Source organism: Bacillus sp. SRB_8 (genome assembly GCF_003264205.1).
GTDB lineage: Bacteria > Bacillota > Bacilli > Bacillales > Bacillaceae_G > Bacillus_A > Bacillus_A mycoides.
This window is the reverse complement of record NZ_NADT01000018.1, coordinates 455,357-570,699: the sequence shown is the minus strand read 5'-3', so window position 1 is coordinate 570,699 and position 115,343 is coordinate 455,357. Positions and strand designations below refer to the sequence as shown.

Annotated in this window: 121 protein-coding genes, 1 tRNA gene, 1 pseudogene, 2 riboswitches and 2 other annotated features (2 of these 127 running past the window's edge); of the genes and pseudogenes, 96 read left to right on the top strand and 27 right to left on the bottom strand. The window is 36.2% G+C overall.

Annotation, left to right across the window (positions count from 1 at the left end; translation table 11 throughout):
* From adhE to B5P40_RS13070, 9 genes are all read left to right on the top strand, one after another.
* Nucleotides 1-1,374, top strand: the 3' portion of a protein-coding gene (adhE, locus tag B5P40_RS13110) for a bifunctional acetaldehyde-CoA/alcohol dehydrogenase (protein ID WP_113709308.1). The gene continues 1,230 nt to the left of window position 1, outside the view; only the last 1,374 of its 2,604 coding nucleotides appear in the window; its start codon lies beyond the left edge, outside the window; it ends in the stop codon at nucleotides 1,372-1,374.
* 126 nt (nucleotides 1,375-1,500) lie between these two features.
* The gene (locus B5P40_RS13105; protein ID WP_002034123.1) at nucleotides 1,501-1,737 is read left to right on the top strand and encodes a YrhC family protein; all 237 of its coding nucleotides are present in this window, start codon (nucleotides 1,501-1,503) and stop codon (nucleotides 1,735-1,737) included.
* 147 nt (nucleotides 1,738-1,884) lie between these two features.
* Complete coding sequence (locus tag B5P40_RS13100) at nucleotides 1,885-2,832, top strand: ABC transporter substrate-binding protein (RefSeq protein ID WP_113709307.1); 948 nt, start codon at nucleotides 1,885-1,887, stop codon at nucleotides 2,830-2,832.
* A 5-nt stretch (nucleotides 2,833-2,837) separates the two neighbouring features.
* Entirely contained in the window at nucleotides 2,838-3,866 is a 1,029-nt protein-coding gene (locus B5P40_RS13095; protein WP_002015259.1) for a FecCD family ABC transporter permease, read from the top strand.
* A complete protein-coding gene (locus tag B5P40_RS13090; RefSeq protein ID WP_002129193.1) occupies nucleotides 3,853-4,671 on the top strand; it encodes an ABC transporter ATP-binding protein in 819 nt (272 codons plus the stop codon). The genes B5P40_RS13095 and B5P40_RS13090 overlap by 14 nt, the downstream gene beginning before the upstream one ends.
* Entirely contained in the window at nucleotides 4,638-5,033 is a 396-nt protein-coding gene (locus B5P40_RS13085) for an ankyrin repeat domain-containing protein (protein ID WP_002129192.1), read from the top strand. The genes B5P40_RS13090 and B5P40_RS13085 overlap by 34 nt, the downstream gene beginning before the upstream one ends.
* Nucleotides 5,034-5,327: 294 nt before the next feature.
* Nucleotides 5,328-5,855 carry a GNAT family N-acetyltransferase gene (locus tag B5P40_RS13080; RefSeq protein ID WP_002129191.1) on the top strand — a complete coding sequence of 176 codons (528 nt, stop codon included), beginning with the start codon at nucleotides 5,328-5,330 and terminating at the stop codon, nucleotides 5,853-5,855.
* 58 nt (nucleotides 5,856-5,913) lie between these two features.
* Nucleotides 5,914-6,372 (top strand): GNAT family N-acetyltransferase, encoded by a 459-nt coding sequence (locus B5P40_RS13075; RefSeq protein ID WP_002129190.1) that lies wholly within the window; start codon nucleotides 5,914-5,916, stop codon nucleotides 6,370-6,372.
* A gap of 110 nt (nucleotides 6,373-6,482) precedes the next feature.
* Nucleotides 6,483-6,860 (top strand): hotdog family protein, encoded by a 378-nt coding sequence (locus B5P40_RS13070; RefSeq protein WP_113709306.1) that lies wholly within the window; start codon nucleotides 6,483-6,485, stop codon nucleotides 6,858-6,860.
* Between the two features lie 38 nt (nucleotides 6,861-6,898).
* On the opposite strand, the gene B5P40_RS13065 is transcribed toward B5P40_RS13070, so the two are convergent.
* Nucleotides 6,899-7,444 carry a helix-turn-helix domain-containing protein gene (locus B5P40_RS13065; protein WP_002015249.1) on the bottom strand — a complete coding sequence of 182 codons (546 nt, stop codon included), beginning with the start codon at nucleotides 7,442-7,444 and terminating at the stop codon, nucleotides 6,899-6,901.
* A 156-nt stretch (nucleotides 7,445-7,600) separates the two neighbouring features.
* Here B5P40_RS13065 and B5P40_RS13060 point away from each other — a divergent pair, with 156 nt between their 5' ends.
* Both B5P40_RS13060 and B5P40_RS13055 read left to right on the top strand, forming a co-directional pair.
* On the top strand, nucleotides 7,601-8,005 hold the full coding sequence (locus B5P40_RS13060) for a DoxX family protein (protein WP_002015248.1): 405 nt from the start codon (nucleotides 7,601-7,603) through the stop codon (nucleotides 8,003-8,005).
* A gap of 21 nt (nucleotides 8,006-8,026) precedes the next feature.
* The gene (locus tag B5P40_RS13055; RefSeq protein WP_002129187.1) at nucleotides 8,027-8,884 is read left to right on the top strand and encodes a VOC family protein; all 858 of its coding nucleotides are present in this window, start codon (nucleotides 8,027-8,029) and stop codon (nucleotides 8,882-8,884) included.
* A gap of 16 nt (nucleotides 8,885-8,900) precedes the next feature.
* Here the strand turns inward: B5P40_RS13055 and B5P40_RS13050 are convergent, their stop codons facing one another.
* The 3 genes from B5P40_RS13050 to B5P40_RS13040 all read right to left on the bottom strand — a co-directional run bounded on the left by B5P40_RS13050 (nucleotide 8,901) and on the right by B5P40_RS13040 (nucleotide 14,438).
* Nucleotides 8,901-9,215, bottom strand: a complete 315-nt coding sequence (locus B5P40_RS13050) for a 4a-hydroxytetrahydrobiopterin dehydratase (protein ID WP_002167644.1) — start codon at nucleotides 9,213-9,215, stop codon at nucleotides 8,901-8,903.
* Complete coding sequence (locus tag B5P40_RS13045) at nucleotides 9,196-10,950, bottom strand: aromatic amino acid hydroxylase (RefSeq protein WP_113709305.1); 1,755 nt, start codon at nucleotides 10,948-10,950, stop codon at nucleotides 9,196-9,198. Before B5P40_RS13045 ends, B5P40_RS13050 begins: the two co-directional genes overlap by 20 nt.
* Before the next feature lie 162 nt (nucleotides 10,951-11,112).
* Nucleotides 11,113-11,340 (bottom strand) — a binding site (T-box leader).
* A gap of 51 nt (nucleotides 11,341-11,391) precedes the next feature.
* Nucleotides 11,392-11,620, bottom strand: a binding site (T-box leader).
* 70 nt (nucleotides 11,621-11,690) lie between these two features.
* A complete protein-coding gene (locus B5P40_RS13040; RefSeq protein WP_113709304.1) occupies nucleotides 11,691-14,438 on the bottom strand; it encodes a S8 family peptidase in 2,748 nt (915 codons plus the stop codon).
* A gap of 229 nt (nucleotides 14,439-14,667) precedes the next feature.
* Here B5P40_RS13040 and B5P40_RS13035 point away from each other — a divergent pair, with 229 nt between their 5' ends.
* On the top strand, nucleotides 14,668-15,906 hold the full coding sequence (locus tag B5P40_RS13035) for a TolB family protein (protein WP_113709303.1): 1,239 nt from the start codon (nucleotides 14,668-14,670) through the stop codon (nucleotides 15,904-15,906).
* Between the two features lie 43 nt (nucleotides 15,907-15,949).
* Here B5P40_RS13035 and B5P40_RS13030 read toward each other — a convergent pair whose 3' ends face one another.
* Together B5P40_RS13030 and B5P40_RS13025 are read right to left on the bottom strand one after the other, a co-directional pair.
* Nucleotides 15,950-16,072, bottom strand: a complete 123-nt coding sequence (locus tag B5P40_RS13030) for a DUF4023 domain-containing protein (protein WP_000071861.1) — start codon at nucleotides 16,070-16,072, stop codon at nucleotides 15,950-15,952.
* Nucleotides 16,073-16,144: 72 nt separating this feature from the next.
* Nucleotides 16,145-16,483 carry a hypothetical protein gene (locus tag B5P40_RS13025; protein ID WP_002167648.1) on the bottom strand — a complete coding sequence of 113 codons (339 nt, stop codon included), beginning with the start codon at nucleotides 16,481-16,483 and terminating at the stop codon, nucleotides 16,145-16,147.
* Between the two features lie 175 nt (nucleotides 16,484-16,658).
* Here B5P40_RS13025 and B5P40_RS13020 point away from each other — a divergent pair, with 175 nt between their 5' ends.
* From B5P40_RS13020 to B5P40_RS13010, 3 genes and pseudogenes are all read left to right on the top strand, one after another.
* Nucleotides 16,659-17,234 carry a histidine phosphatase family protein gene (locus B5P40_RS13020; RefSeq protein WP_113709302.1) on the top strand — a complete coding sequence of 192 codons (576 nt, stop codon included), beginning with the start codon at nucleotides 16,659-16,661 and terminating at the stop codon, nucleotides 17,232-17,234.
* Nucleotides 17,235-17,627: pseudogene (locus B5P40_RS13015) on the top strand (hypothetical protein); the annotation flags it as partial.
* A gap of 216 nt (nucleotides 17,628-17,843) precedes the next feature.
* The gene (locus B5P40_RS13010; RefSeq protein WP_002015237.1) at nucleotides 17,844-18,344 is read left to right on the top strand and encodes a DoxX family protein; all 501 of its coding nucleotides are present in this window, start codon (nucleotides 17,844-17,846) and stop codon (nucleotides 18,342-18,344) included.
* A 36-nt stretch (nucleotides 18,345-18,380) separates the two neighbouring features.
* On the opposite strand, the gene B5P40_RS13005 is transcribed toward B5P40_RS13010, so the two are convergent.
* On the bottom strand, nucleotides 18,381-19,265 hold the full coding sequence (locus B5P40_RS13005) for an alpha/beta fold hydrolase (protein WP_002129173.1): 885 nt from the start codon (nucleotides 19,263-19,265) through the stop codon (nucleotides 18,381-18,383).
* A 15-nt stretch (nucleotides 19,266-19,280) separates the two neighbouring features.
* Nucleotides 19,281-20,120: a GNAT family N-acetyltransferase gene (locus B5P40_RS13000; protein ID WP_113709301.1), complete on the bottom strand. Its 840-nt coding sequence runs from the start codon at nucleotides 20,118-20,120 to the stop codon at nucleotides 19,281-19,283.
* A gap of 269 nt (nucleotides 20,121-20,389) precedes the next feature.
* On the opposite strand from B5P40_RS13000, the gene B5P40_RS12995 reads away from it, so the two are divergent.
* Together B5P40_RS12995 and B5P40_RS12990 are read left to right on the top strand one after the other, a co-directional pair.
* Complete coding sequence (locus B5P40_RS12995; protein WP_002129171.1) at nucleotides 20,390-21,775, top strand: alkaline phosphatase; 1,386 nt, start codon at nucleotides 20,390-20,392, stop codon at nucleotides 21,773-21,775.
* 54 nt (nucleotides 21,776-21,829) lie between these two features.
* Entirely contained in the window at nucleotides 21,830-22,294 is a 465-nt protein-coding gene (locus B5P40_RS12990; RefSeq protein ID WP_002129170.1) for a hypothetical protein, read from the top strand.
* Nucleotides 22,295-22,369: 75 nt separating this feature from the next.
* Here the strand turns inward: B5P40_RS12990 and B5P40_RS12985 are convergent, their stop codons facing one another.
* The gene (locus B5P40_RS12985) at nucleotides 22,370-23,020 is read right to left on the bottom strand and encodes a GTP pyrophosphokinase (protein WP_002015229.1); all 651 of its coding nucleotides are present in this window, start codon (nucleotides 23,018-23,020) and stop codon (nucleotides 22,370-22,372) included.
* Between the two features lie 304 nt (nucleotides 23,021-23,324).
* Here B5P40_RS12985 and B5P40_RS12980 point away from each other — a divergent pair, with 304 nt between their 5' ends.
* The 3 genes from B5P40_RS12980 (at nucleotide 23,325) to B5P40_RS12970 (ending at nucleotide 26,798) form a co-directional block, all read left to right on the top strand.
* Complete coding sequence (locus B5P40_RS12980) at nucleotides 23,325-24,821, top strand: YcdB/YcdC domain-containing protein (protein ID WP_113709300.1); 1,497 nt, start codon at nucleotides 23,325-23,327, stop codon at nucleotides 24,819-24,821.
* 183 nt (nucleotides 24,822-25,004) lie between these two features.
* A complete protein-coding gene (gene sigK / locus B5P40_RS12975) occupies nucleotides 25,005-25,718 on the top strand; it encodes an RNA polymerase sporulation sigma factor SigK (protein ID WP_000051382.1) in 714 nt (237 codons plus the stop codon).
* 291 nt (nucleotides 25,719-26,009) lie between these two features.
* On the top strand, nucleotides 26,010-26,798 hold the full coding sequence (locus B5P40_RS12970; protein WP_002129166.1) for a phosphatidylserine decarboxylase: 789 nt from the start codon (nucleotides 26,010-26,012) through the stop codon (nucleotides 26,796-26,798).
* A gap of 152 nt (nucleotides 26,799-26,950) precedes the next feature.
* Here the strand turns inward: B5P40_RS12970 and sda are convergent, their stop codons facing one another.
* On the bottom strand, nucleotides 26,951-27,106 hold the full coding sequence (gene sda / locus B5P40_RS12965; RefSeq protein WP_002015226.1) for a sporulation histidine kinase inhibitor Sda: 156 nt from the start codon (nucleotides 27,104-27,106) through the stop codon (nucleotides 26,951-26,953).
* A gap of 246 nt (nucleotides 27,107-27,352) precedes the next feature.
* Here sda and B5P40_RS12960 point away from each other — a divergent pair, with 246 nt between their 5' ends.
* The 8 genes from B5P40_RS12960 to B5P40_RS12925 all read left to right on the top strand — a co-directional run bounded on the left by B5P40_RS12960 (nucleotide 27,353) and on the right by B5P40_RS12925 (nucleotide 32,485).
* A complete protein-coding gene (locus B5P40_RS12960) occupies nucleotides 27,353-27,865 on the top strand; it encodes a YqeG family HAD IIIA-type phosphatase (RefSeq protein ID WP_002015225.1) in 513 nt (170 codons plus the stop codon).
* Between the two features lie 3 nt (nucleotides 27,866-27,868).
* A complete protein-coding gene (yqeH, locus tag B5P40_RS12955; RefSeq protein WP_113709299.1) occupies nucleotides 27,869-28,975 on the top strand; it encodes a ribosome biogenesis GTPase YqeH in 1,107 nt (368 codons plus the stop codon).
* A 15-nt stretch (nucleotides 28,976-28,990) separates the two neighbouring features.
* The gene (gene aroE / locus B5P40_RS12950) at nucleotides 28,991-29,824 is read left to right on the top strand and encodes a shikimate dehydrogenase (protein ID WP_002015222.1); all 834 of its coding nucleotides are present in this window, start codon (nucleotides 28,991-28,993) and stop codon (nucleotides 29,822-29,824) included.
* A 4-nt stretch (nucleotides 29,825-29,828) separates the two neighbouring features.
* The gene (gene yhbY / locus B5P40_RS12945) at nucleotides 29,829-30,122 is read left to right on the top strand and encodes a ribosome assembly RNA-binding protein YhbY (protein WP_002015220.1); all 294 of its coding nucleotides are present in this window, start codon (nucleotides 29,829-29,831) and stop codon (nucleotides 30,120-30,122) included.
* 135 nt (nucleotides 30,123-30,257) lie between these two features.
* Nucleotides 30,258-30,827 (top strand): nicotinate-nucleotide adenylyltransferase, encoded by a 570-nt coding sequence (locus B5P40_RS12940; RefSeq protein WP_002015218.1) that lies wholly within the window; start codon nucleotides 30,258-30,260, stop codon nucleotides 30,825-30,827.
* Nucleotides 30,817-31,386 (top strand): bis(5'-nucleosyl)-tetraphosphatase (symmetrical) YqeK, encoded by a 570-nt coding sequence (gene yqeK / locus B5P40_RS12935; RefSeq protein ID WP_002129163.1) that lies wholly within the window; start codon nucleotides 30,817-30,819, stop codon nucleotides 31,384-31,386. The genes B5P40_RS12940 and yqeK overlap by 11 nt, the downstream gene beginning before the upstream one ends.
* Nucleotides 31,383-31,739: a ribosome silencing factor gene (gene rsfS / locus B5P40_RS12930; RefSeq protein ID WP_000653209.1), complete on the top strand. Its 357-nt coding sequence runs from the start codon at nucleotides 31,383-31,385 to the stop codon at nucleotides 31,737-31,739. The genes yqeK and rsfS overlap by 4 nt, the downstream gene beginning before the upstream one ends.
* Nucleotides 31,736-32,485 (top strand): class I SAM-dependent DNA methyltransferase, encoded by a 750-nt coding sequence (locus B5P40_RS12925; protein WP_002088700.1) that lies wholly within the window; start codon nucleotides 31,736-31,738, stop codon nucleotides 32,483-32,485. Before rsfS ends, B5P40_RS12925 begins: the two co-directional genes overlap by 4 nt.
* 172 nt (nucleotides 32,486-32,657) lie before the next feature.
* Here the strand turns inward: B5P40_RS12925 and comER are convergent, their stop codons facing one another.
* A complete protein-coding gene (gene comER / locus B5P40_RS12920) occupies nucleotides 32,658-33,485 on the bottom strand; it encodes a late competence protein ComER (RefSeq protein ID WP_002129160.1) in 828 nt (275 codons plus the stop codon).
* Between the two features lie 77 nt (nucleotides 33,486-33,562).
* Between comER and B5P40_RS12915 the strand changes: the two genes are divergently transcribed.
* The 3 genes from B5P40_RS12915 to B5P40_RS12905 all read left to right on the top strand — a co-directional run bounded on the left by B5P40_RS12915 (nucleotide 33,563) and on the right by B5P40_RS12905 (nucleotide 37,119).
* Nucleotides 33,563-34,162, top strand: a complete 600-nt coding sequence (locus B5P40_RS12915; protein ID WP_002015211.1) for a helix-hairpin-helix domain-containing protein — start codon at nucleotides 33,563-33,565, stop codon at nucleotides 34,160-34,162.
* A gap of 63 nt (nucleotides 34,163-34,225) precedes the next feature.
* The gene (locus B5P40_RS12910; RefSeq protein WP_002088698.1) at nucleotides 34,226-34,783 is read left to right on the top strand and encodes a ComE operon protein 2; all 558 of its coding nucleotides are present in this window, start codon (nucleotides 34,226-34,228) and stop codon (nucleotides 34,781-34,783) included.
* 14 nt (nucleotides 34,784-34,797) lie between these two features.
* A complete protein-coding gene (locus B5P40_RS12905; RefSeq protein ID WP_113709298.1) occupies nucleotides 34,798-37,119 on the top strand; it encodes a DNA internalization-related competence protein ComEC/Rec2 in 2,322 nt (773 codons plus the stop codon).
* Nucleotides 37,120-37,150: 31 nt separating this feature from the next.
* Here the strand turns inward: B5P40_RS12905 and B5P40_RS12900 are convergent, their stop codons facing one another.
* Nucleotides 37,151-37,285, bottom strand: coding sequence for a YqzM family protein (locus B5P40_RS12900; protein WP_000997609.1), 135 nt, complete (start codon nucleotides 37,283-37,285; stop codon nucleotides 37,151-37,153).
* A 348-nt stretch (nucleotides 37,286-37,633) separates the two neighbouring features.
* On the opposite strand from B5P40_RS12900, the gene holA reads away from it, so the two are divergent.
* A complete protein-coding gene (gene holA, locus B5P40_RS12895) occupies nucleotides 37,634-38,644 on the top strand; it encodes a DNA polymerase III subunit delta (RefSeq protein WP_002034073.1) in 1,011 nt (336 codons plus the stop codon).
* 84 nt (nucleotides 38,645-38,728) lie between these two features.
* Here holA and rpsT read toward each other — a convergent pair whose 3' ends face one another.
* The gene (gene rpsT, locus B5P40_RS12890; RefSeq protein ID WP_002088694.1) at nucleotides 38,729-38,986 is read right to left on the bottom strand and encodes a 30S ribosomal protein S20; all 258 of its coding nucleotides are present in this window, start codon (nucleotides 38,984-38,986) and stop codon (nucleotides 38,729-38,731) included.
* Between the two features lie 180 nt (nucleotides 38,987-39,166).
* Here rpsT and gpr point away from each other — a divergent pair, with 180 nt between their 5' ends.
* From gpr to B5P40_RS12730, 32 genes are all read left to right on the top strand, one after another.
* The gene (gene gpr / locus B5P40_RS12885) at nucleotides 39,167-40,270 is read left to right on the top strand and encodes a GPR endopeptidase (protein ID WP_002088693.1); all 1,104 of its coding nucleotides are present in this window, start codon (nucleotides 39,167-39,169) and stop codon (nucleotides 40,268-40,270) included.
* Nucleotides 40,270-40,632, top strand: coding sequence for a DUF3679 domain-containing protein (locus B5P40_RS12880; protein ID WP_063607626.1), 363 nt, complete (start codon nucleotides 40,270-40,272; stop codon nucleotides 40,630-40,632). Before gpr ends, B5P40_RS12880 begins: the two co-directional genes overlap by 1 nt.
* 208 nt (nucleotides 40,633-40,840) lie before the next feature.
* Entirely contained in the window at nucleotides 40,841-42,664 is a 1,824-nt protein-coding gene (gene lepA, locus B5P40_RS12875) for an elongation factor 4 (RefSeq protein WP_002015204.1), read from the top strand.
* A gap of 189 nt (nucleotides 42,665-42,853) precedes the next feature.
* Entirely contained in the window at nucleotides 42,854-43,228 is a 375-nt protein-coding gene (locus B5P40_RS12870; protein WP_002015203.1) for a winged helix-turn-helix transcriptional regulator, read from the top strand.
* A 51-nt stretch (nucleotides 43,229-43,279) separates the two neighbouring features.
* Nucleotides 43,280-44,419, top strand: coding sequence for a radical SAM family heme chaperone HemW (gene hemW / locus B5P40_RS12865; RefSeq protein ID WP_002015202.1), 1,140 nt, complete (start codon nucleotides 43,280-43,282; stop codon nucleotides 44,417-44,419).
* A 133-nt stretch (nucleotides 44,420-44,552) separates the two neighbouring features.
* On the top strand, nucleotides 44,553-45,569 hold the full coding sequence (gene hrcA, locus B5P40_RS12860) for a heat-inducible transcriptional repressor HrcA (RefSeq protein WP_002015201.1): 1,017 nt from the start codon (nucleotides 44,553-44,555) through the stop codon (nucleotides 45,567-45,569).
* A gap of 114 nt (nucleotides 45,570-45,683) precedes the next feature.
* Entirely contained in the window at nucleotides 45,684-46,250 is a 567-nt protein-coding gene (gene grpE / locus B5P40_RS12855; RefSeq protein ID WP_000392715.1) for a nucleotide exchange factor GrpE, read from the top strand.
* Nucleotides 46,251-46,276: 26 nt separating this feature from the next.
* The gene (gene dnaK, locus B5P40_RS12850; protein ID WP_002015198.1) at nucleotides 46,277-48,112 is read left to right on the top strand and encodes a chaperone protein DnaK; all 1,836 of its coding nucleotides are present in this window, start codon (nucleotides 46,277-46,279) and stop codon (nucleotides 48,110-48,112) included.
* Between the two features lie 202 nt (nucleotides 48,113-48,314).
* The gene (gene dnaJ, locus B5P40_RS12845) at nucleotides 48,315-49,418 is read left to right on the top strand and encodes a chaperone protein DnaJ (protein ID WP_002129144.1); all 1,104 of its coding nucleotides are present in this window, start codon (nucleotides 48,315-48,317) and stop codon (nucleotides 49,416-49,418) included.
* 28 nt (nucleotides 49,419-49,446) lie between these two features.
* Nucleotides 49,447-50,385, top strand: coding sequence for a 50S ribosomal protein L11 methyltransferase (gene prmA, locus B5P40_RS12840; RefSeq protein ID WP_002167655.1), 939 nt, complete (start codon nucleotides 49,447-49,449; stop codon nucleotides 50,383-50,385).
* Between the two features lie 145 nt (nucleotides 50,386-50,530).
* Nucleotides 50,531-51,280 (top strand): 16S rRNA (uracil(1498)-N(3))-methyltransferase, encoded by a 750-nt coding sequence (locus B5P40_RS12835; RefSeq protein ID WP_002015195.1) that lies wholly within the window; start codon nucleotides 50,531-50,533, stop codon nucleotides 51,278-51,280.
* 6 nt (nucleotides 51,281-51,286) lie between these two features.
* Complete coding sequence (gene mtaB, locus B5P40_RS12830) at nucleotides 51,287-52,639, top strand: tRNA (N(6)-L-threonylcarbamoyladenosine(37)-C(2))-methylthiotransferase MtaB (RefSeq protein WP_002015193.1); 1,353 nt, start codon at nucleotides 51,287-51,289, stop codon at nucleotides 52,637-52,639.
* A gap of 467 nt (nucleotides 52,640-53,106) precedes the next feature.
* Nucleotides 53,107-53,280 (top strand): 30S ribosomal protein S21, encoded by a 174-nt coding sequence (gene rpsU, locus B5P40_RS12825; RefSeq protein WP_000048061.1) that lies wholly within the window; start codon nucleotides 53,107-53,109, stop codon nucleotides 53,278-53,280.
* 15 nt (nucleotides 53,281-53,295) lie between these two features.
* Entirely contained in the window at nucleotides 53,296-53,739 is a 444-nt protein-coding gene (locus B5P40_RS12820; RefSeq protein ID WP_000054578.1) for a GatB/YqeY domain-containing protein, read from the top strand.
* Between the two features lie 107 nt (nucleotides 53,740-53,846).
* Nucleotides 53,847-54,140, top strand: a complete 294-nt coding sequence (yqfC, locus tag B5P40_RS12815; protein ID WP_002067170.1) for a sporulation protein YqfC — start codon at nucleotides 53,847-53,849, stop codon at nucleotides 54,138-54,140.
* Nucleotides 54,141-54,389: 249 nt separating this feature from the next.
* Entirely contained in the window at nucleotides 54,390-55,589 is a 1,200-nt protein-coding gene (gene yqfD, locus B5P40_RS12810; protein WP_016120819.1) for a sporulation protein YqfD, read from the top strand.
* Nucleotides 55,590-55,592: 3 nt separating this feature from the next.
* On the top strand, nucleotides 55,593-56,552 hold the full coding sequence (locus tag B5P40_RS12805; RefSeq protein ID WP_002015189.1) for a PhoH family protein: 960 nt from the start codon (nucleotides 55,593-55,595) through the stop codon (nucleotides 56,550-56,552).
* Between the two features lie 196 nt (nucleotides 56,553-56,748).
* Nucleotides 56,749-58,893, top strand: a complete 2,145-nt coding sequence (locus B5P40_RS12800; RefSeq protein WP_016120818.1) for an HD family phosphohydrolase — start codon at nucleotides 56,749-56,751, stop codon at nucleotides 58,891-58,893.
* Nucleotides 58,890-59,360, top strand: a complete 471-nt coding sequence (gene ybeY / locus B5P40_RS12795) for an rRNA maturation RNase YbeY (RefSeq protein ID WP_113709297.1) — start codon at nucleotides 58,890-58,892, stop codon at nucleotides 59,358-59,360. The genes B5P40_RS12800 and ybeY overlap by 4 nt, the downstream gene beginning before the upstream one ends.
* A complete protein-coding gene (locus tag B5P40_RS12790) occupies nucleotides 59,357-59,710 on the top strand; it encodes a diacylglycerol kinase family protein (protein WP_002143170.1) in 354 nt (117 codons plus the stop codon). Before ybeY ends, B5P40_RS12790 begins: the two co-directional genes overlap by 4 nt.
* 99 nt (nucleotides 59,711-59,809) lie before the next feature.
* Nucleotides 59,810-60,208 (top strand): cytidine deaminase, encoded by a 399-nt coding sequence (locus tag B5P40_RS12785; RefSeq protein WP_002015184.1) that lies wholly within the window; start codon nucleotides 59,810-59,812, stop codon nucleotides 60,206-60,208.
* Complete coding sequence (gene era, locus B5P40_RS12780) at nucleotides 60,201-61,106, top strand: GTPase Era (protein WP_002088672.1); 906 nt, start codon at nucleotides 60,201-60,203, stop codon at nucleotides 61,104-61,106. The genes B5P40_RS12785 and era overlap by 8 nt, the downstream gene beginning before the upstream one ends.
* A gap of 176 nt (nucleotides 61,107-61,282) precedes the next feature.
* The gene (locus B5P40_RS12775) at nucleotides 61,283-61,426 is read left to right on the top strand and encodes a YqzL family protein (RefSeq protein WP_000883924.1); all 144 of its coding nucleotides are present in this window, start codon (nucleotides 61,283-61,285) and stop codon (nucleotides 61,424-61,426) included.
* A 33-nt stretch (nucleotides 61,427-61,459) separates the two neighbouring features.
* The gene (gene recO / locus B5P40_RS12770; protein WP_002088669.1) at nucleotides 61,460-62,206 is read left to right on the top strand and encodes a DNA repair protein RecO; all 747 of its coding nucleotides are present in this window, start codon (nucleotides 61,460-61,462) and stop codon (nucleotides 62,204-62,206) included.
* A gap of 106 nt (nucleotides 62,207-62,312) precedes the next feature.
* A complete protein-coding gene (gene ccpN, locus B5P40_RS12765) occupies nucleotides 62,313-62,945 on the top strand; it encodes a transcriptional regulator CcpN (RefSeq protein WP_002015181.1) in 633 nt (210 codons plus the stop codon).
* 29 nt (nucleotides 62,946-62,974) lie between these two features.
* Entirely contained in the window at nucleotides 62,975-63,787 is an 813-nt protein-coding gene (locus tag B5P40_RS12760) for a pyruvate, water dikinase regulatory protein (RefSeq protein WP_002015180.1), read from the top strand.
* Between the two features lie 664 nt (nucleotides 63,788-64,451).
* Nucleotides 64,452-64,595, top strand: a complete 144-nt coding sequence (locus B5P40_RS33085; RefSeq protein ID WP_220089774.1) for a hypothetical protein — start codon at nucleotides 64,452-64,454, stop codon at nucleotides 64,593-64,595.
* Between the two features lie 81 nt (nucleotides 64,596-64,676).
* A complete protein-coding gene (gene dnaG, locus B5P40_RS12750; RefSeq protein WP_002067179.1) occupies nucleotides 64,677-66,479 on the top strand; it encodes a DNA primase in 1,803 nt (600 codons plus the stop codon).
* A 59-nt stretch (nucleotides 66,480-66,538) separates the two neighbouring features.
* Nucleotides 66,539-67,666, top strand: coding sequence for an RNA polymerase sigma factor RpoD (gene rpoD / locus B5P40_RS12745; protein WP_000764062.1), 1,128 nt, complete (start codon nucleotides 66,539-66,541; stop codon nucleotides 67,664-67,666).
* A gap of 385 nt (nucleotides 67,667-68,051) precedes the next feature.
* A complete protein-coding gene (gene cccA / locus B5P40_RS12740) occupies nucleotides 68,052-68,408 on the top strand; it encodes a cytochrome c550 (protein WP_002111879.1) in 357 nt (118 codons plus the stop codon).
* 167 nt (nucleotides 68,409-68,575) lie between these two features.
* Nucleotides 68,576-69,283 carry a tRNA (adenine(22)-N(1))-methyltransferase gene (locus B5P40_RS12735; RefSeq protein ID WP_016120816.1) on the top strand — a complete coding sequence of 236 codons (708 nt, stop codon included), beginning with the start codon at nucleotides 68,576-68,578 and terminating at the stop codon, nucleotides 69,281-69,283.
* Nucleotides 69,280-70,401 (top strand): Nif3-like dinuclear metal center hexameric protein, encoded by a 1,122-nt coding sequence (locus tag B5P40_RS12730; protein WP_060749595.1) that lies wholly within the window; start codon nucleotides 69,280-69,282, stop codon nucleotides 70,399-70,401. Before B5P40_RS12735 ends, B5P40_RS12730 begins: the two co-directional genes overlap by 4 nt.
* Before the next feature lie 40 nt (nucleotides 70,402-70,441).
* Here the strand turns inward: B5P40_RS12730 and B5P40_RS12725 are convergent, their stop codons facing one another.
* Nucleotides 70,442-71,392: a 4-hydroxy-3-methylbut-2-enyl diphosphate reductase gene (locus B5P40_RS12725; RefSeq protein WP_002015175.1), complete on the bottom strand. Its 951-nt coding sequence runs from the start codon at nucleotides 71,390-71,392 to the stop codon at nucleotides 70,442-70,444.
* Between the two features lie 89 nt (nucleotides 71,393-71,481).
* Nucleotides 71,482-72,195: a VrrA/YqfQ family protein gene (vrrA, locus tag B5P40_RS12720; protein ID WP_113709296.1), complete on the bottom strand. Its 714-nt coding sequence runs from the start codon at nucleotides 72,193-72,195 to the stop codon at nucleotides 71,482-71,484.
* A 179-nt stretch (nucleotides 72,196-72,374) separates the two neighbouring features.
* Between vrrA and B5P40_RS12715 the strand changes: the two genes are divergently transcribed.
* Together B5P40_RS12715 and B5P40_RS12710 are read left to right on the top strand one after the other, a co-directional pair.
* A complete protein-coding gene (locus B5P40_RS12715) occupies nucleotides 72,375-73,685 on the top strand; it encodes a DEAD/DEAH box helicase (protein WP_002015172.1) in 1,311 nt (436 codons plus the stop codon).
* Nucleotides 73,686-73,935: 250 nt separating this feature from the next.
* Nucleotides 73,936-74,832 carry a deoxyribonuclease IV gene (locus tag B5P40_RS12710; RefSeq protein ID WP_002167660.1) on the top strand — a complete coding sequence of 299 codons (897 nt, stop codon included), beginning with the start codon at nucleotides 73,936-73,938 and terminating at the stop codon, nucleotides 74,830-74,832.
* Between the two features lie 19 nt (nucleotides 74,833-74,851).
* Here B5P40_RS12710 and B5P40_RS12705 read toward each other — a convergent pair whose 3' ends face one another.
* Nucleotides 74,852-75,106, bottom strand: coding sequence for a DUF2624 domain-containing protein (locus B5P40_RS12705; protein WP_002088657.1), 255 nt, complete (start codon nucleotides 75,104-75,106; stop codon nucleotides 74,852-74,854).
* Between the two features lie 151 nt (nucleotides 75,107-75,257).
* Here B5P40_RS12705 and B5P40_RS12700 point away from each other — a divergent pair, with 151 nt between their 5' ends.
* From B5P40_RS12700 to B5P40_RS12685, 4 genes are all read left to right on the top strand, one after another.
* Entirely contained in the window at nucleotides 75,258-76,136 is an 879-nt protein-coding gene (locus B5P40_RS12700) for a YitT family protein (protein ID WP_002015168.1), read from the top strand.
* Nucleotides 76,137-76,316: 180 nt separating this feature from the next.
* A complete protein-coding gene (locus B5P40_RS12695) occupies nucleotides 76,317-77,087 on the top strand; it encodes a metal ABC transporter ATP-binding protein (protein ID WP_113709295.1) in 771 nt (256 codons plus the stop codon).
* The gene (locus B5P40_RS12690; protein ID WP_002015165.1) at nucleotides 77,087-77,920 is read left to right on the top strand and encodes a metal ABC transporter permease; all 834 of its coding nucleotides are present in this window, start codon (nucleotides 77,087-77,089) and stop codon (nucleotides 77,918-77,920) included. The genes B5P40_RS12695 and B5P40_RS12690 overlap by 1 nt, the downstream gene beginning before the upstream one ends.
* 13 nt (nucleotides 77,921-77,933) lie before the next feature.
* Complete coding sequence (locus tag B5P40_RS12685; protein ID WP_002015164.1) at nucleotides 77,934-78,347, top strand: Fur family transcriptional regulator; 414 nt, start codon at nucleotides 77,934-77,936, stop codon at nucleotides 78,345-78,347.
* A gap of 84 nt (nucleotides 78,348-78,431) precedes the next feature.
* Here B5P40_RS12685 and ispG read toward each other — a convergent pair whose 3' ends face one another.
* From ispG to yqgB, 3 genes are all read right to left on the bottom strand, one after another.
* On the bottom strand, nucleotides 78,432-79,535 hold the full coding sequence (gene ispG / locus B5P40_RS12680; RefSeq protein WP_161793976.1) for a flavodoxin-dependent (E)-4-hydroxy-3-methylbut-2-enyl-diphosphate synthase: 1,104 nt from the start codon (nucleotides 79,533-79,535) through the stop codon (nucleotides 78,432-78,434).
* 165 nt (nucleotides 79,536-79,700) lie between these two features.
* Entirely contained in the window at nucleotides 79,701-80,066 is a 366-nt protein-coding gene (locus B5P40_RS32760; protein ID WP_002129120.1) for a hypothetical protein, read from the bottom strand.
* A gap of 65 nt (nucleotides 80,067-80,131) precedes the next feature.
* On the bottom strand, nucleotides 80,132-80,899 hold the full coding sequence (gene yqgB / locus B5P40_RS12670) for a protein YqgB (RefSeq protein WP_002034056.1): 768 nt from the start codon (nucleotides 80,897-80,899) through the stop codon (nucleotides 80,132-80,134).
* A gap of 239 nt (nucleotides 80,900-81,138) precedes the next feature.
* Between yqgB and B5P40_RS12665 the strand changes: the two genes are divergently transcribed.
* From B5P40_RS12665 to glcK, 14 genes are all read left to right on the top strand, one after another.
* Nucleotides 81,139-81,212, top strand: a tRNA-Ile gene (locus B5P40_RS12665).
* A gap of 223 nt (nucleotides 81,213-81,435) precedes the next feature.
* The gene (gene sodA, locus B5P40_RS12660; protein WP_001052029.1) at nucleotides 81,436-82,047 is read left to right on the top strand and encodes a superoxide dismutase [Mn]; all 612 of its coding nucleotides are present in this window, start codon (nucleotides 81,436-81,438) and stop codon (nucleotides 82,045-82,047) included.
* A gap of 122 nt (nucleotides 82,048-82,169) precedes the next feature.
* Complete coding sequence (locus B5P40_RS12655; protein WP_002015154.1) at nucleotides 82,170-83,447, top strand: MFS transporter; 1,278 nt, start codon at nucleotides 82,170-82,172, stop codon at nucleotides 83,445-83,447.
* A 109-nt stretch (nucleotides 83,448-83,556) separates the two neighbouring features.
* Entirely contained in the window at nucleotides 83,557-85,683 is a 2,127-nt protein-coding gene (locus B5P40_RS12650) for a peptidoglycan D,D-transpeptidase FtsI family protein (protein WP_113709294.1), read from the top strand.
* Nucleotides 85,684-86,203: 520 nt separating this feature from the next.
* A complete protein-coding gene (locus tag B5P40_RS12645) occupies nucleotides 86,204-87,121 on the top strand; it encodes a PstS family phosphate ABC transporter substrate-binding protein (protein WP_113709293.1) in 918 nt (305 codons plus the stop codon).
* Between the two features lie 27 nt (nucleotides 87,122-87,148).
* The gene (gene pstC / locus B5P40_RS12640) at nucleotides 87,149-88,099 is read left to right on the top strand and encodes a phosphate ABC transporter permease subunit PstC (protein ID WP_002167664.1); all 951 of its coding nucleotides are present in this window, start codon (nucleotides 87,149-87,151) and stop codon (nucleotides 88,097-88,099) included.
* A gap of 1 nt (nucleotide 88,100) precedes the next feature.
* Nucleotides 88,101-88,967: a phosphate ABC transporter permease PstA gene (gene pstA, locus B5P40_RS12635; protein ID WP_002167665.1), complete on the top strand. Its 867-nt coding sequence runs from the start codon at nucleotides 88,101-88,103 to the stop codon at nucleotides 88,965-88,967.
* A gap of 28 nt (nucleotides 88,968-88,995) precedes the next feature.
* On the top strand, nucleotides 88,996-89,811 hold the full coding sequence (gene pstB / locus B5P40_RS12630; protein WP_002088644.1) for a phosphate ABC transporter ATP-binding protein: 816 nt from the start codon (nucleotides 88,996-88,998) through the stop codon (nucleotides 89,809-89,811).
* Nucleotides 89,812-89,983: 172 nt separating this feature from the next.
* Complete coding sequence (gene phoU, locus B5P40_RS12620) at nucleotides 89,984-90,640, top strand: phosphate signaling complex protein PhoU (protein ID WP_002015145.1); 657 nt, start codon at nucleotides 89,984-89,986, stop codon at nucleotides 90,638-90,640.
* A gap of 345 nt (nucleotides 90,641-90,985) precedes the next feature.
* Entirely contained in the window at nucleotides 90,986-93,340 is a 2,355-nt protein-coding gene (locus tag B5P40_RS12615) for a sugar phosphate nucleotidyltransferase (protein ID WP_113709292.1), read from the top strand.
* Between the two features lie 70 nt (nucleotides 93,341-93,410).
* Nucleotides 93,411-93,560, top strand: a complete 150-nt coding sequence (gene rpmG / locus B5P40_RS12610; RefSeq protein WP_001265616.1) for a 50S ribosomal protein L33 — start codon at nucleotides 93,411-93,413, stop codon at nucleotides 93,558-93,560.
* A gap of 105 nt (nucleotides 93,561-93,665) precedes the next feature.
* Nucleotides 93,666-94,244: a 5-formyltetrahydrofolate cyclo-ligase gene (locus B5P40_RS12605; protein ID WP_002015142.1), complete on the top strand. Its 579-nt coding sequence runs from the start codon at nucleotides 93,666-93,668 to the stop codon at nucleotides 94,242-94,244.
* A 104-nt stretch (nucleotides 94,245-94,348) separates the two neighbouring features.
* Nucleotides 94,349-94,549, top strand: coding sequence for a YqgQ family protein (locus B5P40_RS12600; protein ID WP_002015140.1), 201 nt, complete (start codon nucleotides 94,349-94,351; stop codon nucleotides 94,547-94,549).
* 19 nt (nucleotides 94,550-94,568) lie between these two features.
* Complete coding sequence (gene glcK / locus B5P40_RS12595; protein ID WP_002015139.1) at nucleotides 94,569-95,552, top strand: glucokinase; 984 nt, start codon at nucleotides 94,569-94,571, stop codon at nucleotides 95,550-95,552.
* Nucleotides 95,553-95,632: 80 nt separating this feature from the next.
* Here glcK and B5P40_RS12590 read toward each other — a convergent pair whose 3' ends face one another.
* The gene (locus B5P40_RS12590; protein ID WP_002015138.1) at nucleotides 95,633-95,806 is read right to left on the bottom strand and encodes a DUF2759 domain-containing protein; all 174 of its coding nucleotides are present in this window, start codon (nucleotides 95,804-95,806) and stop codon (nucleotides 95,633-95,635) included.
* Between the two features lie 170 nt (nucleotides 95,807-95,976).
* Between B5P40_RS12590 and B5P40_RS12585 the strand changes: the two genes are divergently transcribed.
* Both B5P40_RS12585 and B5P40_RS12580 read left to right on the top strand, forming a co-directional pair.
* Nucleotides 95,977-96,606, top strand: a complete 630-nt coding sequence (locus B5P40_RS12585) for an MBL fold metallo-hydrolase (protein WP_002015137.1) — start codon at nucleotides 95,977-95,979, stop codon at nucleotides 96,604-96,606.
* A gap of 9 nt (nucleotides 96,607-96,615) precedes the next feature.
* On the top strand, nucleotides 96,616-97,728 hold the full coding sequence (locus B5P40_RS12580) for a class I SAM-dependent methyltransferase (RefSeq protein WP_113709291.1): 1,113 nt from the start codon (nucleotides 96,616-96,618) through the stop codon (nucleotides 97,726-97,728).
* A gap of 150 nt (nucleotides 97,729-97,878) precedes the next feature.
* Here the strand turns inward: B5P40_RS12580 and B5P40_RS12575 are convergent, their stop codons facing one another.
* The 3 genes from B5P40_RS12575 to B5P40_RS12565 all read right to left on the bottom strand — a co-directional run bounded on the left by B5P40_RS12575 (nucleotide 97,879) and on the right by B5P40_RS12565 (nucleotide 100,952).
* A complete protein-coding gene (locus B5P40_RS12575) occupies nucleotides 97,879-98,169 on the bottom strand; it encodes an ArsR/SmtB family transcription factor (RefSeq protein WP_000894375.1) in 291 nt (96 codons plus the stop codon).
* Between the two features lie 510 nt (nucleotides 98,170-98,679).
* Nucleotides 98,680-99,843 (bottom strand): cystathionine beta-lyase, encoded by a 1,164-nt coding sequence (gene metC, locus B5P40_RS12570; protein WP_016120811.1) that lies wholly within the window; start codon nucleotides 99,841-99,843, stop codon nucleotides 98,680-98,682.
* Nucleotides 99,840-100,952, bottom strand: a complete 1,113-nt coding sequence (locus B5P40_RS12565) for a methionine biosynthesis PLP-dependent protein (RefSeq protein WP_002015129.1) — start codon at nucleotides 100,950-100,952, stop codon at nucleotides 99,840-99,842. The genes metC and B5P40_RS12565 overlap by 4 nt, the downstream gene beginning before the upstream one ends.
* An 89-nt stretch (nucleotides 100,953-101,041) precedes the next feature.
* Nucleotides 101,042-101,155, bottom strand: a riboswitch (SAM riboswitch).
* A gap of 202 nt (nucleotides 101,156-101,357) precedes the next feature.
* A riboswitch (SAM riboswitch) is annotated at nucleotides 101,358-101,467 on the top strand.
* Between the two features lie 70 nt (nucleotides 101,468-101,537).
* Here B5P40_RS12565 and B5P40_RS12560 point away from each other — a divergent pair.
* The 6 genes from B5P40_RS12560 to B5P40_RS12535 all read left to right on the top strand — a co-directional run bounded on the left by B5P40_RS12560 (nucleotide 101,538) and on the right by B5P40_RS12535 (nucleotide 109,255).
* The gene (locus B5P40_RS12560; RefSeq protein ID WP_113709290.1) at nucleotides 101,538-103,370 is read left to right on the top strand and encodes a bifunctional homocysteine S-methyltransferase/methylenetetrahydrofolate reductase; all 1,833 of its coding nucleotides are present in this window, start codon (nucleotides 101,538-101,540) and stop codon (nucleotides 103,368-103,370) included.
* Nucleotides 103,370-106,768 carry a methionine synthase gene (metH, locus tag B5P40_RS12555; RefSeq protein WP_113709289.1) on the top strand — a complete coding sequence of 1,133 codons (3,399 nt, stop codon included), beginning with the start codon at nucleotides 103,370-103,372 and terminating at the stop codon, nucleotides 106,766-106,768. Before B5P40_RS12560 ends, metH begins: the two co-directional genes overlap by 1 nt.
* Nucleotides 106,769-106,786: 18 nt before the next feature.
* The gene (locus B5P40_RS12550; RefSeq protein ID WP_002067149.1) at nucleotides 106,787-107,845 is read left to right on the top strand and encodes an undecaprenyldiphospho-muramoylpentapeptide beta-N-acetylglucosaminyltransferase; all 1,059 of its coding nucleotides are present in this window, start codon (nucleotides 106,787-106,789) and stop codon (nucleotides 107,843-107,845) included.
* A gap of 95 nt (nucleotides 107,846-107,940) precedes the next feature.
* On the top strand, nucleotides 107,941-108,183 hold the full coding sequence (locus B5P40_RS12545) for a DUF3966 domain-containing protein (RefSeq protein WP_085960924.1): 243 nt from the start codon (nucleotides 107,941-107,943) through the stop codon (nucleotides 108,181-108,183).
* A 97-nt stretch (nucleotides 108,184-108,280) separates the two neighbouring features.
* On the top strand, nucleotides 108,281-108,658 hold the full coding sequence (locus B5P40_RS12540) for a nucleoside 2-deoxyribosyltransferase (protein ID WP_002034029.1): 378 nt from the start codon (nucleotides 108,281-108,283) through the stop codon (nucleotides 108,656-108,658).
* Between the two features lie 108 nt (nucleotides 108,659-108,766).
* Nucleotides 108,767-109,255 carry a hypothetical protein gene (locus B5P40_RS12535; RefSeq protein ID WP_002015119.1) on the top strand — a complete coding sequence of 163 codons (489 nt, stop codon included), beginning with the start codon at nucleotides 108,767-108,769 and terminating at the stop codon, nucleotides 109,253-109,255.
* Nucleotides 109,256-109,291: 36 nt separating this feature from the next.
* On the opposite strand, the gene B5P40_RS12530 is transcribed toward B5P40_RS12535, so the two are convergent.
* Complete coding sequence (locus tag B5P40_RS12530; protein ID WP_002129099.1) at nucleotides 109,292-109,603, bottom strand: hypothetical protein; 312 nt, start codon at nucleotides 109,601-109,603, stop codon at nucleotides 109,292-109,294.
* Nucleotides 109,604-109,855: 252 nt separating this feature from the next.
* On the opposite strand from B5P40_RS12530, the gene B5P40_RS12525 reads away from it, so the two are divergent.
* Together B5P40_RS12525 and B5P40_RS12520 are read left to right on the top strand one after the other, a co-directional pair.
* Nucleotides 109,856-110,071, top strand: a complete 216-nt coding sequence (locus tag B5P40_RS12525; RefSeq protein ID WP_002067106.1) for a DUF3912 family protein — start codon at nucleotides 109,856-109,858, stop codon at nucleotides 110,069-110,071.
* 87 nt (nucleotides 110,072-110,158) lie between these two features.
* Nucleotides 110,159-110,551 carry a hypothetical protein gene (locus B5P40_RS12520; protein WP_002190672.1) on the top strand — a complete coding sequence of 131 codons (393 nt, stop codon included), beginning with the start codon at nucleotides 110,159-110,161 and terminating at the stop codon, nucleotides 110,549-110,551.
* A gap of 80 nt (nucleotides 110,552-110,631) precedes the next feature.
* Here B5P40_RS12520 and B5P40_RS12515 read toward each other — a convergent pair whose 3' ends face one another.
* From B5P40_RS12515 to B5P40_RS12505, 3 genes are all read right to left on the bottom strand, one after another.
* Entirely contained in the window at nucleotides 110,632-112,026 is a 1,395-nt protein-coding gene (locus tag B5P40_RS12515) for an L-cystine transporter (RefSeq protein ID WP_002138338.1), read from the bottom strand.
* A gap of 107 nt (nucleotides 112,027-112,133) precedes the next feature.
* Nucleotides 112,134-112,376, bottom strand: a complete 243-nt coding sequence (locus B5P40_RS12510) for a DUF2626 domain-containing protein (RefSeq protein WP_002015110.1) — start codon at nucleotides 112,374-112,376, stop codon at nucleotides 112,134-112,136.
* A 280-nt stretch (nucleotides 112,377-112,656) separates the two neighbouring features.
* On the bottom strand, nucleotides 112,657-113,352 hold the full coding sequence (locus B5P40_RS12505) for a helix-turn-helix transcriptional regulator (RefSeq protein ID WP_002014995.1): 696 nt from the start codon (nucleotides 113,350-113,352) through the stop codon (nucleotides 112,657-112,659).
* Between the two features lie 205 nt (nucleotides 113,353-113,557).
* On the opposite strand from B5P40_RS12505, the gene comGA reads away from it, so the two are divergent.
* Together comGA and comGB are read left to right on the top strand one after the other, a co-directional pair.
* Nucleotides 113,558-114,601, top strand: coding sequence for a competence type IV pilus ATPase ComGA (comGA, locus tag B5P40_RS12500; protein WP_113709288.1), 1,044 nt, complete (start codon nucleotides 113,558-113,560; stop codon nucleotides 114,599-114,601).
* On the top strand, nucleotides 114,588-115,343 hold the 5' portion of the coding sequence (comGB, locus tag B5P40_RS12495) for a competence type IV pilus assembly protein ComGB (protein WP_002138336.1). 282 nt of this gene lie beyond the right edge of the window; the window shows 756 of its 1,038 coding nt (coding positions 1-756); it begins with the start codon at nucleotides 114,588-114,590; the stop codon falls past the right edge of the window. Before comGA ends, comGB begins: the two co-directional genes overlap by 14 nt.

The following is a 115,343-nucleotide window of genomic DNA, read 5'->3' as shown; positions in this document are numbered from 1 at the left end:
GGTGGAATTGGTGATATATATAATGGATTTATTCCATCACTTACGCTTGGTTGTGGCTCCTACGGGAAAAACTCAGTTTCCCAAAACGTAACGGCGACTCATTTATTAAATATAAAAAGGTTGGCAAATAGAAAAAAGAATATGCAGTGGTTCAAATTACCACCCAAAATTTATTTTGAAAAACATGCGACAGCATATTTAGCAAACATGCCTAACATTTCCCGCGCATTTATTGTAACGGATCCAGGGATGGTTGAGCACGGTTATGTAGATACAGTTACGCACTATTTACGTAAGCATACAAATGATGTGAAAGTTGAAGTTTTCTTTGAAGTTGAGCCAGATCCATCAGATGAAACTGTATTTAAAGGTGCGGACATGATGAAAAGCTTTAAACCAGATGTAATTATCGCGCTTGGTGGCGGTTCAGTTATGGATGCAGCAAAAGGGATGTGGCTATTCTATGAGCACCCAGAAACGACATTCTATGGAATAAAACAGAAGTTTTTAGATATAAGAAAACGTACATGTAAGTATCCGAACTTGGGAAATAAAGCACAATTTGTTGCCATTCCAACAACATCAGGGACGGGATCAGAAGTGACGCCATTTGCGGTTATTACAGATAAGAAAAATAATATTAAATACCCGCTTGCGGATTATGAATTAACACCAGATGTAGCGATTGTTGATCCGCAATTTGTAATGACAGTACCACCTCATGTGACGGCAGATACTGGTATGGACGTATTAACACATGCAATTGAAGCGTATGTGTCTGTTCTGGCAAATGACTATACTGATGGTTTAGCATTAAAAGCAATTGATCTCGTATTTAAATATTTACCGAGAGCATATAAAGATGGAAATGATGAAGAAGCACGAGAAAAAATGCATAATGCTTCCGCAATCGCAGGGATGGCATTTGCAAATGCTTTCCTAGGTATTAATCATAGTTTAGCACATAAAATTGGACCGGAATTCCATATTCCGCATGGACGTGCGAATGCAATTCTTATGCCGCACGTAGTTCGCTATAATGCTATTAAGCCAAGAAAACACGCATTGTTCCCAAAATATGAGCACTTTGTGGCTGATGAACGCTATGCACATATTGCGAGAATGCTCGGGCTTCCAGCAAGCTCAACAGCGGAAGGTGTGGAATCACTTGTCCAAGCAATTATTGAGCTTGGAAAAAGCTTAAATATAAATATGAGTATTGCAGGACAAGGAGTTGCTAAAGACCAATTTGAAGGGGTTGTTGGATTATTAGCAGAAAGAGCTTTTGAAGATCAATGTACAACAGCTAATCCAAAATTACCGCTCATTTCAGAGCTGAAAGAAATCTATATGGAAGCATATAAAGGCGTATAATAGATAAAAAAGAGCCGCGAGTAAGCGGCTCTTTTTTACTTTGGAAAACATCTCCCAGATTGGTTCTATTTACTTGTCTTTAAGCTTGATAGAATGTGATAAAGTGAGGATGGGAGTGATAAGCAGATGAAAGAATTACAAGAAAAAATAGCAGATTATACCCGGTTTGCACAAGTACTTTTAGCTATAAGTACATTTTTAATGATCGGTTTATTAATTCCAAGTGGAATAAAAAGTATGGTACAGTCTTTTGTTATGATGGGGAGTATTATTGTATTTTTAGTTCTTGCTTTTTTCTTCTTTAAGCGTGTTAGAACGATGCGTGATCAATTAGAGGAGAGCGAATATGAAGAAAATTGTTAAATAGGGCGCTACGAAAAGAAGAAATCTTTTTGTAGCGTTTTTTCATTTTTGTAGAAAATGTATGCGTTTCATATTGACAATGATAATCCTTATCAATTAAAGTAGAATAGTAGTTAATGATTATTATTATCAATTAGAGGTGAAAGAATGAACAAATCTATTACGCTGTTCACAGCGATCTTATCTATTTTTTTCTTATTAATAGGTTGCAGTGCAAAAGAAAACGAAAAAGCATCCGCAACAAAAACAGACAAAGGAACAGACAAAATCGAAATTACCGATCTCTCAGACAGAAAGATAACATTCAATAAAGTTCCTGAAAGTTTTGCTACGTTGAGTATGGGAGACATGGATATTATTCATGCTTTAGGTGGAAAAATAGTAGGTCGTCCGGATACAAAATTAACTCTCCCAGAGGAATTAAAGAAAGCACAAGTAATCGGGAATGCACATCAACCGAATTTTGAGCAAATTGCTAGTTTAAAACCGGATGTACTTGTTGCTAACAATGGATTCCAAAAGAACATTCCAACGGTCGAAGGACAAGGAACAAAAGTAATCATTTCTTCAGCCAACTCTGTAAAAGATATTCAAAAGGGTATTGAAATGTATGGAACAGTAATGAAGAAAGAAGATAAAGCAAAAGAGCTTAACCAAAAAATTAATGATCAAATGAAGAAATATGAGAAAAAGAGTGACGTTAAAGCGTTGCTAGTTTATGGAGCACCAGGCACTTATTTAGCAGCATTACCAACATCTCTATCAGGGGATATTTTAGAAAAAACAGGCGGGAAAAATATCGCAGCTAGTTTTCTAGAAATGAAAGAGTATCCGCAATATGCACAGCTAAGTGTAGAACGTATTATTGAAGCAAATCCAGATGTGATTTATTTAATTACACATGGAGATCCCAATAGTGTGAAAAAAGCATTTGAAGGCGAAATGATGAAAAATGAAGCATGGAAAAATTTAGATGCAGTAAAACAAAATCGTGTAGTTATTTTACCACCAGATTTATTTGGATCAAATCCTGGGACAAAAGTTACAGAAGCGATGGACTTTATGTATAAAAGTATACAAGATGTAAGGAAATGATAAGTATGGAGAGTAGTGAAATAGTAAGAGAAAAGGAACATCCTTTTGCGAGAAAAAGGTGGATAATAACAGTTACTTTAGTCGTATTAACTGTTCTAGGTCTTTTTTATGGCCTTTTTGCAGGGAGCTTATCTTTTTCTTTACGAGACATTATAGAAGGTATACAAGATGAAGGTTCGACAGTTCATCGAATTGTATGGGATCTTCGTATACCGAGAGTGCTCGTTGGTTTTATAGTAGGAACGTGTTTAGCTGCATCAGGAGCATTATTGCAAGGGGTTATGAGAAATCCTCTTGCAGATCCTGGAATTATCGGAGTTTCATCAGGAGCAGGTCTTGTAGCAATTATAATCATGATTTTATTTCCTCAACATATGGCATTCTTACCACTAGGAGCGTTTTTAGGAGCTTTTATTACAGCAATGGTCATTTACGCACTATCATGGCAAAAGGGGGCGCCACCTTCACGAATTGTATTAGTAGGTGTTTCAATAAACGCATTAATTGGTGCAGCGACTTCAGCGCTAATGTTATTACATAGCGACAAAGTACAATCAGTTTTACCGTGGTTAGCTGGTGGTATTGGTGGTGTTAGTTGGGCACATTTAAATATGATTATTTACTATGCGATATTCGCTATTATATTAGCTTTCTTCGGTATTAAACATATTCGAGTATTAATGCTTGGGGATGAAATGGCAAAATTATTAGGGTATAACGTGGAAAGAAGTCGGTTTTATTTAATAGTAGTAAGTACAATGTTAGCTGGAATAGCAGTTAGTGTTTCTGGTCTTATTGGATTTGTCGGTCTTGTTGTACCGCATATGTTACGTTTATTAGTTGGAAATGACTATAAATATTTACTGCCATTATCATGCCTTGGCGGTGGGATATTACTTGTTTTTGCGGATGCGATAGCTCGAAGTTGGTTCGATCCAATCGAATTGCCTGTTGGTATTTTATTGTCCTTCTTAGGTGGTCCGTTCTTCTTATATTTAATCCATAGAGGAGGAAAACAACGTGATTTCCGTTAACAAAGTGTTTTACGCACATTCTGAAAGATTTCAAATGCAAAATATGAATGTACATATTAAAGCTGGAGAAATCGTTAGTTTAATCGGCCCGAATGGATCGGGGAAATCTACTTTGCTTCGTTTAATAGCACGGCTACTTAAACAAAGCGAAGGAGACATCATTTTAGATGGGGAAAATATTTATACGATGAAGAGTGCAGATGTAGCGAAGCAATTAGCGATGTTACCACAAATGCACGATCATCAATTAGATTTAACAGTGAAAGAACTAATAGAGTTCGGAAGAGGTCCTCATAAATCATGGAGTAGTCGCTTAAATAAAGAAGATGAAGAAATTGTTGATTGGGCATTGTCTGTTACAAAGCTTGAAGGGTATGAATATCGTCTTTTACAATCCTTATCAGGAGGAGAAAGGCAACGTGCTTGGATTGCAATGACGCTTGCACAACGCACAAATGTCTTACTATTAGATGAACCAACAACCTTTTTAGATATCGTCCATCAGTTAGAAGTAATGGAACTTGTTAAACGATTAAACGAAGAGTTTGGTATGACGATTGTAATGGTTTTACATGATATTAATCAAGCGGCTCAATATAGCGATCGTTTACTCGTATTAAAACAAGGGAAGATTCAGTATGATGGCGTACCAGAAGAAGTACTATGTCATCAAATGTTTCAGCGTGTATTTGGAATTGAAGTTGATATATTCCAAGGGAGTGACAAGCCATTTTTTACACCGAAACGAATTTGTGAAAAGGGAGAAGAGAGATGCAAACAGACGAGCGTATTACCACTGAGTTAGTAAGGGAATTTGTTATGGCAGCTCACGGAGATCTAGAAAGAGTACAGGAGCTTTTGGCCGAATCACCGAGCTTACTTCATGCTTCTTATAATTGGGGTGGCTCAGATTGGGAAAGTGCCTTAGGAGCAGCGGCCCATGTAGGCCGTAAAGATATTGCTCTTTATTTACTGGAAAAGGGAGCTCGGATGGATATTTTTGCAGCAGCTATGCTGGGTGAACTTGAAGTCGTACAAGCCATTTTAGTAGCACAACCAGAAGCATTACGTGCATCTGGCCCACATGGCATCTCTCTTCTTCAACATGCACGAATGGGTGGAGAAAAAGCTCAGCGTGTATTTGAGTACTTAACAGTGCTTTCTTAATGACCGCAAAGTTCTTATGTGCGGTAAACTTTCCACTCAAAGGATTGGAAGGTTTACCGCCCGTTAGAACGGGATAAGTATCTAGTATATTTGAAAATCCTACACCCCCTCAATTGTAGTTTTCTTTATACTAGTTATGATATGGATGCAGTAGACACTCTTTTGTCTACTGCTTTTTTTTGATATAATACACTTTTATAAGATTGAATTTTCTTTCTTTTTGGTAACTTTCTTGATATGAATTATTCAACACTTACGTAGTTTGAAATATGTTGTTATGTAATGAGGTTCAAAATGATGGGAGTGAATAAAAGAGTGTTCCATACAGATCGCTTACAATTTCGCAAATATACAATGGATGATTTACCATTTTATGCTTCTTTATGGGGGGATGAGAAGGTAATGCGCTATATTGGAAATGGAACGTTAAAAACATTTATGCAATGTAAAAAAAGTTTGGAGGAGAGGGTACTTCCAAATTATAAAAATGGTCTCGGTTTATTTGTAATGATTGAAAAGGAAACAGGGATAAGAATTGGTCATGCAGGACTTGTCAAGCAGAAGGTAGATGGAAAAGAGGAAATTGAGATTGGCTATTGGCTACTTCCTAAATATTGGGGGAAAGGGTATGCGAAAGAGGCTGCGGCGGCTTTTCGAGACTATGGTTTTCAAGCATTACAAATGAATAAATTAATTTCACTTATTAATCCGAACCACCCAGCTTCAATATTTGTTGCTAGAAAAACAGGGCTTAGTTATGAGAAAACAACTTCATTTCATGAGATGGAAGTTCTCGTTTATTCCATTAAGCGGGTTGGATGAAAAAAGGTGAATTGCATTTTTTGGAGAATGGTATATAAAAAATAAAGGGAGGGATTACATGTATATTTATCATAATGGATTAATTATTCGTGAAGGAACGAATGGAGTGCCAGCATATGCGATTAAGACATTATTTGAAGATGCTGGCTGGAGTAATGATAATATCCCTTCTTGGCAAATTGAAAAGTTTACGATTGCATTTGAAAATTCAACATGGGCTTTCACAATTTGGGATGAAGAAGAAATGGTCGCGATGGTTAGAGTGATTTCTGATCAAATCATGGTTGCTAACATAGTAAATTTAGTTGTGAAGTGTGAGTATAGGGGGAAAGGATTAGGTAAGAAACTTGTAGCTCTTTGTTTACAAAAGCTTCCGCATGGCGATTGGTTTGCGCATACGTCCGCTAACAATTTTGATTTTTATAGAAGTTGTGATTTTGAAGTAAGAGAGTTATCAAGAAATGGAACATGTGCGTACTATGGGTATCAAGTGGCCAAAGAGGAAGGGCATCGATAACTTATAAGGTAATAAAGAAAAAGGATTGCTATTTTAATAATATAAACTGAACTGAGACTCATTTTGTGATAAAATAAAAGAAAATTCAGTTTATTAAACGGGGGATAAAAATGAATGTAAAAGTTGGGGATATATTTAAATACGAAAGAAGATTTACCGAGGAAGAAGTTTTTGAATTTGCAAATATTACAGGCGATAAAGGTAGACATCATATGGAATATGATGAGAATGGACGATTAATGGTCCATGGTTTATTGACTGCTAGCATTGGGACGAAAGTAGGCGAAGAGTTACATTACATAGCGAAGGAATTAGTAAGTGAGTTTATTAGACCAGTTTTTACAGGGGATACGGTTACTTGTGAATTAACTTTAACAAATATTGAGCAAATGGAAGGATATAAAAAAGTTTCAATTGAGTCAGTTTATCGCAATCAACATGAAAAGACCGTACTAGTTGGGACGAGTTATGGAATTATAAGGGGATAAAAAAGAAGCCTGTTACGAAACAGGCTTCTTTTTATCGTTTAGTAAACACGTTTTCGATTTTCCGCATGACTAGAGATAAGTAATAATGCAGATTCTTCACCTATATTGCGAACAATATGAGGAACGCATGCATTCCAAGAGAAAGAATCACCTTCTTCTACAATCGCAATATCTTCTCCATGTTGAACTTCTAGTTTTCCGCGTAATACAAGATGACACTCTTCACCTTCATGAGCATTTGGTGAGTTTTCTTTCGGGAATCCGGCAGAAATTTCTACTAGAGATAGGCGGAGACCACCTTGCTCCGCAACATGCTCAATTCTTTGTTCATCTTTTCCATACACACTGTATTTACGCTCTTCTTTTTTTACAATTTTCAAACGATCTTTTTGTTCTAACAATAAATATGGAAGGGGGACATTTAAAAAATTAGCGATCATTTCTAAAGTTGAGATAGATGGTGATGTTTTATTGTTTTCAACCTGACTCATAAAGCCTTTAGAAAGACCTGTTCCTTCACAAATTTGGGCAATCGTAATTCCTCTACGTTGACGAATTTCACGAATCGCAGAACCGATATTCATAAAATCATGCTCCTTTTTGTAAACAACTATTTGTATCATAGCAAAAAAAAAATATTTTTTCTCATGAAAAATGAATTGACGAATAAAAATAATTAGTGTATGTTTTGTAATGTAAATAAAAGTTTTGTATAACAAAACTATAAAGGAGAGAAAGAAATGAATCAACATATTGGTAACTTAATTATTCGTATCGTGTTAGGGGTAACGTTCTTTATGCACGGTTTAACAAAATTCCAATCAGGAATTGACAATATTGCAGGGTGGTTTACAAGCATTGGTTTACCAGGAGGACTTGCATACGGTGTAGCAACAGTTGAATTAGTTGGAGGTCTATTGTTAATTCTAGGTTTAGGCGTAAGGTATATTGGCTTATTATTTGCACTTGTTATGGTTGGAGCGATTGTGAAAGTAAAATGGTCAGCTGGTTTGTTAGGAGACGGGAAAAATCCTGGATTTGAGTTAGAACTTGCATTATTAGCGATGGGTGCTTACTTATTTGTTGCGAAAGCTAATGGTTTTGTAGATAATTTCTTAAAAGAGAAAATGTTAAAGAAGAATTAATTAAAATGGGGGTATAACAAAATGGGCTTTCCACTTCATCCCGAAACAACACTTGGGGTTGTTCATTTATATGTATCAAATTTAAAGAAATCGCTAGAGTTTTATACAGAAGTATTGCGTATGAAGGTACTGGAAGAAAAAAGTACAATCGTTACGTTTGGTAATGAGGACAATGAGCCACTTCTCATAATAGAAGAAAAGGAAGACGCTCTTCCGAAGCAAAGAGGTCGAACTGGTTTATATCACTATGCAATTTTATTACCAAACAGACAAGACTTAGCAAATATTCTTCGTCATTTTGTTGAGAGAGTACACCCATTACATGGTGGGGCTGACCATTACTTTAGTGAAGCTCTTTATTTAGCTGATCCAGATGGAAACGGGATTGAAATTTATCATGATCGCCAAAAAGAAGTTTGGCATGATGAAAATGGAGAGCTACCATTTGTTAGTAACCCGTTAGACGGCGAAGGATTATTACAGCAAGGAAGTACATGGAATGGGTTCCCGGCTGGTACTGTGATGGGGCACATTCATTTACATGTAGCTGACTTAGAAGAAGCGAAACATTTCTATGTTGATGGCCTTGGTTTTGATGTAACGATTCCAGCTCGTAATGGAGCGTTGTTCGTATCAGCAGGTGGTTATCATCACCATATCGGTTTAAATACATGGCAGGGTGAAGGTATACCACCACAAATGCCAAATTCCGTTGGTTTGAAATATTTCACAATTGTACTAGCAGATGAAAAACAAAAAGAGCAAGTGTGTGAAAGTTTAAAATATATTGGCGTAGTTGCTACGTATAAAGATGGAATATTACAGGCCAAGGATCCGTTTGGACATTGTATACATTTTAAAGTGAAAGGAGAAGCCTAAAAAGGCTTCTCTTTTTTCACTTTCTTATAATAGCTTTTTCATTTTGTAAAAATAGTTCATCAAATTGCTTTGCAAGGTCAAAATCTAGTTTCGTTAAACCTTTTGCATTCCATGATGACAAAGTAATAATGACTGCTTTATACTGGATAAGGATAAATGGGTGGTGATTATGTTCTTCTGATAGTTTGGCGGCTTCAGAGACAAATTCGACTCCTTTTAAGTAGTCGGAAAACATATATTTTCTTTCAATCCATTTTTCATCTTTCACTGTCCATTTATCCAGCTTTGTTAATTCCTCTTGTACTTCTTCATTAGTTAATCGTAGCATCATTTTTCACATCCTTTACCTGCAGTAACGCAAGACCATTGTTAATAAGACGTGTTACAGATTCTTCAGTTGTGAAAGTAGAAAGTTGTTGTAATAATGCTGCTGATGCTTCGTGTCCTTTGTTATGTTCTAAAAGCAATTCTAAAATTTCAAGACGAAGCAACCATTCTTTCGGATGAAATTTATTTAATACTTCTTGAATAGCTATTAATTGATCAGTATGAGTATCGTGTAAAATACTATCGTTACGTATATCTCGAACTGTTTGATACATACGTTCAAGTTTATTCAGTACAAGTGGATCAGGCGTTTCTTGTACTTCTTCATTCATCGGGAAAAATGCAGCCGCATCTGCCGCTCCTGGGAATACAGAAGTGATTTGTGAGCCGACAGCCATATCAAATGCTCCCCATGAAGGATCAAATAATAAGCGATCTTTATGAGTAACTGCACAATTTATAAAGGAGATAAGAGCAATTTTTTTATCATTCTTTACAATGTCTGTTACTGTTCCTTTTACATGAATGCCACTTGCAAAAGTAAACTCTGCACTGCTTCCAATTGTAATGCCTAATGATTGTAATTGTTCTTCTGTACAATTTTCTAATGCAATATCTCCATCTAGTAATCCGATTGGTGTCCCGAATCCATCGCTGTGCACAGATGTAGAATGATTTGCTAGTTGTTTATTATGAATTGCTAATGCAGTTGGTGAGCTTGTTCGTGTGTAAATAACTTCACCAGTATCATTTTTAATTGTCTCTGTAAATGTACCTGTAATTTGTAATCCACTACTTAGCTCAGTTGTAGCATGATTTTCGGAGCGGATTGCTTTTTCTAATCCTTCTGTTCCACCTGTTTTAAATGCCATCGTTGTAGAGAACTGCTCAAGGGCCTCAGTCAATTCTTCAAATGATTCACAAACAAATAGCTGTGGTTGTATTTTTGTTACATCATAAGTTGTCCCGGTGCAAGCTTCAATTGAGAATGGGACTTTCTTTACAGCGTTTGTTAAGCAATGCTTACTTTCACCGACAGAGGAAAGGAGACCAGCACCGTAAATTTTCGGATCATTTATATTGCCGATTAAGCCGTATTCCACTGTCCACCAGAATAAACGTGAAATTTGTTCTGCTTCTGATAAACCAGAAACTAAGTTTTGTTTTTCGATTACAGCATTTTCAGCAACTGCAACTTCTTCAGGTGTAGAAGTAGGGCTTTCTTTTACGATCGTTAATGTACGAACGGCTTCAAAAGCATCATGTTCTTCTTTTGTGGAGAAAGCTTTCGCTCCAATTTGTCCAAAGCGTTTCACATATTTTGCATATGTAGAATCAAGCAAAATCGGTGCGTGGCCTGCAGCTTCATGAACGATATCAGGAGCGGGTGTATACTCGATATTTTCTACTTTACGAATATCTGTTGCGATTGGTAGTAATCCATGCCCCTGAAAATCGAAGAATGCGACGCCGGGAATAAGTCCGTCAATCGTTACGGCACCCCAGCCGCTTGGTGCTAAACAGTCATTCATTTCTTCTACTTTTGGAATTGCATCTATATTAATACCAGATGATTGTAGTCCGTTAACATAGGATGGATGAGCAACATCTTTTAAGAAGCTATGGTTTTGTCTCATAATGTAACGCCAAACAGCGTGATTCACCGGTGTGTATTGATCATAATGCTGTGTGGATACGAATGGTTTTAAATGTGATGGAATTTCTTTTTTCTTTGTCATTTAGACGTCCTCCTTTTTCTCTATAAAAATGAATACCAGTTTTGTATAGCTTGTACCACCTCCTTTCAGAATTGTAAGCGCTTATAAAATTTTATCATAACATTCGAAATTCTTTAACAACTGTTTGCGTGAGAAATAGAAAAATCCCCTATCGGAAAATCCGATAGGGGCGAAAAAATCGCGGTACCACCCTATTTGTAAGTGAAAATATACTTACATCTCAACTAATGATAACGGAAAAATCCCGTCTTTTCCTTCATGCATAAAAGCACTACGAAAAAGAAGCTCCAGAATTGTAATTCGTACTTATATATGTGCTAATTCCCACCGACCATTAGCTCTCTGAAACAGGGATACAAGATACTACTGCGATTCTTTCAACGCGTATATATGAAGTTATTTAAAAGGGAAGGACGCAAAAAAGCCCCTATCGGAAAATCCGATAGGGACGATAAAAATCGCGGTACCACCCTATTTGTAAACAATTAATTGTTTACCACTTACTTTAAGATAACGGAAAGATCCGTCTTTCTCTTCATGCATAAAAAGCATTACGGGAAAGAAGCTCCAGAATTGTAATTCACGCTTGTATATGTACTGATTCGCACCAACCATCAGTTCTCTGAGACAGGGATATAAGTCGCTACTAGTATTCCTTCAAAGCCGATATATAATTCGTTCAACTAAACTATGTTTTGTATTATAAAACTATATTTAAAAGCTTGTCAACAATAATTTTATTATTTCACTTCTAAATCGACGTTTAAATTAGATTTATTTCCAGCTGCATCGGTTGCTACAATATGAATTGTATTCTTTCCTTGTTGTAATTGACTACGATCGAAATAAATTTCATAGTTTTTCTCCCAAGGATTTAGGTATGCACTTTCCCATGCTCCATTTCCGTTAATTTCATACTGTATCGTTACGGGATGTCCTGGAGCAACCCATCCGGATTCTGCCATCCAATCCAAAAGTATATCATCTACTTTACCTCTAATTACGAGGTTTTCTTGATCTACTTCAGACGATAATTTCGGTGCAGTACGATCGACAAACACAGCTCCTGTCTGTTTCGTTTCTCCACCAGAGTTAGAAGCAACAGCTTCGATTTGGTATAAGCCATCAGGTAGAGGAGATCCGTCGGTTTTCGTACCATTCCATTTGAAAGATTTATAACCAGGTGTTTCGTTTTTACCTTGACGTATCATGCCTTGATATGTTACACGGTCTTTCGTAATTAAATTAGCGTGAAATGTTACATCCTCCACTGGTGTAACTAAATAGTAATTGATCAGGTTGTCATCTAGTATTCCATCATTATTTGGACTAAAAGTAGAATTAACGATTTCAAGACCATCAATACGTTTGTATTCTTTCGGATCAATGCTAAACGTAAATGGAATACGCATTTCTTCAGTCTTACCTTGCTCTTTCACATATAGATTTCCCGTATATACACCTTGTGGTAAGGAGCTATCTACATTAATAGTAAAAGGCTTTTCGATGTTACTATTAGGTTTCACACTAATAGAAGAAGAGAAAGAAGTCTGGACTTTTGTTTTTGTATCTAATAATTCAATGCGAGTTGAAAAGTTTTTCTTTTTGTTAGAAAGATTTTGTAATGTAATATTTTGTGTTAACTTCACTTTGCCGCTATTAGGTTTAATAAGACCGAAACTTACATTGTTAGGTTTCACTAATGCATCTGTTTGGGCTGCTTTTGGAATGTTAATTAAACCAGATCCTTGTGCCATGACAGGATATGTATTTTCATTGACATCCTTTAATGTTTTTGCAGTGTTGGTAAGAGCTGCTTTCAATTGTTCTGTCGTCCAATCAGGATGCATTTGACGCAGCAGGGCAACGGCTCCCGCCACTTGTGGCGCAGCCATACTTGTTCCGTTGTGAGATTCATAGCCACCTCTCGGCACTGTACTAGTAATTTGTACTCCAGGTGCAACAATATCAGGCTTTATTAGCCAACTACCTTGTGATGGTCCTCTTGAACTAAAGTTACCAATAAGTTCTGTTTGCTTTGGTTGTCCAATTTTTATATTTTTCTTTCGTTTTGTAATTAAAGTTTTTAACTCTTCGCCATTTGTATTTGATAGTTGCATAACTGGAAGAGCTACATCTTCACGTGCAAAATATTCGGGCATAAGATTAATTTCTTTTTCGTTAGAAATTAGTAGCACGCCAAGAGCGCCAGCTTGTTTCGCTTGTTCTGCTTTTACTAACGTGCTTGAAGTTCCTTGTAAAACAAGGGCGAACTTACCTTTCACATCTTGTTTAGCGTAATCACTTGAATTACCGTAGCCAACATATACAAGCTGAGCATCGTTGCCTACTTGGAAATCTGATTTTGATAACGGTAATCCTTGGTAAGATTTATTGGAACCAGCTACTTGGAATGTTGGAAATGGAATAGAAACAGTAGATGCACCAACAGAGATGACACTACTTGCGTTACCAGGAGCGTCAACAGACCAAGGTTTTGGTCCATCATTTCCATTTGAGACGACTGCAGTAACACCAAGTTTTGCTGCGCGTTCTAACGTCATTGTTACAGGTTGATCAGGTACATTCAAATCTTGACCAAGAGGTAGATTTAAAACATCGGCACCATCTTGAATAGCGCGCTCAATACCTTGAATAATATCATCGGTCGTACCGGTACCACCATCATTCATGACACGGTAAGCGAGTATAGAAGCATTCGGAGCAATCCCCTTTATTTTTCCGTTACCCGCAATAATTCCAGCAACATGGGTACCGTGGACATTTCCATCCATCGGATCATTATCTTCATCGACTGTATCATAGCCACCGATATAATTTGCTTGTAAATCAGGATGGGTATAGTCGACACCTGAATCGATAATAGCGACTTTCATCCCTTTTCCATCAAGGGGTTTGCCAGTCGGATCTTTTAAATTCCAAGCTTCAGGTGCACCAACTGTAGGGCCTCCAACGTTTGGTGTTTCTTGATCTGCTAGGCTTTTTGACGTTTCATGTAATTTATATGTTAAGTTCGGATAAATTGCTTTTACTTCAGGTAAAGAAGCTAGAGCGGCAATTTGATCCCCTGGGATAGAAATAGAAAATCCAGAAAATAACGTACTATACGTTTCTTTTATGGTTGCTTTCGGTGCTTTTTCTTTTATTTTCTTTGTTGTATCCTCTTGTGCTTTTTTTAGTTGTGCATGGTATGATTGCACATTGCTATTTTGTAGGTCCGGAGCATGTTGAATGTTACTTTGTGAAGCGAGTGGAGCCTGCTGCAATTCTACAATAACTGAAATTTCTTTTGATGTTTTTGTTTCAACATTTTGCGCGATTTTGTTTTCTCCCCATTGTTCAATATTTGCTTTTAACTGTGGACTAAATTGCTTCTCTTTTTGCAGTGATTCAGCATGGGCGCTTAATGCTCCAAAGCTCGAAAAGAAGAGCGCCATACTTAATAGTGTTGATGTAGTTTTCTTCATTGAAACTCCCCCTAATAAAAAGTGCCAATTTTCTGAAAATAAATATTACATTTTTATCGTTAATTATAGGAACGGATGTTGGCTAAACTATACATTCGACATAATTCATACCAATCCTCTTTGAATTAAAAATTTCTTGGGAAGTTTTTTGGAATTATGTCGAATGGATAATATTTGCATATAGTAAGCGGAATATGAGGAATGCTAAAGGGGGAAATGGGGGTGCTATATGAAAAGGTTTATAGTAAGTGGAATCGTGGTTTTGTTCCTTTTTTTCTATTCAAGTTCTATTACTAGCGCAGAAAACAATGGAGTAAAAGTTGCCTTTATTCGTAATCATAATCTATGGATTAAAGTCGGTGAAAAAGAAAAACAAATTACAAAAGGAGAGTACATAACAGGACCGAAATGGTCACATAATGGAGAATGGCTTGCATATGCAAAAGGAAAGAAGCGAAATCACTTTGAACTGTATCGGCTAAAAGATGGAAAGAAAGTTAGACCATCTCAATCAGAAGTATCGAATTATCAATGGTCACCAACAGAGAATATAATTGCATTTGTATTTGCACGCACATTAAATACATTTGATGCTGAAAAAAAGAAAGCAGATTTTGAAAACATAGCTAATGGTGTAGGTGACTATGCATGGTATCCTGATGGTAAGAAGTTTCTTGTATCATCAGAAGCGTACTTGCTTCCAACAGGATGGACAGGTGCTCAGTTATATGAAATACAAAAGGATGCAAATATGAATCCTCATAAGATGAAGCATTTATCTGCACTACCGAATGAGCATGATGACTTTTTAGCATTATTTGGAAGTGGATTTAATTGGTCGCCAGATCAAAAATGGATTTCGTTTTTGGCAGTACCAACAGCTTCTTTGTCAGCTGATAGTAATACCCTTTGCTTAATTCGATCAGACGGCAGTCGTTTTGAAACAGTAGATCAAATGTTATTAAACACACAATGGTTCAAATGGGCGCCATCAAAAAATATATTAGCCTATATTGAAGGAAGCGGGAGAGTTGCTTTAGAGAATAAGCATTTAAAAATAAAAGAATTGCCGGCTCTCCAGCAAAATACATTTACTCCAAAAGGCTATGTTGATTGGGATTTCACATGGAAGAACGAGAATGTAATTATCGTTTCAAGGGCAAAGGAAGCAGAGCTATCGGTCCCTCTAGAAAAAAGGCCACTACCATCTTTATATGAAATAAATAGTACAACAGATGAACAACATCAAATTACAAAGCCATCCAATAGCCAAGGCGATTATAACCCTATTTTTAGTAAGAAAAGCAACCAATTAATGTGGCTCCGTTCAAATCGTAAGAAAGCTGATGTATGGCTTGCTCATAACGATGGAAAACATGAAAAGAAATGGATTGAAAATATAGATGTACCAGAGTGGTATTATGAGAAATGGAATTGGGAAGATGTCGTTTCGGTTAAAGACGAGTAAAAAAACCTGCCTGAAATATAATTTCCAGGTAGGTTTTTCAATGTTATTTATGTGTTTTATTTGGCTTTTTTTTCGCAGGGTTTCCGTTCCCTTGGCGCTTTCTATTTTGTTCATCTTTTGCTTGTTTTTCATGTAATGTATCTAAAAAGTCATTTGAGTTACTCATTTTTATATCTCTCCTTTTTTCATTGCGTCCTAGTTACTATAACCATTTAGGAGGATAATCATGAGATAAAAGTTAAGCGCTTAGTTTTCTTCGGTAGTATAAGTAAAATAGTCCATACGTAATGAATAACATAAGTAAAACTTGTAACTCTACATTTTCTTTTAAAATAGTTGCGACAGAAGATGGTAAGTAAGGTGATGTATCGCTCGTTCCTAAACCTAACCATTTGTTTAAGAGGTTAATGATACAAAATATGAAAACACCGGACCAGCTTGCGATAATTGCTTTTTGTTTAATTTTTGTTTCACGCTCATCATCTGTAATCCAAGGATTAGCAGTTTTATCACTATTAAAAAAGCCATTTATGTATCCCCATATGATCATTCCCATAAAGACGATAATCCATTTCATATTTGTAATCCTCCTCTTCTTGTAAAAAGTATTTTACATATATATATGTAATTGTAATATTTTCCAAACGTTGATGTCAAACACTTTTTACATTCTACTTTTTAAAATAGCAGGAGTAAAGAAAAAAATAGGGAAGAAATATGTGAGACCATTTTCTAGTGAGAGGAAGAGGAGAATGAAACTTATTTTTGTTCGGCATGGTGAAGGTGAACATACGAAAGATTTACCATTAAGTTTACAAGCAGTGAATCCGCCATTGACGTGCGTGGGAAAGAAGCAGGCTAAATTGCTTCAGTGCGATGTACCATTACAAGAAAAGGATATATTAATCGCTAGTCCTACACTTCGAACTTTACAAACTGCGACAATATGGAGTGCGGAAGTTGCTTGTCAAAAAATTGTTCACCCATATATATCCCCGCGTATTTTTCCTTATCGGGAATCCACCAAAACATTACCGTGCGATCAATTGTTAGATCGAAAGATAATACAAAAATTATTTCCACATTTTTCATTAGAAGAAAGTAGAAATGAATTGTTATGGAATGAGGGAGTCAATATCATCTCGGAGATGGAATTTCAGCAAATAGTAGATGAATTTCTGCACTGGTGCTATCAGTTAAAAGCAGAAAAAATTTGTATCGTTGCACACGATGGAACAATTATAGCGTATAGGCAATATTTACAGAAAGTCGCTTTAACTAGAGCTGATTTTTTGAAAGAAACGGGTATATATGAAATGGACTTATAGGAGAGGAAATTTGTAATGGAAGAGTTAGGAGAAGATGTATACGACTTAAATGAGCCGAGAGTATACTTTAGCGTAGCGGAAATTAAGTAATATGCAAAATTGCATATTACACATATTGTAAATGGTTGGTATAAGTTTGGGGAGTTGAAACTAGTAGAATCCTTTTTACATAGTGGTGTAAAATCATATGTTGGATTGATAGATTATGTAGATGGAAATGTAGCAATTATGTTTACAATACGCCTATTTTACGGGTTTATTAACCATGACAAAACGTTAGAAGAAGTTGTTCGAGAAGCGAGATTAACCGATGAGGAGACATGTACATTTCGAGTATATAAACAATATGAAACGGATTTATTCTATATTCGAATGAATGCGTTTCACATTTAACTCACAGTTTTTTTACATTTTCTTCAATGAAAATGATTATCACCTGTGGTATGATATGTTCAAGTTTTTACAGGTAATGAAAGTTACTATATAAACGTTAGTATTTAATGTTTTTTATGTATGTCACAAATTATTCACGATTAACGTTTTAAAAGTAAGCAACTAATGTTATTATATTATCTGTAACTGACTTAATTACAACTTTAGGAGGAAGATATGATTATTCAATTTTTAAGAGAAAACAAAGCAGTTTCTTTTGTATTAGCGATAATTCGAGTGTATCTTGGTTACACATGGGTAATGGCTGGAATCGGTAAACTACAAGGAAAAGGCTTCGATGCAACTGGTTATTTACAAGGTGCAATTGAAAAATCTAAAGGAGCACAACCAGCTGTTCAATCTTGGTGGGCATCATTTTTACAAGATTTTGCAATTCCAAACGTTGATTTATTTAATACACTGGTGACGTGGGGAGAAATTTTAGTCGGAATTGGTTTAATTGTAGGCTGTTTAACAAAAACAGCGGTCTTTTTCGGTCTTGTAATGAACTTTTCCTATATGTTTAGTGGGTCAATTGGTGTAAACCCTGAAATGGTTATCTTATCCATGTTCGTTCTTGTTTCTGGTATGAATGCTGGAAAACTTGGAATTGATGGCTTAGTTATTCCAAAAGTACTAGGATCAAAAATTCAAAAACGCCAAAAGCAAGCTGCTTAATATATGAAAACGGGTATCTCAAAATGAGATACCCGTTTATTTTTCAGCACTTATAGGATTTTTCTCGAAGAAATCTTTTACATACCCTACAAATTCTTGTGGCTCTTGACGAAATGGAGCATGATAACCTTTTTCAATAATATGGAAAGTGCTATTTTTTAAGAATTGATGATAAGTTTCTCCTTCTTTCCAAGAAACGCTACTATCATTTCTTCCCCATATAATTAAAGTTGGTTGCTTGATTTCAGTTGCATTGATTTGAAGACGCCTAGGCCATAATTTCATTTTATTATAATGCTCTTCATCATTACGCTTGAATTTAACTTTGCTCTCATCATAATCTGCAATAGAAGAAACGGCACTTAAATCAGTCGACAACTTTGGTTTTGGTGAACCTTGTTTATTAACGAACGTATGAGGGCCGCCTGTAGCATCAGTTAAAATAAGGTGGGTAACCGCTTCGGGGTATAAATATGTTAAATTAAGAGAAATTTCTCCGCCCATAGAATGTCCCAGTATTGCGAATGAGTCATACCCTAATTTTTTCATTAACTTATAATACAAATTTGCATGAGTTGGGAAAGAATAATAAAAATCCATCGGTTTAGAGGAACGTCCGAATCCTAAAGCATCAACAGAAATAATCGTATGATCTTTTGCTAAATCTGAGTAAACCTTTTGAAAACCATTGGATGATCCTCCAAATCCATGGATCATAAGTAAAGGTGGTTTTTCATCACCAATCTTTTTAAAGTAAATCGTTTGACCATCTATCTCTACCATTTTTTCCTCGGTAGCTAGTTTCGCTGTAATTGTATTTTTAACTTGTTTTACTTGTTCTACTGGCTTTTCTGCTGCACTACATCCTACTAATAGTGTAAGAGTAAGACAACCTACCATAAAATAGCTAAATCGCTTCAATTAGGTGTCCCCTTTCTAACATAACGCTGCATCTATCATAGCAAATAGTATATTACGATTTCCAGGAAGTTGATTACCATTCTTTATCATAAGAGGTGAAAGGAGCGTTTCCTGGAAATTTTCTGTTTGAAGAAATTGACGGAAAATGAATTGTGAGTGCGGAACATCAATGCGTATTGTCCCATTCCACGAGTTGCAAATTATTTCTAATAACTGAATAGCGTCTTTTTCTTTTTTTGAAATAAGCGGAGTGATACATAGTACATTTCCTTTTTGTATGCATAAAGCAAAAGCATCTATTTGATTATCCCGCTCTATTTTAAAGGAGTAAGTTGCTCTCGATAGTAGTGATAAATAAAGCTTAGAACGATCTGCACCAGTCGCAGTTTGATCAAGAAAAATGAGAGATTGAAGATCGGCTTGCTGAATTTGTTTTATGGGAAAAGAATTTGTACTTATATGAGCCGCTTGTTTTTCGAAACGATGAATTGTTGTTATTGATTGAAATCCATAAGATACATATAAGGATTCACCAGCTTTTGTTGCAATGAGTGTAATAGGGAGCGATGGATAAGTTACTTTTAAGCTATTGTTTAACAAAATACGGCCAATTCCTTTTCTTTGAAAATCAGGATGCACGATTAACATACCGATAGAAGAAAATCCAGGGGCAAACGAAAAGACCCCGCCCGCTGCAATAAGTTTATTCTCATGTACATAGCCAAAAATTGTGCCAATGGAAAGGTACATATGGAATTGCTCTTTCATAAAACTCGCATGCTGTAACCACCCAACTGATTCGCAAAGAGAGAGTAAGGCTGGAATGGAAGATTCGTCTAGTTTTACTGTTTTCATAAAGTTCACCATATTTCTATTTAAATTAGAAAAAATAAGAATAATATTAAGAAATGTAAAATAATAGGTTCGTATTAAAAGAAATCCAACATGTTTATATTTATCTTTGTAAAGGGGAGTATGCTTGATATGAAAAGACAAACTTATACAAATTATAACTTAAATTTACATAAGTTAACAAAAAATTTACATATAACTCATTTTCTCTTAACAGTCTTCTATTAAATTTGATAGTGGGAAATGAATAACCTAATTAGGGGGACAAGACAGTGAAAAAGTTTGTAAAAAAAGCATGGCCATTTGCAGTTGTGGCGTCGTTAGCAGTTACTTCGGTAGCAACATGGAATTTTACGCGTTCTAGTGAGGTTAATGCAGATGAGAACGGAAACAATGCAAAAATTAAAAATGTCATTGTATTAATTGGGGACGGTATGGGGCCTTCATATATGACAGCTCATCGTTATATGAAAGATAATCCAAAAACATTTGAGATGGAATCTACAGAATTTGATAAGCATCTTGTAGGAACACAAAAAACATATCCAGAAGATGAACATGAAAATATTACAGACTCTGCATCGGCAGCTACTGCGATGTCAGCAGGTATAAAAACATATAACGCAGCTATTGCAGTAGATAATGATAAAGCTGAAGTGAAAACAGTATTGGAGCAAGCGAAAGAAAAAGGGAAGTCAACGGGACTCGTTGCAACTTCTGAAATTACGCATGCAACACCAGCTGCATTCGGTGCACATGATATTAGTCGTAAAAATATGGACGCAATTGCAAATGATTACTTTGATGAAAAAATTAAAGGTAAGCATAAAATAGATGTTATGCTTGGCGGGGGCGTAAAGAACTTTGTTAGAAAAGACCGCAATCTTACAGAAGAATTTAAGAAGTCTGGTTATAGTTATGTAACAGATCGTAATCAATTATTAAATGATAAAAGCGATCAAGTTCTTGGCTTATTTGCACCAGGTGGTTTAGACAAAATGATTGACCGTACTGACAAAACACCTTCATTAGAAGAGATGACAAATGCAGCGATTGAGCGCTTGAACAAAAATAAAGACGGTTTCTTCTTAATGGTCGAAGGTAGTCAAATTGATTGGGCTGGACATGATAATGATATTGTCGGTGCAATGAGTGAAATGGAAGACTTCGAAAAAGCGTTTAAAGCAGCAATTGAGTTTGCGAAAAAAGATAAGAACACATTAGTTGTTGCAACTGCAGACCATGCTACTGGCGGATTATCTTTAGGTGCGAATGGTGAGTATAACTTTAAAGTAGATCCGATTAAAGCTGCGAAACGTACGCCAGACTTTATGGCAAATGAGATTGTAAAAGGTGCAAATGTAGAAGAAACATTGAAAAAGTATATTGATCTACAATTAACACCAGAAGAAATTAAAGCTGTAAATGATATAGCTCCATCAAAAGATGTAACAAAGATTGATAATGCAATTGAAGATATCTTCAATAAGCGTTCGGTTACAGGTTGGACAACGGGTGGACATACAGGTGAAGATGTGAACGTATATGCATTCGGACCAGGTAAATACTTATTCTCTGGCGTTCAAGAGAATACAAATATAGCTAAACGTGTCTTTGACATCGTTGGCGGCGGCGATCCGAATAAAGGAAGACGCTAATTATAAATGAAAGTGAGGCGAAATGCCTCACTTTTCTTTTTAGGAGATGGAAAGATGAGCGTTTTTTTAGGGAAATTAAGATTCCTTCTAGTATTCGTATTATTGCTAGTTGGATGTCAATCTCAAGAGAATAATATAGAACAAAAATCTGCTGGGAAAACTGAGGAAAAGGTACATATAACGAAAGAAGAAGAGAAATCCATTCAAGATGTTATTGAGGCATTTGTACGGACAACGAATGAAAAAAATCTTGCTGAACATATGGAGTTATTTTCAAAGAAGATGCCTAGTGCTGAAGACTTAAAAACACAAAAGGAAGCGGCATTTCAAAAGGGAAATAAGAAAATAGAGTTAGAACATATGAATATGAAAGCTCTTAAAGGTGGGCTTGTTATTGTTGAAACGGAGGAAAAAGAAGTAGATGGAGGGGTTACTCTTCAGAAGAAAATGCAGTACGCACTTGGAAAAGAAGAAGAAGGGTGGAAGATTGAAGAGGTTCGTACGATAGAGAAGAAATAAAGTGAAACTTTAATCAGTGGGAGTCTTACTGCCCGCAAATAGCGGGATAAAAAGGTTCTCATAGGAGAGAACCTTTTAAAGTGGTAATAAAATTTGATTTGAACATGCTTCAATGTCATCAATATCTTGACGGATTGTTGCCATCTTATTATCGAGGTCTTCAGCTTTCATAGCAGCGTCATGTAGTTCATCTTTCAAATAGTCAGGTATATTTCCTTCATATTTGTAGTAAAGCTTATGTTCTAAACTTGCCCAAAAGTCCATGGCAAGTGTACGTAATTGAATTTCTGCAAAGACATCTTTCGTACCAGAATTTAGTGACAATGGATATTTAATAATCATATGCAAACTTTTATAGCCATTTCCTTTTGGATTAGCAATATAATCTTTTACTTCTACAATTTCCATATCTCCACGATTTTCAATAACTTCTTTTAAATGATAAATATCTTCTACAAAGCAACATGTAATACGGATGCCAATAATATCTTGTAATTGTGTTTGAGCATTTTCAACTGTTGGTGATAAGTTTTTACGCTCAAGCTTCCTAATGATACTTTCGGGTTGTTTAAGTCTTGTTTTTATATGTTCAAACGGGTTGTAGTCTTCTAAAAATTGAGCTTCCCGGTTCATAATTTCAAATTTAGTTTTTAACTCTTCTAAAGCGAATGTATAAGGTAATACAAAAGCTTTCCAGTAGTTAACTGTTGATTGGTTATATTCCATTTATATACACACCTTTTCTTATTTACAAGTGAAGTTGTTATTATACTAAACACCAAATCATGTAGGCGCAAGCAGCAAATGATGAGATCATAAAGCGATATTTAGTTTTCATCTTTTCAACCCCTTTCAAATGAAATTATATATGAATAAACGTCATTGTTAGTAATTTCACTATGTACAATTCCTATAGTAATAGATTCATGTGAAATTCGTATGAACTAATTGTTTCAGCTTTTTGTCTTTTTGCTAATGGTTTTTGGTTTTGTTTGTTATAATTACCTTAAATTGTAATAAAGGAGAGGGTATGATGAATCCAAAAGATAAAAAAAGAAAAGAGAAAGTGGCTCATATTATTGAAATTCCAGATGAATATAGGCTTGTTGTAGATGATCAAGAAGGAGTGGATGATCCTCATCATTTATTATGGTGGGGGCATAAAGAGGATGAGGAGAAACAGATACAAATTTCATTAAATAGGCATACTGGTAATTTATTTGAATTCAGGATAGATGATGAAAATTATTTTTCGAGTGATAAAGAAGCGATAGAGGAGAATAAGGCAAGAGAGATTGCAAATGTATTTATAAAAAAACATGTGGAAGAAGGATTAGAATTTTATACATATGTGTCAGTTAAGGATGACTGGCGTGGTTGGAAAGAAATAAATTATATGCAGGAAGTGAATGGATATCCATTGCCGAATACAGGATGTGTTGTGCGAATTCATCCTTCAGGTAATGTTGTGCATTTTCATTACAATGGACAAAAAACTATAGAGAAAAAACCGTTATGGCCAATTGAAATTGTTGAGGAGAACGTCGTTTTAGAAACTTTGAGAGCTAGACAAGATATGAGACTTGTATTTGTGGATTTAACACATTCTTCATGTAAATATGAAAATGGTGAGGAAGTAAAAGGCTATCATCTTGTATATGAACCAGAACCTAGTCATGCGTTTATTGATGCAAGTACAGGTAAAGATTTGTTTGACCCAGATCATTATAAATTGCCTCCAACTGTAGCTGTTGAAAAACCGAAAAAAGGTAGTCAACAAGATGATATATTCGATTTATTTGACTGGGATAAAGAAAGTTTTACAAAAGTGGCTGAGACAGAAAATGAAGATGGAATAAGGATGAAATTTGTTTCGAAAGAGGAATTACAAAAACAGAAAGAAGAAAAGAATCCATATTTAATGAATGAATTCTTTAAAAAGCATTTACCGATGTTAAAATATAATAATTTAGTTGGCATTACGATTGATAAATCAACCAATGAATTAATTGGTTTTATAAAACTGGCAGACGATAAAGAAGTAAAACAAATACTGTCTAGAGAGGAATGTTTACAAAAAGCACTTCAATTTTTAGAACATGTTATTCCAGATGTTACACAATATCTTCGCCTTTGGGATGAACGTGACGAAGATGAAGGGATTGAAAGATTTGTCTTTTCAGTATATGTGAATGAAATTCCGGTAGAGTATAGGGAATTCATGGTCAACATTAATACAGAAAATGGTGCTGTGATGCACTACTCGGGAAAACCTAGCAATATAATAGAAGAGTTACTTGCACATGAAACAGCACCAAAAGTAACAAAAGAAAAAGCGTTAGAAATATATAAAGAGGTCATTCGAGTAAAATTAGAATGGTGTATAGATCATGATGCAGAGGAAATGAAATATAAACTGCTGTATAAACAAACGAGGAGTGAAAATCATAAAGAATCCGTCGATTGTAGTCGGAAAATTCGTTACATAGATGCGCATACTGGAAAGAAAATTTGGAGTGAATATTAGTAAAAGCCAATCGATACGTTTCGATTGGCTTTTACTATGTTTATAGAAAAATTTAATGATTAGCGTTGAGTGATTTAAGAATGCCATTAAGTTAAGAGTTCCATATTTACATCGTACAGACACAAACAACCTCATGCCCACATACACATAGTAAAGACCACTATTTTGGCGGAGGTGAAAGGTTTGAGTCTATTCGCCGCAATTGGATATATGGTTCGAGAAGTGTTTGTATTTGTTTCTTATGTGAAGAACAATGCGTTCCCGCAGCCGTTATCATCAGATGATGAGAGAAAGTACTTAGAGTTAATGGAGCAAGGTGATGCTCAAGCGAGAAATCTTTTAATTGAACATAATTTACGGCTTGTAGCTCATATTGTTAAGAAATTCGAAAACACTGGTGAAGATGCAGAAGATTTAATTTCAATTGGTACCATTGGGCTTATTAAAGCGATTGAAAGCTATTCAGCAGGGAAAGGAACTAAGCTTGCAACATATGCAGCACGCTGTATCGAAAATGAAATTTTGATGCATTTACGTGTGCTAAAGAAAACGAAAAAAGACGTTTCACTTCATGATCCGATTGGGCAAGATAAAGAGGGTAATGAAATATCACTTATTGATATATTAAAATCAGAATCTGAAGATGTAATTGATATGATTCAGCTTAGTATGGAGTTAGAAAAAATTAAAGAGTATATCGATATTTTGGACGAACGAGAGAAAGAAGTAATTGTGAAGCGTTTTGGACTTGGGCTTGATAAAGAGAAAACACAGAGGGAGATTGCGAAGGCACTCGGTATTTCAAGAAGCTACGTATCGCGAATTGAAAAGCGTGCTTTAATGAAAATGTTCCATGAATTTGTGCGGGCTGAGAAAGAGAAAAAAGCAAAAGAATAATGTGTATTGTAAGCAGCTACACTTTAAAAGTGGCTGCTTTTCTTTCGGGAAAACGGAAAGAAAACGAGCTGTTCTAAGAAGAAATACATGTTCACTGTTGAAAATGGCGGGTTCTATCTGTAATATTAGAAGGTGCTAAACAATTTAAGAATAAAAATTATACTTAGTTTTTCTTCGTGTATAACGAGACGGCTCCATTCTATATGTGGGAATAAGAACCAATTTTACATATGATATAGAGAGAAAAGAAGGGGAAACTAAAGTTATAGGCTGATTAGGAGGTTTCGTAATTTGCGACGGACATTATATCGACTTATGATCGAACTTACAAATGGTCGTTTTACTTCTTATATATTACGTAAATTTGCACAATCTCGTTTGAGCTCTATCATTATTCCATCGTATGTGAAAGTTTTTCAAATTAATCAAGATGAGATGGAAAAGGGTTTGAAGGAATATGGAACATTGCATGATTTATTTACACGTAGGCTAAAAGAAGGAAAGCGTAGTATTGATACTGATGCATCGAGTATCGTTAGTCCTGTTGATGGTGTTTTTGCTGATCAAGGTCCTATTGAGGATACAAAAACATTCGATATAAAAGGAAAGCGTTATTCAATTGTGGATATGCTAGGTAATGAAGAGCGTGCAAAGCGATATGCAGGCGGTACATATATGGTGATTTATTTGAGTCCAAGTCATTATCATCGCATTCATAGCCCGCTTTCTGGCTCTGTGACTGAAAGATTTGTACTCGGTAGAAAATCATATCCGGTAAATGCAGCGGGTATGGAGTATGGGAAAGAACCATTGTCAAAAAATTATCGCTCTGTTACAGAAGTAAATAGTGACGGCGAACATATGGCACTTGTAAAAGTAGGTGCTATGTTTGTTAATAGTATCGAGCTCCTTCATGAAAGAAGTACTGTTCAAAAAGGTGAAGAGATGGCATACTTTACATTTGGCTCAACAGTTGTTTTATTATTTGAAAAAGATATGATTAAAGCAGTGCAGGAATTGACAAGTGGGCAAGAGCTGCGTCTTGGTGAAAAAATTGCAACCCGAGTATCTCATAAGTAAAGAAAAGGTTTTATAATATACTTATGAAGCTCTAATTAAGAAATGTGGACAAAGATGCTTAATGAAGAAATCCCCTAGATGGGAGTACTTGTTTATTCGAGAGCCATCGCAGGATGGCTCTTTTTACAGGTCAATCAGCAATCTATATGTACTCAAGAAGATTTGACGAGCTTGTCCTCTAACGAGCGTCTAATAATTTCTTGTTTTATAAGTAAAATGAAGTCGGGATTTAATTTTAGTTCTTTTGCTTTATAATAAGACTCAGTGAGTAAATCAGTAGATAACTGTTCCATATGTTTTGTTTTCAAGGTGAGTCACCTCCTAATAATATAAGGATTGATTCGTTGTTGCATTTAATGTACCAAAAAAATATGACAGTCACAAACAAGAGGTTATCCACATAACTCAGTGGATAAAATGTGGATAGATTGTTAGTAAATTCCAAATTGACTGAAAAATTAACGTGGAAAGTGTGTACAAGTTTATCCACAGGTTATCTATCGAAAAATGTTGTCGAAAAATTTTATGAAAAATCCTCAAAGAGGTGAAAGAAATTGAAGTTATTTTTACCAAATGAATATGTGAAAAATATATATCATATTCAACCAGAAGATTTGAAAAAACGTGGAATTAAAGGAGTTATTACTGATTTAGATAACACTTTAATTGAATGGGATCGTCCAAACGCAACGCCACAGCTTGAAGAGTGGTTTTTGAAAATGAAAGAAAATGATATTCAAGTAACGGTCGTTTCAAATAACAACGAGCAACGCGTTAAAGACTTCGCTGACCCATTAGGTATTCCGTTTATTCATAGTGCGCGCAAACCGTTTGTTCGCGCATTTAAGCGTGCGATACATGAGATGCACCTGCAGCCAGATGAAGTTGTAGTAATTGGAGATCAGTTACTAACGGATGTGCTCGGCGGGAATCGTGTGGGACTTCATACAATTTTAGTTGTACCGGTAGCGCAAACGGACGGATTGGTGACACGATTTAATCGGAAAATTGAACGAAGAATTATGAGAAACATGAAGAAAAAAGGCTTAATTAACTGGGAGGAATAAAGTTTGACTGAAACAATTAAATGTATTGGTTGCGGTGTAGAAATTCAAACAGAAAATAAAAATGAAGTAGGATACGCTCCTGTATCATCTTTAGAAAAAGAACAAGTAATTTGCCAACGTTGTTTTCGTTTGAAACATTATAACGAAATTCAAGATGTATCTTTAACAGATAATGATTTCCTTCGTATTTTGAACGGAATTGGACAATCAGACGCACTAGTGGTTAAAATCGTAGATATTTTCGATTTCAATGGTAGCTGGTTACCGGGCTTACATCGTTTTGTAGGGAACAATAAAGTATTACTTGTAGGGAATAAGGCTGACTTAATTCCAAAGTCAGTTAAGCATGATAAAGTAAAACATTGGATGCGCTATAGTGCAAAGCAACTTGGTTTAAAACCAGAAGATGTCTTTTTAATTAGTGCAGCTAAAGGACAAGGAATCGCTGAACTTGCTGATGCAATTGAGCATTACCGCGAGGGTAAAGATGTTTATGTTGTTGGATGTACGAATGTTGGTAAATCAACATTTATTAATCGTATGATTAAAGAGTTTAGTGATGAGACTGAGAATGTAATTACAACATCACATTTCCCAGGAACAACGCTTGATTTAATTGATATCCCATTAGACGAAACGTCATCTTTATACGATACACCAGGTATTATTAATCATCATCAAATGGCGCATTATGTTGGGAAACAAAGCTTAAAGCTTATTACACCGACTACAGAAGTTAAGCCAATGGTATTCCAATTAAATGAAGAACAAACATTATTCTTTGGTGGATTAGCACGATTTGATTATGTAAGTGGGGGCCGTCGTGCATTCACTTGTCATTTCTCAAACCGTTTAACAATCCATCGTACAAAGCTTGAAAAGGCTGATGAATTGTACGAAAAACACGCTGGAGAATTATTGAATCCACCGACACCAGAAGAATTAGAAAATATGCCTAAGTTTGTGAAATATGAATTTAATATTCGTGAGCCGAAAACGGATGTTGTATTCTCTGGATTGGGCTGGGTTACTGTAAATGAATCAGGAGCGAAAATTGTTGCTCATGTACCAAAAGGAGTAAGTGTTTCATTACGTAAATCTTTAATTTAATATGGAGAGGGATTTATGAAACAATTATATGGTGTAATCGGAAATCCAATTGGACATTCATTATCACCCGTTATGCATAACGATGCATTTGAACACTTGAATATGGATGCCCATTACCATGCGTTTCTTGTAGAAGAAGAAGCGCTAGGGGAAGCAGTAAAAGGTTTGAAAGCATTAGGTATTTCAGGATTTAATGTAACGACTCCGCACAAAGTTGCAATTATGGAGTACTTGGATGAGATTGCCCCGTTAGCAAGGCAAATCGGTGCGGTAAATACAGTAGTTCATCGAGATGGAAAATTGATTGGGTATAATACAGATGGAATTGGTTTTGTTCGTGCCCTGCAGTCAATTAGTGAAGATCCACTTCAAGAGAAACGTATTTTATTAATCGGTGCAGGTGGTGCTAGCCGAGCTATTTACTTCTCGCTTGCCGATGTAGGTGTGAAAGAAATTGATATTGCTAATCGTACGAGAGATAAGGCGAAAAACCTTATCTCTGGGTGCATGGCAAATGTTAATTCGCATGCTCTATCGTTAGAATGTGCAGCAGAAAATCAAGGGGAATATGATATTATCATCCAAACAACAACGATAGGTATGCATCCACATGTTGAGTATACGCCGCTGGAAATTCGTTCATTGAAACAAGGAACGATTGTTTCTGATATTATTTATAATCCATTTGAGACGAAAATTTTAGGCGATGCGAAAGAACAAGGTGCAATAATTCAAAATGGAATCGATATGTTCGTTTATCAAGGTGCACTTGCGTTTGAAATGTGGACAGGGTGTGTGCCGAATATTGATAGAATGAAACAATTAGTAATGAGAGAGCTTGGAGGCTAATTATATGTTAACAGGAAAACAAAAAAGATTTTTACGTGCAAAGGCACATCATTTAACACCGATTTTTCAAGTTGGAAAAGGTGGCGTGAATGAAAATATGGTGAAACAAATTGGAGAAGCATTAGAAGTTCGTGAACTATTTAAAGTGAGCGTATTACAAAACTGTGAATTTGATCGTAGTGAAGTTGCAGAAGAGCTTGCACAAGGTGCACGAGCTGAAATCGTTCAAGTAATCGGAAGCACAATTGTTTTATACAAAGAATCAAGAGAAAATAAGCAGATTAAGCTTCCTCGATAAAAGATATACGTGAGTTATTTCGTAATGGACGCTTGATATGTAGAAAGCGAAACCAATTGAACTTTTATTAACAGTGGGCTCTCTTCGAATTTGTATGGGGAGAGTTGCTGTATGTAAAAGGAAGGAGCGTTTCTTTTGAGAAAAATTGGCATTATTGGTGGCACGTTTGATCCACCTCATAATGGGCATTTGTTAATTGCAAATGAAGTGTATCATGCTTTAGGGTTGGAAGAGGTATGGTTTTTGCCGAATCAAGTTCCACCGCACAAGCAAGGACGTAACATTACGAGTGTGAAAAGTCGATTAAATATGCTGCAAATAGCGATTGAGGAAGAAGCATACTTTTCAATTTGTTTAGAAGAGCTAGACAGAGAAGGCCCATCTTATACGTACGATACTATGGTACAATTAACGGAGAAGTATCCGGATGTGCAGTTTCACTTTATTATTGGCGGAGACATGGTTGAGTATTTGCCGAAGTGGTATAACATTGAAAAGTTACTTAAGCTTGTGACTTTCGTTGGAGTTGCAAGACCAGGTTATACATTACATACGCCTTATGATATCGTAAAAGTGGAAATTCCGGAGTTTGCAGTTTCTTCTTCTCTGTTACGTGAGAGATATATGACGAAGAAAACGTGCAAATATTTACTCCCCGAAAAAGTACAGGTATATATCGAGAGGAATGGGTTGTATGAATCGTGAGGAAGCACTTAGTATTGTCAAACAACAAATGCATGAAAAACGTTATATACACACGGTTGGTGTAATGGAAACAGCGATTGAACTTGCCCGATTATATGGTGTAGATGAGAAAAAGGCAGAGACGGCTGCTATATTTCACGATTATGCAAAATGTAGAGCGATTCCAGAAATGGAAGAGATTATTAAGGGAGAAGCTTTGCCAAAGGATCTACTGCACTATAACAAAGAGTTATGGCATGCACCTGTTGGGGCATACTTAGTAGAAAAAGAAGTAGGCATTACTGATCCTGAAATTCTACAAGCTATTACATATCATACAAGTGGTCATGAAAAAATGACAATGTTAGATAAAGTTATTTATGTAGCAGATTACATTGAACCAGGACGTAAGTTTCCTGGTGTGGAAGAAGCGAGGAAACTCGCATATAAAGATATAAATCAAGCTTTACTGTTTGCTTTAAAGCGAACAATTCAATTTTTAATGGAAAAAGATCAAACGATTTATCCATTAACATTCCAAACATACAATGAAGTTATCAAGGAGGAAATTAATAAATGAAAGATAAAGAGTTATTAGTATTAGCGGCAAAAGCAGCTGATGATAAGAGAGCAGAAGATATGGTTGTACTAAATATGCAAGGTATTTCACCGATTGCAGACTATTTTATTATTTGTCACGGAAATTCAGACAAGCAAGTACAAGCAATTGCACGTGAAATTAAAGCGAAGGCACATGAGTTCGAAATTAACGTACAACGTATGGAAGGCTTTGATGAAGCGCGTTGGGTTTTAGTAGACCTTGGTGATGTGGTTGCTCATGTATTCCATAAAGATGAGCGTAATCACTATAATTTAGAGCGTCTATGGGGCGATGTGCCGCGTGAAGATATTGCAGATGAGCTAGATCAATGAAATACGAACAATTTGCTTTGCTGTATGACGAACTGATGAATGATGTCCCTTATGATAAATGGGTGGAATTCACAGAGGAAAGTTTACAACAGGCATCTATGAAAGAGGCAAGAATCCTTGACGTAGCATGTGGAACTGGTAACGTAACACTTCCGCTTGTGCGAAAAGGTTATGACTTAATTGGTGTAGATCTTTCGGAAGAAATGTTAACTGTCGCGCAGCAAAAATTGGGGGGAGAAGGCTATTTTATTCCTTTTTACCAACAAGACATGAGAGAACTCGATGTTCCTGGTGAATTTGATTGTGTGACAATCTTTTGTGACTCATTAAATTATGTATTGCAAGAAGATGGAGTGCAAGAAACATTTAGAAGAGTTTTCCACCATTTACGTCAGGATGGCTTGTTTTTATTCGATGTACACTCTTTATATAAAATACATCACGTATTTCAAAATGAAACATATACAGTGAACGGCGAAGAAATATCACTTATTTGGAACTGCTTCCCTGGAGAAGAATCAGATAGTGTGGAACATGATTTGACATTCTTTGTACAAGATTCAGAAGAAGATGTGTATCATCGTTTTGACGAATGTCACGTGCAACGTGCGTATTCAGTTGAAGTGTTAACAAAATGGCTTGAAGAAGCTGGGTTTACAGTGCTTCGCGTCACAGGTGACTTTGAACGAATTGAAGTGACAGAACAAACAGAGCGCATCTTTTTTATGGCGAAGAAGAATGGATAAAAGAAAAGCAACCGATAAGGTTGCTTTTGTTTTATAGAAAAGATGTAGTTTTAGTTCTAGAAAAATAAAAAGATGATATGTGTAAAGTGTAAAAATGCTAGTTTTAGTGAAAATGTAGTATGAAAAAGATAAGTATTAATAAAAAGGGTTTGGGATTACGATGGCGTATTTATTATGTGTGTTTATTGAATTGCTGCTCAACGCATTTTAAATCTTCATCAAATTTCTCATGTGTCCGTTCGATTAATTTATGAAACATATCCCCAACGTGCTCTTCTAAAATACGAATACCTTCTCCTGTAACACCGCCTTTAACGCATACCTTTTCTTGTAAAGTAGGTAATGTGAAAATTTCTTTTTCAAGTAATTTCCCCATTCCAATGACCATTTCACTTACTAAAGTAGTGGCTTCTTCATGTGTAATATTTGTTTTATCTACAGCAGCGTTAATGAAACATTGTAATAAATAACTAAAAAAAGCAGGGCCGCAGCTTGCTATATCAGATGAAACGCGCGTTATATCTTCTTCTATAACAAGGGGAGTAGAAATGTTTTTGAATAGACGAAGTAGTTTTTGTTGCCATTCTTCAGAGCAGTTATTTCCAAATGTAAATAGTGATGCGCCGGATAAGGCGCGGTTTGTGATGCTTGGAATGATACGAGCGACGTGGCAAGGTATAAGTGTTTCTAATTGTGATGGAGATATGGGGCTTGTGATAGAAACTAAGCAATCTTCGTCTGAAAAATGGTCAGCGTATTTTTGTAGAATAGGGTATATATCTATCGGTTTTACGCAAATGAAAATAAGCTGGGATTGTTCGATTACCTCTTGGATTGTTTTGGCTATATGAACAGAAGGGTATTTTTCTTTTATATGATATGCTTTGGCAGGCGTCCGATTAATAATAGTAAGGCACGAAGGTTTGACAGCACGGGTTTCTAAAAATGCATCGATTAGTATACTCCCCATGTTCCCTGTCCCTATAATTCCTATGTTCAATGTTTCATCCCTCCTTCGTAACAGCTTTCTCCTAAACAATATGAATGATGTTATAAATTTATGATTAGAGGTGTAAAATGATGTGGGATTTTCCGAAAAAATGGTTGGGATTAGTGGTTATTATTGGCACTTTGATTTTTCTTTTTTTCTGGAAAACGAATCAGCAAACAGAGCGATCGCTCGTTACAACGGAAGTTCAAGTGAAAGATGTGGAGAAAAAAAGTAAACCGAAAGTATTGGATGCAAAGGAGCAGAAAAAAATAATTATAATTGATGTGAAAGGGGCGGTTTTTAAAGAGGGTGTGTATGAAATGAAGGAAGGGGACCGGGTGAAGGAGGCGGTTGAAAAAGCTGGTGGTTTGTTGCCGGATGCAGATGTGAAGAAAGTGAATTTGGCGCAAATGGTCCAAGACCAAATGCTTCTTTATGTTCCTAACAAGAATGAGCCAGTGCAAGAAGGGGCTACTTTTTCAAAAAGCGAGGGTAAAGTGCAAATAAATACAGCTTCTAAAGAGCAACTTGAAAAAATAACAGGCATTGGTTCTCGGAAAGCGGAAAGTATTTTGAAATATCGAGAAGAACATGGTCTGTTTCAGAAAATAGAAGATTTATTAGAAATTGATGGGATTGGTGCGAAGTCTTTAGAGAAAATAAAAGATCAAATTATTATTCCATAAAAGATTGACGAAGTTTTTCTTTTTTCGCTACACTACAAGTAGACAAAAAAGAAGGTGAAAAATATGGAACGAATTTCATGGGATCAATATTTTATGACGCAAAGCCATCTACTATCTTTACGTAGTACATGTACAAGGCTTGCGGTAGGAGCGACAATCGTTCGTGATAAACGAATTATTGCTGGTGGATATAACGGTTCAATTAAAGGTGGTGTGCATTGTATAGACGATGGTTGCTATGTCATTGATAATCATTGCGTTCGTACAATTCATGCTGAAATGAATGCTTTATTGCAATGTGCGAAATTTGGTGCAAAAACAGAGGAAGCGGAAATTTATGTCACACATTTTCCTTGTTTGCAGTGCTGTAAGGCGATTATTCAAAGTGGTGTTACAGCGGTTTATTATGCACAGGACTATAAAAATCATCCGTATGCCGTAGAGTTATTTGAACAAGCGAGTGTAACAGTAAAGCACGTTCCGCTAGAATACGATATTACATCGCTAGAGGAACAAGAGCGTCATTTACAGCTAAAGGAATTATTCGCAGCTTTAGAAAAAGATAATTTATCAATGGAAGAATTACAGCGTGTATTCACTAAAGCGAAAATGATGCTATAAGGAGTGAGTATGAGTTGAATGGGCAATGGGGCTATGTTGCAATCTCGTTTATAATTGGGATTGCAATTACCTTTTCCACATCGCATTTGTTGGCTGCTTGTTGTTTCGTTTGTTATGTTTTATTTTGTTTATATCGTACTTCGCGTAAAACCTTCATATTTTGTATAATAGCGTGTTTTAGTGGCGTTATGTACACCACGTATGTTCAGAGTCTAAATAAGCCGCTAGGGGAGTCCTATGAAGTTACACGAGGGGTCGTGCAAAATACACCTCTAATTAATGGGGATCGTCTCTCTTTTCAAATTGAAGATCAGAATAAAAACTTAGTGCAGTTAAATTATAAAATACAATCTGCTTCGGAAAAGAAGCAGTTGCAACAATTACATGTAGGTATATCGTGTACATTTAAAGGGGAGGTGAAAGAACCACAAACTGCCCGGAATTTTCATGTTTTTGATTATCGTAATTATTTATATCAGCAAAAAATACATTTTATATTTGATGTGACATACATTTCTGAATGTCACAAAACATCGTTGTCACTCGTGCAATGGATTTTCCTTCTCAGGCAACAAACAATCTCGAAAGTTACAGAAATGTTCCCGGAACAATCAGGTGCATTTATGAACGCATTATTATTTGGAGATCGACAACAAATGACGTTTGAAGTAGAAGAGCAATATCAACAATTTGGTCTTATACATTTGTTAGCAATTTCAGGATCGCATATCGTACTATTAATGGTTATAATGTATTTTGTTTTGCTAAGAAGTGGTGTGACGAAAGAGACAGCAACAGTATGCCTTATAGTTTGCATTCCTCTGTATATGATCATAGCTGGGGCGTCGCCATCTGTTGTGAGGGCTTCTATAACAGGAGTTTTATTATTGGTAGCTTTCATGTGCTCTGTTCGCTTATCTAGTCTAGACGCCTTAAGTATAACAGCTATATGTATGCTTATATACGATCCGTATCTTATTTTCAACATTGGATTTCAATTCTCATTTGTAGGTAGTTTTTCTTTACTACTATCTGCGCCGATATTATTAGGGCGTAGTAATGGGATAGTTCGAAATTCTATTTACATTTCTATAATTTCACAGCTCGCTAGTACCCCCATCTTGTTATATCATTTTGGTTATTTTTCTCCTTATAGCATTTTCCTCAATCTTATATATGTTCCTTTTCTATCCATTATTGTATTGCCGTGTAGCATCATTATTCTTATATGTATGCCGGTTATTCCATTTTTCGCAAAAGGAATTGCATATGTACTTTCACTATGTTTAACCATTTCTAATGATTTTCTAAGTTACTGTGAAAGTTTCCCTTTCATCCGACTTACTTTTGGTCAAACTCCTTTATTTCTTGTGGCTATATATTGTTTTAGTATCGTTAGTATATTTGTGATTTGGGAAAGGGTAATAACGAAAAAAAATTTGTGCATAGTTGTGGGTGTGTTTCTTTTTATTAGTACTTGTCATTATGTATATCCATATTTTCGCGAAAGTGGGAGTGTTACATTTCTTGATGTTGGACAGGGAGATGCGATATTAATTCGTCTTCCATACGATAAAGAGGTTTATCTTATTGATACAGGAGGAGCCCTTCCTGTCAAGAAGGAAGCGTGGCAACAGAAAAAGCATGAATTTTCTGTTGGGCATGATATTCTTGTTCCTTTTTTACAAAAAGAAGGTATAAAAACGATTGATAAATTAATTGTAACGCACGGAGATGCGGATCATATAGGTGCTGCGCTGGATTTGCTGTCATCTATTATTGTAAAAGAAGTTGTATTTGGGAGAAAGGAACAAGATGCTGTATTGGAAAAAGTGGTGAAGAAAAAGGCGTTAGAAAAGAGCATGAAGATAAGTGTAGTAGGAGAAGGGGAAGGTTGGAGGGTAAATGAAGCGGAATTTTTCGTATTAGCTCCAAAGGGGAAAGAAAAGGGAGAAAATGACTCTTCGATTGTACTATGGGCCAGACTAGGGGGACTAACATGGCTATTTACGGGTGATCTAGAAGAAGAAGGAGAAAAGTTTATAGTATCAACATATCCTGATTTGCGGGCTAATATTTTAAAAGTTGCCCACCATGGGAGTAAAACATCGTCTACAGATCCATTTTTAAGCCTTGTACAGCCTGCTGTAGCGATTATTTCTGTGGGGGAGCGTAATAGGTATGGGCACCCGCATAAGGAAGTTATAGAGCGTTTTAAGAAGATGGGTATTGATATATGGCGTACGGATAAGCAAGGTGCTATTTCCTATGTTTTTAATGGAGAAATAGGAACCTTTCAAAGTAAAATCACATATGATGAAACACATAGAAGATGAAAAAAAGAAGACTGCCGTTAAGCAGCAGCCTTTAAGAACCGATGAATTTAATAACAGTTGCAATAATGAAAAGTGTTGCGAAAAAACCAAATGAGACGATAAATCCTACCCCTGAATCAATAGCGTCATTGCGTTTACTTTGAACGTTTTGTTCAAAATCATTCATTTAGAATCCCTCCCCAACATTCCATTTTAGTATAAAATATTGTCAGAAAAAAATCTACAATTTCCATATGAAGTGAAATAGAGTATTTGTATACTTTTTCTAGTTAGTTAAGTAGCGTGAATTTTTCATTTCCAATCATGTTAACAGTTGGCACTTATACTAAGATTATTATTGTAAATAATAAAGGGAAGGTGATTACCGCACACCAATAAGAAATCCGGGGCTTATTGCGTGGCGTTTTATATAAATAAAGGGGCGGGTTATAAAGACCGTCCCTTTGTACTTGTAAAACAAAAGCTAGGGCATTAGTATAAATATATATTGCTAAGTTAGGGAGTAGGAAAAAATATGAGTGATATACATAAGAAGATTAAAAAGAAACAGTTCGCTCCGTTGTATGTACTGTATGGAACGGAAGCTTATTTTATAAATGAAACGATAAAGCTTATTACAACGGAAGCGCTTGAAGAGGAAGATCGAGAGTTTAATGTTGTGACATACGATTTGGAAGAAGCGTATTTAGAAGATGTAGTTGAGGATGCGCATACGCTTCCTTTTTTTGGAGAGCGTAAAGTTATATTAATAAAATCACCACTATTTTTAACGGCACAAAAAGAAAAATTAGAACAAAATATAAAAATTTTAGAAGAATATATTGGGGAGCCATCTCCTTTTTCTATTCTTGTTTTTGTTGCGCCTTATGAAAAATTAGACGAACGAAAAAAAATTACAAAACTATTAAAGAAAACAGCGGATGTAATAGAAGCAAATGCGATGCAAGTGCAGGATGTTCAGAAGTGGATTGTTTCTCGTGCGGATGAGGTGCATGTGCATATTGATAATGCAGCTGTTAGTTTATTGTTAGAGCTTGTGGGAAGTAATGTAACAATGTTGGCGAAGGAAATGGACAAGTTAACGTTATACGTCGGTATGGGCGGAGAAATTACGCCAAAACTTGTCACGGAACTTGTGCCGAAATCTGTTGAGCAAAACGTGTTTGCTTTAACAGAAAAAGTGGTGAAAAAAGATATCGCTGGTGCGATGCAAATTTTAGACGGATTATTTACACAGCAGGAAGAACCGATTAAACTGCTCGCTTTATTAGTAAGTCAGTTCCGCTTGCTGCATCAAGTGAAAGAGTTGCAACAGCGTGGTTACGGACAAAATCAAATCGCGTCCCATATTGGTGTACATCCGTACCGGGTAAAGTTGGCGATGAATCAAACGAAGTTTTTCTCTTTTGAAGAATTAAAAAAAGTTATTATAGAATTGGCGGAAGCTGATTATAGTATGAAGACTGGAAAGATGGATAAGAAACTTGTGCTTGAGTTTTTCTTAATGCGGTTAAATCATATGTAGTGACACAAAAAAGTTCACGTACTTAGTACGTGAACTTTTTTGTGTATATAAAAAACGATCCGAATGGATCGTTTTTTAAACGCCTTACGCGTTTACTTGTTTCGCTAAGCGAGATTTTTGACGAGCTGCAGCGTTTTGGTGGATAAGACCTTTACGAGCTGCTTTGTCAAGTTTTTTAGAAGCAGTTTTGAAAGCTTCTTTAGCATTTTCAAGATCGTTATTAGTAACTAAAGTTTCTACAGTTTTAACAGCAGTACGCATGTCAGACTTGATAGAAGCGTTATGTGAACGACGCTCTTCGCTAAGTTTAGCGCGTTTGATAGCAGATTTGATGTTTGCCATACTTTTCACCTCCCTGGTGCAATCGAATGACTCGATTCTTACATAGAACAAGTGATATTTTATCAAACGGTGAAGAGAATTGCAATAGTATATCAATGAAATTTCACGTAAAGGAAAGAATGACCTAATATAACTTGGGGAAATCTAACGATATTTACTATGAATTACGGAGGAGATACGATGAAAGAACCATTAGATTTAAGTAAATATAGTGTTAGAACTGACCTTGCTGTAGAGGCGCACCAAATGCTACAAGAGCGCCAAGAAGAACAAAAAGGGATACAGGGAGTTATTGTAAAAGAGAGGGAAGAAGAGGGAGTTACAATTACAAAAGTAACTATTGATGAAATTGCATCTGAGTCGATGGGGAAAAAACCTGGAAGTTATTTAACTCTTGAGGTGCAAGGTATACGACAACAAGATACGGAACTTCAGCAAAAGGTAGAGCGTATTTTTGCAAAAGAATTTTCTTATTTCTTAGAAGAGGTTGGAGTTTCAAAAGAAGCGAGTTGTTTAATCGTAGGTCTTGGGAATTGGAATGTAACGCCGGATGCACTCGGACCGATAGTTGTAGAGAACGTACTGGTGACGAGACATTTGTTTAAATTGCAGCCTGAAAGTGTGGAAGAAGGGTTTAGACCTGTTAGTGCCATTCGTCCAGGGGTAATGGGAATTACAGGGATTGAAACGAGCGATGTCATTTACGGAATTATTGAGAAGACAAAACCAGACTTTGTCATCGCAATTGATGCATTAGCTGCGCGTTCTATTGAACGAGTAAATAGTACGATACAAATTTCTGATACAGGAATTCATCCAGGATCTGGTGTTGGGAATAAGCGTAAGGAACTAAGTAAAGAAACATTAGGTATTCCTGTTATCGCAATTGGTGTGCCAACTGTGGTAGATGCTGTTTCGATTACGAGTGATACAATTGATTTTATTTTGAAACATTTTGGCCGGGAACTGAAAGAAGGAAACAAACCGTCACGCTCTTTATTGCCAGCAGGTTTTACATTTGGAGAAAAGAAAAAATTAACAGAAGAAGATATGCCGGATGAAAAGAGTCGAAATATGTTTTTAGGAGCTATTGGTACGTTAGAAGAAGAAGAAAAGAGAAAGTTAATTTATGAAGTGTTATCTCCTCTTGGTCATAATTTAATGGTAACTCCAAAAGAAGTAGATGCGTTTATTGAGGATATGGCAAATGTAATAGCCAGCGGTTTAAATGCAGCACTGCATCATCAGATTGATCAGGATAATACAGGGGCATATACACATTGATGGAAAGAGGCAGAAATAGCTTGAGTCAATTTACGCTGTTATGTATATGCGGTACAGTCTTATGTTTGCTTATGATGATAGCTGGAGTGGGACTTGCTAATCATGGCTTAAAAAGTATGAAAGGATATCGTCAGCTGTCATATGAACAAATTGCTCATATGACAGGAACAGAAGGCGCTGGGGCTGAATCGGAAATTTCGGGAGAGACGTTTTCGGCTATTGAAAAACAAAAACAGTTAGAAAGCTTAAGAAGTTTTAATGTTGTAGAAGGTATCGGTATGGCGATAGCAAGTGTTGCTCGTGATATGACAAAGTTTGGAACGGATATAGTTGTTGGGGCAATAAAAGGAATTTTTAGTTAAGGGTAGCGGGAAGGATGGTTGTCTTATGTTTGTAAGAGAGCTGTCTTTTAATTTGAAAAAGGTTTGTCTCTTATGGTTTGTTCGCATAAGATATAGATAGAGTGATTTGTATTGTAAGCAGCACGAGTTTTCATTGAATCTTTGCTGCTCTATTGATATAATCAGTGCTAGTGTATATTGGCGAGACTATTAGGAGTTGAGAACATAGATGAATAAAGAAGAAAGAGCAAAAAGACAGTCCAAAATTCGTAACTTCTCCATCATTGCTCACATTGACCACGGGAAATCAACGTTGGCAGACCGTATTTTGGAGAAAACAAACGCGTTGGCACAGCGCGAAATGAAGGCGCAATTGCTTGACTCTATGGAGTTGGAGCGTGAGCGTGGTATTACAATTAAATTAAATGCAGTACAACTAACGTATAAAGCGAAAGACGGTGAAGAGTATATTCTTCACTTAATCGATACTCCAGGACACGTCGACTTTACGTACGAAGTATCTCGTAGTTTAGCGGCTTGTGAAGGTGCAATTCTTGTAGTGGATGCAGCGCAAGGAATTGAGGCGCAAACATTAGCGAACGTATATTTAGCGCTTGATAATAATTTAGAAATTTTACCAGTTATTAATAAAATCGACTTACCAAGTGCAGACCCAGAACGCGTACGTCAAGAGGTAGAAGATGTAATTGGTTTAGATGCATCGGAAGCTGTACTTGCTTCAGCGAAAGCTGGCATTGGTATTGAAGAAATTTTAGAACAAATCGTTGAAAAGGTACCAGCTCCAACAGGTGATTCAGAAGAGCCGTTACAATGTATGATTTTCGATTCTTTATATGATCCGTACCGTGGTGTAATTGCATATATCCGTGTTGTAAATGGAACGGTAAAAGTTGGCGATAAAGTACGTATGATGGCAACTGGAAAAGAATTTGAAGTAACAGAAGTAGGTGTGTTTACACCGAAAACGACGCAACGTGACGAGTTAACAGTAGGTGATGTAGGTTTCTTGGCAGCATCTATTAAAAATGTAGGCGATACACGTGTTGGTGATACGATTACACATGCGAAACGTCCGGCTGCAGAGCCGTTAAAAGGGTATCGAAAATTAAACCCAATGGTATTCTGTGGTTTATATCCAATCGATTCTGCACGTTATAACGACTTACGTGATGCGTTAGAAAAACTAGAATTGAATGATTCTGCTCTTGAATTTGAGCCTGAAACATCTCAAGCTTTAGGTTTTGGTTTCCGTTGTGGTTTCTTAGGGCTTCTTCACATGGAGATTATTCAAGAACGTATTGAACGTGAATTCAAGATTGACTTAATTACAACAGCGCCAAGCGTTATTTATAAAGTGTATTTAACGAACGGTGAAGATTTTATTGTTGATAATCCATCTAATATGCCAGATCCACAGACTATCGATCGTGTAGAAGAGCCGTTTGTGAAGGCTGCAATTATGGTTCCGAATGACTATGTTGGAGCTGTAATGGAAATTTGCCAAGGGAAACGTGGAACGTTTATTGATATGCAATATTTAGATGAAACACGTGTTACATTGACATATGAAATCCCGTTATCAGAAATCGTATATGATTTCTTCGATCAATTGAAATCAAATACGAAAGGATATGCATCATTTGACTACGAGTTAATTGGTTATAAACCATCTAAACTTGTGAAAATGGATATTCTTTTAAATAATGAACAAGTGGATGCTTTATCATTTATTGTACATCGTGATTCAGCGTATGACCGTGGTAAAGTAATTGTAGAGAAATTAAAGAAATTAATTCCAAGACAACAGTTTGAAGTGCCAATTCAGGCGACTATCGGAAATAAAGTTGTATCTCGTTCTACAATTAAGGCGATGCGTAAAAACGTACTTGCAAAATGTTACGGTGGTGACATTTCTCGTAAGCGTAAACTTCTTGATAAGCAAAAAGAAGGTAAAAAACGTATGAAGTCTGTTGGTTCTGTAGAAGTGCCGCAAGAAGCATTCATGGCTGTACTGAAAATGGATGATAACTAATGGAGTGAACTATAATTAGTGGGGATTTTTCTATTCTTCGCTAATTATTAGCCCGCACCAATCGTGATAAAAGTAGAAGCCGTTCGTTCGGCTTCTTTTTTATATGCTACTTTTTAGACATCTTAGCATCTCTCATTTACAATAGTGAGAGAGCTTTTTAGTGATTGATATAGAGTTAGGAGACTATTAATGTCCGAAAATATTCGAAAAGATATTCGAGAGAAAATACAAAAAGGTAATTTTAATTGCGAAAAGGAACTGACGCTTTCTATAATTAGTGGGAAGTGGAAAGTTGTGATATTGTGGCACTTAGGTGTGGAAGGTCCGCATCGTTTTAGTGAATTGCAACGTCTGTTCCCGAGCATTTCTCATAAAGTGTTGTCAAATCAATTGAAAGAGTTAATGGAGGACGGGATTGTTGATCGAACGGTATACCCGGAAATTCCTCCGCGTGTTGAGTACTATATGACGGAATTAGGTATGTCGCTTTTACCGATCGTTGAAATGATGTATGATTGGGGAAAAATGCGAATGGAACAAATCCGTAATACAGTAGAGAAGTAAAGAATCCTCCGGAGTGCGGAGGTTTTCTTTTTAGAAAGGTAGGAGTTATATTTGGTACAAGCTGCATATATTCATATTCCATTTTGTCAGCATATTTGTCACTATTGTGATTTTAATAAAGTATTTATTGAACGCCAACCGGTTGATCAATACTTACAATATTTAGAGAAAGAAATAATAAATACGGTTCAAAAAGTACCGTTTGAAAGTATGAAAACGATTTTTGTTGGCGGAGGAACTCCGACGGCATTAAATATGGAACAGACAAAAAAACTACTCGACATCATTAACCGTCGTTTGCGTCCATTTGCGCCGAATTGTGAATTAACATTTGAAGCGAATCCAGGTGATTTACCGAAAGAGAAATTGAACGTATTGCTAGAAGGTGGAGTAAACCGAATTAGTTTTGGTGTGCAAACGTTTCGTGATGAGCTACTTGAGAAGATTGGACGCAGGCATACGAGAGAAGATGCATTCGTAGCAATTCGAGAAGCGCAGGAAGTTGGTTTTACAAATATTAATGTAGATTTAATTTATGCTCTGCCAGGACAGACGATAGAAGATGTAAAGGAAACATTAGACATTGCCTTTACGCTTGGTGTACAACATTTCTCGGCATATTCCTTAATTGTGGAACCGAAAACCGTATTTTATAACTTAATGAATAAAGGGAAATTAAGACTTCCAGGTGAAGACCATGAAGCGAAAATGTACGAAATGGTAATGGATGAAATGGAGAAACATGGTTATAACCAGTATGAGATTAGTAACTTCTCAAAAGGTAATAATGAAAGTAGACATAATCTCACATACTGGAATAATGAAGAGTATTATGGATTTGGAGCTGGAGCGCATAGCTATGTGAACGGGGAACGAATTCAAAATGTAGGTCCGCTCAAGCAATATTTCACTAAAATTGATGAGACAGGATTTCCATATTTAGATGTTCATCCAGTGACAGAGAAAGAAAAAATGGAAGAAGAGTTGTTCTTAGGACTTCGAAAAACAAAAGGTGTTTCTAAGTTAGAATTCCAAAAGAAATTTAATGTGGAGATGGACCATGTTTTTGCAAAGCAGTTACAAAGTAATCAAGAACAAGGATTACTTGAAAACAGAGATGGACATGTTTGTTTAACGAGGAAAGGGAAACTATTAGGGAATGAAGTATTCCAGTCATTTTTGATTGATTAATTAAATGTGCCATAAGCGTGAAAAATTTTTGTTATTTCGTGACGTTTCCGTTGACAATTGAATGTCAATTTTGGTAAGTTATTAATAGATTTAGCACTCGAAGACAAAGAGTGCTAACAGAGGTGATGATGAGATGCTTACGGAACGTCAGCTCTTAATTTTACAAACAATTGTTGATGACTTTATTGGATCAGCGCAACCAGTTGGTTCGAGGACGTTGGCTAAGAAAGATGAAATTACGTTTAGTTCAGCTACTATTCGAAATGAAATGGCTGATTTAGAAGAATTAGGATTTATTGAAAAAACGCATAGTTCTTCTGGGCGTGTTCCTTCTGAAAAAGGATACCGATTTTATGTAGACCATCTTTTAGCGCCGCAAAACTTACCGACCGATGAAATTGTACAAATTAAAGATTTATTTGCTGAAAGAATTTTTGAAGCAGAAAAAATTGCACAACAATCAGCTCAAATTTTATCAGAGCTTACGAATTATACGGCCATTGTTCTTGGTCCGAAATTGAGCACAAATAAACTTAAAAATGTACAAATTGTACCGCTTGATCGTCAAACAGCAGTCGCTATTATTGTAACAGATACAGGGCATGTGCAAAGTAAAACGATTACCGTTCCGGAATCTGTTGATTTATCAGATTTAGAAAAAATGGTTAATATTTTAAATGAAAAGCTATCTGGTATACCTATGGCAGAACTTCATAATAAAATCTTTAAAGAGATTGTTACAGTCTTGCGTGGGTATGTTCATAATTACGATAGTGCAATAAAAATGTTAGATGGTACATTTCAAGTCCCTTTATCGGAAAAGATATACTTTGGAGGAAAAGCAAATATGCTTTCGCAACCAGAGTTCCATGACATTCACAAAGTAAGATCTTTGCTGACGATGATTGATAATGAGGCTGCGTTTTATGACATTTTGCGTCATAAACAAGTCGGAATTCAAGTGAAAATTGGTAGAGAAAATTCTTCTACGGCAATGGAGGATTGCAGTTTGATTTCTGCAACGTATTCGATTGGAGAAGAGCAACTTGGAACAATTGCAATTTTAGGTCCGACGAGAATGCAATACTCTCGTGTAATTAGTTTACTGCAGTTATTTACAAGACAATTTACAGACGGACTTAAAAAGTAAATGAGAGTAATACATTCGCTCAAGTGATGAAATTTTCATTGCTGTGTGTAATATATAATGCTTAGGTAATCGTGCTAAGCATGATACCTAATACCTTTTAAGGAGGTGAAAATTGTGGAAGAGCGTAACGAACAAGTGGTAGAAGAAGTGAAAGAAGCGCAAGTTGAAGAAGCTGTCACGCCAGAAAACAGTGAAAAAACTGTAGAAGAAAAAAGTGAGGCTGCTCTTTTACAAGAAAAAGTAGATGAGTTACAAGCGAAACTAACGGAAACGGAAGGTCGCACATTACGTCTACAAGCTGATTTTGAAAATTATAAGCGCCGTGTCCAAATGGATAAACAGGCTGCTGATAAATATAGAGCACAAAGTCTAGTTTCAGATATTTTGCCAGCTCTTGATAATTTTGAAAGAGCGATGCAAGTGGAAGCGACTGACGAGCAAACGAAATCCTTGTTACAAGGTATGGAAATGGTGCATCGTCAATTGCTAGAAGCGTTGACTAAAGAAGGTGTTGAAGCGATTGAAGCTGTTGGTAAACAGTTTGATCCGAATGAACACCAAGCTATTATGCAAGTGGAAGACAGTGAATTTGAATCAAACGCGGTAGTTGAAGAATTCCAAAAAGGTTATAAACTAAAAGACCGTGTGATTCGCCCATCAATGGTAAAAGTAAATCAATAATTTACATAAAAGTAGGAGGATTCGCCATGAGTAAAATTATCGGTATTGACTTAGGTACAACAAACTCTTGTGTAGCTGTTATGGAAGGTGGAGAACCAAAGGTTATCCCAAATCCAGAAGGAAACCGTACAACACCTTCTGTTGTAGCTTTCAAAAATGAAGAGCGTCAAGTTGGGGAAGTTGCGAAGCGTCAAGCAATTACAAACCCAAATACAATCATGTCTGTTAAACGTCATATGGGTACAGACTACAAAGTAGAAGTTGAAGGTAAAGATTTTACACCTCAAGAAATTTCTGCAATCATTTTACAAAACTTAAAAGCTTCTGCTGAAGCATACTTAGGTGAAACAGTAACGAAAGCTGTTATTACAGTACCTGCATACTTCAACGATGCAGAGCGTCAAGCAACGAAAGATGCTGGTCGTATCGCTGGTTTAGAAGTTGAGCGTATCATTAACGAACCAACAGCCGCAGCACTTGCTTACGGTTTAGAAAAACAAGATGAAGAGCAAAAAATCTTAGTATATGACTTAGGTGGCGGTACATTTGATGTATCTATCCTTGAGTTAGCAGACGGCACATTCGAAGTTATTTCAACTGCTGGTGACAACCGTCTTGGTGGAGATGACTTTGACCAAGTTATCATCGATCATTTAGTAGCTGAATTCAAAAAAGAAAATAGCATTGATTTAAGCCAAGATAAAATGGCACTTCAACGTCTGAAAGATGCAGCTGAAAAAGCGAAGAAAGATCTTTCTGGTGTAACACAAACACAAATTTCATTACCATTCATTAGTGCTGGAGCTGCTGGCCCATTACACTTAGAATTAACGTTAACAAGAGCTAAATTCGAAGAAATTTCAGCTGGTCTTGTTGAAAGAACATTAGAGCCAACTCGTCGTGCATTAAAAGACGCTGGTTTTGCTCCAAGCGAATTAGATAAAGTTATCCTTGTTGGTGGATCTACTCGTATCCCAGCTGTACAAGAAGCAATTAAACGTGAAACTGGTAAAGAGCCATACAAAGGTGTAAACCCAGATGAAGTTGTAGCATTAGGTGCTGCAGTTCAAGGTGGCGTACTTACTGGTGATGTAGAGGGCGTTCTATTATTAGACGTAACTCCACTTTCTTTAGGTATCGAAACTATGGGCGGTGTGTTCACGAAACTAATCGAGCGTAACACTACAATTCCGACAAGTAAGTCACAAGTATTCTCAACAGCTGCTGATAACCAACCAGCGGTAGACATTCACGTACTACAAGGTGAGCGTCCAATGTCAGCTGACAACAAAACGTTAGGTCGTTTCCAATTAACAGACCTTCCGCCAGCACCACGTGGAATTCCACAAATCGAAGTAACATTCGATATTGATGCGAACGGTATCGTTAACGTACGTGCAAAAGACTTAGGAACAAGCAAAGAGCAAACTATTACAATCCAATCTTCTTCAGGTCTTTCTGATGAAGAAGTAGATCGTATGGTACAAGAAGCTGAATCAAATGCTGATGCTGACCAAAAACGTAAGGAAGAAGTTGAACTTCGTAACGAAGCTGACCAACTTGTATTCCAAACAGACAAAGTTGTAAAAGATTTAGAAGGTAAAGTAGATGCAGCTGAAGTAGCGAAAGCAACGGAAGCGAAAGAAGCATTACAAGCGGCAATCGAGAAAAACGAACTTGAAGAAATCCGTGTGAAAAAAGATGCTCTTCAAGAAATCGTACAACAATTAACTGTTAAATTATACGAGCAAGCTCAAGCGGCTGCAGGGCAAGCAGAAGGTGCACAAGGAGCACAAGACGCTGGCGCGAAAAAAGATAATGTAGTAGACGCTGAGTTTGAAGAAGTAAAAGAAGACAAGTAATACAGTGAAATAAAATAAGTAAGATGACAAAAAGTCAAAGTCAAGCGTGCCTTGGCTTTGGCTTTTTTCACGAATAAGAAGAAATGTGTGAGGATCTTAAGTTTTTTATTTTGCATACTGTAAGTGAGGAAACTTTGTTGCAAAGCACTTTCTTTCGGTGTTAAAATTACGTTTATGTGAAAGATTCGGGGGTTGCAAATTTATGAATAAACGAGACTATTATGAGGTCCTTGGACTTAGCCAGGGCGCTTCAAAAGATGAAATTAAAAAAGCGTATCGTCGTTTGGCTAAAAAATATCATCCAGACGTAAGTAAAGAAGAAAATGCAATTGAAAAGTTTAAAGAAGTACAAGAGGCATACGAAGTATTGAGCGATGATCAAAAGCGTGCGCAGTATGATCAATTTGGTCACGCTGGTCCGAATCAAGGTTTCGGTGGCGGAGGAGACTTCGGCGGTGGCTTCGGTTTCGAAGATATCTTTAGTTCATTCTTTGGCGGTGGCGGCAGACGTCGTGATCCAAATGCTCCACGTCAAGGTGCTGATTTACAATATCAAGTTACTTTAGAGTTTGAAGAAGCTATTTTTGGTAAAGAATTAAACGTTGAGATTCCAGTGGAGGATCCATGTGATACTTGTAAGGGTAGTGGAGCAAAACCAGGGACTTCAAAAGAAACATGTAAACATTGTTCAGGATCAGGGCAAGTAAGTGTAGAACAAAATACACCATTTGGGCGTATTGTAAACCGTCAAGCTTGTGGACATTGTTCAGGAACAGGTCAAATGATTAAAGAGAAATGTACGACATGCCATGGTTCTGGTAAAGTTCGTAAACGTAAAAAAATCAATGTTAAAATTCCAGCGGGTATCGATAATGGTCAACAAATTCGTGTATCTGGAAAAGGTGAAGCAGGCGTAAATGGCGGACCGGCAGGTGACTTATATGTTGTTGTTCATGTGAGAAATCATGAATTCTTTGAACGCGAAGGGGATCACATTATTTGCGAAATGCCAATAACATTTGCGCAAATGGCACTTGGTGCGGAAGTAGAAGTTCCTACCGTTCATGGCAAAGTGAAGCTGAAAATTCCAGCAGGAACACAAACAGGAACAGAATTCCGCTTAAAAGGAAAAGGTGCTCCGAACGTACGTGGATATGGTCAAGGAGATCAATATGTAGTCGTTCGTGTTGTTGTGCCGACGAAATTAACTTCACATCAAAAAGATTTATTGCGTGAATTTGCAGGGCAAGAAGAGCAGGATGATAGCTTATTCAGAAAGCTTAAACGTGCTTTCAAAGGGGAATAATGGAAATAAAAAATGGAGTTGGTAAATTGTGAAATGGTCAGAAATTAGTATTCATACAACAGAAGAAGCAGTAGAAGCTGTCTCTCATATTTTGCATGAAGCAGGCGCTAGCGGGGTTGCGATTGAGGACCCAGCGGAGTTGACGAAAGAGCGCAAGCAACAATACGGTGAGATTTATGCACTTAACCCAGATGAATATCCAAGTGAGGGTGTTTTGGTAAAAGCATATTTCCCACAAACGGATTCTTTAAACGAAACGGTTGCAGGTGTAAAATCATCTATTGATGCACTACCATCTTTCGACATCGAAATTGGTAAAGGAACTATTACAATTAATGAAGTCGATGAGGAAGATTGGGCTACTGCTTGGAAGAAGTATTATCATCCAGTTCAAATTTCTGATACATTCACAATTGTGCCGACGTGGGAAGAGTATACACCGTCTTCTCCAGATGAAAAAATTATTGAATTAGATCCAGGTATGGCGTTTGGTACAGGGACACATCCAACAACGACGATGTGTATTCGTGCGTTAGAAAAAACGGTTCAGCCAGGTGATACTGTGATTGATGTGGGGACAGGTTCGGGGGTACTTAGTATTGCTGCGGCAAAATTAGGTGCGGCTTCTGTTCAAGCGTATGATTTAGACCCAGTTGCAGTTGAAAGTGCAGAAATGAATGTGCGCTTAAATAAAACAGATGACATTGTCAATGTTGGACAGAATAGTCTATTAGAAGGTATTGAAGGTCCGGTTGATTTAATCGTAGCAAATTTACTAGCGGAAATCATTCTTCTATTCCCTGAAGATGCAGCGAGAGTTGTGAAGCCAGGTGGATTATTTATTACATCTGGTATTATTGGGGCGAAAGAAAAAGTAATTTCTGAAGCGTTAGAAACAGCTGGATTTTCAATTGAAGAAGTACTTCGAATGGAAGATTGGGTAGCAATTATTGCACGAAATGCGTAATATAGATTTTAGTCTATAAAGAACAGGGGAGTCTCTCACCGTATAAGGTGAGGGACTTACCGTTTGTTATATGAAAATGATAACGTTTCGTTCTTTTCGTAAGTGTTGACTTACGAAAGGAACGAAACTCTACTAAGGTGATTATATGCAACGTTATTTTGTAGAAGAGAAATATGTAAATGAGACAAGTATTCGCATAATGGGTGATGATGTCCATCATATCGCAAGAGTGATGCGTATGTCAGCTGGTGACCACATTTATTGCTGTGTAAATGGTAAAACAGCAGAGTGTTCAATTGCTGAAATTACCAGTGAATTTGTGGATACCACTATTGTAGAATGGGTAGAGGCGTCAAGCGAACTTCCTGTGTTCGTGACGATTGCAAGTGGACTGCCGAAAGGAGACAAGCTAGAGTTAATTTTTCAAAAAGGAACTGAGCTTGGGGCAGCTGCATTTTTACCATTTCAAGCATCTCGATCTATTGTAAAGTGGGATGCGAAAAAAGCAGATAAAAAAGTTGAGCGTTTGAAAAAAATTGTAAAAGAAGCTGCGGAACAATCGCATAGAAGTGAAATTCCAGAAGTACACGTTCCCTCATCATTTAAACAACTGCTGTCGATGAGTAGCGAGTATGATGTTTGTCTTGTTGCGTATGAAGAAGAAGCGAAACAAGGTGAGAAATCTAATTTTGCGAAAGCTTTAGCGACGATTAAACCAGGCCAAAAGCTGCTGATTGTATTTGGACCAGAAGGCGGTTTAGCGGAGGAAGAGATAACCGCACTTCGTGAACATAAATTTGTACCATGTAGTTTAGGACCAAGAATTTTAAGAACAGAAACGGCTCCGCTTTATGCGTTAAGTGCCGCTTCTTATCATTTTGAATTGATGGGGTGATAATCAATGGCAACTGTTGCGTTCCACACGTTAGGTTGTAAAGTAAACCACTATGAAACAGAAGCGATTTGGCAATTGTTTAAACAAGGTGGTTATGAAAGAACTGAATATGAAAAAAAATCTGATGTATACGTTATTAACACATGTACAGTAACGAATACTGGAGATAAAAAAAGCCGTCAAGTAATTAGACGTGCTGTACGTCAAAATCCAGATGCGGTAATTTGTGTAACGGGATGTTATGCACAAACATCTCCAGCGGAAATTATGGCGATTCCAGGTGTAGATATTGTTGTTGGTACGCAAGATCGTGAGAAGATGTTAGGATACATCGAAGAATTCCGTAAAGAGCGTCAACCAATTAATGCTGTCCGCAATATTATGAAAACACGTGTATATGAAGAGCTCGATGTACCATATTTCACGGACCGTACACGTGCATCTTTAAAAATACAAGAAGGTTGTAATAACTTCTGTACATTTTGCATCATTCCTTGGGCGCGTGGTTTAATGCGTTCTCGTGATGGAAAAGAAGTTATTAAACAAGCGCAGCAATTAGTAGATGCGGGCTATAAAGAAATCGTATTAACAGGTATTCATACAGGTGGGTACGGTGAAGATATAAAAGAGTATAACTTAGCTGGATTACTGCGCGATATGGAAGCGGAAGTAGGCGGATTGAAACGCCTTCGTATTTCTTCTATTGAGGCGAGTCAAATTTCTGATGAAGTAATTGAAGTGTTAGATAAATCAGAAGTAGTTGTACGTCATTTGCATATTCCATTACAGTCAGGATCTAATACTGTATTGAAACGTATGCGCCGTAAGTATACGATGGAATTTTTCCAAGAGCGTTTAGATCGTTTGAAAGAAGCGTTACCAGGTCTTGCGATTACATCAGACGTAATTGTTGGATTCCCAGGCGAAACAGAAGAGGAATTCATGGAAACGTACAATTTCATTAAAGAGAATCGTTTCTCTGAATTACACGTTTTCCCTTATTCGAAACGTACAGGTACTCCAGCAGCACGTATGGAAGATCAAGTTCCTGAAGACGTGAAGAACGATCGTGTTCACCGTCTAATTGAGCTATCAAATCAATTAGCGAAAGAGTATGCTTCTAGATTTGAAGGTGAAGTACTTGAAATCATTCCGGAAGAGACATTTAAAGATGGTGACCGTGAAGGTTTATATGTAGGTTATACAGATAACTACTTAAAAATTGTGTTTGAAGGATCTGAAGAATTGATTGGTAAGCTAGTAAAAGTGAAAATTACAAAAGCTGGTTATCCATATAACGAAGCGCAGTTTGTTCGTGTTCTTGAAGATGATGTAAAAAAAGAATCAGCAAGCGCATAAAATGAAACTTTAATCAGTGGGGGGTTTTGTTCATCCCTGCTGATTATCAGCCTGACCCCCGCCTAAGTTCTTTGCTTTCGTTGAATTTTGAGGTGGGGTTCTTACTGTCCTGGCAAATAGCGGGATAAAAAAGCATGCAAACGGAAACAATTTGCATGCTTTCTTTTTTTTTGTGGAGAAGTTAAGTACTGAAAAGGCAGGTACGTTGAATGAGTAGTTATTTAATGCTTTCTTGTATTAAACAAGGTGTAATGATAAAAAATATAGTTGTCTTCAGGGGAAAAGGATAATAGCTATCTACATAGCTTTTGAACAGGTAAGGGCATCTATTCTTCTTTTATTCTGCCAAATAGTTGACCTGAAGTGATAAAATGTATTATAATCGTAAAAGACATGCTGAAGAAGGGTTTCTTTTTGCATGCTGAAATTAGTATGTAAGTGTGATGTTTCGGAGGGAGGGAAAGAGAATGTCAAAAACAGTCGTTCGTAAAAACGAGTCTTTGGAGGATGCACTTCGCCGTTTTAAAAGATCGGTTTCTAAAACTGGTACACTTGCTGAAGCAAGAAAGCGCGAGTTTTATGAAAAGCCAAGTGTAAAACGTAAGAAGAAATCTGAAGCGGCAAGAAAGCGTAAGTTCTAAGAGAGGGTGTAAGTTATGAGTCTTCTCGGTCGTTTAAACGATGATATGAAACAAGCGATGAAGAATAAACAAAAAGAAAAATTAACCGTTATTCGTATGGTTAAGGCTGCTTTACAAAATGAAGGTATTAAACTGCAACATACTCTTACTGAAGAAGAGGAATTAACAGTTTTAGCTCGTGAAGTAAAACAGTATAAGGACTCCCTCCTTGAATTTAAAAAAGCTGGTCGTGAAGACCTTGTTGATAAACTGCAAAGTGAAATTCAGATTTTAAGCGCATATTTGCCGGAGCAATTAACAGAAGAAGAACTAGCGGATATAATTAAGCAAGTTATTTCTGAAGTTGGTGCTACATCTAAAGCAGATATGGGTAAAGTGATGACTGCTGTTATGCCGAAAGTAAAAGGTAAAACAGACGGATCACTTGTGAATAAGCTGGTTATCCAGCTATTAGCATAAAAAAGCGTCTCATTTCGTATGAGACGTTTTTTTATGCTTTTTTCAGTTTGGACGTGATATTACAAGCTCTTTTTTCATACATATGGGATGAGAGGGGGTCTTTTGAGATGAAAAAAATAGAACAAATGAAGAATTGGTTAACGAAGCAAATAGACCTGCCAGTGGATGTGTTAATGGATCTACCTCGGATCACGCTTGTTGGGCAAGTACATATCTATATAGAAAATCATCGAGGATTATTAGTGTTTTCAGATAAAGAGGTAAGATTGCTATTGAAACATGGTCAATTATTAATTAAAGGTCAATCCTTTGTTATTAAAACAATCCTTCCAGAAGAACTGTTGCTTGAAGGGATTATTGAACAAGTGACGTTTTTAGAAAATGAAAAGAAAGAGGAGTGAGGAGAAACTTCCGTTTGTGAAGTTTTTCTTCGTTACCTTGTATTAACAGGCGGTAACGTTCTGGCCTCAATATTCGGTTCGTACAAAGAGGATAGGTGGGAATTGAGTTCCACGTAAAAAACTGGCTCGTGAAGGTTAATAATTAGTGAGGATCAAGGAATCTGCTAATTAAAATTTTAGTAAGAGCTAGTTTGATAATCGAATTGAAAAGTAGTGTATCTACTTTTAGAAAGGTAGTGGAGATAGTCGATGAAAAATAAATGGTTTATAAAATGGCTTGGGTATGTAAAGGTGCGAATTGAAGGTAGAGGAGCGGAACGCTTTGTTAACGAGTGTGTGCGGAAGAAATTACTCGTTTGGGATGTAAAGAAGATAGCTGATGAAACGTTAGTTTTTTGTATGTTATTACGAGATGTGAAAAAGATAAAACCAATTTATAGAAAAAATGAATGTAAATTATATTTTATTGGACGTAACGGTTTTCCTTTTTGGAATAAGCGTATAATTAAAAATAGTGGATTTTTAATTGGGTTTTTAATATTTTTTTTCGGAATGATCGCATTGTCAAATATGGTGTGGAAAATTGAAATTACAGGAGCAAAACCTGAAACAGAATATATATTGATGAAAGAATTGGACAAAATGGGTATAAAAAAAGGTAAATTACAATTCCAAATGCCGAGTGTAGAAGATGTTCAACGTCATTTGACAGACAATATTAATGCGATTACTTGGGCGGGATTAGAAATAAGAGGGACAACATATCATTTTAAGATTGTTGAAAAAAATGAGCCAAAAAAAGAAAGTGAACAACAGCCACAAAACTTAGTAGCAAAAAAAGAAGGGATTATTACAAAAACATTTGTGGAAGTTGGGAAGCCGGTTGTCATGAAAAATGACCATGTAGAAAAGGGGCAACTTCTCGTATCCGGGATGTATGGTAATGAGGAGAATCCGACAGTTGTTTCGGCTAAAGGGATTGTATATGGAGAAACGTGGTATAAATCTGAGGTGGATGTTCCGTTAAAGACACAATTTCAAGTGTATACTGGTAATTCATACAATGAATATTTCCTTAAATTTGGGAGTACTAAAATAAAAATATGGGGATTTCTACAGGATAAGTATAAGCGCTCTCGTACTGAAAGTGTAAAACATGATGTGAAATTATTTGGATTTACATTACCAATTGCATACGAGAAAGATATTGTACGAGAAGAGGAAGAAGCGAACCGAGAATATACCGAAAAACAAGCAATGAAAGTAGCGAAAGAGATGGCAGAAAAAGAACTGAAGAAAAAATTGGATGAACATGCTATGATTGTAAGTGATAACATTTTGAGTAAAGAGGTTGAGGCGGATCACCTAAAGGTCACATTACATTATACAGTGATTGAAAATATTGCAGAGCCACAACCAATATCTGAATCCGATATTCAAGGAGACTGAGTAATGGCAGAACAATTAGTAGAAATGAACCAACAATTGGAAAATCCCAACGAAGCAATCGCTCTTTTTGGGGTAAATGATGCTCATTTAAAAGTAATTGAACGAGAACTTAGTGTATCGATTGTGACTAGAGGAGAATCTGTTCGTGTATCTGGGGCAGATGAAACTGTGGTGCTCGTAGAAAAAATCTTACAACAGTTACTTGTTGTTATCCGTAAAGGTGTATCAATTTCGGAAAGAGATGTTGCGTATGCGATTCAGCTTGGGCAACAAGGGAAAATTGCTCAATTCGAAGAATTATATGAAGAGGAAATTTTTAAAACGGCAAAAGGTAAATCCATTCGTGTGAAAACGATGGGGCAAAGACGATATATTCATGCAATGAAAAAGAATGATATTGTATTTGGGATAGGACCTGCTGGGACAGGAAAAACATACTTAGCCGTAGTAATGGCTGTGAGAGCTTTAAAGCAAGGGTATGTAAAGAAAATTATTTTAACAAGACCTGCTGTAGAAGCTGGAGAGAGCTTAGGGTTTTTACCAGGTGATTTGAAAGAAAAAGTAGATCCGTATTTACGTCCACTATATGATGCGTTACATGATATTCTTGGACAAGAATATACACAACGTATGATGGAACGTGGTGTAATTGAAATTGCACCTCTTGCTTATATGAGAGGGCGTACTCTTGATGATTCATTTGTTATATTAGATGAGGCGCAAAATACAACTGGTGTTCAAATAAAAATGTTTTTAACACGATTAGGTTTTAGTTCTAAAATGGTTATTACGGGGGATCCCTCACAGGTAGACTTGCCAAAAGGGGTAAAGTCAGGTCTTTCTATTGCTGCTAATATTTTATCTGGTGTATCAGGTCTTTCGTTCATTACATTGGAACAAACGGACGTTGTGAGACACCCGTTAGTGCAACGTATTATTGAGGCATATGATAAAATGGAATGATCCTATTTGTCAGGGTCATTTCTTTTTGTATGATAAGGTTGGCGAGTGGCATATTTTTTACTATCATTAAAGACGAGGGAAATGAACTATAGGTGATAGTGGATAAAAACGTTGTCCAAAAAGTATCGTTGCCTAGAAGAAATGAAAGCTATAAATAGTTTCACTTTATTTCTGGAGAGGAGAAGGTATTGAAATCATGTCAAGATCTCAAGAAATTTCTAAGTGGTTTCGTAATTTACAACATTCGAAAAAACTAAGTTGGATTTCTTACGTTTTATTAGGAGCAGTGCTGTTTTTTGCACTTATGAATAATGTAAAACCAGAGCAATTAGATGTTACAACATATTCTATTGCGAAAAAAACAATCCATTCTCCTATTAAAATTGAAGATAAAGTTACAACGGACAAAAAGAAAAAAGAAGCCGCTACAAAAGTTGAAGATCAATATACATATAAAAGTGAGTATAAACAAAATAAAGTGGATATTGTGAATGACGTCTTTGCTAAAGTAGATGAAGTGATACAAGAGATTAAAGCGGTTGGACCGGATGAGCAAAAAAAGATTACTGATGCTGAAAAAGTGGACAAGTTGAAAAAAAAATTGCCTACTGATTTAACGAAAGAATTATCTGATTCAAACTTACTAAACTTAATTAATGCAGATTCGAACCAATTAGTATTAGCGAAAGATGCAACAGTTACAGCTATTAATAGTATCATGACTGAGCATGTTAAAATGGACGAATTGAAGGATGCGAAGGAACGATATGTAAGTGAGATGAATAGTGTTAATGTTGATAATGGTTTAAAGGAATCTATTAAGGCGTTAGGGAAATATGCGATTTCTGCAAACTATTTTTATGATCCGACCTTAACAAAAGAGAAGAGAAAAGCGGAAGAAGATTTAGTTCCACCTGTTTATATTCTTCAAGGGCAAGTCCTTGTTAGAGAAGGTGAAACGATTTCAAGTGATATGTACAATCAGTTGAAATTAGTTGGCCTGTTAGAAAAAGGGAACAGTTTTCAACCCTATGTTGGGTTAGCGGTACTCATTGGTGTGCTATTGTACTTTATGCATAAGCAGTTTGAAGTGTTTTTACAGCGGAAAAGAGAAGATAGGCCGTATGTCTTAGCGTATATTACAATTTTGTCTATCACGATTGTTTTAATGAAAATCATTAGTTTGTTTCAAAAACTTGAGTATGCAGGAATCGCGTATGTTGTTCCAGTTGCCATGGGAACAATACTTGTAAAATTAATGATTGGTGATCGATTTGTATTTTTAACGAGTATGATCTTTTCTGTATGCGGAAGTATTATGTTTAATGAAGGTGTAACGAGTACACTGAATTATAGTGTGGGGATTTATGTTTTATTAAGTTCATTATCAGTTAGTATTTTCTTGAGAGAAAAAAATCGTCGTACGATGATTTTACAAGCTGGTATACTCGTTTCTGTATTAAATGTAGTCGTATTAGCGGCTTTGCTATTATTACGTAACGGGAATTTTTCGCCTCTTGAAATTGGGGTGCAATTATTAATGGCTGCTGTTTCGGGTATTATCTCTTCTGTTCTAGCTATGGGGATTTTACCGTATTTAGAAAGTGGTCTTGGGATTGTATCGAGTATGAAATTGATGGAACTTTCAAGTCCGAATCACCCGCTCGTGCGCAAAATTTTATTAGAAGCACCAGGTACATATCATCATAGTGTAATGGTAGCTAATCTCTCAGAAGCTGCTTGTGAAGCAGTTGGAGCAAATGGAGTATTAGCGCGTGTAGGGGCGTATTATCATGATGTAGGGAAAACGGTACAACCACAGTTTTTTATTGAAAACCAAATGGGTATTGAAAACCCGCATGATAGATTAGACCCTGTAACGAGCAAAGATATTATAATTGCTCATGTAACCGATGGGGTGAGAATGTTAGAAGAACACCATATACCTCAAGAAATTATCGATATTGCTGGACAGCATCATGGTACAACGTTACTTAAATATTTTTATTATAATGCGATTAAAGAAGATAAAGAGAAGTATACGGAGGAAATGTTCCGCTATCCAGGATCAAAAGCAACTTCTAAAGAGTCGGCGATCGTTGGTATTGCTGATAGTGTGGAGGCGGCGGTACGTTCGATGAACCATCCAACACCAGATCAGATTAATAATTTAGTGCAAAGTATTATTAAAGATCGCCTGCAAGATGGTCAATTTAGTGAATGTGATTTGACATTTAAGGAACTACAAATCGTTGGAAAAACGTTATGTGAAACGTTAAATGGTATTTTCCATTCCCGTATTACATATCCGGAACCGCCGGAAGAAAAGGAGAAAGAATGAGTTTATTAATTGATTTTATTGATGAAACAGAAGAAGTGAAAGAAGAATATATAAGTTTGATTCGAGGTTTAGTAGAGAAAGCAGCCCAAATGGAGAACATAGAAGAAGGCGCAGAATTATCGGTTACATTTGTAGATAATGAACGTATTCGTGAAATAAACCGTGATTACCGAGATAAGGATCAGTCTACGGACGTTATTTCTTTTGCTATGGAAGAAATGGGAGAAGGCGAAATGGAAATTGTCGGTGCAGAGATGCCGCGTATGTTAGGAGATCTTATTATTTCTATTCCAAGAGCAAAAGAACAAGCTGAAGAATATGGACATTCTTTTGATCGAGAACTTGGGTTTTTAGCACTACATGGCTTTTTGCATTTGCTTGGTTATGATCATATGACAGAAGAAGATGAGAAAGAAATGTTTGGAAGACAAAAAGAAATTTTAGAGGCCTTTGGATTAGGGCGATGAAAACAGGAAAACTTTTAGATAGTTTTGGATATGCTATAGCTGGTATATACTTTTGTCTTCGTCATGAACGAAATATGAAAATTCATTATTTAGCCGCAGTCATCGTTATATGCTGCGGCTTTTATTTCCATATTACAACAATGGAATGGATTGTCGTACTTATTGTGATAGGGATTGTAATGAGTTTAGAGATGGTGAATACGGCTATTGAAAAAACAGTAGACTTAGCAACCGTCGATATTCATCCGGTTGCAAAAATTGCAAAGGATGTTGCAGCAGGGGCAGTTTTATTATTTGCAATTATAGCTGCTGTAATTGGTGCTATTATCTTTTTACCGTATATGGTATAGTTGCATTCCGAAGCTTTTATTAAGCTTTGGGAGCGCCGTGAAGGCCTTTAATGAAAGAGTGTATCTGTTCACATCTATGAACGGAAAGGATGCGGGAATATGAATAGCAAACAATTAATTCAAGAAGCAACCGAAGCGCGTAAACGAGCGTACGTACCATATTCTAAATTTCAAGTAGGTGCAGCTTTACTAACTCAGGATGGAAAAATATATCGTGGATGTAATGTTGAAAATGCATCATATGGTTTATGTAACTGTGCAGAACGAACAGCTTTATTTAAGGCAATTTCTGAAGGGGATAACGAGTTTGTAGCTATTGCAGTCGTAGCGGATACAAAGCGTCCAGTACCTCCTTGTGGAGCATGTCGACAAGTTATGATAGAATTATGTAAACAGGATACGAAAGTATACCTATCAAACTTACATGGTGATGTTCAAGAGACAACAGTCGGAGAATTGTTACCAGGAGCATTTTTAGCGGAGGATTTACATGAATAGAAAAGGTTATAAATCAGGTTTTGTCTCTATCATTGGCAGACCGAATGTTGGGAAATCTACATTTTTAAATCGTATTATTGGCCAAAAAATTGCCATTATGAGCGATAAGCCACAAACAACTCGTAATAAAATTCAAGGTGTATATACAGAAAATGATTCACAAGTAGTTTTCATTGATACACCAGGAATACATAAACCTAAACATAAACTAGGCGATTTCATGGTGAAGATGGCTCAAACGACATTAAAAGAAGTTGATATTGTTTTGTTTATGGTCAATGCAACTGAAGGATATGGTCGTGGTGAGGAATTTATTATTGAGAAATTACAAGAAACGAAACAACCGGTATTTTTGGTAATTAATAAAATTGACCAACTTCATCCAGAGCAATTGCTGGAGTTGATTGATCAATATCGTAAATTATATGAGTTCGCGGAGATTGTGCCAATTTCTGCATTGGACGGTAATAACGTTGAAGCGTTAATCGGAGCAATTAAAAAGTATTTACCAGAAGGACCGCAATATTACCCGGATAATCAAGTAACGGATCATCCAGAGCGATTTATTATTTCAGAGCTTATTCGTGAAAAAGTATTACATTTAACACGTGAAGAAGTACCGCATTCTGTAGCGGTTGTTATTGATGCAATTCAAAAGCGTGAGGGCGGAGCGGTTTATATAAACGCAACGATTGTTGTTGAACGTGCATCACAAAAAGGAATTATTATAGGTAAGCAAGGGAAGATGTTAAAAGAAGTCGGTAAGAGAGCTCGTTTTGACATTGAAGCACTTCTTGGTTCTAAAGTATTTTTAGAAGTATGGGTGAAAGTGCAAAAAGATTGGCGCAATAAGATGTCACAGCTCCGTGACCTTGGTTTCCGTGAAGACGAGTATTAATATGAAGTAAAGTTGTGATCAGTGGATGTTTTGTTCATCCACTGATTATTGGTTTTTATGAACCTTGATAAATTAGGAAAAATTTTTCTCACATGAAAATGAACAAAATGGGTCAACTTAATAACAACAAAAGAAATTGGTTTATAGGCTACGCTTATTGAGAAAGGTGGATTCTTATGCTAGATTTTACCTGGAAGTTTTTCTCCAAAACAGGAAGCATTGAAACGTATTTGCTTTTGAAAGAAATGGAAAAAGACGTAAACGATGAGATGGATCAACATGAAGAGGAGTTAGCGCATCTAGACTCTCCAATTTCTTGACCCGTTTTGTTCAAACCTTGGATGGTGACGAACATGTTTCAAAAAGTTGAGGGCATTGTTATCCGTACGACAGATTACGGAGAAACAAATAAGATTGTTACAATATACTCACGGGAATTTGGTAAGGTAAGTGCAATGGCAAGAGGGGCGAAGAAGCCGAAGAGTCGGTTAGCAGCTATTTCGCAACTTATGACACATGGTCATTTTCTTATTCAAATGGGATCTGGACTTGGAACTTTGCAACAAGGCGAGATTATTTCATCTATGAAAGAAATTCGCGAGGATATATTTTTAACTGCTTATGCATCATTTATTATCGAATTAACTGATAAAGCAACAGAAGATAAGAAGCATAATCCGTATTTATTTGAAATGTTATATCAAACGTTGCATTATATGTGTGAGGGTGTTGACCCAGAAGTATTATCATTAATTTATCAAACGAAAATGCTTCCGGTATTAGGGATGCACCCGTACTTTGATACATGTGCTATTTGTCATCAAGAAACAGATTTTGTCGCCTTCTCTGTCAGGGAAGGCGGTTTTCTGTGCTCGCGTCATGCGGAACAAGATCCGTATCGTATTCCGGTGGGAGAGGCTGTTCATAAATTATTACGTCTCTTTTTTCACTTTGATTTACACCGGCTCGGTAATGTATCGGTGAAGGATAGTACAAAAAAACAAATGCGCACAGTATTGAATACATATTATGACGAATATTGTGGAATTTATTTGAAAACAAGGCGTTTCTTGGAACAACTTGATAAGTTTCAAATATAAAAAGGGCCGTATACGGTCCTTTTTACATACTTTCTTTTTCGAATAGCATATTTAGTATATAATATTTAAGAGATAGTATAACTTTTTTCGTTGTGCATTAAAGGTGGTGATTATCATAGAGCTGAATAAACGGCAAGAGCATATCATTCAGATTGTAAAAGATCACGGTCCTATTACAGGGGAGTCAATTGCTGGGCAATTGGGTTTAACACGTGCAACGCTAAGACCAGACTTAGCAATTTTAACGATGGCTGGTTATTTAGAAGCGCGTCCACGTGTAGGTTATTTTTATACGGGTAAAACCGGGGGACAGCTATTATCTGAAGCTGTTAAGAAAATTAAAGTGCAAGATTATCAATCTAGACCGGCTGTAATTGATAAAAATGTATCAGTATACGATGCAATCTGTACTATGTTTCTAGAGGACGTTGGTACATTATTTGTTGTAGATCAAGCTACTTTATTAGTTGGCGTTGTATCTCGTAAAGATTTATTACGAGCTAGCTTAGGAAAGCAGGATTTAACCTCTCTTCCGGTTAATATTATCATGACAAGGATGCCAAACATTGCGATGTGTCGCAGGGAGGATTCTTTATATGATATTGCGATGGAATTAATAGAAAGACAGATTGATGCGATGCCGGTTGTGAAGGATACGAAACAAGGTTTAGAAGTGATTGGACGAATTACAAAAACAAATATTACACGTGCGTTTGTAAATTTAGTAAATAACGAATAAGTGTAATTTGTTTAAAGTGAGGTAATGTAATGGATAATAAAATCGTATATGTCGTATCTGACTCTGTAGGAGAAACGGCTGATTTGGTTGTTAGAGCGGCAATGGGACAGTTCCCATTCGCTCCTGATATTAGGCGTGTACCGTATGTAGAAGATACAGGGACATTAAAAGAAGTAATCTCGATTGCCAAGAGCAATCAAGCGCTTATTTGTTTTACGTTAGTAAAGCCTGATATGCGTCAATATTTATTGACAGAAGCGGCAAAAGAAGGAGTAGAGGCATACGATATTATCGGACCTCTTATCGATCAAATTGAAGAAATTACAGGGCAAGTACCAAGGTATGAGCCAGGTGTCGTTCGAAGATTAGATGAAGAGTACTTTAAAAAAATTGAAGCGATTGAATTTGCAGTTAAGTATGATGATGGTAGAGATGCACGTGGTATTTTAAAAGCTGATATCGTGTTGATTGGAATTTCACGTACATCAAAAACACCACTTTCACAATATTTAGCGCATAACAAACGTTTGAAAGTTGCTAATGTACCACTTGTACCGGAAGTGGATCCGCCTGAGGAATTATATCAAGTGGCAAAAGAGAAATGTTTCGGTTTGAAAATTATACCAGATAAGTTAAATCATATTCGAAAAGAACGATTGAAATCACTTGGATTAAGTGATGGAGCAACATATGCAAATATTAATCGTATTCAAGAAGAAATTGATCATTTTGAGGAAGTAATTAGTAAAATAAATTGTCAAGTGATTGATGTATCAAATAAGGCCATTGAAGAAACAGCAAATATTATTGTGAATGCAGTGCAAAACCAAAAAATGTTTTAGCACATTTACCAAAGGTGAATGTGCTTTTTTCGCTCGTGAGAAGGCGTTAGAGGAAGATGCGAAGTAGAGCATGAACTTTCGGCTTAGTAATAGAATATAGCGGAATGGTTATACTTATATTCTTCTGTTTTTTAATTATGCTAAAGGAACGATTTCGTTATCTTTAAGTGTAAGATGAAAATTAAAGGGATATGTAGCGTAGTTGAAGAAAATATATTATAATAAAAAATTGTGATAAAAACCTATATTTTACGTTTAGACTTTAATTTTTCAGAATAAACTAGGGATAGGATTTTCGAAAAAGACATGTATTTACGTTAAATCGACAAAATCTAGACAAGAAAACGCACATTATGGAAGGATTCACAGAAGGGATGTAGAATACAGACATATGCAAAACATCAGATAAGATATTATTTGATGCAGATGCGTATCCCGTGAAGAATGCAATTGTGCAAGTTGGAACAAAATTTTATGTCGAAATTTTGTTTGTCGTATCCTATGCTCATCGTTCAAGAAAACAGCAAGGTAATTGGGTCTATGTAGATTCTGAGCAAGATGAAGTTGACTGTTATATTTATTAACATGCAAAAGCTACAGATCTCATGATCATACAGGCTATAGTGCTTCTTGCTAGTCTTCTTGTGAAAAAGGAGTATATGTATTGTCTCCAGGAGATACATTTGTAACAGATGAGCAAATGTATACAATTTTATATAGTAGTATGTATCTGCGAATTTACGCAGACTGGGGACTTATACGAAAGATCCAAAATCGTTTACACAATGTGATCGACAGTACTTTCTAACAAATTTAGAAAAATATTGTCGAATTATAAAGGAATCTTTTAATTTATATCGAATACAAAATACGACACGGAGATGGAGTTATGGGGAACAGAATTCCTGAAGAAGTTGTTGAACAGATTCGGACATCATCCGATATTGTAGAAGTGATTGGTGAGTATGTTCAACTTAGAAAGCAGGGGCGTAACTATTTCGGCCTTTGTCCATTTCATGGTGAGAATTCTCCTTCATTCTCTGTTTCATCTGATAAGCAAATTTTTCATTGTTTCGGATGTGGAGAAGGTGGAAATGTATTTTCTTTTCTTATGAAAATGGAGGGACTTGCTTTCACAGAGGCTGTTCAAAAGCTTGGCGAAAGAAATGGAATTGCAGTTGCAGAATATACATCAGGGCAAGGACAACAACAACAAGAAGACATATCTGATGACACTGTCATCATGCAACAGGCTCATGAACTTTTGAAAAAGTATTATCATCATTTATTAGTAAATACAGAAGAAGGAAATGAAGCACTTTCATATTTATTAAAACGTGGTATTACAAAAGAGATGATTGAGAAATTTGAAATTGGTTATGCATCACAAGCATGGGATGCAGCAACGAAAATTTTACAAAAAAGAGGTTTGTCGCTATCTAGTATGGAACAGGCTGGCCTTCTTGTAAGAAGTGAGAAGGATGGCAGTCATTATGACCGCTTCCGCGGAAGAGTTATGTTTCCGATTTATACTTTACAAGGTAAGGTGATAGCGTTTAGTGGAAGGGCATTAGGAGATGACACTCCGAAATATTTGAATAGTCCTGAAACACCGATTTTTTACAAAAGTAAGCTGTTGTATAATTTCCACCAAGCAAGGCCGTTTATTAGAAAACGTGGGCAGGTTGTCCTTTTTGAAGGTTATGCCGATGTACTAGCCGCGGTGAAAAGTGGTGTGGAAGAAGCTGTTGCGACAATGGGAACAGCTTTAACTGAAGAACAAGCGAAACTTCTGCGACGTAACGTTGAAACTGTTGTTCTTTGCTATGATGGTGATAAAGCAGGGCGAGAAGCGACGATGAAAGCAGGGCAATTACTATTGCAAGTTGGTTGCCAAGTGAAAGTTACATCCTTGCCAGATAAGCTTGACCCTGATGAATATGTGCAACAATATGGGACAACCGCTTTTGAAAATCTTGTGAAATCAAGTATAAGTTTTGTTGGTTTCAAAATAAATCATTTGCGTTTAGGGAAAAATTTGCAAGATGAGTCTGGCAAAGAAGAATATGTAAAAAGTGTTTTAAAAGAGTTATCATTGCTACAGGATGCGATGCAGGCGGAATCATATTTAAAATCATTATCGCAAGAATTTTCGTATTCAATGGAAACACTTTTGAATCAATTGCACCAATATCGCAAAGAACAAAAGGTACAGCAAAAACAAATAAAGCAGGTTTCTAAGCCATCTCAAATTGTTCAAACGAAACCGAAATTAACAGGTTTTGAAAGGGCAGAAAGAGAAATTATTTACCATATGTTGCAAAGTGCAGAAGTGACAGTACGTATGGAACCTCATATAGAAGATTTTTATACAGAAGAACATAAAGGGATTTTATATGAACTATACGCATATTATGAAAAGGGGAATGAACCTTCAGTCGGAACATTTTTAAGTTGGCTCTCTGATGAAAAGTTGAAAAATATTATTACTGATATTTCGACGGATGAATTTATTAATCCAGAGTACACAGAAGAAGCGTTACAAGGTCATTTGGAGGCGCTAAGACGCCATAAAGAAAAACTTGAAAAGATGGAAATTATCTTTAAAGTAAAACAAATGGAAAAAACAGATCCTGTAGAGGCTGCTAAATATTATGTGGCATATTTACAAAGTCAAAAAGCAAGAAAATAGCTTTTTCGATAAAGTTTTAGTATAATGAATGTTTGTATCTCGCGTAAGGAGGGGAACAGATGGCTGATAAACCAGCTCGTTCTAAACAAATTGAAACTGAAATGACCCTTGAGCAAGTGAAAGAACAACTCACTGAGCTCGGAAAAAAACGTGGCGTTCTTACATATGAAGAGATTGCAGAACGCATGAATGGATTTGAAATTGAATCCGATCAAATGGATGAATACTATGAATATTTAGGTGAACAAGGGATTGACTTAGTTGGTGACAATGACAACGACGAAGGTCCTAATAATCGTCAAATTACAAAAACGGAAGAAGAATTTGACCTTAATGATTTAAGTGTGCCGCCAGGTGTGAAAATCAATGACCCTGTTCGTATGTACTTAAAAGAAATTGGTCGTGTAGACTTACTATCTGCTGAAGAAGAAATTCGACTTGCGACACGTATTGAAGAAGGCGATGAAGAAGCAAAACGCCGTCTTGCAGAAGCAAACTTACGTCTTGTAGTAAGTATTGCAAAGCGCTACGTGGGCCGTGGTATGCTTTTCTTAGACTTAATCCAAGAAGGAAATATGGGTCTAATTAAGGCAGTTGAAAAGTTCGACTACCGTAAAGGTTTTAAATTTAGTACGTATGCAACTTGGTGGATTCGCCAAGCTATTACACGTGCGATTGCAGACCAAGCGCGAACAATTCGTATTCCAGTTCATATGGTTGAAACAATTAATAAGTTAATCCGTGTACAACGTCAATTATTACAAGATTTAGGACGCGAACCATCTCCTGAAGAGATTGGTGAAGAAATGGATCTTGCTCCAGAAAAAGTACGCGAAATCTTAAAGATTGCACAGGAGCCAGTTTCTCTTGAAACACCAATTGGTGAAGAAGACGACTCCCATTTAGGTGACTTTATCGAAGACCAAGAAGCAACATCGCCTGCGGACCATGCAGCGTATGAATTGCTAAAAGAACAATTAGAAGATGTGTTAGATACACTAACAGATCGTGAAGAAAATGTTCTGCGTCTTCGTTTTGGTTTAGATGATGGACGAACTCGTACGCTTGAAGAAGTTGGGAAAGTATTCGGCGTAACGAGAGAACGTATTCGTCAAATTGAAGCGAAAGCACTTCGCAAATTAAGACATCCAAGCCGTAGTAAGCGTCTTAAGGATTTCTTAGAATAGGCTACCTTTAAGTTTACTTCACTTTTGTGAAGTAAACTTTTTTATTTTGTTAATTTTTGTTAAAGTTTAGCTATCGGCAACGATTACAATTTCTTGTAATTTATTTTACAGAATTGTCTTTTGATTTGCAAATGCTCATTTTTCGATTTTTCGATTTATTTTGTTTATTATATACAAAATAATATGTAGAAAAGTAAAAAATATGATGAGAAACGTTAGTAATTATCGAAATAATATGCGATATAATAGTGAAAATCAATAAAATGAATTTACGGAATATTTTTAACAAGTAGTAGTTTGCTCTTTTCTGATAGGGCGTTTTCAAGTACAATATAAATGACTGAATCATCTAACTATTTAGCGGTATAGAGGGGGGAGAAGAGATATGAAACGTAATCCGTTGATTCCGTTCGCTCTTATTGCAGCATTAGGTATTATCGTTATGTTTGTATTTTCATTTCAGGGGCTAAATAAATCTAAAGAGTTAGCTGATGCAAAAAATGGTGGGAAACCAGCGCAAACAGCATCAAAGCCAGAGGATATTGTAAAGCAAAGCTGTACGAGCTGTCACGGTGATCAGTTACAAGGGGCAGTGGGACCTAATTTACAAAAAATTGGTGGGAAACTTTCGAAAGATGAAATTAAAGAAGTTCTTTCAAAAGGAAAAGGAAATATGCCACCAAATATAGTTCCAGCTGATCAAGCGGCAAAAGTAGCTGATTGGTTATCGAAGAAAAAATAAAGTTTCATATTACAAGCCTTTTGCTTTTGTGCAAAAGGCTTGTTTTTCTATACTTTCTAAAATACGATTAGTAATAGAGAATTGAAGTGTTGTTATGGACTTGCAACAACTACTATAAATTCATTATCATGGAGACAGACTGAGAAGAGAAGGAGTAATGGAAATACATGAATGAAGTAAAGCTTTCGAAACGATTAGAAGAAGTTGTGAGGGAGATTCCGGTAGGCTCTACAGTAGCTGATATTGGATCGGATCATGCGTATTTACCGTGTTATACAATTATAAATAATATTGCTACAAAAGCAGTTGCAGGAGAGGTTGTAGATGGACCGTTTCGCTCTGCACAAGCAACTGTAGCTGAAAGTGGCTTACAAGATAAAGTAGACGTTCGTAAAGGGAATGGATTAGCTGTTATAGTGCCAGGAGAAGTAGATGTTATTACGATTGCTGGTATGGGTGGAGCGTTAATTCGTGACATTTTAGAAAGTGGTAAAGAAAAATTAGAAGGTGTAACACGTTTAATCTTACAGCCGAATATTGCAGCACACCATATTCGTGAATGGTTTATTGAAAATGGATGGGAGCTTATCGGTGAGAAAATTGTAATAGAAGACGGAAAGATTTACGAGATTTTAGTCGGAGAGCGAGGAGATACAGCGGTACCTTACTCTGAAAATAAACAAGCTGAACTGTTTATGGGTCCATTTTTAATAAAAGAAAAAAGTGAAGCTTTTATTGAAAAGTGGGAAGGGGAATTGAAAAACTTCCAAAATATTTTAAAACAGTTAGAACGTGCAGCAGAGTCTGAAGAGACAAAAGCGAAGCGTGCAGAAGTAGAAGCGAAAATGAAAATGATAGGAGAGGTTTTATCATGAGTAAAATTCCGAATGGTCATGAAATTATTTCTTTGTTTGAAGGTATGTATCCGAAGCATTTAGCGATGGAAGGGGATAAGATTGGCTTACAGATTGGAGCGCTTAATAAACCTGTCCAGCACGTATTAATCGCGTTAGATGTAACTGAGGAAGTTGTGGACGAGGCGATCCAATTAGGAGCGAATATCATTATAGCGCATCATCCTTTAATCTTTAATCCATTAAAAGCGATTCATACAGATAAGGCGTACGGAAGAATTATTGAAACGTGTATTAAAAATGATATTGCGGTTTATGCGGCGCATACAAATGTAGATATTGCTAAGGGTGGGGTAAATGATTTACTTGCCGATGCGTTAGGGTTACAAAATACAGAAGTATTAGCTCCTACATATGCAGAAGAAATGAAAAAAATTGTTGTATTTGTTCCAGTAACCCATGCAGAAGAAGTGCGCAAAGCTCTTGGAGATGCGGATGCAGGTCATATCGGTAATTATAGCCACTGTACGTTCGGTAGCGAAGGGGTAGGTACGTTTATCCCTCGAGAAGGGACAAATCCTTATATCGGGGAAACTGGGCAGTTAGAACGTGTGGAAGAGATACGTGTCGAAACGATTATTCCAGCTTCATTACAAAGAAAAGTTATTAAAGCGATGTTGGCAGCCCATCCATATGAAGAAGTGGCATATGATGTATATCCGCTTGATAATAAAGGTGAAACATTAGGTCTTGGTAAAATAGGGTATTTACAAGAAGAAATGACGCTTGAGCAGTTTGCTTTACATGTGAAACAATCATTACATGTAAAGGGTGCAAGAGTTGTTGGAAAGTTAGATGATAAGGTGCGTAAAGTAGCTGTACTTGGTGGTGACGGTAATAAATATATAAACCAAGCGAAATTTAAAGGAGCAGATGTATATGTAACAGGTGATATGTATTATCATGTTGCTCACGATGCGATGATGATTGGTTTAAATATAGTCGATCCAGGACATAACGTTGAAAAAGTAATGAAGCAAGGTGTACAAAAACAATTGCAAGAAAAAGTAGATGTGAAGAAATTCAATGTACACATTCACGCTTCGCAGTTACATACAGATCCATTCACATTTGTATAAGAAAAATAAAAACCGTTGCTCATGTAGGCAACGGTTTTTATTATTGTTCTTTTTTCACTTTTACACGAGGTAGTATCTTTTGAAGTGGTACTTTTCGAATTCTGTCCCATGTAGCTGGATTCATTGGGTCATATTGATCTAAGAAAGCAATAACTTCTTTTGTAATTGGCGTTGGAGTAGAAGCACCTGCTGTAACAGCTACGTTTTCTACACCTTGTAGCCATTCTAATTGGATTTCACTTACGTCTGCAACGCGGTATGCTGTCGTACCAGCGATTTCTTGTGATACTTGTGCTAAACGGTTTGAGTTGTTACTTTTCGGATCACCGACAACAATTGTTAAATCTGCAACATCAGCTTGTTTAGCGACAGCTTCTTGGCGAACTTGAGTTGCTAAACAAATTTCCTTGTGGAATTCTGCTGTTGGGAATTTTTTCTGAATGTCCTCCATTAAATGTTGAACATCCCATTGACTCATTGTTGTTTGATTCGTAACTAAAATTTTATCCGTTGGAATTTCTAGTGTTTTTAAATCATCAGCTTTTTCGATAAGATGAACGATATCAGGTGCGATACCAACTGCGCCTTCTGGTTCTGGATGATTTTTTTTGCCGATATAAATGACATGGTATCCTTCAGCTTTCTTTGCTTCGATAAGGTCATGTGTTTTTGTAACATCTGGACAAGTTGCATCAATTGTCGTTAAACCTTTTTCTTTTGCACGTTGTTTAACTTCTGGAGAAACACCGTGTGCAGTGAAAATAACAGTACCAGAATCGATTTTATCTAAAATTTCTAATCGACTTGGACCGTCTAATGTAATGATGCCATCCTCTTCGAAAGCATCTGTGACATGCTTATTGTGAACAATCATACCTAAAATATAAATGGGTCTCGGTAATGATTTATCTAATGCGGCGTTACGTGCAATAACCATTGCGTCAACAACACCGTAGCAATAACCACGAGGGGAAATTTTAACAATCTTCATGTGAGTAATCCTCTCCTTCTAAACAAGGGATACTTTTGTGCATAGTCCATTACATTATAAAGGAGGAGTGGATAGAAAACAAAGGATTGTTACACATATAGCTTTGGTTTTGTTGCTGATTGTTGAACGGGTTCTTTCGGAACCTCTTTTTCTATTACCGGTTCAAGCACTATTTTTTTTCGTTTCCTTTTTGGAGGTGGAGGAGGTGGAGTTGCTACCTCAACCTGTTCTGTTGCATCTTCAGTTTGATTTTCTTCCGTACTTTTTCCAGAGGTGAGGATTTTAACAATGCTTGGTAGACTACGCATAATGGGACCGTACTGTTCGACAACAGGACCGACAGATTGCACGACTTGAGATACTTTTTCGATATTATTTATCATATTAGTTGGGTTCGAAATTAAATTTGAAAAAAAACTACCGATGCCGCTGCTAGATGCCGCTGCAGTTGTAGCTGACGCAGCACCACGTGTATCATTTGATTCATACATTTGAGGTGGTATCATCTGCTCTGGATATTGCTGCATGTATTGCTGATATTGTTGTGTATATTGTTGTTGGTATGGATGTTGCTGTTGATATTGGGGCGGCGGTTGTTGGTGCATCATCGGTGGCCCTTCCATTTGTCGATAAGGAGGGACCATTTGCATGAAAGGTTCGGTTGGATCGTGTTTTTTAAAGAGTTTAGCAAGGAAACCTTTCTTTTTTTGAGCCATCGGTGGTAGTTGTGGAATCGGATATGGTGTGTAAGATTGTTGTCCTCGATTCGGATACATTTGTCTTATAGGGGATTTCGGAAACATGTGGGAAATCCTCCTTTCTTCAGTTAGGTATATACACATACAATATGCAATGGAAGGAAAGAAGGTTAGTTTTTGAGATAAAAACCTAAACTAAAGATGGATTTTACTTGTAGATTTCGATATAATGTAGACTTGACTGATTTGTGCGCAGTAGAAATTTTAGAAAGAAGGTGTAACTTATGACACTACAAACTTTTACACAGTATGATTTTAAACCATTTTTAATAGATGCAGTTCGTGAACTACGCTTTACAGAGCCAACAGGAATTCAAAAGAAAATTTTCCCGGTCGTGAAAAAAGGTGTGAGTATAATTGGACAATCCCAAACTGGTTCTGGGAAAACACATGCATACTTACTTCCTACATTAAACAGAATTGATGCAAGTCGTGAAGAGGTACAACTTGTTATTACAGCGCCTACTCGTGAGTTAGCACAACAAATTTACGAAGAAATTGTGAAACTAACAAAGTTCTGTGCAGAAGATCAAATGATTACAGCACGCTGTTTAATTGGTGGAACTGATAAACAACGATCAATTGAAAAGTTGAAAAAACAACCTCATATTGTAGTTGGAACGCCAGGACGTATTAAAGATTTAGTAGAAGAAAAGGCGCTATTTGTTTATAAAGCGGATACTATTATTGTCGATGAAGCGGACTTAATGCTTGATATGGGATTCATTCAAGATGTAGATAAAATTGCGGCACGTATGCCTAAAAATCTGCAAATGTTAGTTTTCTCTGCAACAATTCCTCAAAAATTAAAACCATTTTTGAAGAAATATATGGAGAATCCAGAACATATTCATATTAATCCGAAGCAAGTTGCAGCAGGAAATATTGATCATTACCTTGTGCCTTCAAGACACCGTAATAAAACTGAATTAGTGAAAAATATGCTACTTCAATTTAAACCATATTTAGCAATTGTCTTTACAAACACAAAGAAGAAGGCTGACGAAGTAGCCGATGGATTAGCAGAACGTGGATTAAAAGTAGGGCGTATACACGGTGATTTATCACCACGTGATCGTAGAAAAATGATGAAACAAGTTCGTGATTTAGAGTTCCAATACATTGTCGCAACAGATTTGGCGGCACGCGGTATTGATATTGAAGGAATTAGCCATGTTATTAACTATGAACTTCCACCAGATTTAGATTTCTTCGTTCACCGTGTTGGAAGAACTGCACGTGCGGGTCATTCGGGTATTGCAGTGACGATTTATGATCCAGCAAATGAAGAAGCGTTAGATAGTTTGGAAAAACAACGTCATATCGAGTTTAAACATGTAGATTTACGCGGAGATGAATGGGCGGATTTAGGTGACCGTCGTCGTCGTAAGAGCCGTAAAAAACCAAGTGATGGACTAGATGTTATGGCAACAAAAGTTGTTAAGAAGCCGAAAAAAGTAAAACCAAACTATAAACGAAAACTTGCAACAGAACGTGACAAAGTGAAGAAAAAATATAGCAATAAAAAAAGATAAGGGATTTCCCTTATTTTTTTTTATCTCACTGCTTGAGAGAAAGTCGATTAATGTAGACTAATAATTAGTGAGGGGTAGAAAAAACGTTGACTAAAGTTTCGCTTTATTGGGTTAATTTAAGTATAGAGTTCAGATTGTTTGAATAGTCCGTTTAATTTATGTAGTGCCTTTTGTGTGAACAAACAATTCGCTACATATTTCTACAAATTATGCTATCATTATATCTATTGTATATTGAAGAGGTGATTGTATGTTAAAGATTGGATCTCATGTTTCTATGAGTGGTAAGAAAATGTTATTAGCAGCAAGTGAAGAGGCTGTTTCATACGGTGCAACGACGTTTATGATTTATACAGGTGCACCGCAAAATACACGAAGAAAACCAATTGAAGAATTGAACATAGAAGCAGGAAGAAAACATATGGAACTAAACGGTATTGAAGAAATTATCGTACATGCGCCATACATTATTAATCTTGGGAATACGACGAAGCCAGAAACATTCCAATTAGGTGTAGACTTCCTTCGCATGGAAATTGAAAGAACATCGGCATTAGGTGTAGCGAAACAAATCGTTCTTCACCCAGGTGCGCACGTTGGTGCAGGAGCAGATGCTGGTATTCAACAAATTATTAAAGGGCTTAATGAAGTATTAACGCCAGAGCAGACGGTTAACATTGCGTTAGAAACGATGGCAGGAAAGGGAACGGAATGCGGTCGTAGCTTTGAAGAAATTGCGAAAATTATTGATGGTGTGAAATATAATGAAAAACTATCTGTATGTTTTGATACGTGTCATACGCATGATGCAGGTTATGACCTTGTAAATGATTTTGACGGTGTGTTAAACGAATTTGATAAAATTGTTGGGATAAATCGTTTACAAGTACTTCATATTAACGATAGCAAAAATGTACGCGGAGCTGGAAAAGACCGTCATGAAAATATTGGTTTTGGTCATATTGGCTATAAGGCATTGCATCACATTGTGCATCACCCACAACTTACGCACGTACCAAAAATTCTTGAAACGCCGTATGTAGGTGAAGATAAAAAAGATAAGAAGCCACCATATAAATTAGAAATCGAAATGCTGAAAAATGGTACTTTTGATGAAGGAATTCTTGAAAAAATTAAAGAGCAATAAGGAGGGGATTTTCCCCTCCTTATTTTAATAGCTGCTGAAATAAAATATTTACTTGTTGGGCAGTGGCAGGAGTAGTTACTTTAGCGATTTGTTTTAACAAATCTAGTCGCTCGGTATTATCGTAAATGTTAATGTTTTTCCCTTTCATAAGTAAAACGATTTTATCAGCTTGTGCAGTTGTGATTGGAACTTCGTATTCTTTACTATATTTCAATAGTTCTTTTGTAGAAATATGATTTAATTTTTTGTTCACAATTTGTTTAATGAGGTTCATCGTGTTGTCCTCCTTCACACGTTCTTCTATCGAAATATATGTAAGCATAGCTTGTACATATTCGTATCAAGGTGCATTTTTTCAATGGGGAAAAGAAGCTTATGTTATAATATAAGAACAAAACTATAGATAAAGAGTATAAGGAGGACTTATGGAAAAAAAGCAACATCGAAAAGAAAGTGTTATTCATCTTGTATATCGTTTAGTTATGATTGTCTTTGGGGCAGCGTGTGCGGCGGTAGCGATTGAACTGTTTTTAATGCCAAATAAAATTATTGATGGTGGAATTATTGGTATTTCTCTTATATTAGATTATCTTACTCCTAATATTTGGTGGTTAAGCTTTTCTACTTTAGTTGTTATCCTCAACATTCCTTTTATGTACTCCGGGTATAAGCAAATTGGAAAAACATTCATGTTATCTTCAGCATTTGGAATTGTAGCTTTAGCATTTATTGAATCAACGTTGCATGCTATCCCGCCATTTACAACAGAGCCGATTTTAGCAACAGTTTTCGGCGGTCTTATTTTAGGGATTGGTGTAGGACTTGTTATTCGTCATGGTGGATCATTAGACGGGACCGAGATTATGGGAATTCTATTAACGAAGAAATTACCGTTTTCTGTTGGTGAATTCGTAATGTTTGTGAACTTATTCATTTTTGCATGGGCAGCATTTGTTTTTGGTGTTGAACAAGCGATGTATTCTGTTATGACGTACTATATCGCATTCAAAACAATTGATACGGTAATTCAAGGATTAGACGAAACGAAAGCAGTTTTAATAGTATCGGATCAATATGAGGAAGTATCAAATGCGATTTTACACCGCCTTGGTCGTGGAACAACAAAACTTGTTGCTAAAGGTGGCTATACAGATAAAGAAAAAGAAGTTATTTATGCAGTTGTAACACGTCTGGAAGTGACGAAGTTAAAATCAATTGTGCATGAAATTGATGAAAACGCATTTGTTACGATTATGAATACACAAGAGACAAATGGTGGTAAGTTTAAATCAGCAATTCACTAAAAAGTTAATTGTAATATCTTTTGAAAGCAGAGAATTATTCTCTGCTTTTTGTTATAATAATAAGGTTTCTTGAAATAAAGAATATATTTTAGGCAGATTGGTTTACAACTATAATAAGCTGTACTATAATTCAAATAGAGATAAATCGGAATCATTCTGAATTAAAATAGGTGAGATGCTATGAATAATATATTGGAAATAGAAGGATTAACGTTTCGGTATGAAGATCGCAACGTGTTAGAAGATATTAATTTGCAAGTTCCGAAGGGAGCTTTTTTAGGTTTAGTTGGACCGAATGGTTCAGGGAAATCGACTTTACTTAAATGCTTATTGGGTGTTTTAAAACCAAAGCAAGGAAGTATTAGATTGTTTGGCATTGATAGTAAGAAATTTAAAGAGTGGAATAAAGTTGGTTATGTATCCCAAAAGGCAAGTAGCTTTAACTCAGGTTTCCCGGCAACTGTTTTCGAGGTTGTTTCAATGGGGCTCGTTTCGAAAAAAGGGCTTTTTCGCTTTTTTACGAAAGACGATAATGCGAAAGTAGAAAAAGCGATTGCTGATGTAGGTATGAGCGAATTTCGAGATCGCAACATTGGAGAACTTTCTGGTGGACAACAACAGCGTGTATTTATTGCTCGTGCACTTGTAAGTGATCCGGAATTGCTTATTTTGGACGAGCCTACTGTTGGGATTGATGTGAAGAATGTGGCAAGTTTTTATGAGATACTAGAGGATTTAAACAAAAGATTGGGAATTACGTTAATTCTTGTTACGCACGATATGGGTGCTGTAACAGAGAAGGTGACGCATGTTGCATGTTTGAATCAGCATTTACATTTCCATGGGAATGTAGAGAAATTCCGAGAGTTAGAAGATGCAGAAATGTCGATTTTATATGGACATCATGTTCATCGCTTAGAACATGAACATGGGCATCACGGGAGGATATAATGATACAGGATTTTTTACAATATGATTTTTTACGTAATTCCTTATACGCTGGTATTTTAATAGGGCTTGTCGCACCACTTATCGGCGTGTTCGTTGTAATTCGCCGCATGTCGCTTATTGCGGATGCATTAAGTCATGTGACGTTATCAGGAATTGCAGCGAGTTTATTACTTGAAAAGACAATCTTTACCGGTGGGTTTTTAAACCCTTTATATATGGGGATGTTTTTTTCAATCGGTGGAGCATTGCTAATTGAAAAATTACGTACTGTATATAAACATTATCAAGAGTTAGCAATCCCGATTATACTTTCAGCAGGGATGGGGATTGGAGTTATCTTCATCTCACTTGCTAATGGATTCAATACGGATTTATTTAGTTATTTATTTGGTAGTGTAAGTGCTGTAACAAGTGCGGATTTAATTATTATTGGTATAGTAGCAATTGTTGTTATTGCGACGATTGTTTTATTATACAAAGAGTTGTTTTTACTATCATTTGATGAGGAATACGCTGTATCAACCGGTTTAAGTGCAAAGTGGATTCACTTTATCTTCATTATATTAGTTGCTCTTGTAATTGCGGTATCAATGCGTGTTGTAGGTGTTCTTCTCGTATCATCTTTAATGACGTTACCAGTTGCAGCAAGTATTCGTATTGCAAAAGGATTTAAACAAACAATTTTCTTTTCCATTTTATTTGGTGAAATTGCAGTAATTGGTGGAATGTTTGCTTCGTATCAACTTGATTTAGCTCCAGGTGGTACAATTGTTATGATAGCGGTTCTTATTTTAATTGGTGCAATTTTATGGAAAAAGAAAAAAACTGCATAAAGTAGGGATAGGTATGAATCTAACAGAAGCTTTACGCCTAATGAAGGAAAAGGGATACAAACATACAGGGAAAAGGGAAGAAATGCTGAGATTATTCGCAGCTCATAATCGTTATTTAACTGCGAAAGATGTTTTAGAGCATATGAAGGGTGATTATCCAGGACTTAGTTTTGATACGATTTATCGTAACTTAACGGTTTTTGCTGAAGTCGGTGTTTTAGAGCAAACGGAATTAAATGGTGAAAAGCATTTCCGTTTTACATGCTCCATTATGGAACATCATCATCATTTCATTTGTTTAGATTGTGGTGGTACAAAAGAGATTAATTCCTGCCCGATGGATTTTATGAATAAAGATTTTAAAGGTTATGAGGTAACGGGGCATAAGTTTGAAATATATGGTCGTTGTCCAAAATGTGCAAAATGAGAGGGCTCGTCAGTTATATAACTGACGAGTTTTTAATTTGAATGTAAAAAAAGGTTGCTCACAAAAATTGTGGCAACCTTCTTTTTATTGTTCTTGTTTTTCTTTTTCTTTTTCTCGTTCGGCAGCCATTTCAGCAGCGATTACATCAATTTCTTTTTTCAGTTCTTCTACCATTGTTTCTTCTGGTACTTTACGAACGACTTGCCCTTTACGGAATAATAAACCTTCTCCGCGTGCACCGGCAATACCGATGTCAGCTTCACGAGCTTCACCAGGACCGTTTACGGCACAGCCGAGTACTGCAACCTTAATTGGAACTTTAAGTGTGGAGATGTATTCTTCGACTTCATTAGCAATGCTAATTAGGTCGATTTCAATACGACCACAAGTTGGACAAGAAATAAGTGTTGCGGCATTAGATGCAAGACCGAATGATTTTAATAGTTCACGTGCAACTTTTACTTCTTCAACTGGATCAGCGCTTAAAGAGATACGAAGTGTATTTCCGATGCCTTTACTTAAAATTGCTCCAAGACCGGCGGCGCTTTTTACAGTCCCAGCAAACAATGTTCCTGATTCTGTAATACCTAAATGTAATGGATAATCAAAAGCGCGAGCAGCTTTTTCGTATGCTTCAATTGCTAAGTTAACATCAGAGGCTTTCATTGATACGATAATATCGTGGAAATCTAAGTCCTCTAAAATTTTAATATGGTGCAGTGCGCTCTCGACCATACCATCAGCAGTTGGATATCCATACTTTTCTAAAATATGACGTTCTAATGAGCCGGCATTTACACCAATACGGATTGGAATGCCACGCTCTTTCGCTGCATTTACAACAGCTTCTACTTTATGGCGACGTCCAATGTTACCTGGATTGATACGTACTTTATCAATGCCGCCTTCGATTGCTTTTAAAGCAAGGCGGTAATCAAAATGAATATCAGCAACAAGTGGAATGTTGATTTGTTTTTTAATATCAGCAATAGCATTTGCTGCGCGTTCGTCTGGAACAGCAACACGAACAACTTGACAGCCAGCTTCTTCTAAACGTTTAATTTCAGCAACTGTAGCCTCAACATCATGCGTTTTTGTTGTCGTCATACTTTGTATAATTAATTCATTGTTACCGCCAATTGTTAAATTACCGACTTTAACTGGACGTGTTTTTGTGCGTTGAGTCATTTCATTCACGAATTGATCGCTCTCCTTATAAAAGAAGTTTCTTATTTTAGTCCCTTACATCAATGATAGTATGTGTGAGAAAGGGCTATAGAAACCAAAGTACTCGGTTTCACTTTTACTATTGTATCAGCGCCTTTATGTAATTGACAAGGATTAAGTGATTGCTTATTGATATAAGGGGAATTTATAAGACTTTCCAACTTGGATTTTTGTAGCAGATGTATTTTTATTTAATTGCTTAAAATCATCAATTACTTTTTCAATAGAAGGGATTTTTTTCTTATTAATCGCTTCTGTAATAGAAAGAACTGTATCGCCAGTTTTTACTTCGATTGCTTTATAAGCTGTATCCGTTTCTTTTTCTGTTTCTTTCTCTTTATTTTGTTTTGTATCTGTATTTTCTTTTTTTATCGTTTGGGCAGCAGATGTTTTTTTGTATGAACTTAACATCGGTAAAGTACCGATTTTTATGTCGTAATAAAATATATAACCGAGGACAAGCACGAATAAGAGTACACCTAATCTCTTCATATCCTTCACTCCTTTGCTAGGAATATATGCTTGTCCCAAAAAAAAATGCCTATTTAGGCATTTTTTTATAGTTCTTGTTTTTCTTTCGGCTTTGGAACTTCTTTAATTGTTAAGTATAGAACGATTAAAACAACTGCAATGTAAATGAATGTTGCGCCAGGTACGTTTATTTTGAATAAATCCATAATCATAAAGAAGATTGTTGGAATTGTGTAGCTGTAAGCAGTTAATGTCCAAACTTGTTTATAAGATAATTTGCGTTGACCGCTCATCGCAGAACCGATGAAGGCAAGCAATGTAACTCCTACAAAGGTAATAAATAATTGGAACAAGTACAGTAAGAACCCAATAACGAATAATAAGATTGGATAAATACTGTCAAATAACGAAATGAAATCTTGTAAATCTTTTTTCTCAAGAGATGCGCCTAATAAGTCATTATAGGAGTATGTTTGTGTTTGACCATTCCCCATGGAGACTACTTTATCTTTTAAAACAAATAAACCTGTTTTATTTTGATATTTTTCTAAGTCTGTTGAATTTGGATCAAATACGAAAAGGGCATTTCCATCTTCTTTTTCGATAGGTTGATCAATATCAGCTGTTAGCTCGCCATTTTCAATTTTAAAATCAGGTAAATCTTTTTCGATTACTTTATTTACCATGTTAACACCATCTTGAATAACGCTACCGTACAAGAAAGTTCTTGGAATAGTAGTGATTAGGCAAAGAAGCATAATATACAAAATGGTTTTACCGATTTTTTGAAAACGGAAAAGCGCCATATCTTTAGGCGAATATACGCTTTTTGCTAGCTGTGTAAAAATGGACATAGATTCACTTCCTTTATGTATGTATAAAATCATTGTAACGTACGAATCTAGAGAAGCTCAAGATATATTATATTTACATATAGTAGAGAGGACTAAATTCCTTCTTATTAATTTACTTCTTTTAGTAGAGAAAAATACAATTGACACTTTTCTTTCGTATATGGTAAATTTATCTTAGATTTTTCAAACGATATATCCGATTGGAATTTAGTTGTTTTTAATGGTACATACATAATCGTGGACCCTTAGCTCAGTTGGTTAGAGCAGACGGCTCATAACCGTCCGGTCGTAGGTTCGAGTCCTACAGGGTCCATATCCATTTCATATGTTTATTATGTCAGCAGGAAGCTTCCTTGTAGAAGGAAGCTTTTTTTCGGAATATATGAGCATTTTAATTGAAAAGAAGTGGGGATTTTGCTACTTTAATGATAGCAAGACAAAGCGATTTATTTGTTTGCACCCTATGGCAATTAGGGTAGAATGAAGTTGTAGGTCACATATGTCGTGACAATACATAAACCGGGAGGAATATAACAATGGCAAAACACGAATTACCAAATTTACCTTATGCGTATGATGCTTTAGAACCTCACTTTGATAAAGAAACAATGAACATCCATCATACAAAACATCACAACACGTATATTACAAACTTAAACGCTGCTTTAGAAGGTCATGCAGAATTAGCTGACAAAAGCGTTGAAGAATTAGTTGCAAACTTAAACGAAGTACCTGAAGCAATCCGTACAGCAGTACGTAACAATGGTGGCGGACATGCTAACCATACATTCTTCTGGACAATCCTATCTCCAAACGGCGGGGGACAACCAGTAGGCGAACTTGCAACTGCGATTGAAGCGAAATTCGGTAGCTTCGATGCATTCAAAGCAGAATTCGCAAAAGCTGGCGCAACTCGCTTCGGTTCTGGTTGGGCTTGGTTAGTAGTAAACAATGGTGAGTTAGAAGTAACAAGCACTCCAAACCAAGATTCTCCTCTAACTGAAGGTAAAACTCCAGTTATCGGTTTAGATGTTTGGGAGCATGCTTACTACTTAAATTACCAAAACCGTCGTCCTGACTACATCGGTGCATTCTGGAACGTTGTAGATTGGAACGTTGCTGAAAAACTTTACCAAGAAGCAAAATAATTAAAGTTAATACAGCTAGAAAAAAGCTAGGGGGTTTTCTCCTAGCTTTTTTCTATGTTCTCCTTTTACATAATTGAGCTTGTTTTTGGAAGACTAGAACATGAAGTAAAGGAGAGTTGTGTATGAAGTGGAAACATGTAATCGGTGATGTTGAAGTGAATCGGGATTTAGTATTATTGCTCGTTATAGGAGGTTTATACACGCTCGCAATTTCTTTATCGAATACGTTTGTAAACATTTATTTATGGAAGCAAACACAAAATTATGTGAATCTGGGCTTGTATAATTTGGCCAGCGTTGTATTGCAGCCTCTAACATTTCTTGTGGGCGGGAAATTAGCGAAACGTATTGATCGCTCGATTTTATTGAGAATCGGTGTAGGAACATTAGCTGTTTTTTTTATCGTCGTTTTAGTAGCGGGAAAAAGTGCATCTCACTATATTTTATTAATGGGAGCTCTTTTAGGAGTTGGTTATGGTTTTTATTGGCTCGCTTTTAACTTGTTGACATTTGAGATTACAGAACCAGAAACAAGAGATTTTTTTAACGGTTTTCTAGGACTTCTTACATCGTTCTCTGGAATGATTGGGCCGATAGCAGCAGGATATACAATTTCACGTATGGAAAAATGGAGTGGTTATACTGTCGTTTTCTTCCTCTCGTTAATGCTATTTGCGGTTGCAGTCGTTCTAAGCTTTTTTTTATCGAAGAGGGAATGTGAAGGACGCTATGAAATTGTGCAAGTATTGAAAGAGCGGCAAGTTGATGAAAACTGGGGAAGAATTACGCGCGCTCATTTCTTCCAAGGTTTGAGAGAGGGAACGTTTATTTTCGTTATTTCGGTATATGTCTATTTAGCATCTGGTAGCGAGTTAGCACTAGGGAAATATAGTTTAGTGAATTCTGCAGTATCATTTGTATGCTATTATTTAGTTGCTCGTATGTTAAAGAAAGAATGGCGAAAAAAAGCAATTTTACTTGGTGGCATTATTTTATATGCGGTCGTATTTTTAGTTATTTTTAATGTTACATATACGAAATTACTTATTTATGCAGCATGTATTGCGGTTGCATATCCGATTTTACTCGTTCCGTACGGCTCAATGACATACGATGTAATTGGTAGAGCAAAACAGGCGAGAGAATGGCGTGTAGAATATATAGTGGTCAGGGAATTATGGTTAAATGCCGGAAGAATTTGTTCCATTTTAAGTTTTTTATGTGCTGTCATATTTTTTCCGCCTGAAAAAAGTTTACCTTTCTTACTATGTATTTTAGGAGCTGGACATTTTCTTATTTATTTTGCAGTTAAAAATGTCAAATATGATGAGGGGAATGTGAACAAAACCAGTGTTGTAGCGCAAGGAAGCACACAGAATCAAACTGAACCAGAAGGTTAACTTATCGCGTGTTTTATGCTAGAATAGAAAAAGATGTAAGACAGCAGTGAGGGCACCTGTATGAAGGTGTCCCTTTCACATTACATAGCTGTTGGTAGAGGGGGTTTGTATGAGCAAGAAGCAGAAACAACAAAAGAAAAAGACCCACGTTCCTTTTCGGTTAAACGTGTTGTTTTTTTGCGTGTTTTTAATGTTCTCCGCGGTTATTGTAAGGCTTGGATACGTACAAATTGTTCGTGGTGAGGAATATAAAAATGAAGTTGAGAAAAAAGAAAACTCAACGATAAGTAATCCTGTACCACGCGGGAAAATATTTGATCGTAATGGAGAAGCGGTCGTAGATAATGAGCCTATTCGTACAATTACATTTACAAAAATGAAGGGATCAACTGCAGCAGATCGCTTAGAGACGGCGAAAAAATTAGCAGATTTAATTGAAGTCCCAACAGATAAGTTAACAGATCGCGATAAGAAAGATTATTGGCTTGCTTTACATAAAGAAGAAGCAGAAGCAAAAATCACAAAAAAAGATCGTGAAGAGTTTAAAGCGAATAAAATTGAAGATAAAGAACTAGATGAACGTCAACGAAATCGTGTAACAGAAGAAGAGATTAATCAACTGTCAGCAAAAGATTTAGAAATATTGGCGATCAAAAGCAAGATGGAAAGCGGATATGCAATGACGCCACAAATCGTTAAAAAAAATGCAACACCGGAAGAATACGCGATTATTAGTGAAAATTTAGCGAAATTACCAGGTGTAGATACAAATGTTGACTGGGAGCGAAAATATAAGTATGACGATATGTTCCGAAGTGTACTTGGTGGTGTAACTTCTTCTGATGAAGGGTTACCGAGAGAAAGATTAGATCACTATCTTGTTCGTGATTATAATCGTAACGATCGCGTAGGAAAAAGTTACCTTGAGCAACAGTACGAAGATAGTTTACACGGCACAAAAGCTGAAGTTAGAAATGTTACAGATAAAGACGGTAATATTTTAGAAACTATTAATGTGTCACAAGGACAACGAGGTAACGATCTGAATTTAACGATTGATATGAAATTACAAAAGCGCGTAGAAGAAATTCTTACAAAAAACTTAATGAGATTTAAAGGGAGCGAACCTCTTTTAGACCGTGCATTCGTTGTAATGATGAACCCGAAAAATGGTGAAGTTTTATCTATGGCGGGGAAACAATTAGTGGATAAAGACGGCGAAACGAAAGTAGAAGATTTTGCATTAGGAACGATGACAAGTTCTTATCCGATGGGTTCAACTGTAAAAGGTGCGACAGTACTTACGGGGTATCAAACTGGTGCGATTCAACCTGGATCTGTACAGTTAGATGAACCAATTAAATTAAAAGGGACACCTACGAAGTCATCTTGGAAACAGATGGGGTATATTAATGACCTTACAGCGTTAAAACAGTCTTCAAACGTTTATATGTTTAAAACAGCGATGAATATCGCTGGGGTTCCATATGTACGAGGCGGTACGTTAGATATTCCGAAAAGTGCGTTCGATACTATGCGTTACTATTTTGGTCAGTTTGGACTTGGTGTGAAAACAGGGATTGATTTGCCAAATGAAACTGCTGGTCAAATAGGTAAAGGAAATCAACCAGGTTTCTTATTAGATTTATCAATCGGGCAGTATGATACGTATACACCGCTTCAATTAGCGCAATATATTTCGACGATTGCAAATGGTGGATATCGTATGCAACCCCAAGTTGTAAAGGAAATTCGTCAGCCATCGGCGAAGCCAGAGGAAGTTGGAAAAGTTGTTCAATCCATGGAACCGAAAGTATTAAATCGTGTTGATATGCCTGAATCACAAATTAAACGTGTTCAAGAAGGATTTAGACAAGTGTTTAACGATACAGGTGGTACAGCTACAAAATACTTTGCAGGTGCACCGTATAAAGCCGCTGGGAAAACAGGTACAGCTCAAACTGTATATGGCGGAGATAAAGAGATTGGTAGAAATGCAAAGGGTGAGCGTGTTGAAACATATAACTTAACATTAGTAGGTTATGCGCCACTTGAAGATCCAGAAGTAGCATTTTCTGTTGTTGTGCCATGGGTACATGATGATAAAACAGGGATTAATGGATATATCAGTCGTGAAATAATGGACGCTTACTTTGATTTGAAAAAACAAGCATTAACTGGTGAAGCTCCGCAAGATGAAAAAGCGAAAAAAAATAAAAATCAAGATGATGAATAAAAAAGTTGTAAAAAAAGCACACTATCTGAAAAGATAGTGTGCTTTTTTTTATGCCTTACGCATATGGTTTAGTAAATGTGGACAAGCATAAAATATTGAAAAAACATGTAGTTTCAAAAACGATGAACACAACAAGATTAGTGCATACGCTCTAAGTTTGTTGTGTGTGATAGGCGATAGCAGTTTTATCCCGCGTTTGAGGGCGGTAAAACTCCCACCTCAAAATTCAGCTGGAGCAAAGAAGTTAGGTGGGAGCCATGCTGCCCGTAAACGTCCGATTGGTGAGGGCTAATAATCAGTGGGGGATGAACAAAACCCCCACTGATTAAAGTTTCACTTTATGGATGATTAGAAAATTTCCTGCATCTAAAGTGCAAAAGTGAAAAAAAGTTTGTGTATACAGTTGTTTTTGTGGGACTTTACAAAACTTTTACAAATAATTAAAACCGAATTAATAGTTTAGCAGTATTCTTATATCTGTAATCCTGTTATTTCCGGTTACTTCTAGGAGGAAGAACACGTGAAATGGATGAGCGCATCGATTAAAGTTTTGACATTATCGACATGTTTCCTTTGTTTTAATATGTCTACTGCATTCGCTACAAATGAAATGGGAGAAGTGAGAGTTGATGGATCCTCAACGGTTTTCCCCATTATAGAGGCAGTAGCAGAGGAATATACAAAGGCCCATCCAAACGTGAAAATTTCTATTAGTATTTCTGGGACAGGGGGAGGATTTAATCGTTTCAGTAAAGGAGAAGTAGATATAAACAATGCTTCGAGATTGATGAAACCGGTAGAAGGAAATGCAATGCAGAAAAAATCCATTCAATTTACACCATTTGAGGTTGCTTATGACGGTCTAACGATTGTTGTGAATCGTCAAAATACGTGGGTAAACAATATGACGATAGACGAGTTACGTCTATTATGGAGTGAAAATGGAAGATTGAAACGATGGTCACAAATTCATTCATCATGGCCTCGTGAACAAGTTAAATTTTATGCGCCAGGCGTAGACTCTGGTACTTATGATTATTTCCAAAATGTTGTCTTACAAAATAATCGCCTTGTAAAAACGGTTTCTTTGTCTGAAGACGATCAAGTTATTATGCAAGGGGTTATGAATGATAAAAATGCCATTGCTTTTGTAGGATATGCTTATTATATGGCCAATCGAGATAAGGTAAAAGCAATACAGGTGGATGGTGTATTTCCAACGAAAGAGACCATTCAGTCGGGTACGTATAAGCCATTATCTAGGCCACTATTTACGTATGTGAATCATGCATCTATCAGAAATAAAATTAATGTAGCAAATTATGTGGAGTTTATGATTAAGCATGTTGGAAGCCTTGCTGAAGAGGTCGGATATGTAAAATTACCAAAAGAAAAATATAATGAACAGCTGCGAATGTTAACAGAAATAAAAAGGTAATGTCAGGGTGGAAAGGGGTTTTCATCTTTGGCTCATAATGACAAAAGTCAAATTACATTTTCTGTACAACATTTGATTGAGAGAAATACAAATAGAAGAAAAAAAACGCAGCGAATCAATCGAATTGTTCCGTTAATACTAAAAGCCATTGCTAGCGTGTCCATTGTAACGACACTTGGAATTATTATTACGTTGGCAAATGAAACAATCATGTTTTTTCAAAAGATATCATTGTATTCTTTTTTGACAGAGAAGGAATGGTTACCTTTTTTTGAAGATCCAAAATTCGGTATATTACCACTTATATGTGGAACAATCCTTGTAACAGCAATTGCCATGTTCGTAGCAATTCCTATTGGTTTAGGTTGTGCCGTGTTTTTAAGCGAATACGCTTCGAATGGCGCTCGGAAAATATTAAAACCGTTGTTAGAGCTACTAGCAGGCATCCCGACAATTGTATATGGTTTTTTCGCGTTAACAGTTGTCACACCACTTTTACAACGGGTTATACCAGATTTGCAGTTTTTTAATGCTATTAGTCCAGGTATTGTTATAGGGTTTATGATGATACCGACGATTGCGTCTCTCTCTGAAGATGCGATGAGAGCTGTAGCGAAAGGAATTAAAGAAGCCTCATTAGCGCTAGGAGCAACTCGTTTTGAGATGGTAAAACAAGTGGTGTTTCCATCGGCTTTTACGGGCATAATGGCAGCGATTATATTAGCAGCTTCCAGGGCAATTGGTGAAACGATGATTGTTGTTATTGCAGCTGGATCAACACCTAATGTATCGATAGATCCGACTCATTCTATTCAAACATTAACAGCCTATATTGTACAAGTGAGTTTAGGTGATGCTCCGCACGGAACGATTACTTATTACAGCATGTATGCTGTAGGTGCAACGTTATTTATGTTTACTTTTATTATGAATATCATTTCGCAATATATTATGCGCCGTTTTAGGAGGGTGACATAATATGCGAATGTTAAACCATAAGAACATACAAGAAAATATGGCATCTCGTTTTTTAAAGGATCGGATTTACAAGTGTTTGTTTTATATAGCAATTTTGTTTTCAGTAGTAATACTTTTTATATTGCTTTTTCAAATTTTTGAAAAAGGTATAAGTTATCTTTCAATAGATTTCTTTACAAACTTCGCCTCACGTAATCCGAGAGAAGCTGGGATTGTCGCTGCTTTGTCAGGGACAATACTATTTATGAGTATTGTTATACCAGTCTCTTTTATATTTGGAGTCGGAACAGCTCTTTATTTAGAGCATTATGCGAAGGAGTCCGTTTTTAAAAAGTTAATTGAATTAAATAATCAAACATTAGCAGGGGTACCTTCCGTTGTGTTTGGTTTACTCGGGTTAACTATTTTCGTATACGCTCTCCATTTGGGAGAGAGCATAATGGCAGCGGCACTGACGATGAGTTTACTCGTCTTACCAACTGTTGTTGTAGCTAGTCAAGAAGCGATTAGAACTGTGCCGAGCTCATTACTAGAGGCTTCTTACGGATTAGGTGCTACGAAATGGCAAACGATGTATCGAATTGTATTGCCAGTCGCTTTGCCAGGGATTGTAACGGGATGTACGTTAGCGGTATCGAGAGCAATTGGTGAGGCAGCACCATTATTAGTTATTGGGGCCCTTGCCTTTGCAAATTATGTTCCGTTCAGTATGTTTGATAGATTTACGGTTTTACCAATTCAAATTTTTAATTGGATGAGTAGACCACAAGAAGAATTTCAGTATGTAGCAGCAGCTGGGATGATTGTTTTGCTAGGATTGTTGCTCTTTATAAATATATTTGTCTTATGGTTACGAAATCGAAAATAAGTTGGAAGTGGATGAAAGGGGAATTCAAATGGTAGCAACAGTAGTAAATGTACAGGTGAAAAATGAGAAAAAGATTGAGACAGCACCAAAAAAAATAGTATTTGATACGAAAAATTTAAATTTATGGTACGGAGAAGACCATGCTTTAAAAGATATCAACTTAAGTATTCATGAGAATGAAGTAACAGCGATTATCGGTCCAAGTGGTTGTGGGAAATCAACATACTTAAAAACGCTAAATCGTATGGTAGAGTTAGTGCCTATCGTTCGAACTACGGGCGTTATCGAATATAGAGAACGAAACATATTTGATAAATCATATCCGGTTGAAGAATTACGTACGCATGTGGGTATGGTGTTCCAAAAGCCAAATCCATTCCCAAAATCTATTTATGAAAATGTAGCATATGGTCCGAAAATCCATGGTGTTCGTGACAAAAAAACACTTGATGAAATTGTTGAAAATAGCTTGCGCGGCGCAGCTATTTGGGATGAGTTAAAAGATCGTTTGCATGATAATGCATACGGTTTATCTGGTGGTCAGCAACAACGTCTATGCATTGCACGCTGCTTAGCGATTGAGCCAGACGTAATTTTAATGGATGAGCCAACATCGGCGCTAGATCCAATTTCAACATCAAAAGTAGAAGAATTAATTCAGGAGTTAAAGAAAGATTTTAGTATTGTTATCGTAACGCACAACATGCAACAAGCAGCACGAATTTCAGATAAAACTGCTTTCTTCTTAAGTGGAGAAGTTGTGGAATATACAGATACGAACAAATTATTTACAACACCTGCAGATAAGCGTACAGAAGACTACATTACAGGACGATTTGGTTGATATCGCTAGCAAGGCTAAGAGTAAATGCCCTCTTAACAGAGGGCATTTCTCATTTTCACCTCATTTTAAATAGGGGAGTAATATTTCTCTTTTCTCAAGGCTTAATAAACATACAAGAGGCTGGGGAGGGGATTTATATAAAAGGGCACATAATATTGAGGGGGAAGAAACAATGGTAAGAGAACAGTTTCAATGTGATTTAAAAACGTTACAGCAAAAGGTGATCGAGCTTGGTGAGTTAGCAAGTGGAGCTTTATTGATTGCTATGGAAGGTCTTCACAACAGGGATGTAGAGAAAGCGTTAGAAGTCATTGATGGGGATTATCGCATGGATAATTTAGAAGAGGAAATAAATGACCTTGCGCTTATGCTTATTACAAAGCAGCAGCCTGTAGCAAGTGATTTAAGAAGAATTTTCATTTCAATTAAAACAGCGACAGATTTAGAACGTATTGCAGACCATGCTGTTAATATTGCGAAATCAACAATTCGTCTTGGTGAAAAAGAAGTGGTTGTTAGTTTGCATAATCTTGAGGAAATGTTTGAGATTGCTCATAAGATGTTAAATTTAGCATTAGAAGCATATGAGCAAGAAAATTTAACTTTTGCTAAACAAATTGCTGAAATGGATGATTCAGTTGATGAAATTTATGGGAAGGCGATTCGTGAATTTATTTCATCTATCCCTGGACAACCAGAAGCGATTACACAAATTACACAACTATCCTTTGTTGCAAGATATATTGAGCGTGTAGCAGACCATGTTACAAATATTGCCGAGAATGTATTTTATGTAGTAAAAGGAAAGCATTATTTATTGAATGAGTAGGGGGAAAAGTAGGTGATGAGAAATCACCTGCTTTTTTTAGTCAAAACATGACAAAAAAAGCTCGTTGTTTCCTTTAGTCTATGATGATAAGATGTATCATAATTAATGGGAAAATAAGTACATATATGTTAGTTACGTCTTATTAATTATTTTACCAAGTTAATGGTAAGCGCTTTCTTTTTGGCGGGAGTTAAAAGGTACATTTATTTATAAAGTGAGGCTTTAATTAGTGGGGCTGTCTCTCGCTGATTGTTAGATCATATCAAACCGGACTTTTACTGCAGTTAATGTGGGGTAAATGATATACGGAGTTCTTGAACATTATATAAGTGGAGGCTGAAGTATATGAAGGGGGTTATTTTAGCTGGAGGAAAAGGGAGACGCCTTAGACCATTAACATGTAATACTCCAAAACCGATGTTACCATTGTTAGAAAAACCAGTTCTTGAATATAATATTGAATTATTACGTCAGCATGGTATTCGTGAAATTGCAATTACAGTTCAATATATGAGTACTGCCATTAAGCAATACTTTGGTGATGGTAGTAAGTGGGGAGTTAACTTGTATTATTTTGAAGATTCTCCTCCGCTTGGAACAGCAGGGAGTATTAAGCAAGCGGAAAGTTTTTTAGATGAAACATTTGTTGTTATTAGTGGGGATGCACTAACTGACTTTCAATTATCAGAAGGAATTGCATTTCATGAACAGAAGAAGAGAATGGTAACAATGTTTGTGAAAGAAGTAGAAAACCCACTTTCATTTGGGTTAGTTGTAATGAATAAAGAACAAGAAATTATACGATATATAGAAAAGCCGAGCTGGAATGAGGTAGTTTCTAATATTGTGAATACAGGTATTTATATAATGGAGCCAGAAATCTTTTCTTACATACCATCCATGGAATTTTCGGATTTCAGTCATGATGTGTTTCCATTATTGGCAAATAAAAATGCTTTATTTGCATATTTATCAGAAGACTATTGGCTAGATATTGGTACATTTGATCAATATCGGCAAGCTCAATTCGATTTGTTGACGAAAAAATTGAAGGTGCCTATTCCATATACAGAAGTATTACCAATGGTGTGGATGGGAGAAGGTGTAACGATAGGAAAAGGGACGAAAATTCATGGTCCTTCTTTTATTGGGGAAGGAGCAATGATTGGTGCAGGGGCTGTAATTGAACCGTACTCTATTATCGGGAAAAATAGTATCGTTTCAAGTTATTCTCATCTTCAAAAAAGCATCATTTTTGCAAACTCTCATATAGGGAAAAATTGTGAGTTGTTAGAAACAACAATAGGAGATCATACAATGGTCGAAGATGATGTTACACTTTTTCAAAAAAGTATTGTAGCGGATCATTGTCATATAGGGAAAAGTACAGTAATTAAGCAAAAAGGAAAAATATGGCCATATAAGGAGATAGATAGTCATTCGATAGTAGGTTCTGCCGGTGTTAAAGAGGGTGAAAAGAGTGCAGGATGGTTACAAAAAAGCCGGATTGTAGGAAGGGGTAATGTTGAAATTACTCCTCAATTTATTGTGAAAGTTGCAATGGCTTATGGATCTCTTTTTGCTAAAGGAGAGAGTATATTGATTGGAAGTCAGGAAAATATAGAAACAACTTCCTTTAAAAATTTATTCCTCCATGCCATTCATGGCAGCGGGATTCATACGATGGAATGTAAAGAAATGAATGAATCGCTTTTTCAGTATGCCATTCATAATTTGCAATGTGCAGGTGGAGTTTTCGTTCAAGTGGAAAGCGAAAGAGGAATTGTTATACAACTGTATGGCAAGGAGGGCTCGTTTTTAACGTATAAGCAGCAAAAAGCGATAGAACAAGTATATATGTCTGAGTCGTTTTATTACGCTTCTGAGAAAGAAATGGGGCGAAATAAGCTAGTTCACGTTTCTGTAAATAATTATGTAGAAGCTGTGTTAGAGCGTATTGATATTAAAACGATACAAAAACAGAAGTTTCATCTTCTTATTAATAAGAGAAATGATATGTTACAACATTTACTTATGATCTTTCTACAAAGGCTTGGATGCACAGTTACATGGATTTACGCGAGTGAACAAAAAGATCATGTGAAAGCTCTGATGAAATCGAGTAAAGCAAATATGGCGCTTATGTTTTCTGAACACGGAAATCGCTTCGAATTATATGACACTCACAGTAATATTTACCAAGGAACTGATTTTGAAGAAGTAGATATTCCAGATTTATTACTCGAATCAGCAGATAATGTTTACCCAATGTCTTTGAAATTAGGGGAATGTTATCTCCTCTTTTATATGCATAACGAAAAAAACTCTTTTCAATTAAGATGGAAACGAGATATTTTATATCGAATTGGAAAATTATTCGAATTAATAGCGTTGCAAGGAAAAACATTACTTAGCATAGCAGAGCAATCACCGCCACTGTATCTACTTTATGATGAAGTTGTATGTTCATGGAAGGAAAAAGGGAAAGTAATGAGGAAATTATTGGCCGATATGGAAAGAAAAGAAGAAGGTATATTTGAAGGGATACAGTTCAAATATACCGAAAAAGAGTGGTCTTATATCGTTTCTGATACAAAACAACCAAAAATTTTGGTGTATTCACATGCTAGAAACCCAGTAATAGCAAGGGAAAACATGAAAAATCTTATAGAAAAAATTAGACAATATCAAAAGGTGTAGAATTTTTATTTTAAAAGTGGTATTATAGTATAGTCTGATTTAAGTTATTAGTGACTGGAGGGAAATAAGAATGCGTGTGAATATTACTCTAGCATGTACAGAATGCGGAGATCGTAACTATATCTCAAAGAAAAATAAACGTAACAACGCTGAGCGTATCGAGCTTAAAAAGTATTGCAAGCGTGACAAGAAGTCTACGTTACACCGTGAAACAAAGTAAGCAGTAGGAATATTTTCCTACTGTTTCTTTTTTTTATGCGATTCCTACGTAAAAGTGATACACTATCTTCGTAGAGTAAAGTGTCACTGCAAGGGGGAAAAGTGTGTGAAAGAAGAGAAAATACGTTTACGCAAACAAATAATAGAACACATGAATTCTTTATCTGAAGAACAGTATACAACTTTATCGGAACAAATTGCAGTTTCGGTGTATGGACAAAAAGAGTGGGTTGAAGCTAAAACAATTGGAATCACTCTCTCGATGGAGCATGAAGTGAATACATATCCGATTATCGAAAAAGCTTGGGAAGAAGGAAAGAAAATTGTTGTTCCGAAGTGTAATAAAGGGACAAGAACGATGTCTTTTCGACAAATTAGTAATTTAAATCAATTAGAAACAGTATATATGAATTTACGTGAACCGATTCCAGCACTTACGGAAGAAGTGAATGCGTGTGAAATTGATCTTCTTATCGTGCCAGGAGTAGCTTATACACGCCGAGGAGAACGGATTGGATATGGCGGTGGCTACTATGATCGTTATCTCGTGCACTATAAAGGGAAAACGCTATCATTAGCTTATGATTTTCAAATTGTAAAACATATTCCGGTAGAGCCATTTGATAAAAATGTAGAAAAAATTATTACAGAAAAAGGAACAATGGTTATAAATGGGCTTGTATAGACAAATAAAAATTGACGAGACTTTTTCTTCTTGATTATAATAAAATATGTGAACGTTTTCTTATTATAATTTTTTTATAGTAAGTGAGCATAAAGGGTGATGAAATGATATCCATTTATGATATTCAGCAATTGCTAAAGAAATTTGGCACGATTATTTATACGGGTGATCGAATCGCTGATTTACAATTAATGCAAGATGAATTGCGTGAATTAAATCAATCACAGCTAATCGATCCACAAGACTATCAAACAGCTTTATTTTTGTTGAAGCAAGAAATTCAAAAAGAGATAAATAAGAAATAGATAAAGGTAGGTACGTAACATGGAAGAGAAATGGTTAGTTGGTGTTGACCTTGGTGGTACAACGATTAAATTAGCATTTATTAATGTGTACGGTGAAATTTTACATAAGTGGGAAATCCCTACGAATACAAATGAACAAGGAAAACATATTACACTTGATGTAGCGAAAGCTATTGATAAAAAGTTAGAAGAATTAGGTGAATTAAAAAGTAAGCTAATTGGTATTGGTATGGGAGCTCCTGGTCCTGTACATGTGGCATCTGGAATGATTTATGAAGCGGTTAATTTAGGATGGAAAAACTATCCGTTAAAAGATTTACTAGAAGTAGAAACGGGATTACCTGTTGTTATTGATAATGATGCAAACTTAGCGGCGCTTGGTGAAATGTGGAAAGGTGCCGGTGAAGGAGCAAAAGATTTAATTTGTATGACACTTGGCACTGGTGTTGGTGGTGGTGTTATCGCCAATGGTGAGATTGTACATGGTATAAGCGGTGCTGCTGGTGAGATTGGACATATTACAGTTGTTACAGAGAACGCTTTTCCATGTAATTGCGGGAAGTCGGGTTGTTTAGAAACGGTAGCCTCTGCAACAGGTATTGTGCGTGTTGCTATGCAACAAATACAAGAGACAGCTAAAGAAAGTGTTTTACGTTCTATGTTAGCAGAAGAAGGGCTTATTACATCAAAAGATGTGTTTGAAGCGCTTGGACAAGGTGACGAACTAGCAGGTGAAGTAGTGGAAAAAGTAGCTTCTTATTTAGGATTAGCTGTAGCGAACCTTGCTAGTACGTTGAACCCAGAGAAAATCGTAATTGGTGGTGGCGTATCTAAAGCTGGAGACGCACTATTAGAGCCAATTCAACGTTATTTCGAGCAATATGCTTTCTCTCGTGCTGTAAAGAGCACAAAGTTAGCAATTGCAATACTTGGTAATGATGCAGGTGTAATTGGAGGAGCGTGGCTTGTAAAAAAGCACAAATACGAGGCGAAGATGATATAAGTTGTGAATAATGAAAAGAGGAAGGGGCCCCCTTCCTCTTTTTATGCAAGATCTTGTTGGAGAATAAAAATGTAAATGGATTAAGCTGTTGGTGGGTACCCATTATATAGAACAGTCATGATTGTAAACCATCCGAAAACAAGTACGGTTGCAATAGCGAAGCCGCCCGCGAATAAGTTTTTTTCGCGAAGTGTTCTAAGCGTAGCAAATACAGCTAACAGAGTGACTAGCGTAAAAATAATAACAAGGCCCATACAATATCCTCCTCTGTCTACTCATTCCTTAGAATGAGTTTTTAGAATATTTACTCTTTTATATTGTACATGTTTTAAAAATGATTGTCGAGATAACACGCCTTCTTTTCCTAAGAGAAAGAAATGTTGTATCATTAAAAGTAAATTAAATAACTGGAGGAGATTTTCATATGAAATGGATACAAATGCCTTTAGGCCCATTACAAACAAATGCTTATATTTTAACGAATGATCAAAATGAGTGTATTATTTTTGATCCTGGTCATGAAGGAGAGAAACTTGTTACATATTTACAGGAAGCGCAGTTAAAGCCACTTGCGGTTTTATTAACACATGCTCATTTCGATCATATCGGTGCTGTTGATGCGGTGAGAGACGCTTTTCATATTCCTGTATACGTACATAAAGAAGAAGCGGATTGGTTAGGCGATGCAACTGTGAATGGCTCGCAAATTTTTATGATGAACCGCAGTATTACAGCAAAACCAGCAGATCATATTATTGACGAAGAGGGTACATTAACGATCGGTTCTTTTAGTTTTGAAATTTTTGAGACACCAGGACATTCTCCAGGAAGTATTTCTTATTATAGTAAAGAAGCGAATGCTGTATTTTCTGGAGATGTATTGTTCCAAATGAGTATTGGAAGAACGGATTTACCTGGTGGAAGTTTTGCTGAATTAATTGGAAGTATTGAAGAGAAATTATTTGTATTACCAGATGAAACAGCGGTGCTATGTGGACACGGTCCAGAAACAAGCATTGGTTTTGAAAAAGAAAATAATCCATTTTTACAATAAGGAGTCATTATGGGGATGGAGCTCAATTTAAGAGAATGGATGGGAAAAGAAAAGGATCATTCGATTTCATATAGTACGTATATGAACCTCGTATTATATGCAGAGGAACATGGGTATTATATGAGAGAACGTAAAAAAATTGGAAGACAGGGAGATTTTTTTACGAGTAGCAATGTATCTTCTGTATTTGCGAAGACTTTTGCTAAGTTTTTTATTCGGCTTGTTGAAAAGGGAGAAGTTTCTCCAAATATTTGTGAGATTGGTGGGGGAACAGGAAAGTTTGCCTATGATGTTTTACAAGAATGGAAACAATTATCTCCGGAAACCTTTATCAATTTAAACTATTCAATTATTGAAGTGAGCCCTTTTCATAGAAGGCTACAACAGGAGAGGCTTTGCTTATTTGATAATGTGTCGTATTATACATCTTATATTGAAATGGGAGAGTCTTTCGAAGGAATTATTTTTTCGAATGAATTATTTGATGCGTTTCCTGTTGAGATAGTTGAGAAAAGAAATGGAATTTTGTATGAAGTACGTATCACGTATACAGATGAAGGAAACCTTACAGAAGTATTTAGACCGATAGAGAAAAGAGTCGGTCGTTACTTATTGAAATATAACATTCATATTGCCGAGGGACAGCGATTTGAAGTGCCTATTGCAATGGAAGAGTATATAGAAGAGATTGCGAAATGGTTTCAGAAAGGTATATGTATTACAGTTGATTATGGATATACAAAAGAAGAATGGATGCATCCTGCACATCGTGAAGGAAGTTTAAGAGGATATTATAAGCACAAGCTAATTCGTAATCCTCTTGCATATCCAGGAGAAATGGACCTTACTACGCATGTTCATTGGGATGAGTTGAAGATGAATTTTGAGCTACAAGGAATTAATACGATATGGCATAGGAAGCAATCAGAGTTTTTGTTAGCAGCAGGAATATTAGATCAGCTTGCTAGCCATCAAGATACCAACCCTTTTTCTGAAACTCAAAAACTAAATAGAGCTATTCGCTCTATGATTTTGAACGGAGGATTAGGTAATGCTTTCGATGTTGTTATACACACAAAAGATATGAAGAATTTACTTTTGAATCAATATTTAACAATATGAAAAAAACAAGACACAGTATTTTCTGTGTCTTGTTTTTTAATACGACTTTTAATTATGTAGCATTATATATTTTCTCTCATGATATATATTTATATTAAAGATATGAGATGAAAAATATAGAATACACTCTTTTTCTCTGTCTATAGGTCCCTAACCTAATAATACGCGAACGAGTTGAATGATTGTTTCGTTTTCTACTTTGTAGTAAATTTCCAATCCTTTTCTTTCACTAGAAACGATTTTAGCACTTTTTAACTTTGCTAAATGCTGTGAAATTGTAGATTGTGGCATGTTTAAGCCTGTGTACATTGTAGAAACGTTGCTTGGGCCACGTTCAATTAATCCCTTTACAATACATAAGCGAACAGGATGAGCAAGCACTTTCAATAATTCTGCATTGCTTTCATATAGTTCTATTTCTTTTTGAAAGGTTTCTAACATGTTCTTTTCCACCTCCGTGTGAGCTGTTATACCATACTATACATACCAAAAAATCAAAGAAAAGAAAACAGTTGTTGCAGAAAAAAAGTCCTAAAGTAAAGAAATTGTAAGAAAAGAGACCCTGATGTAAATAAAATAGATAAATTTGCACAGTTTTGTAAAATGACATTTTTGAGTGAAAATTTTGATGCGTTTCAAAAATTGAAAGATATAGATATATTCGTAACACAATTTTATCATGATTTTCTTATTCTTTCAAATGAATATACAAAATTTTTAAAATAATATGACAAAGGAATTATAATGTTATATATAGAATATATAACAGGTTAAAAGAAAAGAAGCTGATTATGATCAGCTTCTTTATGATGATAATGAAATATTTGGATGTAACTGATAAATCTTAGAATAATCAAGTCATTAGTCATTTATTCTAGAGTTCATCTTTTTAAACAACTATTTTATTTCTTGAAGAGTTTTATTATTCGTACACAGCTTCGTTTCTTCCCTTTATGCATTTACAGGTTCTTCGACATAAGAAAGAGCATTTTTGAAATCGGATATTAAATCGTTAACATTTTCAAGACCAACCGATAAACGAAGTAATGAATTGGAAATCCCTCTTTCATCACGTGCTTCCTGTGATAAAGCTGCATGTGACATTTTTGCTGGATATGAAAGAATAGATTCAACAGCTCCTAGACTAACCGCAAAAACGGGTAGTTTAACTTTTGATAAAAATTGGCGCAGTGCATCTTCGGATTGTAAGGTGAAAGATAAAACAGCCCCAGCTGATGTTGCTTGAGTTTGTTGAATACTATAGCCAAGATGTGATTGTAATCCAGGGTAATAGACATTTTGAACTTTAGAGTGCTCTTGTAAAAAATGTGCGATTTTGTTGGCACCTGCAGCTGAATGTTCGAGACGTACATGCAATGTTTTAATGCCGCGAAGCACGAGAGAACAATCTTGCGGTCCTAAAATAGCACCAAAAGCGTTTTGTAGAAAGCCGAGCTTTTGAGCGAGTTCTTCATCTTTTACGACAGCTAATCCGGCGGTGACATCGCTATGACCAGCAATAAACTTTGTAGCGCTATGAAGAACGACATCAGCGCCAAGATCAAGCGGTTTTTGAAATAGTGGTGTCAAAAATGTATTATCAACAAAAGTAAGAGCACCAATAGATTTTGCAAGATTAGAAACAGCACGAATATCTGTCACTTTTAAAAGTGGGTTAGAAGGTGTTTCTACATAAAAGAGCTTCGTATTTGGTTTAATGTTTTCTTTTACTTCTTCCACATTGGTCATATCAACAAATGTATGTGAAACACCATAACGGGAGAGAACTTCAGTAACAATTCGATAAGTACCTCCATATACATCTTCTGAAATAAGAACATGGTCACCTTGTGAAAGAAGGAGAAATGCAGTAGAAATGGCTGCAATGCCTGATGCAAAGGCAAATCCTTTTGTCCCGCCTTCTAATAAAGCAATGATATCTTCAAGAGCTTCACGTGTTGGATTTCCAGATCTACTATAGTCATACTTTCCGAAAGCATCTACATCAAACTGATGGAATGTTGATGTGTTATAGATGGGAACGTTAACAGCTCCTGTGTGTGAGTCATGCTTGTATTGATTATGCAGTAAAAGCGTATCTATGGAATAACTCATATTCTTACACCTTCTTTTACAAGTTTAATTGCTTGCTTTAAGTCTCGAATTAAGTCGTTGCTATTTTCGATGCCGACTGAAAAACGGAGAAGACGATTACACACACCACGTGCTGTTCGAACATCTTCTGGAATATCGGCATGAGTTTGCGTTGCTGGATAAGTCATTAAACTTTCGACACCGCCAAGACTTTCAGCAAATGTAATTAAGGATAAAGATTGTAAGAAAGGATTAATCCAAGTTTCATCTTGAAGGCGAAATGAAATCATACCACCTCTTCCTGGATAAAATACATCTGTCACACCATCTTCATCATTTAAATAAGCAACAATTGCATGAGCGTTTTCTTCATGCTGTTTCATGCGAAGTGCTAAAGTCTTCATGCCTCGAATTAATAGCCATGAATCAAACGGGCTTAAGACAGCACCAGAGGCATTATGATAATGAGCAAGCTCCTCGCAAAGAGATTTCCCTTTCGCAACGACAAGTCCGCTTAGTACATCGTTATGACCGCCTAAATATTTAGTTGCGCTATGAAGGACGATGTTTGCACCTTCTGTTAATGGTTGCTGTATATAAGGTGTATAGAACGTGTTATCTACAATAAGAAGTAGTCCGTGCCTTTTCGCTACACTTGCTACACTTACGATATCAGTTACTTGCATTAATGGATTAGTCGGTGTTTCTATGAAAATAGCCTTCGTTTGAGATGTGATTGCTTGCTCAATTTGTTTAATAGATTGTGTATCTACGTATCTACATCGAATATTCCACTTGTCTTCATGTTCGGAAAATAGACGATATGTTCCCCCGTATAAGTCTTCAGATACGATAAGCTCATCTCCGGAACGGAATAGTGAAAGGACAAGGAGAACAGCCGCCATTCCTGAACTACAGGCATACCCTTGCTCACCACTTTCTAAGTCTGCAATTGCCTGTTCTAAAAGGCCGCGAGTCGGATTTCCAGTTCTTGAATAGTCAAATCCAGTAGATTTACCAATTCCTTCGTGACGATAAGCAGTTGAGAAATAAACAGGTGGATTAACCGTTCCTGTTGTAGCTTCGCTACGGTTCCCGATTTGTGCTAGTTTTGTTTCGATTGTTGACATGTGAAAATACCCCCTTTTTAAAGTGAACGACTAAGTGAAAATAAAAAAAGCCTTCTAAGAAGAAGGCTTTCGGATTGAATAGAGTCTTCTTCTCATCTGTCAAATCTTTCACAATTTGCTGGAATTAGCACCTTATTAACGAATGGATGTTAATGGTTGCTGAGGCGTCAAAGGGCCAGTCCCTCTACCTCTCTAGATAAGAATGTTCGTATGAAATTTTATTATGGTTTTAACTTTACAACAAAAGATAATTGAATTGCAACTTTATTTTAAATAATTTTTATTTTTCCACAAGTGTCATTGACTTTTATTTTAGTGCGTGCTAAATTTATAAAAAATTAACAAACATTGTTAAAAGGGGAACGTATTTCCTTTTAGCTACATAAATAAAATAATAAAGACAAACTCTTATTGAGAGCGGTGGAGGGAAAGGCCCTGTGAAACCCGGCAACCTTCAAACTAAATGTTTGAAACGGTGCTAAAACCTGCAAAACGTGTGTTTTGCATAATAAGAGGAGGAACAATTATGTCCCCCTCTTCAAAGTGAAGAGGGGGTTTTTATATTGATAGAAATGAGGGAGATTCGTGAAATTACTAGATTTATTATCAAAAGGAATTGTAATAGGTGATGGTGCGGTTGGAACGTTATTACATTCGCATGGTTTACAAAGTAGTTTTGAAGAATTGAATTTGTCTGATCCGGACTTAATTATATCGATCCATAAACAATATGTAGCTGCTGGAGCGGATGTTATTCAAACGAATACGTATGGTGCGAATGAAGCGAAACTCCGCATGTATGGTCTAGAAAATCAAGTTGTCCAAATTAATAAAGCGGCAGTGAATATTTCGAAAGCATCAGTAACAGATCGGAATGCAATTTTAGGGACAATTGGAGGTATGAAACATATTGGTGCTGTTACAACGACTGATATAGAGCGAGAATTTATGTTACTTGAGCAGGCAGGTGCTTTACTAGAAGAACAGGTTGATGGATTACTATTAGAAACTTTTTATGATGAATTTGAATTATTGCATGCCGTTAAAGTATTGCGTAAACAAACGAGTATTCCGATTGTTGCTCAGTTAGCGTTACATGAGGCAGGTACGACTCAAAATGGGAATGATGTCAATGAAATATTAAAACAGCTTTTGGATTACGGTGCCAATGTTGTTGGATTGAACTGTCAATTAGGGCCACTTCATATGACGGAAGCTTTCAAAATGATATCGATTCCTCAAAATGGCTATTTATCAGCATATCCGAATGCAGGTCTCCCGAATTATGTGGAAGGGCGTTACGTATATGAGGGAAGTCCAGCGTATTTTGAAGAGATGACACCAAACTTTATTGAACAAGGTATTCGTTTATTAGGTGGTTGTTGTGGTACTACCCCGGAACATATTGAAGGAATGAAACGTGCTATTGCAAATGTTGCACCTGTAATAGCAAAGGAGACGATTCAAAGGCCTAAAGTGGTCCATACACATGAGAAGCGTTCGAGAGCTCATGTTACTCTAGCAGAAAAGGCAAAGAAACAAACGACAGTTGTAGTGGAATTAGATCCACCGAAAACGTTAGACACGCAGCGTTTTTTTGAAGGGGCAAGAGCACTGAAAAGGGCTGGAGCGGATGCTATTACTCTAGCAGATAATTCATTAGCATCTCCTCGTGTTTCGAATATGGCTATGGGTGCATTATTAACGAAGCATGATATTCCAGTATTGACGCATTTAACGTGTAGAGACCATAACGTCATTGGACTACAGTCTCACTTACTTGGATTATCAGCATTAGGTATGGAGGAAGTGCTAGCTTTAACTGGTGATCCAGCGCGCGTTGGTGATTTCCCAGGTGCAACTTCTGTATATGATTTGTCATCGATAGAGCTCATTAAAATGATTAAAGAGATGAACGACGGACGCTCTATTTTAGGGAAATCAATTGGTCCGGCAACAAGATTTTCTGTCGGAGGTGCATTCAATCCTCATGTAAGGCATTTAAAAGCGGCGGTCAAGCGAATGGAACGAAAAATTGATGCTGGTGCTGAATATTTCTTAACGCAGCCGATATATGATGTTGCTTTAATAGAAGAAGTATATGAAGCGACAAAGCATTTGGAACAACCTATCTTTATTGGAATTATGCCGTTAGTAAGTAAGCGGAATGCAGATTTTCTTCATTTTGAAGTGCCGGGTATTACTCTCCCTGAAGAGATAAGACAAAGAATGGATGGACATGAAACGAAAGAGGCAGCCATAGAAGAAGGGATTCGTATTTCACAAGAGTTGATCGATGCGGCGATGAAATACTTTAACGGTATTTATCTTATTACACCGTTTTTAAAATATGAAATTACAGAACATCTCGTGAAATATGTGAGAGAAAAGCAAGAAGTGAAAGAAGGTATTAATTGATGAAACGAATAGAAGAGAGATTACAACATGAAATTTTAATATTAGATGGTGCAATGGGAACGATGATCCAGCAAGAAGACTTAACAGCGGAAGATTTTGGAGGAGAAGAATACGAAGGTTGTAATGAATATTTAGTAAAAACAAGACCGGATGTTATTTTAAATATTCATAAAGTCTACATTGAAGCTGGAGCAGATATTATTGAAACGAATACGTTTGGTGCAACAAATATTGTATTAAGTGATTATGCATTGTCTCATTTAGATGAAGAGTTAAACGAAAGGGCAGCGCTTGTGGCGAAGCAAGCGGTTAAAGAAAGTGGGAAAGAAGTGTATGTTGCGGGAGCGATGGGACCAACGACGAAAGCGATTAGTGTTACAGGTGGTGTGACTTTTGAAGAGTTAATTGAAGCCTATACAAGGCAAGCGAGAGGACTATTAAGAGGAGAAGTTGATGTATTACTCGTTGAAACGAGTCAAGATATGCGTAATGTGAAAGCTGCGTACATTGGAATTCAATCGGCGTTTGAAGAACTAAACAAAATAGTACCTATTATGATTTCTGGAACAATTGAACCGATGGGAACGACTTTAGCGGGTCAAACGATCGAAGCCTTTTATTTATCGGTAGAGCATATGAAGCCATTATCGGTTGGATTAAACTGTGCTACTGGTCCAGAATTTATGAGGGAACATATACGTTCCCTATCTGATTTATCGGAGTGTTATATTTCGTGTTATCCAAACGCTGGTCTTCCTGATGAAGATGGGCATTATCACGAATCTCCAGCGTCACTTGCTGAAAAAGTAAAACGTTTTGCTGAAGAAGGATGGATTAATATTATTGGTGGTTGTTGTGGCACAACACCAGAACATATACGTGTAATGAAATCGGCGCTTGCCTCGATTAATCCTCGTGAGCATCATGAAAGGGTTGGACATGGAATTAGTGGACTAGAAGCGTTGCAATACGATGATTCTATGAGGCCTTTATTTGTTGGAGAAAGAACGAATGTAATTGGATCGCGTAAGTTTAAAAGATTAGTAGCAGAAGGGAAATTTGAAGAGGCTGCTGAAGTGGCAAGAGCGCAAGTGAAGAAAAGTGCTCATATTATTGATATTTGTATGGCAGACCCTGATCGTGATGAAATAGAAGATATGGAAAGATTCTTGGCAGAAATTACGAAAGTGTTAAAAGTACCGATTATGATTGATTCAACAGATGAAAATGTTATGGCGAAAGCTCTTACTTATATTCAAGGAAAAGGTGTTATCAATTCTATTAATTTAGAGGATGGAGAAGAACGTTTTGAAAAAGTGACACCCCTTCTTCGGAAATACGGTGCTGCGATAGTTGTAGGGACAATTGATGAAGATGGTATGGCAGTTAGTGCAGAAAGAAAGATAGAGATTGCTAAAAGAAGCTATGAATTACTAACGAAAAAGTATGGTATACGCCCATCTGATATTATTTTTGATGCGCTTGTGTTTCCTGTAGGAACAGGTGATGAAGAATATATAGGTTCAGCGGCAGCGACTATAGAAGGAATTCGTCTTATTAAAGAAGCGTTACCAGAATGTTTAACGATTCTAGGTGTGAGTAATATATCTTTTGGTTTACCACCAGCTGGACGTGAAGTATTAAACTCTGTCTTTCTATATCATGCAACGAAAGCAGGATTAGATTATGCGATTGTTAATACGGAAAAATTAGAACGCTATGCGTTAATTCCAGAGGAAGAAAAACGTCTTGCGGATGCATTATTATTTGAAACGACGAAAGAGACGTTAGAAAAATTTACAAACTTTTATCGTGTTGCCAAAAAGAAAGATGTCGTTATACAAGAAACGCTAACACTTGATGAACGACTGGCAAATTATATTGTAGAAGGTACGAAGCAAGGACTACAAGAAGATCTAAGTCTCGCGCTTACAGAAGGACGAAAACCTCTGGATATTATTAACGGGCCGCTTATGACAGGAATGGATGAGGTGGGGCGATTATTTAATGGTAATGAGCTTATCGTTGCTGAAGTATTGCAAAGTGCTGAAAGTATGAAAGCTGCCGTAAGTTATTTAGAGCCACATATGGAATCTAGTGAGAGTGCAAAAAAAGGGAAAGTATTATTAGCGACTGTTAAAGGAGACGTACATGATATTGGGAAAAACCTTGTTGAAATTATTTTATCAAATAACGGATATGAAATTATTAATTTAGGAATTAATGTTCGTTCGGATCGAATTGTTCAAGAAGTACAAGAAAAGAAACCTGATATTATTGGCCTTTCTGGTTTGTTAGTAAAATCAGCGCAACAAATGGTAACGACTGCTGAAGATTTAAAAGCAGCGAATATTGATATTCCAATTGTTGTAGGTGGTGCAGCACTAACGAGGAAATTTACAGATAATCGTATTTCTCCATCTTATAAAGGGCTCGTATGTTATGCAAGTGATGCAATGACAGGTCTTGATATTATTAACAAATTACAAAAAGAAGAAGAACGTGAAAAGATGAAGCGAGATAAAAAGGAACGCCATCTTCATATTGTGAAACAAGAGGAGAAAAAAATAGAAATTCCCGCAGTTATTGAGCCGTTGCCAAAAGCAACTGTTATGATACCAGATTCGACGAAACGAGTTGTATTACGGGATGTTCCTGCCCTTCATCTTGCACCGTTTTTAAATAGACAAATGTTAATTGGACACCATCTTGGGTTAAAAGGAAACGTAAAAAAACTCTTGCAAGAAGGGGATAAAAGAGCACATGAGCTAAATGATTTAATTGATGAATTATTACAAGAAGGACAATCTTGGTTACGCCCAAAAGCGGTGTATCAATTTTTCCCGGCGCAAAGTGATGGACAAAATATAATTATATACGATCCGGAAGATCACACACGTATTATAGAGCGATTTGAATTTCCGAGACAAGGGAAAGCACCATACCGTACTTTAGGGGATTATATACGCCCGATTGGAGATGAGATGGATTATGTCGCTTTCTTATCTGTTACCGTTGGAGAAGGGGTTCGAGATATTGCAGAGGAATGGAAGGCGAAGGGAGATTATTTACGCAGTCATGCGATTCAGTCGTTAGCACTTGAATTAGCAGAAGGACTTGCTGAAAAAACACATATGCTCATTCGTGATCGTTGGGGAATTCCAGATTCACCTGAACTGACGATGGAAGAGAGATTCCGTACAAAATATAGAGGAATACGCGTATCATTTGGTTATCCAGCATGCCCAGAACTTGCTGATCAAGAAAAATTATTTCGCTTAATTCATCCAGAAGAAATAGGTATTTCATTAACAGAAGGATTTATGATGGAGCCAGAAGCGTCTGTAACGGCTATGGTATTTTCTCACCCTGAGGCAAGGTATTTTAGTGTACTATAGTGTAGAAGGGGGAGACGTATGAAAAAAATAGTCTTTACAGGTGGCGGTTCGGCCGGGCATGTAACACCTAATTTAGCAATTATTCCACATTTACAAAAGCAGAACTGGGATATCTCTTATATTGGTTCTCATCAAGGGATTGAGAAAACGATTATAGAAAAAGAAGGAATCCCATACCATAGTATTGCAAGCGGGAAGCTACGTCGTTATTTTGATTTGAAAAATATAAAAGATCCTTTTCTCGTGATGAAGGGTGTTATGGATGCGTACGTAACAATTCGTAAACTAAAACCGGATGTTATTTTTTCAAAAGGTGGTTTCGTATCCGTACCAGTCGTAATAGGAGGGTGGCTAAATAGGGTGCCAGTTTTATTACATGAATCTGATATGACACCTGGACTAGCAAATAAAATTGCGCTCCGTTTTGCCTCGAAAATATTTGTTACATTTGAAGAAGCAGCGAAACATTTACCGAAAGAAAAAGTAATATATACAGGATCGCCTGTACGTGAAGACGTACTAAGAGGAAATCTTGAAAAAGGTTTAAAGTTTCTAGGGTTTTCCCGGAAGAAATCAGTTATTACTGTTATGGGAGGAAGTTTAGGCGCAAAGAAAATTAATGAAACGGTTCGATCGGCACTTCCAGATCTTCTGAAAAATTATCAAATTGTGCATCTTTGCGGAAAAGGAAATCTTGATGAATCCTTACAAAATAAAGAAGGATATAGACAATTTGAATATGTACATGAAGAGTTGCCGGATATATTAGCAGCAACAGATTTTGTTATTTCACGTGCGGGATCCAACGCGATTTTTGAATTTTTAACAATGCAAAAGCCGATGGTTTTAATTCCGTTATCGAAATTTGCAAGCCGTGGAGATCAAATTTTAAATGCTGAATCCTTTAAAAGACAAGGGTATGCATCGGTATTATATGAAGAGGATGTAACGGTGAACTCACTTATAAAGCATATAGAAGAGCTATCTCATAATAATGAGACGTATAAAACAGCATTAAAAAAATATAATGGAAAAGAAGCGATTAAAACTATCATTCAACATATTTCAGAGGCATGATTAAACAATCATGTCTTTTTTAGTAGGATGAAAGATTCCAAGAATTGATATTTTTATGTTACAATAACAAATGGTTAATAGGGAAATTCCAATTGATTAAGCGTGAAAATACGAATGGATTAGGAGTGACTGTGTTGGAGCTAAGTCTCTATGAAAATACTGCACTTATTATATGCTTTGTGTTGTACGTTGGTAGTGTTATTGTTTATATTTCACGGAAATTTTCACAAGAACGAGAGCTTGAAAAATCAGAAATAACAGCTGAACTAGAAATGTTAGCTGATGAAAGTTATAAAAAACAAAAAATAAAAGAAGATCATGAGGCACCCCATCATTGAAACGCAAATAAGTTCTAAGGATGGGGATTTTTTTTGAAAAAATCCCATTAACGCTAAAAAAGGAGTTTCCCCATACATATTTAAGGAGTGAATATAAATGAAATTTTATATTGCTTCAGGATTTCAAAATAAACATCTTGTTCGTTTCGTATCAAGCCAGTTGAAAGAAGTGGGATGGCAGCATACATATGATTGGACGAAAAATGAAAGAGCAACCAATAGAGAACAATTGCAAAAGATTGGTGAAGAAGAACAAGAAGCGATACGAGAAGCTGATGTTTTCTTACTCATACTAGAGGGTGGGAATGGAAGTCATACAGAATTAGGGATGGCAATTGCTTTAGAAAAGAAAATTTATATATATCACAAGGGCAATGAGTTGCAAACGACATTCTACCATTTACGAGAAGTTGATATTTTCGAAGGAGAAATTGAGGGGCTTGTCTCATATATATTAAATAAAGTGGAATGTTAGACGTGGGAATGCAGCGAGAAATATTTCTTGCAAAAAAAGAGTGAAGGTTACCATTAGGCTATTTTGGGCACAGTTATTATAAGTAAAGCATATAAAGGAGTTATAAATATGAAATTAGAAAATGGATGGGAAACAAGTTTTTTAGAGGTTGTACAAAACAGTGAATTTAAGAAAGATGCAATTCTTAGTCAATTGCTTTTTGCGGATAGTGAAGAAGTAGAAGAGCTTGTTGATGATTACGGTTATGAAGAGATTATTGAACGCGAACATGATGATGAGTTAGCAGGAATTTTAGGAGAAGAACTTTTCAGTGAGCTGGAGCGAAACGTATTCTTATCTCCACAGCCAGAAGAAAAACTTATTTCATTCGTAAATGGATTAGGTTTTCATGTGTTAGATTGGATTGTGCTTCTTGAAACAGAATTTGGCATTGATAGCGCAAACTTCACATCGGATGCAGTGAAAATGTTAGAAAAGCGCTTTAGACAGTTTCCCTATATAGAAGAGAAGACAATTTTTGATATGACGTTTGAAGAAGCGATGGATGTATTAGAATCTGTTACAGGATTACAGCTGAAGGGGAAAATGAACGTATAATGAAAAAGAACGTGATAGCTTCACGTTCTTTTTTTTTTACATAATAATAATTTTATCATCTAGCTTTGTTTGTCCAGTAAGAAGTGCATTTAAATACTCTACTTTTCGTATGCAAGCTTGTATATGTCTTTCAACCTCTTGTAACTCTGCTTGGTGATGCGTTTCAATTGGATGAATTTGTACGTTAAATTTTTCGAATTGACTACTATATGTTATTTCTGCATAGCCGCTCATAATATCGGTTTCGTTATGAAATAAAAATTGCTTCGTTTCTTCACAGAATGATACATCCTGAAAGCCATATACTTTTAATGCTTCAATTACTTTGTTAATCATGTTTGTATTCATTTTTTAACCCTCTTTACGAAGTTCTACTTTTATATTATAACATAAAAAATTACGTAGAAAGCGCTTCCAAGTGTATTTTATTATAAACTTTACGTTTCAATCATAAAAATGAAACAAAGAAAAAATAATTGTAAAGAAGGAAGGACTCTTTTATTGTTTCGTCATATATATAGAGAAATAGTGCAATGAAAGGAAATTTTCCGAGGTGGAGATTGTATTTCCAATTTGAGCGCAGTAAAAGAGGTGAGAATCTTGAACTTTGATATTGTAGGACAAAAAGCATATATAAAAGATGGGCCGCATCGGAACCGAATTGGAACTGTAAAGAAAAATGAAAAACAATTAGAATCCCATTTTGCTATTGTAATTGGAGAACAAAGTATTGATGTAGAGCTAAAGGATATCGTGTTAGTTGGAGTAGATGTAGGACAATTTCATAAATGGTGCGAGCAAAATGGTTATTTGTGAAAGGGACGGGCTGTGAGATAATGAAATATATTTGAGAAAAGAGAATATGTTATTATATTCTCTTTTTCTATGTGTGGGGATACGGAAATGAAGTATAAAGAACAAGAGTTTACATTGGAGTTGAAAGAGAACATTAAAGGTATGGAAAAGGAAATCGAGCGAATATCACTTGGATTTTTTAAAGCGTATTCGCATTTATACATAGGGAAAAATATGAAATTAGATATGGGATTTGAAAGAGAAAAAGAGAATCCCTTTGAAATAGGATATTATTCATCAGTTTCTATAGCGATATTAGATGAAGAAGGAGAGATGATTGAATTTTACATTATTCCAATTTGGAGATGCGAAAATACTTTTTTAGGGATGCCAACTCAGTCGAGAGTTTGGGGGAGTAAGAAAGTAGGGGAACTTGTTGATGAATCTTGTTATGAGATTGAGGAAGAGTTAAAAGAGCAACTAGAAGAATACTTGGAGTGATAACTTTCAAGAGAAGATGTATAGAGATGGAACATAATAAAAAAGACGCTAACAGTATAAATTGTTAGCGTCCTTTTTTATTATGAAGCAATCTCACCAGTTTTTACATCATCTTGATTGTACGTATCCTGATCTAATTCACCAAGCCATTTACTAGAAATAAGACCAGCTGTCATAGAACCACTTACGTTAAGAGCTGTACGACCCATATCGATTAATGGTTCAACTGAGATAACAAGAGCGACAATGCCGATTGGTAAGTTCATTGTAGATAGTACGATTAACGCTGCGAATGTTGCACCGCCACCAACACCGGCAACACCGAATGAGCTAATAGCAACGACAGCGATTAAAGTTAAAATGAATTGTGGTTGTAATGGATCAATTCCTACAGTTGGAGCGACCATCATAGCAAGCATTGCTGGATAAATACCTGCGCAACCGTTTTGACCGATAGATACCCCAAAGGATGCAGCGAAGTTAGCGATTCCTTCAGAAATACCAAGCTTTTCTTTTTGAGCTTCAATATTTAATGGCATTGCACCAGCACTAGAGCGAGATGTAAATGCAAATGTTAATACAGGGAACACTTTTTTCAAATATTGAATTGGATTTAAACCAGATAATGCGATTAATAATAAGTGAATGATAAACATTACGATAAGAGCTACGTAAGATGCTAACACGAAGTTACCAAGTTTTAAAATAGCGTTAATATCGCTACCAGCAACTGTCTTTGCCATAAGAGCTAATACGCCGTATGGAGTAAGACGTAAAATTAATGTTACCATACGCATTACGATTGCATATACAGCATCAAGCATTTTCTTAAATAGCTCTGCTTGTTCTGGATATTTTCGTTTTACACCTATAAAGGCAATCCCGATAAAGGCTGCAAATATTACAACAGAAATTGTTGATGTTGGACGAGCACCTGTTAAATCAAGAAAAGGATTCGTAGGCAACAGTTCTAACAATTTGTCTGGAATTGTTGTCTTTTCAATAGAAGTAAATCTTTCTTCTACTAATTTCAGACGAGCAGATTCTGCATCACCTTGTTGTAATCCTGTTGCTGATACATCAAATCCTGCGCTTGCAGCTATACCGACAGCTGCGGCAATTCCTGTAGTAAGAATTAAAATTCCGATAATAAGACCACTGATTTTACCAAGGTTTTTCGTTAATTGTAATTTTGTAAATGCTGAAATAATAGATACTAAAATAAGTGGCATAACGATCATTTGAAGTAATTTCACATAACCGTTACCAATTAAACTAAACCAGGTATTTGATTCGATAATTACTTTAGAAGTAGGTTCATAAATAAATTGTAATATAAGACCAAAGATAATTCCGACTCCTAAAGCAGTAAATACACGTTTATTAAAAGATACATGCTTACGTTGCATATAATACAATACGCCAACTAAAATGAGCATGACTGTGATGTTAATCCCGACAAGCAGTGTATTCATGTTGATTCCCCCTAATTCCAATGTGTTATATAGAATATAAGGTAATAAAACCTATAAGTCAACTAGGGAATTGCGGAATTAAAAAAAAGATGGCAATTTGCCATCTCTTAATGCCCAGCTCCAGGGACAAGTAAAAATGTTGTGTACCATGTAAATCCGATGAAGAAAACGGTTAAATATGCCCCGAATACGTATATATACATACGCTCTGTTAATTTTAAATAACTTAAAAGTACGAAGAATCCTGTTTGTCCTAAAAATAGTAGTGCGGTCGAATGCATATCCCCTACGTAAAACATAACCGAGAAAATTCCAGTCCAAAAGCCGAGAACGCGAAACATGCGCTCCATGCCATCTCCCTCCTTTTCTAAAAAAAGTAAAACCTCTTTTCATTATAGTTTATTTTTCTAACTATTGTAAATATTCATTCATATAAAAAGAAGCCAATTATAATATTGACTTCTTCTTAGTTGAAAAACTAAATTTGAACTTTATCCCGCTATTTGTGGGCAGTAAAACTCCCACCTCAAAATTCGGCAAAATGCGAGGAAGTTAGGTGGGAGATAACTGCCCGTAAAAGCCCGATTGGTGCGGGCTAATAATCAGTGGGGGAAGAACACCCCTCACTGATTAAAGTTTCACTTTATAGTTACAAGATTTGCATCCATCTAGTAGACTATCGTTTCGTGTTAATTCCACGTTCGGGAATAGGATTTCAAAAATCCCCTTCATCATATCTCCGTGCATATTACAAATTTCAGTCGGATGATGCGCAGCAACTTCTTTAAATGGACAATTGTGTACATCATAGAAAATTTTTGTGCCATCTGTACTTAATTCAAAAGCAGGAGATAAGCCAGCTGTTGAGAATGCTTCTTTTGCGATTAGCATTTTTTGTTCTATCGTCAATGCTTCTGCACTTACATTTAAGCGATGCATATGTTGTTGCATTAATTCTTTGCCGAATTGTTTCCCTGTTTCATATAGCGCTTTTTCACCAGCACTACCTAAGCTTAGCAGTGAATTAAATGCTATCTGCGCTAATAATTGATAATCGCGAAATGGGAATTGTAACTGGATGACATCTTGAGACAAGACGTATAGCCTGCTTGGTCTGCCGCCTTTCCCAGTTTTTTTTGTTTCTGATTTGAGCATATTAACATCTTCTAATTTAGATAAATGTAAACGCGCTACGTTTGGATGAATGTTAAACTCATCTGCAATTTCTTGTACAGTTACGTAATTATGTTTTTGCGAAATATATTTATAAATATAATAACGAGTAGGGTCAGATAATACACCTGTAATTTTTAAAGCTTGTTCCATGAGGATCTCCACCTTTATCACTTTATCCAAGATATTAACATTATAATACAGATAAACTTCTATATAGGTAATTTCAGACAATAATTCGGAAATTGTTCATAATTTCACAAACATATTTTTCCTTTTTCTCTTAGTGAAAATACAAAATCTCTAATTTTTCTTGTGCATTTTTTTATGATATATACATAGTGAGGAGGGAAACTTGATGAATAGTGTCGAGCTTTTTGCAAATATGATTATGAAAGAAGCTTGTAGGGTGCGAGCATCGGACTTACATATTGTGCCCAGGCAGAAGGATGTGGCGATTCAATTACGTATTGGAAAAGATTTAATTACGAAACGGTGTATTGAGAAAGAATTTGGAGAAAAGCTTGTTTCACACTTTAAATTTTTAGCATCAATGGATATAGGAGAGAGGAGAAAACCTCAAAATGGTTCGTTGTACTTACAAATTGATGGACAAGAAGTGTATTTACGCCTTTCAACACTTCCAACAGTACATCAAGAAAGTCTCGTTATTCGCCTCCATTTACAAGCATCTGTACAGCCACTGTCTCATCTTTCGTTATTTCCAAGTTCAGCGGAAAAATTACTCTCTTTTTTAAAGCATTCTCATGGGTTACTCGTATTTACTGGGCCAACTGGTTCTGGAAAAACAACAACAATGTATGCGTTATTAGAAGTAGCTAGAAAATGGCAAACACGTCGCATTATTACACTGGAAGATCCAGTTGAGCAAAGAAAAGACGGTTTATTACAAATTCAAATAAATGAAAAAGCTGGTATCACATATAAAACGGGATTAAAGGCTATTTTGCGTCATGATCCAGATATTATTTTAGTTGGCGAAATTCGTGATGAAGAAACAGCAAAAGTAGCTGTAAGGGCCAGTTTGACGGGACATTTAGTAATGACAACCTTGCATACAAATGATGCGAAAGGAGCGATACTGCGATTTATGGATTATGGTATTACAAGGCAAGAAATTGAACAATCATTATTAGCAGTAGCTGCTCAGCGGCTCGTCGAATTAAAATGTCCATTTTGCAGAGGGAAGTGTGCAACTTTGTGTAAATCAATGAGGAAAGTGAGACAGGCAAGCATTTATGAACTGTTATATGGATATGAATTAAAACAAGCGATTAAAGAAGCAAGTGGAGAACATGTTACGTATCACTATAAAACGTTGGAAGCGTCGGTTCGAAAAGGGTATGCTTTAGGCTTTTTAGAAGAAGATGTATATGTTTAAGAGAAAATGGAGTTTAAGTGATCAAGCATTATTATGTAAAAGATTAAGTGATTTATTAGAGAAAGGTTACTCACTTTTGCAGGCGTTGGAATTTTTGCAGTTGCAACTACCATTAGGGAAGAAATTACAGTTACAGCGTATGATCGAGGGATTGAAAAATGGACAAAGTTTGCACGCTTCTTTTCACCAATTAATGTTTCACTCTGAGATGTTAAGTTATTTGTTTTATGCAGAGCGACATGGTGACATTTCTTTTGCTTTGCAACAAGGGAGCGTACTTCTTTACAAGAAAGATAAATATAGGAAAGATATGATGAAAGTAATGCGATATCCTATGTTTTTATCATTTTTTTTAATGATTATGCTTTCTGTTTTTAACCTCATTTTATTGCCTCAGTTTGAAATGATGTATAGTTCTTTACGTTCTACAGCACCACCACTTACGGAGCAAATTTTAGTTGCAATTAAATTATTACCCTACTTCATTTATATGATTGTTCTTATCGTTATAACGGGATTTAGTATATATATATTTTATTTCCGAAAACTTCCGCCTACTCAAAAGGTAAAGATTATGATCCGTATTCCCCTTATGAAAACATTTCTTATTTTAAATCATTCGCATTATTTTTCCACTCAATTAAGTGGTTTATTACACGGTGGATTGTCGGTACACGAAGCATTAACAATAATGATGAAGCAAAAGTATCATCCGTTCTTTCAGTATGAAGCAGACCGAATT

Bases quoted from the DNA above. Each gene is read 5' to 3' on its own strand.
- B5P40_RS12705 (WP_002088657.1), bottom strand. From the start codon at position 75,106: ATGAACCTCATTAAACAAATTGTGAACAAAAAATTAAATCATATTTCT.
- B5P40_RS12700 (WP_002015168.1), top strand. From the start codon at position 75,258: ATGGAAAAAAAGCAACATCGAAAAGAAAGTGTTATTCATCTTGTATAT.
- B5P40_RS12915 (WP_002015211.1), top strand. From the start codon at position 33,563: ATGATGTGGGATTTTCCGAAAAAATGGTTGGGATTAGTGGTTATTATT.
- B5P40_RS12775 (WP_000883924.1), top strand. From the start codon at position 61,283: ATGCTAGATTTTACCTGGAAGTTTTTCTCCAAAACAGGAAGCATTGAA.
- gpr (WP_002088693.1), top strand. From the start codon at position 39,167: ATGAAAGAACCATTAGATTTAAGTAAATATAGTGTTAGAACTGACCTT.
- yqgB (WP_002034056.1), bottom strand. From the start codon at position 80,899: ATGTCCATTTTTACACAGCTAGCAAAAAGCGTATATTCGCCTAAAGAT.
- B5P40_RS13100 (WP_113709307.1), top strand. From the start codon at position 1,885: ATGAACAAATCTATTACGCTGTTCACAGCGATCTTATCTATTTTTTTC.
- metC (WP_016120811.1), bottom strand. From the start codon at position 99,843: ATGAGTTATTCCATAGATACGCTTTTACTGCATAATCAATACAAGCAT.
- metH (WP_113709289.1), top strand. From the start codon at position 103,370: ATGAAACGAATAGAAGAGAGATTACAACATGAAATTTTAATATTAGAT.
- B5P40_RS12590 (WP_002015138.1), bottom strand. From the start codon at position 95,806: ATGGGCCTTGTTATTATTTTTACGCTAGTCACTCTGTTAGCTGTATTT.
- B5P40_RS12530 (WP_002129099.1), bottom strand. From the start codon at position 109,603: ATGAATACAAACATGATTAACAAAGTAATTGAAGCATTAAAAGTATAT.
- rpmG (WP_001265616.1), top strand. From the start codon at position 93,411: ATGCGTGTGAATATTACTCTAGCATGTACAGAATGCGGAGATCGTAAC.
- B5P40_RS12520 (WP_002190672.1), top strand. From the start codon at position 110,159: ATGAAGTATAAAGAACAAGAGTTTACATTGGAGTTGAAAGAGAACATT.
- B5P40_RS13040 (WP_113709304.1), bottom strand. From the start codon at position 14,438: ATGAAGAAAACTACATCAACACTATTAAGTATGGCGCTCTTCTTTTCG.
- phoU (WP_002015145.1), top strand. From the start codon at position 89,984: ATGGTAAGAGAACAGTTTCAATGTGATTTAAAAACGTTACAGCAAAAG.
- B5P40_RS12575 (WP_000894375.1), bottom strand. From the start codon at position 98,169: ATGTTAGAAACCTTTCAAAAAGAAATAGAACTATATGAAAGCAATGCA.
- B5P40_RS13045 (WP_113709305.1), bottom strand. From the start codon at position 10,950: ATGACAAAGAAAAAAGAAATTCCATCACATTTAAAACCATTCGTATCC.
- B5P40_RS12585 (WP_002015137.1), top strand. From the start codon at position 95,977: ATGAAATGGATACAAATGCCTTTAGGCCCATTACAAACAAATGCTTAT.
- B5P40_RS12685 (WP_002015164.1), top strand. From the start codon at position 77,934: ATGAATCTAACAGAAGCTTTACGCCTAATGAAGGAAAAGGGATACAAA.
- B5P40_RS12600 (WP_002015140.1), top strand. From the start codon at position 94,349: ATGATATCCATTTATGATATTCAGCAATTGCTAAAGAAATTTGGCACG.
- B5P40_RS32760 (WP_002129120.1), bottom strand. From the start codon at position 80,066: ATGAAGAGATTAGGTGTACTCTTATTCGTGCTTGTCCTCGGTTATATA.
- B5P40_RS13060 (WP_002015248.1), top strand. From the start codon at position 7,601: ATGAATCAACATATTGGTAACTTAATTATTCGTATCGTGTTAGGGGTA.
- B5P40_RS12535 (WP_002015119.1), top strand. From the start codon at position 108,767: ATGAAATTAGAAAATGGATGGGAAACAAGTTTTTTAGAGGTTGTACAA.
- rsfS (WP_000653209.1), top strand. From the start codon at position 31,383: ATGAAAGATAAAGAGTTATTAGTATTAGCGGCAAAAGCAGCTGATGAT.
- cccA (WP_002111879.1), top strand. From the start codon at position 68,052: ATGAAACGTAATCCGTTGATTCCGTTCGCTCTTATTGCAGCATTAGGT.
- recO (WP_002088669.1), top strand. From the start codon at position 61,460: ATGTTTCAAAAAGTTGAGGGCATTGTTATCCGTACGACAGATTACGGA.
- B5P40_RS13055 (WP_002129187.1), top strand. From the start codon at position 8,027: ATGGGCTTTCCACTTCATCCCGAAACAACACTTGGGGTTGTTCATTTA.
- B5P40_RS13030 (WP_000071861.1), bottom strand. From the start codon at position 16,072: ATGAGTAACTCAAATGACTTTTTAGATACATTACATGAAAAACAAGCA.
- B5P40_RS13085 (WP_002129192.1), top strand. From the start codon at position 4,638: ATGCAAACAGACGAGCGTATTACCACTGAGTTAGTAAGGGAATTTGTT.
- mtaB (WP_002015193.1), top strand. From the start codon at position 51,287: ATGGCAACTGTTGCGTTCCACACGTTAGGTTGTAAAGTAAACCACTAT.
- B5P40_RS12835 (WP_002015195.1), top strand. From the start codon at position 50,531: ATGCAACGTTATTTTGTAGAAGAGAAATATGTAAATGAGACAAGTATT.
- B5P40_RS12870 (WP_002015203.1), top strand. From the start codon at position 42,854: ATGTCCGAAAATATTCGAAAAGATATTCGAGAGAAAATACAAAAAGGT.
- ispG (WP_161793976.1), bottom strand. From the start codon at position 79,535: ATGACTCAACGCACAAAAACACGTCCAGTTAAAGTCGGTAATTTAACA.
- B5P40_RS12800 (WP_016120818.1), top strand. From the start codon at position 56,749: ATGTCAAGATCTCAAGAAATTTCTAAGTGGTTTCGTAATTTACAACAT.
- rpsU (WP_000048061.1), top strand. From the start codon at position 53,107: ATGTCAAAAACAGTCGTTCGTAAAAACGAGTCTTTGGAGGATGCACTT.
- B5P40_RS12565 (WP_002015129.1), bottom strand. From the start codon at position 100,952: ATGTCAACAATCGAAACAAAACTAGCACAAATCGGGAACCGTAGCGAA.
- B5P40_RS12805 (WP_002015189.1), top strand. From the start codon at position 55,593: ATGGCAGAACAATTAGTAGAAATGAACCAACAATTGGAAAATCCCAAC.
- B5P40_RS13025 (WP_002167648.1), bottom strand. From the start codon at position 16,483: ATGAAATGGATTATCGTCTTTATGGGAATGATCATATGGGGATACATA.
- pstA (WP_002167665.1), top strand. From the start codon at position 88,101: ATGCGAATGTTAAACCATAAGAACATACAAGAAAATATGGCATCTCGT.
- hrcA (WP_002015201.1), top strand. From the start codon at position 44,553: ATGCTTACGGAACGTCAGCTCTTAATTTTACAAACAATTGTTGATGAC.
- B5P40_RS13035 (WP_113709303.1), top strand. From the start codon at position 14,668: ATGAAAAGGTTTATAGTAAGTGGAATCGTGGTTTTGTTCCTTTTTTTC.
- dnaK (WP_002015198.1), top strand. From the start codon at position 46,277: ATGAGTAAAATTATCGGTATTGACTTAGGTACAACAAACTCTTGTGTA.
- B5P40_RS13105 (WP_002034123.1), top strand. From the start codon at position 1,501: ATGAAAGAATTACAAGAAAAAATAGCAGATTATACCCGGTTTGCACAA.
- B5P40_RS12760 (WP_002015180.1), top strand. From the start codon at position 62,975: ATGGATAATAAAATCGTATATGTCGTATCTGACTCTGTAGGAGAAACG.
- B5P40_RS12820 (WP_000054578.1), top strand. From the start codon at position 53,296: ATGAGTCTTCTCGGTCGTTTAAACGATGATATGAAACAAGCGATGAAG.
- era (WP_002088672.1), top strand. From the start codon at position 60,201: ATGAATAGAAAAGGTTATAAATCAGGTTTTGTCTCTATCATTGGCAGA.
- holA (WP_002034073.1), top strand. From the start codon at position 37,634: ATGAGTGATATACATAAGAAGATTAAAAAGAAACAGTTCGCTCCGTTG.
- B5P40_RS13050 (WP_002167644.1), bottom strand. From the start codon at position 9,215: ATGATGCTACGATTAACTAATGAAGAAGTACAAGAGGAATTAACAAAG.
- B5P40_RS12880 (WP_063607626.1), top strand. From the start codon at position 40,270: ATGGAAAGAGGCAGAAATAGCTTGAGTCAATTTACGCTGTTATGTATA.
- B5P40_RS13020 (WP_113709302.1), top strand. From the start codon at position 16,659: ATGAAACTTATTTTTGTTCGGCATGGTGAAGGTGAACATACGAAAGAT.
- pstB (WP_002088644.1), top strand. From the start codon at position 88,996: ATGGTAGCAACAGTAGTAAATGTACAGGTGAAAAATGAGAAAAAGATT.
- B5P40_RS12650 (WP_113709294.1), top strand. From the start codon at position 83,557: ATGAGCAAGAAGCAGAAACAACAAAAGAAAAAGACCCACGTTCCTTTT.
- B5P40_RS12710 (WP_002167660.1), top strand. From the start codon at position 73,936: ATGTTAAAGATTGGATCTCATGTTTCTATGAGTGGTAAGAAAATGTTA.
- B5P40_RS13010 (WP_002015237.1), top strand. From the start codon at position 17,844: ATGATTATTCAATTTTTAAGAGAAAACAAAGCAGTTTCTTTTGTATTA.
- B5P40_RS12730 (WP_060749595.1), top strand. From the start codon at position 69,280: ATGAGTAAAATTCCGAATGGTCATGAAATTATTTCTTTGTTTGAAGGT.
- sodA (WP_001052029.1), top strand. From the start codon at position 81,436: ATGGCAAAACACGAATTACCAAATTTACCTTATGCGTATGATGCTTTA.
- B5P40_RS12540 (WP_002034029.1), top strand. From the start codon at position 108,281: ATGAAATTTTATATTGCTTCAGGATTTCAAAATAAACATCTTGTTCGT.
- yhbY (WP_002015220.1), top strand. From the start codon at position 29,829: ATGTTAACAGGAAAACAAAAAAGATTTTTACGTGCAAAGGCACATCAT.
- ybeY (WP_113709297.1), top strand. From the start codon at position 58,890: ATGAGTTTATTAATTGATTTTATTGATGAAACAGAAGAAGTGAAAGAA.
- B5P40_RS12580 (WP_113709291.1), top strand. From the start codon at position 96,616: ATGGGGATGGAGCTCAATTTAAGAGAATGGATGGGAAAAGAAAAGGAT.
- B5P40_RS12900 (WP_000997609.1), bottom strand. From the start codon at position 37,285: ATGAATGATTTTGAACAAAACGTTCAAAGTAAACGCAATGACGCTATT.
- dnaG (WP_002067179.1), top strand. From the start codon at position 64,677: ATGGGGAACAGAATTCCTGAAGAAGTTGTTGAACAGATTCGGACATCA.
- B5P40_RS12725 (WP_002015175.1), bottom strand. From the start codon at position 71,392: ATGAAGATTGTTAAAATTTCCCCTCGTGGTTATTGCTACGGTGTTGTT.
- B5P40_RS12655 (WP_002015154.1), top strand. From the start codon at position 82,170: ATGAAGTGGAAACATGTAATCGGTGATGTTGAAGTGAATCGGGATTTA.
- comGA (WP_113709288.1), top strand. From the start codon at position 113,558: ATGAATAGTGTCGAGCTTTTTGCAAATATGATTATGAAAGAAGCTTGT.
- dnaJ (WP_002129144.1), top strand. From the start codon at position 48,315: ATGAATAAACGAGACTATTATGAGGTCCTTGGACTTAGCCAGGGCGCT.
- B5P40_RS12505 (WP_002014995.1), bottom strand. From the start codon at position 113,352: ATGGAACAAGCTTTAAAAATTACAGGTGTATTATCTGACCCTACTCGT.
- B5P40_RS12910 (WP_002088698.1), top strand. From the start codon at position 34,226: ATGGAACGAATTTCATGGGATCAATATTTTATGACGCAAAGCCATCTA.
- B5P40_RS12615 (WP_113709292.1), top strand. From the start codon at position 90,986: ATGAAGGGGGTTATTTTAGCTGGAGGAAAAGGGAGACGCCTTAGACCA.
- B5P40_RS12990 (WP_002129170.1), top strand. From the start codon at position 21,830: ATGAGCGTTTTTTTAGGGAAATTAAGATTCCTTCTAGTATTCGTATTA.
- B5P40_RS12515 (WP_002138338.1), bottom strand. From the start codon at position 112,026: ATGAATACACTGCTTGTCGGGATTAACATCACAGTCATGCTCATTTTA.
- B5P40_RS12695 (WP_113709295.1), top strand. From the start codon at position 76,317: ATGAATAATATATTGGAAATAGAAGGATTAACGTTTCGGTATGAAGAT.
- aroE (WP_002015222.1), top strand. From the start codon at position 28,991: ATGAAACAATTATATGGTGTAATCGGAAATCCAATTGGACATTCATTA.
- B5P40_RS12980 (WP_113709300.1), top strand. From the start codon at position 23,325: ATGATGAATCCAAAAGATAAAAAAAGAAAAGAGAAAGTGGCTCATATT.
- B5P40_RS12715 (WP_002015172.1), top strand. From the start codon at position 72,375: ATGACACTACAAACTTTTACACAGTATGATTTTAAACCATTTTTAATA.
- B5P40_RS13065 (WP_002015249.1), bottom strand. From the start codon at position 7,444: ATGAATATCGGTTCTGCGATTCGTGAAATTCGTCAACGTAGAGGAATT.
- B5P40_RS13075 (WP_002129190.1), top strand. From the start codon at position 5,914: ATGTATATTTATCATAATGGATTAATTATTCGTGAAGGAACGAATGGA.
- B5P40_RS12985 (WP_002015229.1), bottom strand. From the start codon at position 23,020: ATGGAATATAACCAATCAACAGTTAACTACTGGAAAGCTTTTGTATTA.
- vrrA (WP_113709296.1), bottom strand. From the start codon at position 72,195: ATGTTTCCGAAATCCCCTATAAGACAAATGTATCCGAATCGAGGACAA.
- B5P40_RS12925 (WP_002088700.1), top strand. From the start codon at position 31,736: ATGAAATACGAACAATTTGCTTTGCTGTATGACGAACTGATGAATGAT.
- rpoD (WP_000764062.1), top strand. From the start codon at position 66,539: ATGGCTGATAAACCAGCTCGTTCTAAACAAATTGAAACTGAAATGACC.
- rpsT (WP_002088694.1), bottom strand. From the start codon at position 38,986: ATGGCAAACATCAAATCTGCTATCAAACGCGCTAAACTTAGCGAAGAG.
- B5P40_RS12735 (WP_016120816.1), top strand. From the start codon at position 68,576: ATGAATGAAGTAAAGCTTTCGAAACGATTAGAAGAAGTTGTGAGGGAG.
- B5P40_RS12785 (WP_002015184.1), top strand. From the start codon at position 59,810: ATGAATAGCAAACAATTAATTCAAGAAGCAACCGAAGCGCGTAAACGA.
- B5P40_RS13080 (WP_002129191.1), top strand. From the start codon at position 5,328: ATGATGGGAGTGAATAAAAGAGTGTTCCATACAGATCGCTTACAATTT.
- B5P40_RS12550 (WP_002067149.1), top strand. From the start codon at position 106,787: ATGAAAAAAATAGTCTTTACAGGTGGCGGTTCGGCCGGGCATGTAACA.
- yqeK (WP_002129163.1), top strand. From the start codon at position 30,817: ATGAATCGTGAGGAAGCACTTAGTATTGTCAAACAACAAATGCATGAA.
- yqfD (WP_016120819.1), top strand. From the start codon at position 54,390: ATGAAAAATAAATGGTTTATAAAATGGCTTGGGTATGTAAAGGTGCGA.
- B5P40_RS13070 (WP_113709306.1), top strand. From the start codon at position 6,483: ATGAATGTAAAAGTTGGGGATATATTTAAATACGAAAGAAGATTTACC.
- B5P40_RS12510 (WP_002015110.1), bottom strand. From the start codon at position 112,376: ATGGAGCGCATGTTTCGCGTTCTCGGCTTTTGGACTGGAATTTTCTCG.
- yqfC (WP_002067170.1), top strand. From the start codon at position 53,847: ATGAAAAAAATAGAACAAATGAAGAATTGGTTAACGAAGCAAATAGAC.
- glcK (WP_002015139.1), top strand. From the start codon at position 94,569: ATGGAAGAGAAATGGTTAGTTGGTGTTGACCTTGGTGGTACAACGATT.
- B5P40_RS12790 (WP_002143170.1), top strand. From the start codon at position 59,357: ATGAAAACAGGAAAACTTTTAGATAGTTTTGGATATGCTATAGCTGGT.
- B5P40_RS12690 (WP_002015165.1), top strand. From the start codon at position 77,087: ATGATACAGGATTTTTTACAATATGATTTTTTACGTAATTCCTTATAC.
- B5P40_RS13095 (WP_002015259.1), top strand. From the start codon at position 2,838: ATGGAGAGTAGTGAAATAGTAAGAGAAAAGGAACATCCTTTTGCGAGA.
- lepA (WP_002015204.1), top strand. From the start codon at position 40,841: ATGAATAAAGAAGAAAGAGCAAAAAGACAGTCCAAAATTCGTAACTTC.
- B5P40_RS13000 (WP_113709301.1), bottom strand. From the start codon at position 20,120: ATGAAAACAGTAAAACTAGACGAATCTTCCATTCCAGCCTTACTCTCT.